Below are 111,929 nucleotides of genomic sequence, written 5' to 3' on the forward strand. Positions count from 1 at the left end.
CGAGACCAAGCCGATCCCGGTCAAGGTCGTCGTCCTGGCCACCTTCGAGATCGGCGAGGTCACCGGCGATCGACCGGGCGAGTTCCAGCCTTGGGTCGAGGGCCTGCCGCTGAAGGAGACCATCCAGGTTCCCGGCCTGCGCAATCCGGCGCGTTATTCGCCGGAGACCGGCGTGCTGGGCGTGATGACCGACATGCGGGCCCGGGCCCGCGAGAGCGTCGCGGCCCTGATTCTCGACAAGCGGTTCGACTTCTCCAAGACCTACTGGATCGTGGCCGGCATCGCCGGAGCCGATCCCAAGGTCGCCTCGCTGGGCAGCGCCGCCTGGGCCAACTACGTCGTCGACGCCGACCCGATCTACGAGGTCGACGATCGCGAGATACCCACCGACTGGCCCTATGGCCTGTATTCGCTGGAGACCGACCGCCCGAACCTGAAGGGCTCGGCCCACGGCTCGTCGGGCATGGTCTGGGCGCTGAACCCCAAGCTGGTCGACTGGGCCTACGGCCTGACCGCCAACACGCCGATCCCGGACAACGGGGACCTGGCCAAGCTGCGCGCCGGCTATGTCGGCGAGCCCAACGCCTTGAAGCCGCCCTTCGTCCTCAAGGGCGACGCCCTGGGGACCACCCGCTTCTGGCATGGCGCCCGGCGCACCCAGTGGGCCGAGGACTGGGTGAAGCTGTGGACCGATGGCGCGGGAACCTTCACCATGACCGACTGCGAGGACCAGGGGATCCTCGACGTGCTCGATCTCTACGCCAAGGCCGGCAAGGTCGACTTCGGGAGGGTCCTGGTCCTGCGCACGGCCAGCAACTATTCGCGGCCGCCGCTGGGCGCGCCGACCTTCCCGCGGGCCTTCCACGGCGAGGGGGCGATGGCGGCCTTCGACTCGGCCTATCGTGTGGGCTCGGTCGTAGTCCGCGAGCTGGCCGGGCATTGGGACAGGTACGAGAACAGGGCGCCGAAGATGACGTCCATTGGGGAGATGGCGAAATGATCGAGAAGCTCTTCAAGCTCTCGGCCCAGGGGACCTCGGTGCGCACCGAGGTGCTGGCCGGCTTCACCACCTTCCTGACCATGGCCTATATCGTGATCGTCAATCCGACGATCCTGGGCCAGGCCGGCATGCCAATCGCCGCCGTCGCCGCCGCCACCTGCCTGGCGGCCGGGTTCGGCTCGATCCTGATGGGGCTGATCGCCAACTACCCGATCGCCCTGGCGCCGGGCATGGGCCTCAACGCCTATTTCACCTTCACCGTCGTCAAGGGCATGGGCCTGCCGTGGGAGACCGCATTAGGCTGCGTCTTCCTGTCGGGCGTGGCCTTCCTGGTCCTGACCGTGGCGGGGATCCGCCAGCTGATCGTCGGGGCCATCCCACGCCCGTTGTTCTCGGCCGTCGCCGCCGGGGTGGGCCTGTTCATCGCCTTCATCGGCCTCAAGGAGGCCGGCATCATCGTCGCCGATCCCGCCACCACCGTGGCCCTGGGCGACCTGACCAAGCCGACCGCCGCCCTGGCCATCCTGGGCCTCTTGATCATGGGCGGACTGATGGTCTGGCGGGTGAAAGGCGCGATCCTGATCGGCATCCTGGTCGCCGCCGGCGCCGCCTGGGCCCTGGGCCTGGCCAAGATCGTCCCCGGCGAGTCCGGCCTCTCGGCCCTGACCGCCACCGCCTTCAAGCTGGACATCCCGGCCGCCCTGCACCTGAACGGCGGGGCGGGAATGGCCATCGCCGAAGTGATCTTCGTTTTCCTGTTCGTCGACCTGTTCGACAATGTCGGCACCCTGGTCGCGGTGACCAAGAAGGCGGGGCTGGTCCAGCCCGACGGCACGATCCCGCGCCTGAACCGCATCCTCACCGCCGACAGCATCGCCACGATCGGCGGCTCGCTGGCCGGCACCTCGACCGTGGTCAGCTATATCGAGAGCGCCTCGGGCGTCGCGGCCGGCGGCCGCACGGGCCTGACCGCCGTCGTGGTCGGCCTGCTGTTCCTGCTGACCCTGTTCTTCGCGCCCTGGGTCCAGGCGATCCCGGCCGCCGCCACGGCGCCGGCTCTGATCATCGTCGGCTCGATGATGGTCGGCGCCCTGGCCGATATCGACTGGGACGACCCGGGCGTCGCCATCCCGGCCTTCCTGACGGTGATCGCAATCCCGCTGACCTTCTCGATCGCCAACGGCCTGGCGTTCGGCATCACCGCCTTCGCCGCCCTCAAGCTGCTGCGCGGCCAGGCCAAGCCGGGCGACTGGCTGCTGTTCGTGCTGGCCGCCCTGTTCGTGGCCCGCTTCATCTACATGGGGGTGGCCTGAAGGCGGCGGCGTGATCGCGTTTGCGCAGACGCCGCCTTTCGGATAAGACCCGCTTCCCGTCCCCCAAACCTCGGGACGGGCGTGTGCATCCGTAGCTCAGCTGGATAGAGCGTTGCCCTCCGAAGGCAAAGGTCACAGGTTCGAATCCTGTCGGGTGCGCCATTTTCCCCCTATAAAATCAGTCGCTTAGCGCGAATCTTGCGCTCGCTTGCGTTGGCCAAGAAGGGGAACAAAACCGGTCAAATCGGGTAGTTCGGGACTCGATTCCCCGGAATAGTCCCGAATAATGTTCCACCTCCGTTCACCCCGTCGGAGGCCAATATGGCTCCCCCACGCGCGCCGATCCCAGTCCGAGGTTCCCGCCGAATCGTGAAGCTGACGCGGATCACGTCGACAGTAGGGGTTGAGGTCCGCACATTGCACTTCACCTTCCCTAGCGGGACCGGACGAAGTCGGCGCTCCGCCGTTGAGTTCGTCCATGCTGAGCATGCCACGCTCGTCGAGGGCGCCGAGGCCTGGGCCGAGGTTGAGCAGGTTCGCGGCCACCCCTGGAGCTATTGGGTAGTCCGGCGTCAGGTCGGAGTTCCGACCGATGCCGGCGCTCTGCTCTAGGCTTTCGGCTGCAGGGCGAAGTACGGTTCGCCCGTTTCGCCGGCCTCAGCGCGGTTCAAGACCTTGTTCTCGCGCCCACGGGCGACGAGCGTCCGGATCCCGCGATATCGGATCCCGTACAGGATGTTGGTGCAGCCGAACGGCAAGCCTTTCGGAGACAGCTTGTAGTAGGTCTCGTTGTGCAGGCTGATCGCGCCCGGCAGGTAGGCATCATCGCCCTTCTCGGCGGCCTCCTTGATCATGATGTCGAGGAGGTGGTCGATTTCGTCGAGGGTCATGGCGCTCCGCCTATGACGATTCCCCAGGCCGCTGAGCGCCCAGCCTTGAAGGTGTCACAGGAACGGTGGGATCATCGGAGTTTCAACGCTACGTGGGCCGTAGCGCGGATGCGCTTCCGGAAAAACCTGCGGACGCGACTTGGCGGCTGACATGCTCAACCTGCGTCGCCGAGTCTAATCTCCACGTGGAGCGAATGAACGTCTCCTATGATCAGGGAACTCGGACGATCAGTGAGATCTCGTGCGGTTAGCCGTACGGGGACCGCCCTACACCGCCGCTAACATCTATAAATTACGTGGCTGTCGGCAACGAATGCCGTTTCCCCGCCGGGCCGCGCCCTAGACGCTCACGCGCGTCCCGAGCCTGTAGTCTCGGCAATCCAGTATGGTCGCACCGGAGTGGCCTTAGCTGCCGACGCGATCAGAGGGACAACCGCGAAAGCGAGGCCAACGCGCCACAACGCTGGTGGTCTAACGGCGAGCCCCCTGTCCGGCGCCCCCGGCGCCCGCTAGGTCGCGGATGTGAACCGCGCCCTATACACCCGGGGCGTGGTCGCGAACCGTGCACGGAAGTGGCGGCGCAGGGCGGCAGCGCGGAAACCGACAGCGTGGGCGATCTGCTCGACGCCCGCCGGCGTCGTCTCCAGCAGGTCGCGGGCTCGGGCCAGGCGCTCGGCCAATAGCCAGCGGGCCGGGGTCGTACCGGTAGCGGCCTCGAAGCGGCGCAGGAAGGTGCGCGAGCTCATGCCCGCGGCTTCCGCCAGGGCCTTGACCGTGTGTTCGCGACCGAGGTTGGCGCGCATGCGGTCCAGGATCGGCGAGAGGCGCGAGGACTCCAAAGCGTCGGGCACCGGCTCCTGGATCAGCTGCGCCTGGCCGCCGTCGCGATGGGGCGGTACCACCAGCCTCCGGGCCACGATATTGGCCGCCCTCGGACCGAAGTCCCGGCGTATCAAGTGCAGGCCCAGGTCCAGCCCCGCGGCGCTACCGGCCGAGGTCAGGATGTCGCCCTCGTCTACATAGAGCACGTCCGGCACCACATCGATATCCGGATAACGGACGCGGAGCGTATCGACATCGTGCCAGTGGGTGGTCGCGCGTCGCCCCTTCAGCAGGCCCGCCGCCGCCAGTACGAAGACGCCCGAGCAGATCGACATTACCCGCGCGCCGCTAGCGTGAGCCTTCTGGAGCGCCTCGATCACCGGTTGGGGGACGGGCTTGTCCGCGCCCCGCCAGCCCGCGACGATGATCGTGCCCGCCTGCTCCACCAGGTCCAGCCCGCCATCGGCGATGACTTGGACGCCGCCAAGGCCGCGCAACGGGCCCTGCTCGATCGCCGCCGTCGCGAAGGTGTACCAGTTGGGGCCCATTTCCGGCCGCGGCAACCCAAAAAGCTCGACCGCCGATCCAAACTCGAACGTGCGCAGGCCGTCATAGACCAGGGCCACGACCTTCAAGTTCTTGGGACCGTTGGCCGACGTCGGACGAAGGGATGATTTTGGCATGATCACGACGGTCTATGGCAATCAGGCCGACTAACCCAGCCTGGCCGCATCGGGCAAGTCTCCCGCGCCAATCGAGGAGGCTGTGTTGAGTTTCGTTTCCGCCCTTCCCGCCGCGCCGTCGCCGGTAGCTATCGCCCACTTCTCCCACCGCCTGGCCGTGGAGACCGATTGTACCGACGTCGCGGCGGAGCTGCGAACCGGCCAGGCTGACTTCGTGCTGCTGCAGGTTGTAGGCACGCCGCAGATCTATGCCCGCCGCCACGTGCCTGGCGCTCTGCACTTGCCGTACGTCGAGATCACAGCCGAGCGAATGGCGGCGTGGCCGGTCGACACCCTGTTCGTGGTCTATTGCGCTGGGGCGCACTGCAACGGCGCAGATCGCGCCGCGCTGAAGCTGGCGATGCTGGGTCGCCCCGTGAAAGTGATGAAGGGCGGAATCGCCGGGTGGAAGGAGCAAGGCCTGCCGTTCGCGACCGGGACGTGGCCGGGAAGCCTGTTCGTCCCCTGACTGAGCGTGATGGCGGGCTGACTTCGCACAGTCCTTTGTGGAACCAGCGACAAGTCCGATTTCCACCCAGCGAGGACGTGGAGAAGGTCTGTTATGCGGCCCCCTGCACTCCCCTCGCCTGCTCCAGCTTCAGCGCGGCCCAGATCACCTTCAGTTGCTGAGGAATAACGGGGAGAGGGTCAGCCTGCCGCGGCGCCGACTCCGGCCGCGCCGACATCACCACGGCATCGAACAGACGGTTCACGAAAGCCCTCAAATCAGAAGAGCGGATTGGGAACCAGGACTGTAGGAACACGTCGGCTTTCCGACAGTTCTGTGCACATGCCTCGCTACCTGTTTCATACCCAAGACGGCCACGTGTTCCACGACAATGAGGGCAGAGAACTCGCGAACCCCGCGGAAGCGAGGCGGGCTGCCCTGAACTTTCTCAGCGAGAATCTGAGGGACAATGGCGCCTTCTGGGAAACAGGCTCCTACCAGGTCACGGTGACAGACGCCGACAACCTCGTGCTGTTCACCCTAGAAGTTCTGGCGACGATGAGCCCAGCAATGTTAGGCCAAGCCGGCAGGTAGATCGGGCCACTGGGCTGACGACGAGCCTAGAACTCGGAGAATAACCTCCGTGGTCATGGATCTTTCCGAATTCCGACGACGCCTCTCAACACTGGGGCCTGATATCCACGCCTGGCCCGACCGGGACGCCGCCATCAACCTGCTGGCCCGATCCGACGACGCGGTCGCCCTGCTGGCGGCCGTCGGCGAGGAAGCGCTCGGCGCCTCCGCGACGCGAACCGCGGACGCTGTCCTCGACGCCATCCAGGACAAGGCGCCCGAATAGATCGACACAAAAAAGCCCGGCGGTGTCCCGCCGGGCCTTTCTGACGCCTGGTCGCGTCAATCGATCAGAAGAAGCGCTCGCCCAGCCGGATCGTGTCGCCGGGCGCCACGACGGTCGAGGGCGTCAACTCCGACTTCTCCTCGGTGGTCTCGCCGTTGTGCTTGATCCACACGTTCTTCTTGTCGGCGCGATAGGTAAAGCCGCCGGCGGTGGCCACGGCGTTCAGAACCGTCAGGCCCGAGGTGTAGGGATAGGTGCCCGGCTTCTCGACCTCGCCGAGGATGTAGAAGGGCCGGAAGGTCAGCACCTCGGCGCTGACGCGCGGATCCTTCAGATAGCCATCGCTAAGCGCCCGCTGCACGGCGATCTGGAATTGGCCAACCGTAAGACCGCCCGCCTTCAGCTCACCGATCAGCGGCAGGGACATCAGGCCGCTGCCGGTAACGAAGAATTCGCCCGAGAGCGAATCCTCGCCGTAGACGGTCACCCGGACCTTGTCGCCCGGGCCAAGCAGGTAGTCCATCGACTGGGCCGCCGCCGAAACGGGCGTGCCGCCGATCGCCGCCTGCTGGGCGTGGGCGACGCCGCCCAGCGCGCCGAACGTCATGCAGACGGCCAGCGCCAGCATCGCGAGCGAGCGCGAGAGTTTCGAAACATCGATCATAGCGAAGCTTCTCACCTTGGAAACTTGTCGAGTCTGGAGGTTGAAATGCCACATCGCACGTGACCGCGAGATGAACAAGGCGAAGTCTCAGGCGGCGCGCGCTTTACTGAACTGAATGATCTTCGGCTCGCCGCCATCAAGTCTAACGGCGGTCAGGACGCCAGTGGCGTAGGCGCCCGTGTCGACATTGATCCGCTGGCGCCCGACGAACACCTCTTCCACCGGCGTATGGCCGTGAACGACGGTGGCGCCCAGGCCGTGTGGATTGTCGAGGAACTCGTTGCGGATCCACAGCAGGTCGGCGGCCACCTGGCGCTCCAGCGGCAGGCCCGGCCGCACGCCCGCGTGCACGAAGACATAGTCGCCATAGACGACCATCAGCTCCAGTTGACGCAGGAAGGTCGCGTGCGCCACCGGGAAGGCCGCGCGGAAGGCCTGTCGGGTCTGCTCCCAGACCTCCGGATCGGCCCGGCCCACAGGCCGCTGGACGCCGTACGAAGCCATGGTCTCGCCGCCGCCGTACTCCACCCAGGACGGTCCCGCCTGCGGGTCATCGAGGAAATGCAGCAGCGTCTCCTCGTGATTGCCCATCAGGGCGCGAAACTCGAAACGCCCCTCGTTGGCCGCCTGCGCCTTCAGGTCGATCAGCCGATCTATCACCGCCGCCGACTGGGCGCCCCGGTCGACATAGTCGCCGAGCATGACCAGCACCGGCCGATCCTCGCGGCCCGTGGCCCGATAGTCCTCGGTCATCCGATCGACCAGGCCGTCCAGCAGGTCCAGCCGCCCGTGAACATCGCCAACGGCGTAAACCACGCGACCGTCCGTGGAGACGGCGCGGCCGGGCTGCTGCTTGGGACGGAACAGGGATTTGAACATCGCACTCGCCAGAGCGCCGACAGGGCGCCGGAACTTCGATTGCCGATTTTGCCCCAGCCAGCGGCTCAGTTCAACGGGCGCCCGATACGTTAACCTGCAATTCAGGACAATTGTTGATGTCGAATTTACTGAGTAAATTTGGATCTTATTGTAGTTAATTCCAAAATAACTACAGGTCTATATTTGAATTAAACTATCTAAATTCAGCTCAAATTCGAGCCTCAAATGAATACTGACCCCACGAACACAGCGGGGTCAGCATGTTCAACACGCGCAACACTGTTATCGGAATTGCCGCCGCCGTCGCGACGATGACCGGCGCCAGCGCCCAAGCCGGCTCCATGCCGTTCATGCCGCGCGGCGAGGGCGTCAGCGCCCCGATGGGCTTCGCCGAGCTCTGCCGCCGCGACTCCGAGACCTGCGGCCTGCCGAACAGCCAACTGGCCCTGCTGGGCGTCGGTCCCCGCGCCAGCTTCACCCCGACCTCGTCGGTGGGCGCCGCCGCGCCGCTTCACCATGAAGCCGACCCGAAGCCCACGACCGACGGCGTCCAGCCGGCCCTGGCCGAAGCCTCGCCGGTCGTCGCGGTCGAAGACGCCGGCCAGCCCCGCGAAGCCCTGGCCGCGGCGGCTCCGGTCGCCGCCAACGAACCGGTCGCCATCGAGCCGGCCGTGTCGACCTGGGGCGCGCGCGGCGAGCGCGAGCAGCTGAAGCTGCTGAACCAGATCAACCAGGCGGTCAATCGCGAGGTCAAGAAGGCCAGCGACATGGACCTCTACGGCATGCCCGAATACTGGTCGCTGCCGCGGATGATCGGCGGCAAGCTGTATGGCGATTGCGAGGACTACGCCCTGGAGAAGCGCCGCCGCCTGATCGCCGCCGGCGTCCCGGAAAGCGCCCTGTCGCTGGCCGTCGCCGTCACCGCGCGCGGCGAAGGCCACGCCGTGCTGATGATCTCGCTGAAGAGCGGCGACATGGTGCTGGACAACCTCACCCCCTGGGCCACGCCCTGGGAAGACCTGAACTACCACTGGGTCCAGCGCCAGGTTCCCGGCACCGCCCTGTGGACCACCGCCGTCTGATCAAGCGACAAGGTTCACGAAGAAAGCCCCGGCGCCTCTGGCCCCGGGGCTTTTTGCGGCTCCCTCGAAGCGATCCGCCGAAGCGGCCTTCGTCAAATACGTTCGCGCCCGCTCCGGGGAACCGGAGCGGGCGCGAAGGTTGTTGTTTGAAGAGATGGTAGGCGAGCCGTCCGACCGCCGACCGCGACCTAGAGCAGGTGCGAGACCGTCAGGGCCAGACCGACCCAGAGGCCCAGCGAGACCATGGCGCCAAGGCCCAGTCCCACCAGCGGCGGCAAGCGCTTGCCACGCTCGGTCCCCGACACGTCCACCGGAGCGGCGTCCACCTGGGCGAATGACATTTTGGCGTCGATCATCGATCAGCACTCCTGATGCTGATCCATGTAGCTTCGCCACGAATAAGGACGCCTGAATAAACAGAGTCTATTGCGCGTTAAGCATACACGCACGAGTTGGGTATTTTTCCCCGCGACGCTGTGAGTCAATTGCGCTAGCGTGTGGACGTCGGAACTGGAAAACAGTCCGCGGCAAGGCACGGAAGTTAGAGGGTCATCTGGTGGACGGGGGATCGTTTAGCGAATTTCTCGCGCCAGGATTGAATAGGCCGCTTCCGCGTGTCGCGGTGGACTTGCGTAAACGCGGGCTCGACATCGCCGCCTCGGCCTTGCTGCTCATATTGTTCGCGCCCTTGCTCCTGCTGGCCGCCTTGCTGATCAAGCTGGAGTCCCCCGGCCCCGCCCTCTTCCGCCAGACGCGTGGCGGCCTGGGCGGCGCGCGGTTCCAGATCCTGAAGCTACGCACCATGCATTGCCGCGAGGATGGTCCCGATCTCGTCCAGGCTCGGCGTGGCGACAACCGCGTCACCCGTACCGGACGCATTCTGCGAGCCACCAGCATCGACGAGCTGCCGCAGTTGCTGAATGTCCTGCGGGGCGACATGTCCCTGGTTGGACCGCGCCCACACGCGGCCGCCCACGACGACTACTACGGCGTACGGATTCCCGAATATTATGCGCGCTACCAGGCGCGCCCTGGTTTGACGGGTTGGGCGCAGGTCAAGGGCCTACGCGGCGGCACGGACACCGTCGAGGCCATGCGGCGGCGGGTCGAGGCGGATATCGACTATATCCAGTCCTGGTCGATCCTGAAGGACGCCAAGATCGTCCTCTTGACCATCCCCAGCCTGCTGATCTCCGGAAACGCCTACTGATCTACGGCAGTTGGTCTTGGGCCCTGGCGGCCCGTTCGGCGACGATCAGGAAGGCCAGACCGATCCGTCCCGACGGGTTCTGGATGGTGTTGGCCAGAGCCTTCAGGCGACGTTCGCCGTTCTGCCGGCCATACTCGATCCTCGCCTGGTACATGACCTGCCGCCGCGCCTCCGAGCTCAGCAGCGGCCAGTTCTCGTAGGCCAGGCGTGTCCTGCTAACGAACAGGCTGGTCTGCAGCGGGGCCACGTCGAGGGAGTGCTCCAGCGCCTGGTTGGCCGCCGTGACGTCTCCGCGCTGGAAATCGACCGCCGATTTCCGCAGCCAAGCGCCGCCCGACCCGGGACGCATCGCCACCTCGCGGCGGCTCAGCGCCTCCAGCCGGGCCTTGGCCTTGGCATCAGGAGCGTTTCGCGCCAGGCCGGCCTCGATGCTGGTCGCCAACACTTCAGCGGAGGCCGTCGGCATGGCCGAAAGATCGCCGCCGAACCGGGAGGCGACGAGCGGGATCGCCGCCAGCAGAGAGACGACCAACACCACGCTCGCGAAGGCGATCGCGCCGCGGGGCGGGACAACTTGCGTATCGCGACGGCGTGGGGCGGGCGCGGAGGCCGTCACGGCGCCCAGGCCAACCGCGAACAGGGCCTGCAGGGCCGGAACCTGAGCGGCGAAATCGGAAAAGCCATGCAGCAGCACGACCAAAGCCGCAGCGATGGCCGCTCGCGCCAGCGTCCCGGCCATGCCCGGCTTCATCGCCTCGCCGCCCGCGCGCCAGAGCGCGACGAGCAGCCAGGACAGCATGAACAGGCTGCCGACGATTCCGCCTTCCTCGAGCCATTGGAGATAGAGGTTATGGGTGGCGCGAACGTCGAACAACACTTTCAGGTTTTCGGTGGTCATAATCATCTGATTGACCACGGGGAATGAGCCCAGACCGAAGCCGAACCAAGGTGACGACTTGAACGCCTCCCAGTGAGCGGCCGAGATCATTTGACGAACGGTCGCATCGCCCTGCAGGTTCTCCAGGCGCGCGGCCGTGAGGTCTGCGCTGCGCATGGCCAGGCCAACCACGACCAACAGCGCCGCGAGGCCGCCGATGATCGCCACCGCGCGAACCTTCCGCCCTTGGGCGATGACCTGCCAGGTCAGCAATACCGCCAAGCCGACAACCGTGGCGAAGATGCCGCCCCGCGATGCGGTCAGGGCCAGGCCGACACCGAACACCGCCGCCAGGCCAAGGCTGACACTGGCGCCCAGGCCCAGCCTGTCGAGCCGCAGCGAGCCGCCGGCGCGCTGGATCGCCTGCGAGAAGAAGGCCGTCGCGAAGACAACCCCAACGCCCATCAGGCTCGCGGCGCTATTGGGACTCAACAGCGTGGCCGTCAGGCGCGGTCTGGCGCGGAGGCCGACATGGTTGACGATCGCCAACGCGGCGAACGCGCCCAGGGCGAGCAGCAGATACCAGATCAGCGCCCTGCGCCGGGTCTCGGAAGCGCCAATGATCTGGCTGGCCACGAACAGGCAGGCCAGGCCCAAGAGGCGCAGGATATTGATAACGAGGGATGAGCGATCGACGGTGATCGACCCGCCGTGCGGCCCCAGATAACGCCAAACGGGATGCGCCCCGCCAGGCCCAAACGGCGTCAGGCTCCAGGCGACGGCCACCAGCAGGGCCAAGAACATCAGGCCAGGCCAGAGCGAGGTCGCCCCCCCGGACGCCTTTCGCGCCCAACCGCAGAAGAGCAGGAGGCTCAGCAGAAAGGCTGCCTGAAAGACGCCGAAGACGGCCGCCACGGCCACGTCGCTGGCGCCGAATGCAATGATCTCGACCAGGATCAAGCTAACGAGGGCGCCGATCGCGACGCCCTCGGAAACTTGCAGCCTTCGACTCTTGGAAGCTCCGGGCGACGGCGCGCCCCCGCCCGATCGCATCCTAGTCCGCATAGTACTTTCGATAGTTGGCGTAGTAATAGTAGGAGTCGCCGTAGCCGTAGCGGGACTGAGCCTTGAGGTCCATCTGGGTCAGGGCGACGCCGGCGATGAACGCGCGCGTGCCCTGAAGCAGACCCAGGGCCGACTGCACCGCCTTCACCGGCGTCTTCTTCCAACGGACCAGCATCACGACGGCGTCCGCATGCGGCGCCAGGATGCGGGTGTCGGCGATCGCCAGCAGCGGGGCTGTGTCCAGAAGGACAATTTCGTAGCGGTTGCGCAACTCCTGCAGCAGGCGATGCATGGCCGCCGAACCGAGCACGTCACGCGGCGTGTAGGCCGACTTGGCGAGCGGCAGAATCTGGGCGCCGCTTTCGTCGTTGACCAGCGCCTGGTCCAGGGTGCTCACGCCATTCAGCACTTCCAGCAAGCCGACCGACGCCGGCTCTTTCAGGAACTGGCTGATGGCGCTCTGGCGCAAGTCGCAGTCGACGACCACGACCTTGGCGCCCGAGCTGGCCAGGGTGCGCGCCAGGGAGAAGGTCGTCGTGGTCTTGCCTTCGCCCGGCAGGGACGAGGTCACCGCGATGACTTTCACCGTCTCACCGACCTTGGAGAACAGGATCGACGCGCGCAGCTTGCGCAGGCTCTCGGCAAAGCTGGAAAGTGGCTTGGCCAACAGATAGTCCGGCGGCGTGAGGCCCTTCAGGGTCTTGGCGTCGTCGACCGTGGTGCCAAGGCTCGGCACCGCGCCCAGATAGGGCAGGCCCAAACGACGCTCGACCTCGTCCTCAGTGAACAGGCCGGCCATCAGGATCTCGGCCAGCACCACCGCCGCGACGCCAGCGCCCAGCGCCAGAACCAAGCCCAGCGCGAAATTCAGCGAAGGCTTGGGATAGCTCGGGCCGGTCGGGATCTTGGCGGGCGACACCACGCGGGCGTCGGCCTGCTCGATGCCATCTTGGGTCGTGGTCTGCTTGAAGCGAGCCAGCAGAGTCTCGTACAGCGTCTTGACCGACTGAGCCTTGCGCTCCAGTTCGGCCAAACCAATGGCGGCGCGGTTATTGCCCGCCAGCGTACCCCTGGAGGCCGAGACGCTCGAAGCCACCGAACCGGTGCGCTGACGCGCGACCTGGGCCTGCGCCTCGAGATTGGAGATGATGCGGCGGATTTCGGCCTGGATCTGGCCGTCGATGTCGGCGAGCTCGCGCTTGGCCTTCAAAAGATCCGGGTGACGATCGCCATAGCGACCGGCCAGATCGGCGACCTGGGCGCTCTTGGTGGCCCGCTGCTGGCGCAGCTGCTGCACGACCGGCGAATTGAGGGACTCCCCGACATCTTCGCCCGTGCTGCCGCGCGCCAGCTGCTGGCGAGCGATATTGAGGCGAGCATCGGTTTCGGCCTGCGCGGCCCGGCTCAGGGCCAGTTGCTGGTTCAGGCCCGAGATTTCCTGCTCGGTCAGGGTGGCGCCCTCGGCGCTGAGCAGGTTGTTGGCGATCTTGTACTGCTGGACCGCGGCGTCAGCCTGCTGCACCTGGTCGCGCAGTTCGGCGACACGGGTGTCCAGCCATTCGTTGGCCTTCTGGGTCGCGTCGAACTTCGCCTCGAGCTGCTCGGTCAGGTAGAGATTGGCGAAGGCGTTGGCCAGATCCGCGGCCCGCTTTGGATCGGTGTGCGTGTATTCGATCGAGATCAGATAGGTCAGGCCCGCTCGACGGACCTTGAGCCCGCCCAGCACCCTGTCGACGATACGTTCGCGCTGGCGCTGGAGCTCCACGGGATCCGTGACCGCCGTCGGCGCCGCAGCCTTCTTGAGCGACGACAACCATGCCGTCGCTCCCTTGGCGTTCGCCAGATAAGGATTAAAATACGGATCCTGCTCGAGCTTCAGGTCCTTGACGACCCGGGCGGCCAAGGAGCGCGACTTCAGAACCTCGACCTCGGTGTCGACGACGGACGAATCCGCCGGCAGCCCCGAGAGCACCGCGTTCATGTCGGTGACCTGTTCCTTGCGCACGTCCAGCATGACCTGGGCCGTCGCCGTGTACTTGGGCGTCTGCTGCAGGGTGAACAGCACCACCGCCGCGAACACGACCACCGCCACGGCCGCGAACAGCCGGAAGCGTCGCCTGAACGTCGCGATCACGAGATTCAGGTCAAAAGACAACGCTCCGGTGTCATTCACCGGAGCGTTCGAAGTTTCAAAACCGGAGCCGTCCATAAGTACTCTCAGTATCCGGCAAATCTTGCCGTTTCGTGGACGTTTTGGATCAGAACTGCAGGGCGACCGAAGCGATCACCTTGTTGTCCTTGAACGAAGCGCCGCTCTGGGCGCCGCTCGAGTCCTGCTTCAGGTAGTTATACGTCAGGAACAGGCCCACGCGGCGGTTCAACAGATAGGTCGCCGTCGCCGAGAAGTTGTCGCGCTTGTCGTCGCGATCGACGCCCTTGTAGTTGTCCTTGCCATGCGTGTAGGCGGCCGACACCAGGACATTGCGCAGGAGTTCGTGGTCGATCGACGCCCCGATGTTATTCGAGATGTAGCCCTGCGAACCGACAGCCGTCGATTCCTCGATGGTGCGCGACCCGTTCACGCCGATCGTCGTCAGCTGGGTCGGGAACCATTCCACGCGGCCCGCCGCGTTGAAACCGTCAACCTTGCTGAAGGCCGGATTGTCGTAGGACTGCTTCATGTAGCCGACCTGGATGTCGCCACGCACCAGTTCGGAAACATCGAAATTGGCGCCGACGCCGACCACGTAGCCGTCCGACGAACGGTCAGAAGCAACGATCTTGGTGTCGTAGTCCTTCTTGTTGCCAAGGGCCGAGAAATAGACGGCTGTGTCCGGGCTGACCGCGTACTCGGCCTTGGCGCCGTAGTAGATTTCATTGCGGTCACGGAAGTCCTGGTCGACGGTGCCCGTGCCAGCGATATTACGAACGTCCTTGTAGTTGAAGTCCCTGTCGTCCACGCGACCGGTGACACGAAGGCGGTTGAACTCCTTGGTCAGCACGATCGAACCTTGGTTCAGATCGTATTTGACCGGCTCACCCGACGCCGTGGGAGCGGTCGGCGAGGTGCGCGGCTCGACAAGCCTTTGGGCCTGGGCCGAGAGGGCGATGTTGGAGCCGCGGTCGATGTCGATCCGGCCGTTGCCCGCGAGGGTGTATTCCTCGGCGTTTTCCGTATCGTTGTCGGTGTAGCGGATCACGTTGGCGCCAGCGAAGAAGCCCAGCGCATGACGCGACCAGTCCGAACGGACCGCCACTTCCGGCTTTACGCGCCAGATGTTGTCGTCGGTCTTGCCGGTCGCGACGGCGTAGATGTTGTCGTTATGCTCGAGATCCACCGTCACGCGCGGATAGACCGTAAAGCCGCCGGCCTTCTGGCCGGTCGCCTCGTAGTCGGGGCGCGGGCGCTGACGAACGGAGACGTTCTTGTCGCGCTTGAAGTTGGAACCGAGATCTTGCGCCTGAGCAATTTGGGGCGCGGTGAACGCGATACAGGCCACGGCGGCCGAGCACGTCAGGAGTTTCATATCATATCCCCACCAGTAAGCGGTGGCCGACGCGCGTCGTGACGCGCCGGTCCACCACGAGGTTTCTTAACTTAGCTGCCGCAGTAGGCGGCGATCACGCCAGCGCACGGATCGTACGGCGCCGGAGTGACGGTCGTCGTAGTGCCGCCGCCAGCGCCCGTCGCGGCGTCGCCGCCGGTCGCGGTCGAAGCAACGCCGGCCAGGCTGACCAGCACGCTCGGCGCGCCGCCGGCGTCGGTCGCGGCCGTCTGAGTGACGGTGGCCGATTGACCAGTCGCCGCCAGCTGTTGGGTCACGGCCGGAGCCGAAGCCACTTGCTGGGCCATTTCCGGAGCCACCGCGGAGGCGACCTGGATAGCGACGCCCGCGCTGACCGTGCCGCTCGAGACAGCTTGGATCAGGGCGGCGGCGATCACCGTCGGCGAAGCGCCGCTGGCGGCCAGGGCGGCCGAGATCGCGGCCTGGATGGCGGCGAGCTTTTGCGCCGGCGTCCGCTGAGCGAAGCCCGGTTGTTGCGCGGCCGATTGGGCCGCGGCCGCGATGGTCGCCTGCAGAGAGGCGGCCGTCGGGGCCGGCGTGTTTTGGGCCCAGACGGCGCCAGCGCCGACGGGGGCGAGCGCGACAGCCAGACTAATGGCGATAGCGCGAACGCGATGAGAAGCCATTGCTCCCTCCAATTGAATAGGGTCCCTTTAGGACAACGTAAACCAATGCTCTAGCCCGAAATGCACTTTTTCGTCGATTTCTCGCCGACACCGTTTCCGGAAGATCACACATGCGCGCAATCTTCACGCGAAAGAGAACGCTGACGGACCTTTAAGACTATGAATATGACGTCTTTGCCCCGCCATGGCAGATACGCAGAGTTTTTTCGGCGGTTTGGTTAGGCCTAAAAAATCATGTACGGCCGCGTATGGCAACGCCGCACATGCAGAATCCATGGTAAATGCCGCGAATCTAACCGATTGCGCGTTTTAGGCGACCAAATAGTTCGAATAGTTCGCAGTGCGTTTGGTTAAATCTAGGCCACCGCAACCGCTGCTGTTTGAACCTGTTGTCTCTGAACAAGACAACCATACCAGCCGAGACCCGCATAAGTCTCGTAGCCGGGCGTCAATGCATAGCCGACCGTGATGTCGCCGTCGGCATAGCTTCCCATCGAACCGGACGAGACATCCAGCGGGAAGATTTCGCTGAGAACACCCTGGCTGTCGGACGAAGCCAATACGCGCCCCTTTTGGTCCAGCAGCATCACCCGCGAGCGTTCACGCTCCTCGGACGTCAGGCGCACACCGTCCACGACGGCCTGGGCCTGGGGCCGCCAGTCAAAATGCACGCCGAGCACGCCCAGCACCTCGCCCTTGGACTGGCCGCCGGCGCGGATCGCCGTGGCGTAGGTGGCCACCGGCGCATCGCCCAGCGCTTGGGAGCGCTCGATGTCGCAAGCCACGAAGTCGTCACCGCTGGCCGTGGCCATCCCGTCCTTGAACCATCGCGCCTCGGCCACCGAACGGCCGATGACGTTCGGATAGCGGCCCGGCCGGCCGTTGGCGACGATCCGCCCCTTGGCATCGCAGATCCACAGATCGAGATAGACGGTGTAGGCGTCGAGGATCACGCCCAGGCGCTCGTTGGCGTAACGGCTCGCGGCGGCGTCGTCGCTTTCGGCCAGGCACGCCACCACCGCCGAGTCGGTGGCCCACCAACGCACATCGCAGGTGCGTTCGTAGAGGTTGCGGTCCACGATCTCGATGGCGTTGAGAGCCAGATCCGCCAGACGCTGTCCCCGCATATGGCCCAGGATCGCCCCGCCGATGGCCGACAACTCGTCCAGGTCGGCGCGCACCTGGCTGTCCAGGGCGGCGGCCACCGCGTCGATCTCGGTCGAGATCTTCTTGAATTCCTCGGCGACGATGGCGAAGCCCTTGCCGGCCTCGCCCGCCCGCGCCGCGACGATCAGGGCGTTGATGGCCAGCATCTTGGCCGCGCGATTGACCCTGGCGATCTCGCCGATCTTTTCGCCCGCCACGCTGGACAGACGCTCAGAGAGATCAAGAATCCGTTCTGGACGGAGACTTGCGTCTTGTTCCATCCGTGCGCCCCCACGCGAAACACTTCGAGCGAATCAACTCGATCCTCGCAAGATGACGCCCTCGTCATCGCGGCGCGATGACACCAAAGGCCACACCCCAAGCCGGAAGGCCCGCACAACGCGAAAAGGCGCCGGAACGCCCGCGAAACGGGCGCCCGGCGCTTGGAAAGCGAGCACTTAGAACGGCGTTCTAGACGTCGACCTCGGCGTCGAGGGCGTTTTCCTGAATGAATTCACGGCGTGGCTCGACCAGATCGCCCATCAGGCGGCTGAACATGTCGTCGGCGTCGTCGGCGTGATTCACCCGCACCTGCAGCAGGGTGCGGGCCTCCACGTCCAGCGTGGTCTCCCACAACTGGTCGGGGTTCATCTCCCCCAGACCCTTGTAGCGCTGGATCGTCAGGCCCTTGCGGCCGGCGTCCAGCACCGCGTTCACCAGGTCCAGCGGCCCTCGCACGGTCGTCGACTTGTCCTTGCGGCGGAACACGGCCCGGCCCGCGAAGATCTCGGCCAGCTTGACGGCGCGCTCGGCCAGACGGCGAGCGTCGGCGGCGTGCAGCAGCACGTCGTCCAGCACCACACGCTCGGACACGCCACGGCGCACGCGGCTGAACACGAAGCCCGTATCGCCCCGTTCACCCGACCAGGGCCCGTCGCCCTCCTCGGCATAGAGGTCCAGGCGCGTGGCGGCGGCCGTGGCGTCCGGGGTCTCGCCCAGCAGGCCGGCCAAGGCCGCCTGCTCGATGGCCGAGGCCGGAGCGCGCGAAGCCAGGCGGTCGATATTGCCCTTCGCCGAACGGCACAGCTGCACCAGGGCCAACAGGTCCTGGCCGGTCATGCGCTCGCCCGAGGAGAGGTCCAGCTCGGCCCCGTCGACACCCTCGTCGACGAGGAAGGCGTCCATCTCGCTGTCGTCCTTCAGATAGCGCGAGGACTTGCCCTTAGCGGCTTTGTAGAGCGGCGGCTGGGCGATATAGATGTAGCCCCGCTCGATCAGCTCCGGCATCTGCCGATAGAAGAACGTCAGCAGCAGGGTGCGGATGTGGGCGCCGTCGACGTCGGCGTCGGTCATCAGCACGATCTTATGGTAGCGCACCTTGTCCGGGTTGAAGTCGTCGCGGCCGATGCCGGCGCCGAGCGCCGTGATCAGCGTGCCGATCTGGTCGGACGACAGCATCTTGTCGAAGCGGGCGCGCTCGACGTTCAGGATCTTGCCGCGCAGGGGCAGGACGGCCTGATTGTCGCGATTTCGGGCCTGCTTGGCCGAGCCGCCGGCCGAGTCGCCCTCGACGATGAAGATCTCGGACTTGGCCGGATCGCGCTCGGAGCAGTCGGCCAGCTTGCCGGGCAGGCTGGTGATGTCGAGCGCGCTCTTGCGGCGCGTCAGTTCGCGGGCCTTACGGGCCGCTTCGCGGGCCGCGGCCGCCTCGGCGATCTTGCTGACGATCTGCTTGGCTTCGTTCGGGTGCTCCTCGAACCAGGTCGAGAGGCCTTCGGAAACCAGGTTCTCGACGGCCGGCCGCACTTCGGACGAGACCAGCTTGTCCTTGGTCTGCGAGCTGAACTTTGGGTCCGGAACCTTGACCGACAGCACGCAGGTCAGGCCTTCCCGGGCGTCTTCGCCGCCCAGATTGACCTTTTCCTTCTTCATGATGCCCGAGCTCTCGGCATAGCCGGTGATGATCCGGGTCAGGGCCGCGCGGAAGGCCGAAAGGTGCGTGCCGCCATCCCGCTGCGGGATGTTGTTGGTGAAGCACAGCATCTGCTCGTGGTAGCTGTCGTTCCACCACATGGCGAGGTCGACCTCGACCTTGTCCTTGGTCCCCTTCACGACGATCGGGGCCTTCAGCAGCGGGGTCTTGGCCTTGTCCAGGTGACGGACGAACGCCTCGATGCCGCCCTCGTAGAACAGCCTTTCTTCCCACGGCTCGGCGTCGCGATGGTCCTTGAACCAGATCGTCACGCCCGAGTTCAGGAACGCCAGCTCGCGCAGGCGGTGCTCCAGGGTCTTCCGGTCGAATTCGATGAACGCGAAGGTGTCGCGCGACGGGAAGAAGGTCACTTCCGTGCCCGACAGGGTCTCGCCGGCCTTCGGGCCGTCCTCGCGCACCGGCGAGTCGCCGGTCACCTTCAGCGACGTCACCGCGTCGCCGCGCTCGAAGCGCATCTGATGGACCTTGCCATTGCGGTGGATCAGCAGTTCCAGCCAGTCCGACAGGGCGTTGACGACCGAGACGCCGACGCCGTGCAAGCCGCCCGAGACCTTGTAGCTGTTCTGGTCGAACTTACCGCCGGCGTGCAGCTGGGTCATGATGACCTCGGCCGCCGAGACGCCTTCGCCCTCGTGGATGTCGGTCGGAATGCCGCGGCCGTCGTCGGTGACCGTCACCGAGCCGTCGGCGTTGAGGATCACCTGGACCTTGGTCGCGTGACCGGCCAGGGCCTCGTCGATGGCGTTGTCGACCACCTCGTAGACCATGTGGTGCAGGCCCGAGCCGTCGTCGGTGTCGCCGATGTACATGCCCGGGCGCTTGCGGACCGCGTCGAGGCCCTTCAGCACCTTGATCGAATCCGCGCCGTACTGGGCGGCGGCTTCCTCGGTGGTCATTTCCGGGGTCGGCGCTTCGGGAACTTGGTCTTCGGTGTTCTCGGTCATTCGTCTTCCAGAGCTATGCGCCCAGTGGGGTAAGGCCGGTGTCGCCCACGCGAACACCTAATGCCCGACCCTTGAGATGGTCGAACAGCGACTCGTCCGTGCCGGTGAGGAAGGCCTGGAGCTTGAGCGCCGTGAGTTCGTCGGCCAATGCGGCTCGTCGGGTAAGATCGAGATGCGCGGCGACTTCGTCGAGTAGTATTACAGGATTCGGCGCGGATTCCGCACCCGAAAGTCGCGCCGCCTGGGCCAGAACGAGGTTCAGAATCAGCGCTTTCTGTTCGCCGGTCGAGCATTCCGCGGCCGGACGGTCTTTCTCGACGTGGAAGATGGCCAGATCGCCCCGGTGAGGACCGGTCAGGGCCCGCCCGGCGGCTCCGTCGCGGGGCCGCGCGGCGGACAGGGCGGCGGCCAGCCGTTCCTCGATCTCGGCAAAGGGAAGCCCGCCCAGAGCCAGCTTTTCCCACTCGCCGCTCAAGGTCAGCCGGGCCTGGGGGAACGGCCTGTCGCCGCGCCCGTCGATCTCGCTCTGCAAGGCCTGAAGGGTGCGGGCGCGGGCCTGGGACATCAGGGCCCCGCTCTCGGCCAGCCGCGCCTCCAGGGCGTTCAGCCAGTCCGCGTCGGGACTGGTTCCCGCCTCATAGGCGTCGGTCAGCAGGCGCATGCGCTCGCGCTGGGCCTTGTCATAGGCGTTGGCGTTGGCCGCGTGGGCCGGCTCGCCCGCGAAGACCAGGCGATCGAAGAAGCGCCGTCGCTCGGACGCGGCTTCCAGGAACAGGCGGTCCTGGGTCGGAGTCAGCCAGATCGGGCGCACCAGGTCCGCCAGACGGCCGGGCGGGACGGTCTCGCCCTCGATCCGCACCGTCCGGCGGGCCGCCCCGCCCTGCTCGACGCCGGTGCCGATCCGCACGGGAGCGTCGTCACCGCTCTCGATCTCGGCCGCTACCGCCCAGGCGCGCCCCACGGCCTGGCCCGGCAGCCTGCGGCCGACCTCGGCCATGCTGGCCCCGCGTAGGCCCTTGCCGGGGGTCAGCAGGCTGATGGCCTCGAGAAGATTGGTCTTTCCGGCCCCGTTGGCGCCGAACAGATAGACGCTGCGCCCCTCGGTCTCGAGGCGGGCGCGCTCGTACGAGCGGAAATCCGTCAGGGTCAGGGAAAGCAGAGCGGCCGACGCCATGAGCGCCTAATAGCATTTCGGGGGCGATGCGCAGCCCCCGGACTTCAGACCAGTCGGCTACGCCCTCTCAGCGCCAGATGGGCCAGGGTGTGGACCTCGCCCCGCGCCATGTGCAGGGCGTGCCGCCCGAAGACCAGGAGGACGGCCCAGAGGCCGACACTCATCAGAACGACGCCGAAACGTTCCCAGGCGATACGCATGTTCATCTCCACGTCGAGCCCGACGGGGATGCGCCCCGATCGGGACCGCACGGGGTCGGGATCGGGGCGAAAGTTGGACTGGTGAAACCTATCCGATCTTGTAGCCGCAGAGCTTGTTGCCATCGAGGTCGCGGAAATAGGCGAAATAGGCCTTGGGCATCCGCGCGCCGGGCGAGCCCTCGTCCTTACCGCCCAGTTCCAGGGCCTTGGCGTGGAAGACGTCAACCTCCTCGACGGTGTCGAAGGCGAAGCCGCCCATCATGCCGTTGCCGATACAGGCCGGATTGCCGTCGAACGGGCCCAGCACCCCGAACATGCAGCCGTCGCCGCGATAGAGCCGACCGCCGGACGGATGCTCGAACAGCGGCTTGAAGCCGATCGAGCCGAGGAGACCGTCATAGAAGGCCTTGGCCTTCTCCAGGTCGTTCGACCCCACCGTCACATAGTTCACCTTGGCCATGGGCCGCCTCCCGTTTTGATATGAAACGGACCTTAGCGCCCTTATGAGCCCACGCAATATGACCCTTGCGTCAGCCTTGTCGGTTCTCCCAGAGCGCCCGGTGACCATAGACCCAGGCGCCGACATCCGCGAAGCGATCGGCGACGATGGCGCAGGTCCGCACCCGTCCCGACTTAGTCGTCGTGATCCAGCCGGCCCGTTCCAGGATCTTCAGGTGCTTCATGAACGAGGTCAGGGCCATGTCGAACGGCGCGGCCAGCTCGCCAACGCTCGCCGGACCCTGGCCCAGCCGACTCAGGATCGCTCGCCGGGTCGGATCGGCCAGCGCCTGGAAGGTGTCGTCGAGCGTTCCGGCGGGCTTGTCCACGCAGCGCCCCGCTACTGGGCCGGTGAGACGCCCAGCACCTTCTGCAGGAACTGGGTCTCGACCTCGCGGCGGCGGTCGTTGTTGGCTTTCTTGAGGAAGCCGTGGCCCTCGTCCTTGAACTGCACGTACCAGGTCTCGATCCCCTTCTCGCGCAGCTTGGCCACCACCTGATCGGACTCCGACTTGGGCACGCGCGGGTCGTTCCAGCCCTGCATGACCAGCATCGGCTTGGTGATCTTGCCGACGTTGTTCATCGGAGAGATCGTCTCGAAGGCCTTCAGCATCTTCGGGTCGCGCTCGTCGCCATATTCGGCCCGGCGCAGGTCACGGCGGTAGGCCTCGGTGTTCTGCAGGAACGAGACGAAGTTCGAAATCCCGTAGCGCTCGACGCCGCCGGCCAGGCGGTCGGAATAGTGGGTCATCACCGCCAGCGACATGTAGCCGCCGTACGACTGGCCGTAGACCACCACTCTATTTGGATCGAGGTCGGGCTGCGTCCTGATCCAGTCCAGCAGCGCGCCGATGTCCTTGACCGAGTCCTCGCGCTTCTCGGCGTTGTCGAGATTGAGATAGGTCTTGCCGTAGCCGGTGGAGCCACGAACGTTGGTGACGATCACCGCCGCGCCCAGCTCGGCCACCGTGTGCTGGTGGAAGGCGTTGAAGGTCGGGCGCGACTGGCCTTCCGGCCCGCCATGGATGTCGATGATCACCGGCGCCCGCTGGCCGGCGGCCAGCTTGGGCCGATAGACAAAGGCCGGGATCGAGCGCTTGTCGAACGACGGGAAGCGGACCAGCTCGGGCGTCGCCAGGGCCTTTGGGTCCAATCCGCCAAGCTCCGAGGCCGTCCAGCGTTCCAGCTTGGCGTCGGTCACGCCCCAGCTCCAGGCGTCGCTGGCCGCGGTCGGGGTGGCCAGGCTGAAGCCCAGCTTGGCGCCGTCGGGCGAGAAGGCGATGCTGCTGACCACGCCGGCCGGCAGTTGCGGCTGCGGCAGGGCGCGGCGGGTGCGGAAGTCCTGCGTCACCAGCTTCGAATAGCCGTCCTCGTTGACGACATAGGCCAGGATGCGGCCGTCGTCGGACAGGGCGAAGTCCTCGATGTCCCAGGGGCGCTCGCCCGAGAGGGTGACCTTGGCGCCGGTGGCCAGGTCGATCTGAACCAGGCGCAGGAAGTCCGAGCCTTCGTCCGACAGCAGCAGCACCGACCTGCCGTCCGGCGTGAACTTGCCGCCGTCGTAGGCGATCTTGGCCTTGCTCGGGTTCAGTTCGGTCAGCTTGCCGGTGGCCACGTCGAGCAGCCAGCGCTTGCTCTCGTTGATCGAGAAATAGCGACCCAGCAGCACCGTCTTGCCGTCGGGCGACACCGCGATCGGCGAGACCTGACCCTGGCCCTTGTAGATCACCTTGGTCGCGCCCGACGAGTCGCGCATGAGCACATCGTAGTCGGCCGAGCCCTTCGTGGCGCGCGACCAGACCAGCACCGAACCGTCCTTGGACCAGGCCGGCGACTGGTTGCGCGTTCCGGGTTCGGTCAGCTGGACCGTCTTGCCGTCGGGCTCGCGCAGGAACAGCTGGAACCACTCATCGCCGCCGGTGTCCTTGGAGAACAGGATCTGGCCGCTGGGCAGGGTGTTGGCCGCGCCGACAGGCTCGTCGTAGAAGGTGATCTGGCTGCGATCGGCGCCCGGCCCAGCCACGAGGTGCAGCTGGTTGGTGTTGCCGAAGCGGGTCATGACGACCATGCCGCCCGTCGAGGACCAGTCGTCGAAATAGGCCGAGCGGGCGTTCTGGTAGCGCGCCAGGCCTTCGCGGATCGCGGGCGACGCGACCGGCACGTTCTCGAGAATCTGATTGCCGATCTCGCGGCGATCAACCTGCTGGGCCAGGACGGGAATGGCGGCGGCGAGGGCCAGGACGGCGGCCGAGGCGGCCAACAGCTTCTTCATGACGGAACCCCGAAAGCAGAACGGACGCCCGAAAGCGCCCGTTCATTGTTCTTGAAAAGCCAGCGCGCGCGATCAGACCCGCAGCGGCATCAGCACGTATTTCACGCCCGGATCCACCGGATCGACCACCAGGGTCGGGCTGGCCGGGTCGGCGAAGCGGAACTCGGCCTGCGGGCCGGCGATCTGGCCGCAGACGTCCAGCAGGTAACGGGCGTTGAAGCCGATTTCGAAGGGCTCGCCGTCGTAGTCGACCTCGACCTCTTCCACGGCCTGGCCGGCTTCCATGTTGCGGACGGTCAGGGTGATGCGGCCCGGCTCGATGGCCAGCTTCACCGAGCGGCTCTTCTCGGCCGAGATGGTGGCCACCCGGTCGACGGCCTTGGCGAACAGGTCGTTGTCCAGGGTCAGGATCTTGGCGTTGTCGCGCGGGATGACGCGCAGATAGTCCGGGAAGGCGCCGTCGATGACCTTCGAGGTCAGGGCGGCCTGGCCGAACTCGAAGCGGACCTTCTGCGGCGACAGCTGGACGTCGACCGTCTCGCCGGCCGATTCCATCAGGCGGCGAGCCTCGGCGATGGTCTTGCGCGGCACGATCACGCCCGGCAGGCCGGCCGCGCCCTCGGGCGCCGGCATCTCGGCCAGGGCCAAGCGGTGACCGTCGGTGGCCACGGCGCGCAGCTTGGTCTCGCCGCCTTCGTTGACCGTGTGCAGGTAGAGACCGTTCAGATAGTAGCGGGTCTCTTCGGTCGAGATCGCGAAACGGGTCTTGTCGATCAGGCGGATCAGTTCGTTGGTGTCGACCGCGATGCGGTTCGACAGGCCGTCGCTGCTCATCACCGGGAAGTCGCCGGCCGGCAGCACCGGCAGGTTGAAGCGCGAGCGGCCGGCCTGGATGACCAGGCGGGGGTCGTCGCCGCTGAAGGTCAGCGAGACGTCGGCGCCGTCGGGCAGCTTGCGGACGATCTCGTACAGGGTGTGCGCAGGAGCCGTGATCTGGCCCGGGACGTCGATCTGGGCGAAGCCCTCGTCGATGATCTCCATGTCCAGATCGGTGGCCGAGAACGACAGACGGTCGCCGTCGGCCGACAGCAGGATGTTCGACAGGATCGGAATGGTGTTGCGCCGCTCCACGACGCTCTGCACATGCCCCAGCGCCTTCAGCAGCGCCGCCCGTTCGATCGTAAGCTTCATAATCCGGTCCAGAACGCGGGAACGGGGGCGTGCGAAAGAATCCTCGGAATCGCCCCGCCCTCCCGTGGTGAAGGGACCGCCGACATTATCGCAAAGCGCGAAGGGCGAAAGGGGGCGCGGCGGTCATTTCCGCGCCCCGCGCGCCTTAAAGTCAGGCTTTCGTGTCGAACGCGCCGCCCGAGCTGTCCTCATCCGCCCCGGCCCCGGCATAGGGGTTGGCGGAAGCGCCGGCCTGTTCGTCGCCCGATGCTCCGACTTGGGGGCCCGTCGAACCCTTGGCGGCGACAGCGACCATGGCCGGGCGCACCAGCCGGCCCATCAGCTCGTAACCGGCCTGCAGCACGGCGACCACGCCGCCGGCGGCGACCTCGGTCGAGGGCTGTTCGGTCACGGCCTGGTGCAGGTGAGGATCGAATTTCTCGCCCTGGGCCGGGTCGATCTTCTTCAGGCCGTTACGTTCGAAGGCGCTCTGCAGCTCCTTCTCGGTCATCTCGACGCCGATGATGAAGTTCTTCACGGCCGCGTCGGTCGATTCGCGCGGGCTGTGGGCGGTGGCGCGCGATAGGTTGTCGGCGACGCCCAAGAGGTCGCGGCCGAATTTCTGGATCGCGTAGGCGCGCGCGTCGTTCATCTCGCGCTCGGCGCGGCGCTTGGTGTTCTCGGCCTCGGCGGCGTAGCGCAGGGCCTGCTCCTTCAGGGCGGCCACCTCCAGCTTCAGCGCCTCGATTTCCTGCGACGCGTCATCGGCTTCGAAGGCGACGTCTTCAGCCGGCGTTTGCTCGTCGGTCATCTCGTAAAGTCCTTATCCATCCATCATCCGCCCCAGCACCCGGGCGGTATAGTCCACCAACGGAATGACTCGGGCGTAGTTCAACCGCGCCGGACCGATCACGCCGATCGCGCCCAGCACCTTCTGACGGCCCGTCATATAGGGCGCCGCGATCACCGAGGAACCCGAAAGCGAAAACAGGCGCGTTTCGGCCCCGATATAGATGCGAACGCCCTCGGCGTCGCGCACGTCGTCCAGGAGCCCGATCAGTTGCCCCTTCTGCTCCAGGTCGTCGAACAGCTGGCGCACGCGATCGATGTCCTCGCGGGCCCGGGCGTCGGCCAGCAGGTTGGCCTGGCCGCGCACGATCAGCGAGCGGGCGTCGCCCTCCCCGCCGCTCCAGGCCGCCAGGCCATCCTCGACCAAGCGCGCGGCGGTCTGGTTCAGCTGGCGGCGGGCGGCGTCCAGCTCGGCGTTCATCTCGCCGCGGGCCTCGCTCAGGGTGCGGCCGCGCAGGCGGGCGTTGAGGAAGTTGCTGGCCTCCTGCAGCGCCGAGGGCGTCACGCCCGGCGCCTGGCGCATCAGCCGGTTCTCGACCTGGCCGTCCTCGAACACCATGACCGCCAGCACCTGGCCGCCGCCCAGCGGCACGAACTCCACGTGCTTGACCCCGCCCTCGCGGACAGGGGTGACGACGATGCCCGCCCCGCCGGCCAGGCCGGAGAGCACGGCGCTGGCTTCCGCCAAGGCTTCCTCGAACGAGCGGCCCTTCACGGCCAGTCGCGCCTCGATGGCTTGCTTGTCGGCCTCGGCCACGTCGCCGACCTCCAGCAGGCCATCGACGAACATGCGCAGGCCCGCGTGGGTCGGCATCCGCCCGGCGCTGGTGTGCGGCGCGTCCAGCAGGCCCAGCTGCGCCAGATCCTGCATGGTGTTGCGGATCGAGGCGGGCGACAGGGCCAAGCCACCCTTGGAGATGGTGCGCGACCCGACCGGCTCGCCCGTCTCCAGATACGACTCGACGACGCGGCGGAAAATGTCGCGGGCGCGGCCGTCCAGCTCGGTGAGGCCCGGCGTAGGCACGATCGGCCCCGGGAAGAGATGGGTCATGCCATCTCGCCCCTGGGGGGAGCCCGCGAGGGCGTGTCGTTTGGGACCCGGTCGGCGAACAAAAGCAGGCGGCCTCATTCAAGTTCGGCTCTCAATAGGATAAGCGGCCCGTCACACGTATTCAAATGTCCCGGAGTTTCCGCATGCGTCCGTCCGAACGCGCCCCCGACCAGCTGCGCGCCGTCACGCTGGAAACCGGCGTCAACCGCTATGCCGAGGGCTCCTGCCTGATCGCGTTCGGCCACACCAAGGTGCTGGTCACGGCCACGGTCGAGGAGAACGTCCCCGGCTGGCTGCGCAACAAGGGCCAGGGCTGGGTGACGGCCGAGTACGGCATGCTGCCCCGCGCCACCCACAGCCGCGGCCGCCGCGAGGCCGCCGCCGGCAAGCAGACCGGCCGCACCCAGGAGATCCAGCGCCTGATCGGCCGCTCCCTGCGCGCCGTCGTCGACCTGAAGGCCCTGGGCGAGCGACAGATCACCCTGGACTGCGACGTCGTCCAGGCCGACGGCGGCACCCGCACCGCCGCCATCACCGGCGCCTGGGTCGCCCTGCGCCTGGCCACCAAGTACCTTCTGGACGAGGGCGTGTTGAAGACCGACCCGATCCTGGGCCAGGTCGCGGCCGTCTCGTGCGGCGTCTTCAACAACGTCCCGGTCCTCGACCTCGACTACGAAGAGGACTCCAGCGCCGAAGCCGACAGCAACTTCGTGCTGACCGGCGCGGGCGACATCGTCGAGATCCAGGCCACCGGCGAGAAGCGCGGCTTCACCCGCGCCGAGTTCGAGGCGCTGTACGGCCTGGCTGAAAAGGGCATCAACGAGCTGTTCGTGATGCAACGGGCGGCGATCGGGGCCTAACCTTTCCCCGGCTCTTGCCGGAACGGGGCGGCGGTCCCAGATTCCTATCCTGAAGGTTTAGGAGTTCCCGGTGACCACCCCGTTCGAAGGCCATGAAGTCGAAGCCCGCCTGCGTCCGTCGGCTGACGCCTATCGCTTCGACCTGGACCTGGCGCTGGCCTCGATGGTCGCGCTGGAGGCCCAGGTTCCGCCCGACGCCTACACGGCCGACATTCTGGGGACCGAACGCGTCGGCAACGGCGTGGTCGTCGGCCCCGGCGGCCTCGTTTTGACCATGGCCTATCTGATCACCGAGGCCGAAGAGGTCGTGCTGACCCGCAACGACGGCCGCCGCGTGCCGGCCCACGTGCTCGGGCTGGACGCCCGCTCGGGCCTGGGCCTCGTCCAGGCGCTGGAGCCGCTGGACCTGCCGGTCATGACCATCGGCTCGGCCAAGAGGCTGGAGACCGGCGACGCGATCATCGCCGCCGGGGCCGGCGGCCGCGCTCACGCCGTGGCCGGCAAGGTCCTGGCTCGCATGCCGTTCGCCGGCTACTGGGAATATCTGCTGGACGATGCGATCATCGCCGGTCCCGCCCACCCGCACTGGAGCGGCGCGGCCCTGATCGGCCCCAAGGGCGACCTCGTGGGCCTGGGCTCGCTGACCCTGGAAGGCCGCGACCAGAACGGCGACGCCCGCCCGATCAACATGTTCGTGCCGGCCGAGCTGTTGCCGCCCATCCTGCACGACCTGGCTCGCGGCCAGGCCCCGCACCCGCCGCGGCCGTGGCTGGGCGTCTTCGCCCAGGAGATGGAGAACCACGTCGTCATCGTCGGCATCTCGCCCAAGGGTCCGGCCGCCCGCGCCGAGCTGAAGGCCGGCGACCTGATCCTGGCCGTCGACGGCCAGCCGGTCTCGGACCTCGCCGAGTTTTACGAAGCGATGTGGAGCCTGGGCGACGCCGGCGTCGGCGTGCCCCTGAAGATCCTGCGCGAAGGCGACGCGTTCGAGGTCGAGATCCGCTCGATGGACCGCGCCAGCCTGCTGAAGAAGCGGCGGCTGAATTGACGCTCGATCCCCGATGACAAAAGGCCCCTGGGACCAGCCCGACACCCCGCCGACATCCCTGCCCCGACCGGCCGCCGGGCCACCGGTTCCAAGCCATCGCGTGTGGCTGTGGCTGGGACTTCTGGTCGCCGTCGGCGTGCTGGTCGCAGCCTTGATCCGCGCCTATCCCGAGGCGATCCAGACCGGCCAGGACCAGGCCAACCTGTTCCTCAAGCTGAGCGTTGTGGTGCTGGTCTCGACGGCGCTGCTGCGCGGCCTGCAGGGCTCGCCGCGCCAGTACCTGAAATACGCGGCGATCTGGACAGGGGTCATCGCGGTGCTGGCCCTCGGCTACGCCTATCGCGCCGAACTGTCGGGCGTCCCGCAGAAGCTGAAGCTGGCCTTCAACGTCGGCGCGCCCGTCGCGGTCGGCGAGCGGACCCTGGTCGTGCCCCAGGGCGAGGACGGCCACTACGTGGTCGACGGCATGGTCAACGACCAACGCGTGCGGTTCATCGTCGACACCGGCGCGACCGAGACCGTGCTGAGTCCCGCCGACGCTCGTCGGCTGGGCATTCCGGTCGATACGCTGAACTATGGCTACGAGTCCGAGACCGCCAACGGCAAGGGCTACAGCGCCGCCTACGACACTACCCGCTTGGAGGTCGGGTCGATCAGGCTCGAAGGTTTCCGGGTGATGGTCAACAAGGCCCCGATGAGCGGCTCACTGCTGGGCATGAGCTTCCTGAGCCGTCTGGACGCCTTCGAATTCCGCGACCGTCAGATGATCCTGAAATGGCGCGAGGACGAGAAGGGCCGGGCCTACTAGTCCTCGTCGTCCGCGTCCGCCGGACCGTATTCGAACGTCAGCAGGTCACCGGGCTGGCACTGCAGTTCTCGGCACAGGGCGTCCAGGGTCGAGAACCGCACCGCCCTCGCCTTGCCGGTCTTCAGGATCGAGAGGTTGGCGATGGTCACGCCGACCCGGTCCGACAATTCGGTCAGCGACATCCGCCGTTCCAGCAGCACGCGGTCGAGGTTCACGCGGACGGGCATACGGCGGTCGCTCCGGTTCAGATCGTGAGTTCGGCTTCGCGGCGAAGGCGCGCGCCCTCGCGGAAGACCTCGGCCAGGACGAAGACGACCAGCACCGAGAACCACGCGGTCAGGGTGAAGCTGTCGTCGATGACCTTGGCCTTGGGGGCCAGCCAACGGGCCATGCCCGAAAAGACGTAGCGGCCGACCTCCAGCCCGGCGAGCACCAGGCCGATCAGGCGCAGGCGCACGACGTTGTCGGGATGGAAGGGGTCGCCGGCGGTGAGGGTGGCGAAGATCTTGCGCAGCCGCTCGACGATCACCATCCAGCCGCCCAGCAGCAGCGCCCAGGCCGCCAGGGCCCCGGCGAACAGCGCGCCGTTGCGGCTGACGGCCTCGACAGCGTCGCTAATCGGCAACATCGAGGCCAGGAGTTCGGGATTGAAGCTGAACAGCAGGGCGACCAGCGTGAACAGCGACAGCAGGCTGACGAAGATCCATAGCCCGACGTAGATCACGTCGAGGATGATCTTCAGGAAACTCGAAACGGAGCCGGGCCCCAAGGCGCGCATGGCTGCTCCCCAACAGCGACGCTCAAATGCCTCGCGTGGCGAGGAGACGTCAAAAGCTAGGGCTTGGAAACCCCGGTGATCTCTCGTGAACCCTCGTCCGGCGCCTAGAGCGTCCGCACCACGAACGCCACGGCCGACACCGGCACGGCCACGATGAGCGCGGCGGTGATCACGGTCATGACGACTTTGTCGGCGATGCGGAACAGGCGGGCGGAGGACATCTTGTTTTCCAGTTTGAGAGACATGGCCCGGGCCGATCCATTCGGCCCTCGCCATGGATCAACAAATAGGACCCGCTTTGCGTTCCGCCAACCTCGATTATCGAAAAACGATATTAAACTACCGTAATGATGCGGACGGGCAAACGACAGTTGCCGTAAGGTCACACCGCCCGCACGGCATCGCTCCGCGCCAAACGCCGCGCATCGCGTTAAAGGAGCCTCGACGCACGCATTGCCAACGGAGTGAACGATGCCGCTGACGCTTGAAAAGGGCGCGAAGCTCGTGGCCGCGACCCACAATCCGGGCAAGGTGCCCGAGATCGCCGCCCTGCTGGACGGCCGCTTCGAGATCGTCACCGCCGGCCAGTTGGGCCTGCCCGAGCCGGAGGAGACGGAAAGCACCTTCGTCGGCAACGCCCTCCTGAAGGCTCGCCACGCCGCCGACCTTTCCGGCCTCCCCGCCCTGGCCGACGACTCCGGTCTGTCGGTCAAGGCGCTGGACGGCGCGCCGGGGATCTACTCGGCGCGTTGGGCCGGTCCCGGCAAGGACTTCGCCATGGCCATGGACAAGGTCGCCGAGCGGATCGAGGCGACGGGGACCGAGGACTACGCGGCCTGGTTCACCTCCGCCCTGGCCGTGGCCTGGCCGAACGGCCCGGCCGTGGTGGTCGAGGGCCGCGTCGATGGGAGCCTGGTGTTCCCGGGTCGCGGGACCCGCGGCTTCGGCTACGATCCGGTCTTCATCCCCGCAGGCGAGAGCCTGACATTCGGCGAGATGGAACCCACCGCCAAGGACGCCATGAGCCATCGCGCCCGCGCCTTCGCCAAGCTGAAGGCGGCGCTGTTTGACTGATCCCCGCGCGGGCCACCCTCATCGACCTGACGAGGGCCTGGGCGTCTATGTCCACTGGCCCTATTGCGCGCGCATCTGCCCCTATTGCGACTTCAACGTCGTCCGCGACCGAGGCCGCACCGACGAGCAGCAGGCCCTGGCCGACGCCATCGTCGCCGACCTGGTCGCCCAGCGCGCCCTGACCGGCGACCAGCCTCTGCTGTCGATCTTCTTCGGCGGCGGCACGCCCTCGCTGATGGATCCGGCCCAGGTCGCCCGGGTGATCGACACCGCCAAGGTCCTGTGGCGGCCGACCCCCGACCTGGAGATCAGCCTGGAGGCCAACCCGACCGACGCCGAGGCCGACCGCTTCGCGGCCCTGGCCGACGCCGGGGTCCAGCGGCTGTCGCTGGGGGTTCAGGCCCTGGACGACGCCGCGCTGAAGGCGCTGGGCCGCAACCACGACGCCGGCGCGGCGCGGCGGGCGATCGCGGCCGCGACGCGGGCCTTCCCGCGCCTGTCGATCGACCTGATCTACGCCCGTCCGGGCCAGACCGACGCCGCCTGGCGCGCCGAGCTTTCCGAAGCTATCGCCCTAGGCCCCGAGCACGTCTCGCCCTATCAGCTGACCATCGAGCATGGCACGGCCTTCGATCGGGCGGTGGGGCGCGGGACCTTGGTCGTGCCCGACGAGGACCTGGCCGCGACCCTGTTCGAGACGACGCAGGAGATCCTCGAGGCCGCCGGCTTCGACGCCTACGAGGTCTCCAACCATGCGCGGGGCGAGGCCGCCCGCTCGCGACACAATCTGGTCTACTGGCGTGGTCGCGACTATGTCGGCGTCGGCCCCGGCGCGCACGGACGCCTGACCCTGCCCGCCAATCCTGGTTTGGGGGGGCGCGCGGCGACCATCGCCCACCGCGCCATCAAGACCTATGTCGCCGCCGTGGCCGACACGGGCGTCGGCTTCGAGCGCGAGATCCTCGCCGCCGAAGAGGCCGCCGAGGAGCGCCTGGTTCTGGGCCTGCGAATCGACGAGGGGGTCGGTTTCGACGAAATGGCCCCCCTGGGCCTCTCGCCGTCCCTGCCCAAGGTCCGCGATCTGGTGGAGGCCGGCCTGCTGGCCGACGACTCCAATCGATTGCGCGCCACTCGGACGGGTCGCCTCGTTCTGGACCGGCTGACAGGAACGCTCGCGACCTGATATGCCTTCTCCGCGAGCACAAGGGACATCCATACGTTGAGCCGTCAGCTTCCCCCGCCAGCCCTGTCGGACGCGCCCTTGGCGCCCGGCCTCTATCTGGTGGCGACGCCGATCGGCAACCTGCGCGACATCACCCTGCGGGCGCTGGACGTGCTGGCCGGCTGCGACGTGCTGCTGGCCGAGGACACCCGCGTCACCGGCAAGCTGCTCTCGGCCTACGGGATCCGCACCCGGCTGGAACGCCACGACGAGCACGTGGCCGAACGGGCGATCCCCGGCATTCTGGAACGGCTGGAGGCCGGCGAGCGCGTGGCCCTGGTTTCGGACGCCGGCACCCCCATGGTGTCCGACCCCGGCTATCGTCTGGCGCGCGAGGCGATCGCGGCCGGCCATCCGGTGATCCCGATCCCCGGCGCTTCTGCCGCTCTCGCGGCGCTCACCCTGGCGGGCCTCCCCACCGACCGCTTCCTGTTCGCCGGGTTCCCGCCGCCCAAGAGCGCCGCCCGCCGGACCTTCCTGGAAGAGTTCGCCAACACCCGCGCCACCCTGATCTTCTACGAAGGCGCTTCGCGGGTCGCCGACTGCCTGGCGGACATGGCCGTCGTGTTCGGCGGCGACCGGCAGGCGGCGGTGTGCCGTGAACTGACCAAGCTCTACGAGACCTGCGTGCGCGGCCCGCTGGACGCGCTGGCCGCCGACCCGCGCTTCGAGGCCCCCAAGGGCGAGATCGTCATCCTGGTGGGTCCCGGCGCGGAGAAGGTCGCCAGCGCCGACGACGCCGAGGCCGCCCTGCGCGAGGCCATGGCCCGCCTGCCCCTCGGCGAAGCCGCCTCCGAGGTCGCCAAGGCCCTGGGCCTGTCGCGCAAGGACCTCTATCGCCAGGCCCTGGCCTTGAAGGAGCGGACCTGATGGTCGCCGGCGTCCGTCAAGCGCGCGGCGCCGAGGCGCGCAAGCTGGGACGCCGCGCCGAGGTGCTGGCGGCGCTGTGGCTGATGGCCAAGGGCTATCGGATCCTGGGCTTCCGCCTGGCCACGCCGCTGGGCGAAATCGACCTGCTGGCGCAACGCGGCAAGGTGATGGCCGTTGTGGAAGTCAAGCAACGAACCACGATCGAGGACGCCCTGGACGCCGTGACGCCGACCCAGCGTGACCGCCTGCATCGCGCCGCCGCCCATCTGGGCGCGCATCGCGCCGGGCTGCGCGACCTGATCGTCCGCCTGGACCTGATCGCCCTGGCGCCCGGCCGCGCGCCGCGCCACCTGCCAAACGCCTGGCCGGATGGCTTCATGACGGGAGGCCCGGCATGACGCGCGACGAGGCCGAGGACATCCTGACCCGGGCCGGCGAAGGTCCCGACGAGACCTTCCCGTTGTTCGAGGCCGCCTTGGCCTGCGCCATCCACGACGATCCCGGCCGCGACGCCACGCCGGCCATCGACCTGGCCCGCGACGCGGTCGAGCGTCTGCGCCGCCGCGCCGAGACCGAGTCGCCCGAGGAAGCCGTGGCCGAGACCCTGGCCGGCGACCTGCGGCTGACCGGCGACGTCCTGACCTACGATCATCCCGACAACGCCGACGTCATCGCCATCGCCGATCGCCGCAAGGGCCTGCCGGTGGCGCTGGGCGTCTTCTACCTGCACGCCGCCCGCCAGGTGGGGCTGGAGCTGTTCGGCGTCGACTTCCCCGGTCACTTCCTGCTGCGCATCGAGACCGAAGAAGGCCCCCTGGCCCTGGATCCATTCAGCGAAGGCCGGGTGGTGCTGCCGTCCGAGCTCTCGCGCCGAGCCCTGCGCACCGGCCTGATGCCCGACGTCGCCTCGCGGCTGGAGTTGCTGATGGCCCCGATCTCGGATCGCGCCGTGCTGATCCGCCTGCAGAACAACATCTTCGCCCGCGCCCAGCAGGCCAAGGACTGGCCACGCGCCGAGCGCTCGGCCCTGCGCCGCGCCCTGCTCAATCCCGCCGACCACCGCCCATGGCTGGACGTCGCCGCCGCCCGCGAGGGCCAGGGGGCCTTGGCGGGGGCTCTGCAGGCCCTCTCCCGCGCCCAGATCCTGGACGGCGGCGCGGCGATCGCCGCCAGAGCCGCACGCGAACGCATGCGGCTCAGACTCAACTAGGTAGGGGCGCCGCGCGAGCGGATGCGGCTCAGGCTGAACTAGCGTTCCGGACAAAACGGCTTAACTAGGCTCCATACAAAGCCCAGGAGCCCCCATGTCGCTGCGAGTCGCCGTCCAGATGGATCCCGTGCTGGGGATCAACATCGACACCGACACGACCTTCCTGATGATGCTGGAGGCGCAGGAGCGGGGCCACAAGCTGTGGTTCTATACGCCCGACAAGCTGTCGCTGGAGGACGGGCGGGTGTTCGCCCGGGCCCAGCCGCTGGAGGTGTTCGCCGAGAAGGGCGCGCACGCCAAGTTGGGCGAGACGGTGGTGCTGGACATGAAGGACGACATCGACGTCGTGCTGATGCGCCAGGATCCGCCGTTCGACATGGCCTACATCACGGCCACGCACTTCCTGGAGAAGATCCACCCGCACACCCTGGTCGTTAACAACCCGGCCGAGGTGCGCAACGCGCCCGAGAAGCTGTTCGTCACCGATTTCCCGGGCGTGCAGCCGCCGACCCTGATCACCTCGGACCACGAGGCGATCTACGACTTCCGCGCCCGCCACGGCGACATCGTGCTGAAGCCCCTCTATGGCGGCGGCGGTTCGGGTGTGGCGCGGCTGCTGGCCGACGACCCGAACCTGGACGCCCTCTTGGAACTGCACGCCATGATCGGCCGCGAGCAGGTCATCGCCCAGAAGTTCGTCCCAGCGGTCAGCAAGGGCGACAAGCGCGTCCTGCTGGTGAATGGCGAGCCCGTCGGAGCCATCAATCGCGTGCCGGCCGAGGGCCAGGTGCGCTCGAACCTGCGGGTCGGCGGCCGCGCCGAAGCCGTCGCCCTGACGGCCCGCGACCTGGAACTGTGCAAGATCATCGGACCCGAACTAAAGCGTCGTGGACTGATCTTTGTCGGCATCGACGTCATTGGCGAGTATCTGACGGAAATCAACGTTACGTCGCCCACCGGCGCGCAACAGCTCAAGCGATTCACCGGCGTCAACGCCGCGGCCGTACTCTGGGATCATATCGAGGACATTCGCCGCAACGGTGGGTAACTCTGCGCAATGACGCCAATTTCCTAAATTGTTCGTTTTTTGTTCCTGCTCCATTTCGCAAGCTATGCTGTGAGTTGTGGATAAAATCCATTAGCCACGGGGGTTTGCGATGGCCGCCAGAGTGGTCACCGTCGCGTTCGAGGGCGTCGAGGCTCGGCGCGCCGGTGCGCCGGTGCGCCGTAGCAGCGCGTTCCCGCAGCATCATTCATCGAAGTGTTCTGGATGCCACCACGGCGCGGAAACCGCTGCATGTGGCCGACACCTCCACTTTGGCTGTCGTCCCTTCGATGCGTTCAGCGGTGTAAACGCCCACCTGGCGCAGTTGCTTGACCGATGAGCTGAATGTGCCGCGTCATTCTCGCCCGTTCCGCGAAGACCCGCTTTGAGCAAACGGCGTTCGCTTAAATTTCCGTGGCTTGACCCCCCGTTAAGGCGCGGCGGCTAAGCTCATACGCCATGAGCGATCCGAAACCCGGCGTCACGCCCGAGCAGCTGGCCACCCTGAGCCACGAGTTCCGCACCCCGCTGAACGGCGTGCTGGGCATGGCCCGCCTTCTGGAAAACACCAAGCTGACGGCCGAGCAACGGTCCTACGTCACCGCCCTGCGCGAGAGCGGCGACCATCTGCTGTCGCTGGTCAACGACGTGCTGCACTTCGCCCGCCTGGGCGCGGCCTCGATCGAACTCAGCCTCGCCCCGGTCGATGTCGAGGGCCTGCTGCGTCAGGTCGCCGAGCTGATGAGCCCGCGCGCCCACGAGAAGGGCGTCGAGATCGCCTGGACCGCGCCCTCGCCCCTGCCGGTCATCCGGGCCGACGAGGGTCGCCTGCGCCAGATCCTGCTGAACTTTGCCGGCAACGCCGTGAAGTTCACCGAGGCCGGCGGCGTCTTGCTGACGGCCACCGCCATCGAAGGCGGCCGCATTCGCTTCTCGGTGGCCGACACCGGGCCGGGCGTCGCCCCCGAGGCCCGCGCCCGCATCTTCGAAGCCTTCGTCCAGACCGACATCACCCACGCCACCCAGCTGGGCGGGGCGGGCCTGGGCCTGGCCATCGTCGCCCGCCTGGCCACCGCCATGGGCGGCGAGGTCGGGGTCGGCGGCGAGCTGGGTCAGGGCGCCGAGTTCTGGTTCGAGGCCCCGTTCGAGAGCGTCGCCCCGGCCGTCCGCGAGACCCCGCTGAAGGGCCGCAGCGTCGCCATCGCCTCGCCCAACGCCATCGTCCGCGCCGCCACCGCGCGCCAGATCGAGACCGCCGGCGCCCGCGCCTTCGTCGCCGTCGACATCGCCTCGGCCGTGTCGGGCGCGCCGGCCGACGCCGTGCTGCTGATCGACCAGGCCCTGTCGGGCCCGCGCGGGGCCCTGAAGCTGCCGCCGGGCCGCAAGGCCGTGGTGCTGCTGACCCCCGAACAGCGCGACCACATCGCCCCGCTGAAGGCCGCCGGCTTCTCGGGCTATCTGATCAAGCCGCTGCGCGCGGCCTCGATGGTCGCCCAGGTGCTGCAGGCCGACGCGACCCAGGGCGAGGACGGCGGCGCATCGGCCGACGCCTCCGCCCATGACGACCGTATCGCCGGCGCCGTGGCCCACGGCGTGCGCGTGCTGCTGGCCGAGGACAATCCGATCAACGCCCTGCTGGCCCGCACCCTGCTCGAGCGCGAAGGCTGCAAGGTCGATCGCGTCGCCGACGGCGAGCAGGCCGTGGCGGCCGCCGTGGCCGGGGCCTACGACCTGATCCTGATGGACCAGCGCATGCCAGGCATGTCCGGCGTCGAGGCGGCGCGCGCCCTGCGGGCAAAGGGCGTCACCGCCCCGATCGCCGCCCTGACCGCCGACGCCTTCGACGAAGACAAGCGCGCATGCCTGGCCGCCGGCATGGACGACTTCCTGGTCAAGCCGCTGACCCAGGAAGCCCTGCGCGACGTCCTCAAACGCTGGACGCCCGGCAGCGCCGGGGGCGGCGTCGCCAGCCGCTGGACGAAACCTGCGACGCGAGCCAAGGTCGCCGGCTAGCAGGCCGGGGGCGCTTCTCCCCGCAAGGGGATCGCGATGACCGACGACGCCAAGCCCAAGGAACAGGGGCCGCGGGAGAAGAAGACCCTTCTCCAGACCCTCGCCTTCTTCGGCGAGCGGCGCAGCCTGGTGATGCTGGGCCTCGGTTTCGCGTCCGGCCTGCCGTTCATGCTGATCTTCGACACCCTGTCGCTATGGCTGCGCGACGCAGGACTGTCGCTGACGGTGATCGGCTTCTTCAGCCTGGCCACCCTGTCTTTCTCGTTCAAGTTCCTGTGGGCCCCGCTGATCGACCGCGCCAAGGTGCCGGTGCTGCACAATCTGGTGGGCCATCGCCGCGCCTGGATGCTGGTGTGCCAGGCGGTGATCATCGCCGGCCTGGCGGGAATCTCGGCGCTCAATCCCGTCGCCAACCTGCCGCTGATGGCGCTGACGGCGGTGATCGTCGGCTTCGCCACCGCCACCCAGGACATCGTCATCGACGCCTGGCGGATCGAGGTGGTCGACACCGAACGCCAGGGCCAAATGGCCGTGGCCGTGCAGTGGGGCTATCGCGGCGCGATGATCGCCGCCGGCGCCGTGCCGCTGCTGCTGGCCGAGCACTTCAACTGGAACATCTCGTACCTGTTCATGGCCGGCGCCATGCTGGTCGGCGTGATCGCCACCCTGTGCGCCCCGCGCGAGCAGGCCCACACCATCCGCGAGATTCACACCGACGGCATCAACCAGCCCAAGCCCCTGGAGGTCGGCGAGTGGCTGGTACGCCTGGCCATCCTGCTGGTCGGCGCCCTGCTGGTCGGCTCGGGCCTGTCGGGCGACGCCAGCCTGCTGTCCAAGTTCGCGGGCGGCGAAGCCCTGGAAGCCGCCTGGAAGGCCAAGCCCAATGGCGTCTGGCTGCAGCTGCTGGGCGTACTGGCCGGCCTGGTGGTGATCATCGTCGCCGCCTGGCCGATTCCGAAAGTTCCGACCAAGCCGGGCGTCTATCTGTCCACGGCGCTCGGTTCGCCGCTGAAGGACTTCATGACCCGCTTCGCCGGGGTCGCCGGCCTGATCCTGGCGACGATCTGCGTCTATCGGGTCTCGGACTTCGTGCTCAACATCATGAACCCGTTCTATCGCGACATGGGTTTCACGCTGACCGAGATCGCCGAGATCCGGAAGGTGTTCGGCATCATCGCCTCGATGGCCGGGGTGTTCCTGGGCGGGGTGATCGTCGCGCGGCTCGGCCTGATGAAGGCCCTGATCATCGGCGCCTTCGCCCAGCCGATCAGCAACCTGATGTTCGCCGTCCTGGCCATGAGCGGCCACAACACCGGCATGCTGTTCGCCTCGATCTGTATCGACAATATCGCCGGCGGGATCGCGGGCACGGCGCTGATCGCCTACATGTCCAGCCTGACGACGGCGGGCTTCACCGCCACGCAGTACGCCCTGTTCTCGTCGCTGTACGCCCTGCCCGGCAAGCTGATCGCCTCGCAGTCGGGCCGCATCGTCGAGGCCTCGGCCCAGGCCGCCGAGCACGGCGGGCCGATCGGCCTGCTCAAGGGCCTGTTCACCCGCCTGCCGCCCGAGAGCTTCACGGCCGCCGGCGCCAAGCTTGGCGTCAGCGCCCAGGCCATGGCGGCGGGCTACACGACCTTCTTCATCTACACGGCCCTGATCGGCGTGGTGGCGATCGTGCTGTCGTTCATGGTGGCGGCGCGGCAGAAGCCGCTCGAGACCGAGACGGCCTAGACCGCCAGACACACCACCTGAGCCACCCGCAGGTCGCGGCGCAGCCCGTCGGCCACGCGGCCATAGTTCTCGGTGGTGATCGGCTCGCTGGACGAGAATTCGGACGGACTGGGCCGGCGGCGCGGACCCAGCAGGGTCTTCAGCGTCTCCGGCGCGGTCGTGTAGATGCGACCCCGGCGCGGCGCTTCGGCGACGGTCACCCCGATCACCCGGCCGGCGGCGTCCAGGGCCGGCGCGCCCGACAGGCCCGACAGCGTCCCCTTCAGCGTATCGGTGCGGCCGACCTCGGCCCAGACCAGCACCGGCTCGGTGCGGGCGCCCCGCCCATGGACGACCAGGTTCTCGCGGCCCAGGAGGCGCGAGGCGGCCTCGCCCGGATGGCCCTGCGGGAAGCCCGGATGGTAGGCGCGCGCGCCCCGGCGCAGCGGCTGGTCCAGGCCCAGCGGCACGGCCGGCGCCCCGCCCTCGGTGGTCAGGATCGCGGCGTCGGCGGTCGGATCGACGGTGATCCGGGCGGCCACGCCGCGCCCGTCGGCCACGACGATGGCGGCCGACTTGCAGCCGTCGACCACATGGCGCGCGGTCAGCCAGGTTCCGTCGTCCCCGACCGAGAACGCCGTGCCCGAGCCGGGCTCGGGCCGGTCTGGCACCTGGACCACGATCGAGGGATCGAACGGCGAGGACGGCCCCAGCGGCAGCCCCTCCTCGCCCGGCACCGGCGGCGGCGGCGGCGGCGCGTCCGAGCGCTCCTGCCGGCCGACGGCGACGATCAGCAGGGCGCTGACCGCCGCGGCGTAGACCAGCCAGTCGGGAAGCTTGGGGAAATGCACCGTTACGCCCCCGGGCTCTGTCGGATCAGCCCGCCACGGCGGCGGCGAGGATCAGGGCGGTGGCCAGCTTGGCTCCGACCAGCAGGGCGGCGGCCGAGATCTCGCCTTCATGGATCCGCTCGGGCAGGCCCTTGAGCACCATGTCGGTGACGCGGAACACCAGGAGCTGCACAGCGATCGTCGCCGCGCCCCAGATCATGATCTCGATCACCGAGGTCGAGGCGGTCAGCGAGATGGCCAGCGGAATGGCCAGGCCGACCATGACTCCGCCCAGCGACAGGGCCGCGGCCGAGTTGCCCTCGCGGATCAGGGTGATTTCCTTGTGCGGGGTCAGCAGGGCGTAGAGCGTGGTCCCCAGGATCAGCATCACCAGGGTAACGCCGGCGTGCAGCAGGGTGACCGGGAAGCCGGTGGCGAAGGCCTGGACCTCGGGCGACTGGAGCTGGGACGGCATGGACGCGGACTACCCTGCGGAGATGTTTGGCGACCTGACTAACACGGGTCGGCGAGTCTTGCGTAGGGGCGTCCGCGCCGGACGGCGTTCGCTCTATTTGTAAAAGCCTTCGCGCAGGTTCAGGCCGTGCTCGACGAAGACCTTCAGCGCGCAAAGCATGCCGGTCCAGCCCTCGCAATTGCCGAACGCCGCCTTCTCGCCCGCCGGGGTGTCGCTCCAGCCGGCCTCGTGGATCCGAACCAGGGTGCGGCCGTCGCCAGTGTCGGCGAAGGTCATGGTCACCTCGGTCTTATGCGTCGCGCCCGGCTCGGCCGAGCCCCAGCGCAGCACGATCTTCTCGTTCGCCACGACCTCGACCACCTCGACCGGAAAGGCGCCGGGGAAGTCGTGGAAGTCCCAGGTGACGGTGGCGCCGGTCTCAAGCCGCCCCTGGGCCCCGCCCGTGGTGAAGTAGCCGGACAGCCGCTTGGGATCGGCCACGGCTTCGAAGACCTCGGAGACCGGCTTGGCGATCCGGCCGCTGACGGTAAATTCGTGCGACATGGGACATCTCCTCACTTGCTGGCCGCGACCATGTGTTATAATCTTATAACATGTCAAGCGAGGACGAAGCGGACCTGATCTTCAAGGCCCTGGGCCACCGGGTCCGGCGCCATATCCTGGATCTGCTGAAGGCCGAGTCGCTGACCACGGGCATGGTGTGCGCGCGGTTTCCCGAGCTGGACCGCTGCACCGTGATGCAGCACCTGGGCGTGTTGGAAGAGGCTGGCCTGGTCGTGGCCGAACGGCGTGGCCGCGAGCGCTGGAACCACCTGGACGCCCTGCCCGTGCACGCGATCCACGAACGCTGGATCGGGCCCTACGCGGCCTATGCGGCGCGCATGCTCAGCCGGCTGAAGACGGCGGTGGAGGAACCCACACCACCGCTCAACCCCGCGAAAGCGGGGACCCAAGCCGAGTCAGCGGATTAGCCTGAGGCCGCGCCGTACCCTGAAAGTCCGCCTGGGGCCCCGCTTTCGCGGGGATGAGCGGATGGGGTGTTAAGCCGCCTCGTCCTCGTCGTCCTCGCTCAGCACGCCGGCCATCGCCGCCAGCGACAGCTTGCGCAGCGCCGAGGCGCGGACCTTCTCGCTCTCGCTCTTCAGCTGCCCACAGGCGGCCAGAATATCGCGCCCGCGCGGGGTGCGGATCGGCGAGGAGTAGCCGGCCTTGTTGAGGATCGCGGCGAAGGCCTCGATCGTCGACCAGTCCGAGCACTGATAGTCGCTGCCCGGCCACGGATTGAACGGGATCAGGTTGATCTTGGCCGGAATGCCCTTGATCAGCTTCACGAGCGCACGCGCCTCGTCGGGGCTGTCGTTGACGCCCTTCAGCATCACGTACTCGAAGGTCACACGGCGGGCGTTGCTGAGGCCCGGATAGGCGCGGATTCCGGCCATCAGCTCGGCGATCGGATACTTCTTGTTCAGCGGCACCAGGACGTCGCGCAGCGCGTCGTTGGTCGCGTGCAGGCTGATGGCCAGCATCGCCTGCGTGCTGTCGCCCAGCTTTTCCAGCATCGGCACGACGCCCGAGGTCGAGACCGTGATCCGGCGACGCGAGATGCCGATGCCCTCGTTGTCGCTGATGATCTCGATGGCGTCGGCCACCTGGCCCAGATTGTACAGCGGCTCGCCCATGCCCATGAACACGATGTTCGAGAGCACGCGGTCTTCCTTGTCCGACGGCCATTCGGCCAGGTCGTCCTTGGCCACCTGCACCTGGGCGACGATCTCGGCCGCGGTCAGGTTGCGGACCAGCGGCTGGGTCCCGGTGTGGCAGAAGCTGCAATTCAGGGTGCAGCCGACCTGGCTGGAGACGCACAGGGCGCCCGCGCGGCCGACGCCGGGGATGTAGACGCTCTCGACCTCGATGCCCGGGGCCATGCGGATCAACCACTTGCGGGTGCCGTCCTTGGACACCTGGCGCTCGACGATCTCCGGCCGGGCGATGGTGAAGGTCTCGGCGAGGCGGGCGCGCGTCTCCTTGGCGACGTCGCTCATATTGGCGAAGTCGGTGACGCCGCGATGGTGCATCCAGCGGAAGATCTGGGTGGCCCGCATCTTGGCCTTGCCGTGCTCGACCACGCCGCTCTCGACCAGGGCCGCGACCAGCTGCGGGCGCGTCAGGCCCGAGAGGTTGATCATCGGCTTAGTGACGGGTTGGGCGGGCGCGGCGTCGGTGGAGACGCGCGACAGGTCGAGGGTGACGCTCAAGGGGGTGTCCGGCTCTTCGGGGTCGAGGCGGACATATAGCAGGTCCGGGCCGGTTTTCCAAAAGGACCGGCGGCCGCAGCTGCCTACACCTTGCGGAAGCGGCTTCCCTGGCTGGCCATTAGGGCCAGGGCCCAGTCGTCGGGCACGACCTTGGCGATGGCGGCGATGGCCTTGTTCGGGGCGCCGGGCACGCAGATCGAGCGGTTGGCCTCGGCGGCCTCGTAGCCGGCGGCGGCGACCTCGTCGGCGCCCAGCCACAGCCACTCGGGCACGCCCTGGCTGACCTGGGCGCGGGTGCCGTTGACGTCGTGGAATTCCGAATAGGTGAAGCCGGGGCACAGGGCGCTGACGTGGACGCCGGTCGAGAGGTTCTCCAGGTGCAGGCTTTGGGAGAACTTGACCAGGAAGCCCTTGGTCGCCGCGTACAGGGTGTGGCCGGCCGCGCCGGGGACCAGGCCCGCCAGCGAGGCGACGTTGACGATGCGGCCGAAGCGGCGCTCGACCATGCCCGGCAGGACCTTGTGGGTCATCTCGCAGACGCTGGTGAGCATCACCTGCAGGAACATCGCCTGGTCGGCCCAGCTGGTGGACGCATAGGTCCCCGGCAGGCCGTAGCCAGCGTTGTTGACCAAGGCGTCGACCACGCGGCCCTGCTCGGCCAGCGCGGCCAGCACCGTGTCGGTCCCGGCGGGATCGGAGAGGTCGGCGGGGATGGCGTAGGCCTCGACGCCCGAACGCAGCGTGATCTCGGCGGCCAAGCCCTCCAGGCGGTCGGCCCGGCGCGCGGTCAGGGCCACGTCGTAGCCGTGGCTGGCATAAATGCGGGCGGAGGCGGCCCCGATGCCGGCGGAAGCGCCAGTGATCAGGGCGAGGCGGCGGGCCATGCTCGGGTGATCCGGTGAAAGACGAAACTTCGCCGGAGACCAGCACGGCCCGCGCTTCGGTTCAAGAAGCCCTCGAAATCCCTCGCGAGGAAGGGGGCGGAAGGGGCGCGCCAGGTACGGAACGCGCGCCCCCTCCGGGCCGCGGCTGGGAGGGAGACCGCCGCGACCTTGGGGACCTTAAAACCCTAGGCGGCCTTGCCGAGGTCGGCCGCCGCGCTGGCGCCGACCGCCCAGCGGACGGCGGCCTTGGCGACGCGCTCGCCCAGCAGGCGGGCGGTCTCGCGGTCGCCGGCGGGCGGGGTGATCTCGGGCGAGGCGTTGTCCGACTGGGCGGCCAGGCCCAGGAAGGCGCCGACGCGGTTCAGGCTGTCCGGGCCACGCTCGGCTGCGGTGACGGCCGGGGCCGGGACGCCGAGGCTGACCCAGTTCATGCCGTGCTGGGCGGCCAGGATCGCCAGGCTGTTCAGCGCATGCAGCTTGTCGCCGGCGAAGCTGTGCGAGTTGGTGAAGCCGGCGGCCAGCTTGTCCTTCCACGCACCGGTGAACCAGGCGGACGCGGTCGCGTCGGCGAACACTTTGAACACGCCCGAGACGTCGCCCATGTAGGTCGGCGCGCCGAAGATCACGGCGTCGGCCTTAGTGATCTCCTCGATGAGCGGCGCGAAATCCTGAGCGGCGTTTTCGATCTTCAGCAGCACCGGGGTCTGGCCGGCGTCACGGACGCCTTCGGCGACCTTCTGGGCCAGGACTTCGGTGTGGCCGTAACCGGAGTGATAGGGGATGGCGACGGTAGTCATTGGAATTCCCTCGAATTCGAAACTGAAACGGTAGCGATTACGTAATGCGCCCAGACGGTGCCGCCAGAGGATCAGCAACAACAGGTGGTGCAATTTTTCTGAAGGTGGGTTTCAGCGCCGCTCAAGGCCCGCGCCTCACCGAACGGCGAAATATACCGGCACAGCTTGCGACAACGTTGTCATTCCTTTATCTGAAAGGAAATTCCGCAATGCATCTATTGATCCGACGCGCCCTCTCCCGGCGCGGCGTATACATCCTTTCGCCCCCCAATTCTTTCGTCCCTCTGTGTGTGTGAGGCGCCGATGACCACAGATTCTCCGAAGATCCACCCGGGTCTCGTCCTCCTGGCCCTGGCCCTCGGCGGCTTCGCGATCGGCACGACCGAGTTCGCGTCGATGAGCCTGCTGCCCTACTTCGCCAAGGACCTGGGGGTGGACGCCCCGACGGCCGGCCATGCGATCAGCGCCTATGCGATGGGCGTGGTGGTCGGGGCGCCGGTGATCGCCGTGGCCGCCGCGCGCCTGCCGCGCCGGGTGATCCTGACGGTGCTGATGGCGGTGTTCGCGGTCGGTAACCTGCTCTCGGCGCTGGCGCCCAACTTCGGCTGGATGATCGCCTTCCGCTTCTTCTCGGGCTTGCCGCACGGCGCCTATTTCGGGGTCGCGGCCCTGGTCGCCGCCAGCGTCTCGCCGCCGGACAAGCGAGCCCGGTCGGTGGCCATGGTGATGATCGGCCTGACCATCGCCACCATCATCGGCGTGCCCATGGCCAACGTCGTGGGCCAGTGGATCGGCTGGCGCTGGGGCTTCGTGATCGTCGCGGCGCTGGCGTCCCTCACCGCCCTGTCGGTCTGGCTGTACGCACCGCGCGTCCCGGCCGACGCCAAGGCCAGCCCGCTGCGCGAGCTGTCGGCCCTGGCCAAGGGCCGGGTGTGGCTGACCCTGGCGATCGGCGCGATCGGCTTTGGCGGCATGTTCTGCGTCTACACCTATCTGGCCGACACCATGCTGGCCGTCACCCACGCCTCGCCCGCCGCCCTGCCGGTCGTGCTGGCGGTGTTTGGCGCCGGGATGACCGTCGGCACCCTGGTCTGCGCCTGGGCCGCCGACCGCGCCCTGATGCCGGCCATCGGCGCGATCCTGCTGTGGAGCGCCGGCGCGCTTGCCCTCTATCCGCTGGCCATCGGCAGCCTGTGGACGCTGATCCCGGTCGTCTTCCTGATCGGTTGCGGCGGCGGCCTGGGCGCGGTGCTGCAGACCCGGCTGATGGACGTGGCCGGCGAGGCCCAGACCCTGGCGGCGGCCCTGAACCACTCGGCGTTCAACACCGCCAACGCCCTGGGTCCCTGGCTGGGCGGCCTGGCCATCGCGGCCGGCTACGGCTGGGCCTCGACCGGTTGGGTCGGCGTCGCCCTGGCCCTGGGCGGCTTTATGATCTGGATCGTGGCGGCGCTGGACGCGCGTCAGCAGCGACAGCGGCTGACGCTGGCGGCGGCCGAGTAGCGAAAGCGGCTCAGCAGCCGCCGTCCACGGCCGCGTGCGCGCCGTTCAGCAGGTCGGCGACGGTGATCTGGGCCAGCCGGTCGGCCGCGGCGCGGTCGGCGGCGTGGATGGCCGAGCGCACCGCGTCGGGGATCTTCTCCCCCACCGGGCAGCCCTTCACGCCCTTGGGCGCGACGCCCAGGTGGGCGCAGCCATTCACCGCCCGCAGCACCAGGTCGAGCGTAATCGAATCGGCCGGCCTCAGCAGCCACGCCCCGCCGTTGGCGCCGGCGCGCGCGCCGATCAGCCCCGCCTTGCCCAGCATGGCGGTGACCCGGCGGACCACGACCGGATTGGTCGGGACCGAGGCGGCGAGTTCGGCGCTGGCGACGGCGCGGTCGGCGGAAAACGCCTCCTTGTGCGCCAGATAGGCCAGGGCGTGGGCCGCTACGGGAAATTTCTGACTGTCGGACATCTCTACCGGGAACGTAAGGTTGTCGGCCGCGCGTTCAACTGAAAACTGTTTCATCTTCGCAACGAGCCTGTCGGCGACGTCGGGGGATGATTGAACCGGCCGCGGATTGGGTGTATCGCGCCGCGCTTGATCGATATGGGTCGGCCGACAGCATTTTGCGAGGGCGGCCCGGAGGGATTGAATGGCTTCCGAAGCCTCCAGCGCCGCCGGCAACGACTGCGCGCCCGCGTCTTCCGATATTCCGCAGCAGGAGGGCGCCCCCTCCAACGGCAATGGCCAAGGCCACGGCGACGCGAAGGGTCATGGCTTCTTCGCCGTGGCTCTGGGTTCGATTGGCGTCGTTTTCGGCGATATCGGCACCAGCCCGCTATACGCCCTGCGCGAGGCCCTGGCCCATTCGCGCAGCACGACGGCGACCGAGCACGCGGTGCTGGGCGTGGTGTCGCTGGTCCTGTGGACCCTGACGCTGTTCGTGACGATCAAGTACGTCATCTTCTTCATGCGCGCCGACAACAAGGGCGAGGGCGGCACCCTGGCGCTCATGGCCCTGGCCCAGAAGGCCCTAGGCGGAACCGGCCGCAAGCGCTCGGTCGCGGTGTTCTTCCTCGGCGTGGTGGGCGCGGCCCTGTTCTACGGCGACGGGATCATCACCCCGGCCATCTCGGTGCTCTCGGCCGTCGAGGGCCTGAAGGACGCGCCGGGCGTGGGCCATGTCTTCACGCCCTACATCCTGCCGATCTCGGCCGGCATCCTGATCCTGCTGTTCGCCGTCCAGGCCAAGGGCACACACCGGATGGCCTCGCTGTTCGGTCCGTTCACCGCCGTCTGGTTCCTGATCCTGGGCGGCCTGGGCGCCTTCCACCTGGCCGACGACCTGTCGATCTTCCGCGCCTTCAATCCCTGGTACGGGATCCGCTTCCTGTTCGAGAACGGCTTCCTGGGCTTCGTGATCCTGGGCAGCGTGTTCCTGGTCGTCACCGGGGCCGAGGCGCTCTACGCCGACATGGGCCACTTCGGGAAGCGCCCGATCCAGGCCTCGTGGCTGTGCCTGGTGTTCCCCTGCCTGGCCCTAAACTATCTGGGTCAGGGCGCCCTGGTGCTGGACCATCCGGCCGCGCGCCACAATCCGTTCTGGGAGATGGTGCCCGGCTTCGCCTACTGGCCGGTGCTGCTGATGGCCACCGTCGCCACCGTCATCGCCAGCCAGGCGGTGATCACCGGCGCCTTCTCGATGACCCAGCAGGCCGTGCAGCTGGGCCTGCTGCCGCGCATCGAGATCAAGCGCACCTCCGAGACCCAGGCCGGCCAGATCTTCGTGCCGGCGGTGAACCAGTTGCTGCTGATCGGCGTGCTGGTGCTGCTGTTCGCCTTCCGCAGCTCGCACAAGCTGGCCAGCGCCTACGGCATCGCCGTGACCGGCGCGATGTTCGTCGACACCCTGCTGGCCTATGTGGTCATCCGCCGCGTGTGGAAGTGGAACCTGGGCCAGACCGCCCTGCTGCTGGTCCCGCTGGTCGCGCTGGACAGCGTGTTCATCGCCTCGAACATGCTGAAGATCCCCGACGGCGCCTGGCTGCCGCTGGTGTTCGGCGCGGTGCTGGTGCTGATCATGTGGACCTGGACGCGCGGGGCCAACATCCTGACCGCCAAGACCCGACGCGACAGCGTGCCCCTGGTCGACCTGATGGAGATCCTGCGCGCCCGCGCCCCGCACCGCGCGCCGGGCACGGCGATCTTCCTGACCTCCGACCCGGACATGACCCCGGTCGCCCTGATGCACAACCTCAAGCACAACAAGGTGCTGCACGAGCGCAACGTCATCCTGACCGTCCGCACCACCGAGACGCCGCGCGTCCGCGAGGAAGATCGGGTGACGATCGAGAAGGTCAACGACGACTTCAAGAAGGTTATCGTCAACTACGGCTTCATGGAGAGCCCGAACATCCCCAAGGCCCTGGCGGTGTGCCGCAAGCAGGGGCTGAAATTCGACATCATGGCCACCAGCTTCTTCCTGGGCAGGCGCTCGATCGTGCCGTCGGCCAACAGCGGCATGCCGCTGTGGCAGGACCGGCTGTTCATCTACCTGATGAAGAACGCGGCCAACCCGACGGACTTCTTCAAGATCCCGCCCGGCCGCGTCGTCGAACTGGGCGCCCAGGTCACCGTTTAAGAGCTACAGTCCCCGCCCATGGAAACGACCCTGCGCGTGCTGGGCGACGGTCTGTCGATCGCCGCCCTGGCCATCATCGCCGCCACCGCCCAAGGGGCCTGGAAACGGATCCCCAAGGGCGTGGCCGTGCCGATGCAATGGGGCTTCGACGGCAAGCCGACCTGGCGCGCGTCCAAGGCCTTGGGCCTGCTGACCATCCCGGTCCTGTCGATCATCGTGCTGCTGTCGTTCACCCTGACCCAGGCGACCTTCACCGACGATCCGATGCGGGCGATGATCATCTTCCTGGTCCGCGCCACCATCGCCGCCAGCCTGGCGCTGAGCCAGCTTTTCCACCTGCGGTTCGTCATCAGGACGTTGCAGGAAGAGGGTCAGCTTTAAACTTCTTGACCCGCGCGCCCTGATCCCGTTGAAGGCGCGCGACTTTGTGTTTCTCTCCGGAAGGACCCCTCATGGCCGACAAGTCCGTGAAGAAGGTCGTGCTCGCCTATTCGGGCGGCCTCGACACCTCGATCATCCTCAAGTGGCTGCAGACCGAGTACGGCGCCGAGGTCATCACCTTCACGGCCGACCTCGGCCAGGGCGAAGAGATCGAACCGGCGCGCGCCAAGGCGCTGGCCGCCGGCGTCAAGCCCGAGAACATCTTCATCGAGGACGTGCGCGAGGAGTTCGTCCGCGACTACGTGTTCCCGATGTTCCGCGCCAACACGGTCTATGAGGGCCAGTACCTGCTGGGCACCTCGATCGCGCGTCCGCTGATCGCCAAGAAGCAGATCGAGATCGCCCGCAAGATGGGCGCCGACGCCGTCAGCCACGGCGCGACCGGCAAGGGCAACGACCAGGTCCGCTTCGAGCTGGGCTACTACGGCCTCGAGCCCGACATCACCGTGATCGCCCCCTGGCGCGAGTGGGACTTCAAGTCCCGCGAGGCCCTGCTGGACTTCGCCGAGAAGCACCAGATCCAGATCACCAAGGACAAGCGCGGCGAGGCGCCGTTCAGCGTCGACGCCAACCTGCTGCACAGCAGCTCGGAAGGTAAGGTCCTGGAAGACCCGGCGGTCGAGGCCCCCGAGTTCGTCCACATGCGCACGATCGCGCCGGAAGACGCGCCCGACAAGCCGACCATCATCACCATCGACTTCGAGAAGGGCGACCCGGTCGCCATCGACGGCGTCGCCATGTCGCCCGCCACCCTGTTGACCAAGCTCAACGAACTGGGCCGCGACAACGGCGTCGGTCGCCTCGACCTTGTCGAGAACCGCTTCGTCGGCATGAAGTCGCGCGGCGTCTACGAGACCCCCGGCGGCACCATCCTGCTAGCCGCCCACCGTGGCATCGAGAGCATCACGCTGGACCGCGGCGCCATGCACCTGAAGGACGAGCTGATGCCGAAATACGCATCGCTGGTCTACAACGGCTTCTGGTTCTCGCCCGAGCGCGAGATGCTGCAGGCGGCCATCGACTACAGCCAGACCAAGGTCTCGGGCCAGGTCCGCGTGAAGCTGTACAAGGGCAATGTCACGGTCATCGGCCGCACCAGCCCCTACAGCCTGTACGACCAGGACCTGGTGACGTTCGAGGAAGGCAAGGTCGCCTACGACCACCGCGACGCCGGCGGCTTCATCAAGCTGAACGCCCTGCGCCTGCGGGTGCTCGCCAAGCGCGACAAGCGCGGCTAGGCGACGATCGAAACGTTCTGAATCACGCCGCGTCCGGTCTCGGACGCGGCGTTTTTCTTGTCGCTACTCGTCGCGCGCCGCACGCCGGGCGAGCTCCGAGCAATAGCGCCCGAAGTGCTCGGCCAAGGCCTTGCCTGGTCCTGGAAAGGTCGTCACGCGACCAGCGTACTCGATCGAGATCGTCGGGGTGCGGGTAAGCGAACTTAGATACCCATCGGGCATATCACCCTGCCCTCCAACGAAGCTGCGCTCTCGGATAGTCTCGACGCCTCGGTAGACGCGAAACACAGTGTCGACTGTCCGCACGCGAAGTTGCGTGGAATTGGCCGCTGGCGCGTAGAAGCGCGCTTGTACGCCGCCGGACTTCAACCCCGAACAGCTTAGGACGAGGTCCACGTTCGATCCGTCGGGGCGCGCGGGCCCACTGAGCAGCAGCCCGCCCGTCACCCCATGCGCAACGCTCCAGTGGTAAGCTTGGCCGCCTTTGACGAAGTCCTTGGGAAGCGGCGCGCGATCGGTGGCCATGGCGTGAACGGCCCAAGCAGCGCCAACGACAAGGCCGAGGCCAGCGGCGGTTTGCAAAGCAGTGACAAGGCGCATCGGCGTCTCCCAGGGCCGGGCCAGCCTAGCCACTCAACCAGGAAGCGCAAGTCTACACGCGATTGTACGGATACCTGTCGCGGATCATTCGCTGGAAGAACCAGCCCTTGGACGGGGCGCGGAAGAAGGCCTTGCCGACCCGTTCGGGCACGCCGACATAGACGTATTCGTCGCCGTCCTGGAACGTGACGAAGAGCTTGCCGTGCTCGGCCGAGTAGTCGATGTCTCGGATGGCGGTGGATTCCACATGCATGGCTTTACGAAGCCTCCGCAAAAGGATCGGTCAGTCCTAGGAGCGAACGAGCGCCGGTGGGGTTCCCCGGACGCGTTCGCGCGAACCGGCGAACACCCTCGTCCTATGGCCTTTCAAGGCCCGTGCAAACTCCGGACGAATACGGCTAGGGTTCCCCGCAAAGCGGCATGAAGTCCGCGGGAGGAACACGAAGATGCATCAGTCCCACGCGCTGGTGGCGATCGTCACCCTGGTGTCGCTGCTGGTCTATTTCTGGATGATCATGCGCATCCCCGGCGCCCGCCGCCGGACCGGCATCGACGCCCCGGCCATGACCGGCCATCCGGAGCTGGAGCGCCACCTTCGCATCCAGGCCAACACCGTCGAGTGGCTGGTCGTCTACCTGCCCTCGCTGTGGCTGTTCGCGATCTACTGGAACGACCTGGTGGCCGCCGCCCTGGGCGGAATCTGGATGATCGGCCGGATCATCTACGCCCTGGGCTACGCCGCCGATCCCAAGAAGCGCGAACTGGGCTTCATCATCCAGGGCCTGGCCACGGCGGTGCTGCTGTTCGGCGCCCTGGGGCGGGCGATCTACGTGCTGATCGTGATCGGCAACTAGGGGAAGCTTTGCTGGTTCTGGCGCGGCGGCCTATATCCGCGCCATGGACCACTTGCCCGTCGATCCCGCCCGCTACGGCGCCTTCCTGGTCGCCATGTTCGTCATGGCCATCACGCCAGGGCCGGCCAACCTGTTCGCCATCGCCACCGGCATGGAGCGCGGCAAGGGCGCGGCCCTGATCAGCGTGATCGGCATGAACACCGCCACCCTGGTCTGGTTCAGCGGCTCGGCCCTGGGCCTGGGCGCGCTGATCCTGGCCTTCCCCAAGGCGTTCCACGTCCTGGCCTATGCGGGCGCGGCCTATCTGGTCTGGCTGGGGCTCAAGTCGCTGTGGGCCGGGATCAAGAACCTCGAAAGTCACGCCTCGGCGACCGTCCGCGCCGGCCGCTCGGCCTTTCTCGACGGCTTCATGGTCCAGATCGCCAATCCGAAGATCCTGCTGTTCTTCTCCGGCGTGCTGCCGCCGTTCCTGGACATCAAAAGACCGCTGGCTCCGCAGCTGGTGATGTTCGCCTGCGCCACCATCGGCATGGACCTGATCAGCATGTCCAGCTACGGGCTGGGCGGGGCGGCCCTATCGACCCGCATGAACGAGCCCGGCTTCCGCCGTGGTTTCGCGATCCTGGTCGGCGTCCTGCTGATCACGGCCGCCGTGCTGATCGTGTCGCGGGGGTGAGCGCCTGACCGCGCGAGAGGGGGCCGCCGGTTTCGGCGATCGTGACGCGCCGACGAAAAGAGATTGCAGCCCGGAAGCAAACTGCGCCTTGGCGAAACCACAAAGCCCGGCCAGAGTTGACTCCAAACACCGAGGACTCCGCTTGAAGGAGCAAGTCATGTCCATGAAGAAGGTCGCCATCGCCGCGGCGCTGGCGATCACCGCCACCCTGTCGGCCTGCGCCACGCCAACGCCGTACCAGCCCAAGGTCACCTCGGGCTCGGTCACCGGCGGGTTCTCCGAGCAGAAGCTGGAAGGCGACCGCTACCGGATCAGCTTCGCCGGCAACAGCCTGACCTCGCGCGAGACCGTCGAGCGCTATCTGCTCTACCGGTCGGCCGAGCTGACCGTGCAGCAGGGCTACGACTGGTTCGAAACCGCCGACCACCGCACCGACCGCACCGCCCGCAGCTATGTCGAGCCCGATCCGTTCATGCGGCCGGGCTTCGGGTATGGCTATCCGTACGGCTACTGGCGCCCGTCCTGGCGCTATTTCGGCCCGGGCTATGGCTGGCGCAGCTGGGACCCCTTCTGGGGTGACCCCTTCTTCGCCGACCGCGCCCAGATTCGCACCATCGAGCGGTTCGAGGCCGGCGCCGAGATCGTGATGCACCGAGGCAAGAAGCCGGAAGGCGACCCGCGCGCCTACGACGCCCGCGAGATCATGGCCAACCTGGCCAGCACGATCCAGCGGCCCCAGCCGAAGTAGAGAAATAAGACTCCCTTCCCCTTGATGGGGAAGGGTCGGGGATAGGGTGATACGGCGGTTCAGCCGCCGACACCCTGCTCACCCCCAACCCAAGCCCTCCCCCATCAAGGGGGAGGGCTTTGCGTATCAGCGCGGCGCCATGCGGATGCCGCCGTCCAGGCGCACGTCCTCGCCGTTGAAGTAGCCGCAGGTGATCATGGTCACCGCCAGTTGGGCGTATTCCTCGGGATTGCCCAGGCGCTTGGGGAACGGCACGCTCGCGGCCAGACCCGCCTTCACCGCTTCGGGCGCGCCGTTCATCAGCGGGGTGTTGAAGATGCCCGGCAGGATGGTGTTGACCCGGATGCCCTCGCCCATCAGGTCGCGGGCGATCGGCAGGGTCATGCCCACCACGCCGCCCTTGGACGCCGAATAGGCCGCCTGGCCCATCTGACCATCCTCGGCGGCGACGCTGGCGGTGTTGACGATCGCGCCGCGCTCGCCGTCCTCCAGCGGCTCCAGGTCCAGCATGCCCTTGGCCGACTTGGCGATGCAGCGGAACGTGCCGACCAGATTGATCTGGATGATGCGGTCGAAGGCGTCGAGCGGGAAGTGCTTGGTCTCGCCGGTGGCCTTGTCGCGGCTGGCGGTCTTGGCGGCGTTGCCGGTGCCGGCGCAGTTGACCAGGATCCGCTCCTGGCCGTGGGCGGCGCGGGCCTTTTCGAAACCGGCGTCGACATCGGCGTCGCTGGTCACGTTGACTTTGCAGAACAGGCCGCCGATCTCGCGCGCGACCTCTTCGCCCCGGCCCTCGTTCATGTCGAAGATGGCGACCTTGACGCCCTGGGCGGCCAGGGCCCGGGCCGTGGCCTCGCCCAGGCCCGAAGCGCCCCCGGTGACGACAGCGGCGACGGTGTTGTCGAGTTTCATGGACGTTTCCCCTTGTCTTCGCGTTTTGTGCGTTCGCGTCTAGGATCGGATTTGCAGAGAGGTTTAGACCCATGAGCGGCGAGGCCAAACCGTCCCCCGACGTCAACGTCAACGAGGTGCTGGACCCGAAGAAGGCCCTGGCGCCCGTCACGGTCCGCGTCAACGAACAGCGGGTGCGCGAGGGCTTCCTGCCCAAGATCCGCAAGGTCGCCGCCAAGGTGCCGTTCGCCGCCGACGCCCTGTCGGTCTGGTGGGCCGCGCGCGATCCGGAGACCCCCATGGCGGCCAAGGGCATGATGCTGGCGGCCCTGGCCTATTTCGTCCTGCCGACCGATGCGATCCCCGACATCCTGCCCGCCATCGGCTTCACCGACGACGCGGCGGTGTTCGCGGCCTTGATGGCCATCCTGGGAAAGACCCTCAAGCCCCGCCACAAGGAAGCCGCCCAGGCCTTCCTGCAACGCCTCTCCGATGATGCTCCGGGCCGATGACGCCTGAGACGGTCCTGTGGGCGATCGCGGCCGGCAGCGCCCTCGCCTACGGCCTGCTTTTCGTCGAGCAATCGCCCTCGATCCTTCGCACCGTCGTCAAGACCTGCGCCGTCGCCGCCCTGGCCGTGCTGGCCTATCTGGACGGCGGATCGGTGTTGCTGGCCATCGCCCTCACCTTCTGCGCCCTGGGCGACGCCTTCCTGGCCCAGGACCCCAAGCGCTGGCTACCCCTGGGCCTGGCCGCCTTCCTGGTCGGGCATCTGGTCTACATTCCGCTGTTCCTGGAGCGCGAGGGCGCGCCGCCGATCTGGTTCTGGCCGGCCGCCGTCGGGATCGGGGCCATCGCCGGCCTGATGCTGCGGGCGCTGTGGGGGTCGCTGAGCAAGCTGCGGATCCCCGTGGCCGTCTACGTCCTGGCCATCGTCGGCATGGTCGTCACCAGCCTGCTTCTGCCCGCGCGCGCCTGGCCGACCACCGTCGGCGCCCTGGCCTTCATGGCCTCGGACGCCATCCTCTCGTTCGACCTGTTCAAGAACGCCAAGCTGCTTGGCTCGCCGCGCCTGACCGCGTGGGCGATCTGGTTCCTCTACTGGGGCGGCCAGGCCGGCATCACTCACGGCATGCTGAGCTGACATCCGGCCAGAGACGCCAAAGCTCTAGCCGACCCGGAAGCGCAGCACCGCGCCGTCCCACAGGGTGTCGTGGCGATCCTCCTCGACCAGGTCTCGCACGCCCGGATAGCTCGCGGCCGCGCGCCGCCAGAAGGCCAGGGCGCCGGCGTTGCGGCGGACCACCGCGGCCTCCCAGACGCCCCAGGCCGTGCCGAACAGGGCGTGGGCGGCGGCGAGGCCGACGCCGCGCCGGCGGTGCTTGCGGACGATGAAGAACTCGGCCACCGCCTGGTCGACCGGGGTCGGCGCGTGGGCCGTCTCGTTGACCAGGGCGAAGCCCACCGGCCGCCCCTTCATCCGGAACAGCCACGCCGCGCGCGTCGGGTCCGTCCAGTAGGCGGCGAGACCGGGATAGTCCGCGTAGCGGCCGTCCGGCTCCAATTCACCCTCGGCCTCGCGGTCGAACCACAGTTCGGAGAAGTCGTGGATGTAGAGCTGCATCAGGTTGGCGATGATCGCCGCCTCGTCGGAAAGGGCGCGGCTGACCACGAGGCCGTCGGTCGACATCGAAAACTCTCCGTGTGCGACAGGTTGTCGCGGACGAACTTGCGCTTAAGTTGGTCGGATGATCGAAGCCCTGCTCAGCAAAATGATCAAGACCGGCGACCTGACGGCGCATCTGCCCGGCGGTCGCGTCGTCAAGGCGGGGGACGGAACCGGACCGCCGGTGACCATCCGGGTCAACAGCCGGGGCCTGCGCCGCCTGGCCAATCCCAGCCTGGGCCTGGGCGAAGGCTATATGGAAGAGGACATCGTCTTCGAACAGGGGACGATCGACCAGCTGCTGACCATCGTCGGCGAGAGCGGCGGCCGCAAGCCCAAGCGCGGCTCGGCCCTGACCCGGTTCCGCAAGGCGCTGAAGCGGCGCGTCCAGCAGGTCAACGACCGCGTGGCCTCGCGCCGCAACGTCGCCCACCACTACGACCTGTCGAACGACCTCTACCGCCGGTTCCTCGATACCGACATGCAGTACAGCTGCGCCTATTTCGAGCGTCCGGACATGACGCTGGAAGAGGCCCAGGCCGCCAAGAAGGCCCTGATCGGCCGCAAGCTGCTGATCCAGCCAGGCATGAAAACCCTGGACATCGGCTCGGGCTGGGGCGGGCTGTCGATGACCCTGGCCAAGGACTTCGGGGCCCAGATGACGGGCGTGACCCTGTCGACCGAGCAGCTGGCGCTGGCCAAGGAACGGGCCGAGAAGGCGGGCCTCTCGGACAAGACCGATTTCCGCCTAACCGACTATCGCGACCTCGACGAGAAATTCGAGCGCATCGTCTCGGTCGGCATGCTGGAGCATGTCGGCGCGCCGAATTTCCGGACCTATTTCGAGACCATCGCCAAGCTGCTGGACGAGGACGGCGTCGCCCTGGTCCATTCGATCGGCAAGATGCACGGCCCCGGCGCGACCAACGCCTTCACCCAGAAGTACATCTTCCCCGGCGGCTACATTCCGGGCCTGTCCGAGATCGTCGCGGCGATCGAGCACGCCGGCCTGTGGATCACCGACATCGAGATCCTGCGCCTGCACTACGCCGAGACCTGCCGCATCTGGCGCGAGCGGTTCATGGCCGATCCGGACATCCCCCAGATGTTCGACGGCCGTTTCCGGCGGATGTGGGAGTTCTACCTGGCCGGCGCCGAACTGGGCTTCCGCCACGGCGGTCACATGGTCTTCCAGATCCAGCTGGCCAAGAAGCGCGACGCCACGCCGCTGACGCGGGACTATCTGCTGGGAAGCCGATAGAACGCCGCTGGTCACGCCGCGCCCTTCGGGCGCCTATAGGCGGGCCCGCGGGACCAAGCCAAGAGAGATCGCATGATGCGCCAATGCCTGTTCCTTTTGACGGCGATGACGGCCTTATGGACGGCGGCGCCGAGCACGGGCATCGCCGCGGAGCCGGCGGCCGTCTGGCGTCGCCACGAGACCGCCGAGGACCGCGCGGCGATCGAGGCGGTGATCGAGCGGTTCCGCCTCGCGGTCATCGCCAAGGACGGCGCGGCCATCTCCAAGCTGCTGCTCAATTCCCGCATCGTCTTCAACGAGATCGACGACCAGGCCGCGATCGACAAGGGGCGCGGCCTGGACGTGCATTTCGATGGACTGGGCGGGCCGGGCTTTCCGGCCTTCTCGCGGTATCTGGCCGGTGAAAAGGCCCAGATCGAGGAGCGTTTCAGCAACGTCGTCGTGGTGCAGGACGGGCCGCTGGCCCTGGTCACGTTCGACTATCAGTTCCTCTCCGACGGAAAGGTCGACAACCGCGGCGTCGAGCATTGGATGCTGCGCAAGACCGACGGGCAGTGGCGGATCTTCAGCGTGGTTTGGACCGCCACCTGAGCCGCGCGCGCGGGTTCAAGCGGGTTTTGTTCTTCACGCCGGTTGATGAGACGCCCGCGCGAGGGCTATAGGCGCCGCCTGACTGTCCTAAGGAGCCGCCATGGCCCCGTTCCGCGCCGCCGACCTCCTGCGCCGCAAGCCCGTGGCGCAGGTCGAAGGCGAGCATCCGCCCGAACACCTGCCGCGCACGATCGGCTTGTTCCAGCTGACCATGCTGGGCGTCGGCGCCACGATCGGCACCGGCATCTTCGTGGCCCTGACCACGGCCGTGCCCGCCGCCGGTCCAGCGGTGATCCTCGCGTTCGTTCTGGCTGGGATCACGGCGGCCCTGACGGCCCTGTGCTACGCCGAGCTGGCCTCGACCATCCCCGTGTCGGGCTCGTCCTACTCGTACGCCTACGCCACCCTGGGCGAGTTCGTCGCCTTCATCGTCGGCGCGTGCCTCCTGCTGGAATACGCCGTCTCGGCCTCGGCCATCGCGGTGGGCTGGGGCCAGTACCTGAACGAGATGCTGGTCGACCTGGTCGGCTGGAAGATGCCCGACGCCATCGCCAAGGCCCCCGGCGCGGGTGGTGTCTTCAACCTGCCGGCCGTGGTGCTGGTCGGATCCTGCATGATCCTGCTGCTGCGCGGGGTGAAGGAGTCGACCACGATCAACGCCGTCCTGGTGGTGCTGAAGCTGCTGATCCTGGCCTTCTTCGTGATCGTCGCCTTCAGCGGCTTCCAAGCCCGCAACCTGACGCCGTTCATGCCGATGGGGCTGGCGGGCGTCGGGACCGCCGCCGGATCCATTTTCTTCTCCTATATCGGCATCGACGCGGTCTCGACGGCCGGCGAGGAGGTCAAGGATCCGCACCGCACCCTGCCGCTGGGCATCGTGCTGTCCTTGCTGATCGTCACCGCCATCTACATCCTGGTGGCCCTGGCCGCCGTCGGGGCCCAGCCCTGGACCGCCTTCGCCGGCCAGGAGGCGGGCCTGGCGGTGATCCTGCGCAACCTGACGGGACAGGCCTGGACCTCGCTGGTGCTGTGCGTCGGCGCGATCGTCTCGATCTTCTCGATCACCTTGGTCGTCATGTACGGCCAGACGCGGATCCTCTATGCCATGAGCCGCGATGGCCTGCTGCCCAAGCTGTTCCAGCGCCTGGACCCCAGGACCCGCAGCCCCGACCTCAACACCTATGTCGTGGCGGCCTTCATCGCCGTGCTGGCGGCCTTCGTGCCGCTGGACGTGCTGATGAACCTGACCAGCATGGGCACCCTGATCGCCTTCGCCATCGTCTCGCTGGGCGTGATCATCCTGCGCCGGATCCAGCCGGACCTGCCGCGCGGCTACAAGGTCCCGCTATACCCGGTCCTGCCGGTCGCCAGCGTGGCCTTCTGCGCCTATCTGGTCTGGAAGCTGCCGGCGGACACCTGGCTGCTGTTCGCGGTGTGGGTGGCCGGCGCCTGCGCGATCTATTTCGGCTATTCGCGCAAGCACTCGCGGCTGAACGGCTGAGCCAATCCTCCCCCAGCGGGGGAGCAACCGTGTTGTGTTCACGCGAGTGTCCAGTCGGCTTGGTCGCGGATCATGGCGTTTAGCGTGACGAGAAGGCGTCGCATGCAGGCTGTGATAGCCACCTTGGGTGGCTTTCCGTTGGCGACCAGATGTTGATAGGTGGCTTTGGTTCGTGACGAGCCACGCAGGCAGGCGATGACAGCCAGGTAGAGCAGTTGCCTGGGTCTGGAGCGTCCGCCAGAGCACACGGCGCGCCCCTGCCATTGGCCGCTTTTTCTGATGAATGGGGCGAGCCCGGCCAGCTTTGCGACGGCCTTGCTGGTGACCGCGCCCAGTTCGGGCATGTGGGCGATGAGCTCGGCGGCGACGAGGGGACCCACGCCCGGCGCGGTCTGCAGTCTGCGCCATGTCGGCGCGAGCGCCTGGCTGGCTCGGACCAGAGCGATGGCGGCGCGTTCCTGGGCTTTCATCGTGAGCCGGGCCTGGGCGGCCAGGGCGGCGAGCGCTTGGCGAGCGTCGCCCTGCGGCAGCGCCTGAGCCTGGGCCTCAAGCGCCTGGGCGGCCTCCTGGGCGGCTCGGCGCGCGCTCAAGCTCGCCCTGAGTTCATTCCGTTCGGGATCGCGCCGAACCGGCCGCCCGCCGGTCTGGGACAGGAACCGCCGGATCATGCCGACGTCGATCCGATCGGTCTTGGCCGGCGCGCCCAGCGCCTTGGCCAGCGCCCGCACCCGCGCCGGGTCACACCAACGCACGTCTATCCCGGCCTCCAGCAGAGCTTCGATCAGGCCATGCTCATAGCCGCCAGAGGGTTCAAGCCCCACCACGACCGGCCGCCCAAGCCTCTCGATCCAGCCGATCAGCTTGCGCCAACCCTTGGGCTCATTGCGGACCGACCAGGTCCGATCAACCGCCGGTTCGCCGATCTCCAACGTCGCCTTCGACACGTCCACGGCCACATAGGCCGGCTCTTGTGGCATCATCTTCCAGCCCATCCTCGTAGGTTCGGGCTCTGGGCCCAGGCAACCGTTCGGGTTCAGAAGGACGCACGTCGGACCCAAGCTCCCCCACGGGTTCCAACCAAGGTGGCGACGGCCTCGATCGTGCGGCGGCCGGCCGATCGCGTGATCAGCGCCTCGGCCGGCCGCTCCTCAACGCTAGCTCATCTCAATCACACGAGGTGGCGCGCAGCGCCGGAGGGGGAAGTTCTGGCTGACCTGCCGCCGAGACTTCCCTCTCCGTCGGCTACGCCGACACCTCTCCCCTGGGGAGAGGATTTTCCTCACTCCACCGTCACCGACTTGGCCAGGTTGCGGGGCTGGTCGACGTCCGCGCCCTTCACGACGGCGACGTGGTAGGCCAGCAGCTGGATCGGGGCCGACATCACCAGGGTCGAGACCAGCGGGTCCGAGGCCGGGGCGGTGACCACCACCTTCGCGCCGGCCGGGGCGTGCTTCACGCCCTCGGTGTCGGTGATGAAGATCACCTGGCCGCCACGCGCCATCACCTCGCTCATGTTCGAGGCCGACTTCTCGAAATAGCTGTCGTGCGGAGCCAGGATGACGATCGGGGTCTTGTCGTCGACCAAGGCGATCGGGCCGTGCTTCAGCTCGCCGGCGGCGTAGCCCTCGGCGTGGATGTAGCTGATCTCCTTCAGCTTCAGCGCCCCTTCCAGAGCCAGGGCCGACATCGGGCCGCGACCCAGATAGAGCACGTCCCGCGCCTTGGCGATGTCGGCGGCGATGTCCTTGATGGCGTCCTCCAGGCCGATGGCCTCGGCGATCAGGCGCGGAGCCTCCAGCAGCACCTTGACCAGGCGTTGCTCCTCGGCGGCGTCGATCGTCCCGCGCGCCTTGGCGGCGGCGACGGCCAGGGCGATCATCACGCTGACCTGGGCGGTGAAGGCCTTGGTCGAGGCCACGCCGATCTCGGGGCCGCAGTGAATCGGCCAGACCACGTCGACCTCGCGGGCCATGGTCGATTCCTGGGCGTTGACCACCACCGCGCTCTTCATGCCCTTGGCCTTGCAATAGCGCAGGGCCGCCAGGGTGTCGGCGGTCTCGCCCGACTGCGACATGGCGATGACCAGGGCGTCCTTGCGGATGGCAGGCTGGCGGTAGCGGAACTCCGAGGCGATCTCGACGTCGACCGGCAGGTCGGCCAGCTGCTCGATCAGGTACTTGCCAACGACGCCGGCGATGTACGAGGTGCCGCAGGCCACGATCTGGATGCGCTCCAGCTTGGCGAAGTCGATGTCGCCGGGGACCGAGGCCCGGGCGTTCAGGGTGTCGACATAGGCCGCGATCGTGCGCTGGCAGCCTTCCGGCTGATCATGGATCTCCTTCTCCATGAAGTGGCGGTAGTTGCCCTTCTCCAGCATCACCGCCGAGGTCGGGACCACCCGCACGGGCCGCTCGACCGGCGCGCCCGAGGCGTCGAAGATCCGGTGGCTGTCATGGTCGAGGGCCACGTAGTCGCCCTCCTCCAGATAGATCACCCGGTTGGTGAAGGGGCCGACCGCCAGGGCGTCGGAGCCCAGGAACATCTCGCCCTGGCCCTCGCCGACCACCAGCGGGCTGCCGCGGCGCGCGCCCAGGATCAGGTCGCTCTCGCCCTCGATCAGCACGGCCAGGGCGTAGGCGCCGGTCAGGCGGTCCAGCGTGGCCTTGAAGGCCTCCAGCGGGGCCAGGCCCTTGGCCAGCTCGGCGTCGATCAGGTGCGCGATCACCTCGGTGTCGGTGTCGCTGGAGAACGTGCGGCCGGCGGCGGCCAGTTCGGCCTTCAGCTCGGCGAAGTTCTCGATGATGCCGTTGTGCACCAGGGTGACCCGGCCCGCCGTATGTGGGTGGGCGTTCTGGACGTTCGGCGCGCCGTGGGTGGCCCAGCGGGTGTGGCCGATGCCGACCGTGGCGTTCAGCGGTTCTTCGCCGACCACCGCCTCGAGGGCCTTGATCTTGCCCTTGGCCCGACGGCGCTCGACCTTACCGCCGACGACGCCCGCGATACCCGCCGAGTCGTAGCCGCGATACTCAAGCCGCTTGAGGCTCTCGATCAGACGATTGGCGACGGGCTCTCTTCCGACGATGCCGATAATGCCGCACATGGGCCATGATCCCTTGTAGAACGCGTCGACAGGACTATCCCTATCCACGCGAGGATTTCGAGAGCGGCCTTTAGCACCAGCTAAACATCGCCTCCCGTAAATCTGCATTTCGGATCGTTTCGCGTCCGAAACTTGGCCTTGAAGAGACGACAAAGCGACCATGAGCAAGCGCGCCTATTTCGGCACCGACGGCATCCGGGGCCAGGCCAACAAGCATCCGATGACGGCCGAGGTGGCCCTGCGCGTCGGCCTGGCCGCCGGCAAGCTGTTCCGCTCGCAGGACGACCGCCGTCACCTGGTGGTGATCGGCAAGGACACCCGCCTGTCGGGCTACATGATCGAGCCCGCCCTGGTCGCCGGCTTCACCAGCGTCGGCATGGACGTGCGACTTTTTGGCCCACTCCCCACGCCCGCCGTGGCGATGATGACCCGCTCGATGCGCGCCGACCTGGGCGTGATGATCAGCGCCAGCCACAACGACTTCGCCGACAACGGCATCAAGCTGTTCGGCCCCGACGGCTACAAGCTGTCGGACGAGCAGGAGCTGAAGATCGAGGCCCTGATGGACGAGGGCCTGCAGGAAGGCCTGGCCTCTCCCCGCGAACTGGGCCGCGTCAAGCGGATCGACGACGCCCAGGCCCGCTATGTCGAGATCGTCAAGGCGACCTTCCCGCGCCACCGCAACCTGTCGGGCCTGCGCATCGTCATCGATTGCGCCCACGGCGCCGCCTATAAGGTCGCGCCGACCGCCCTCTATGAGCTGGGGGCCGAGGTCATCGCCCTGGGCGTCGATCCGGACGGCACCAACATCAACGAGGAGTGCGGCTCGACCCATCCCGAGGCCATGGCCAAGATGGTCCGCGAGTACCGCGCCGACATCGGCATCGCCCTGGACGGCGACGCCGACCGCCTGGTGATCTGCGACGAGAAGGGCGTGGTCGTCGACGGCGACCAGATCATGGCCATCATCGCCGGGTCCCTGGCCAAGGCCGGAACGCTGAAGGGCGGCGGCGTGGTGGCCACCGTCATGTCGAACCTGGGCCTGGAGCGCCAGCTCAATAGCCTGGGCCTCACGCTCGAGCGCACGGCCGTGGGCGATCGCTACGTCATGCAGCGCATGCGCGAGGGCGGCTTCAACGTCGGCGGCGAGCAATCGGGCCACCTGATCCTGTCGGACTTCTCGACCACCGGCGACGGCCTGATCGCCGCCCTGCAGGTGCTGGCCGTGATGATCGAGACCGGCCGGCCGATGAGCGCCCTGGGCCGTCAGTTCGAGCCAGTGCCGCAGCTTCTGGAAAACGTCCGCTTCGCCGGCGGCAAGCCGCTGGAAGCCAAGACCGTCAAGGAAGCCATCGCCGACGGCGAGAGCCAGCTGAACGGCGCCGGCCGCATCGTGGTGCGCGCCTCGGGCACCGAGCCCTTGATCCGCATCATGGCCGAGGGCGACGACCCGGCCCTGGTCAAGAAGGTGGTGAAGTCGATCGTCTCGGCGGTGAAGGCGGTCTGATTTCCTTGTCCCCTTCGCAGGAGAGGGTCATGGCGGCGATTGCCCCCTAGCCGCCCACGTCAAAATTCTCCATCATGTAGAAAACCATCTCACATTTTGAGATGCGCATGATGGAGGAAGACGCCCGATGATCGCCAACCCGCTGCTGGGCGTCCTCTTCCACTGGCTGGGCGGCCTGGCCTCCGCCAGCTTCTACGTGCCCTATCGCGGCGTGAAGCGCTGGTCGTGGGAGATCTACTGGCTGACCGGCGGGATCTTCTCCTGGCTGCTGGCCCCGTGGCTGTTCGCCTCGATCCGCACCCACGACCTGCTGGGTGTGATGGGCCAGGTGCCCTCGAACGTCGTCGGCCTGTGCGTGCTGTTCGGGATCCTGTGGGGTTTCGGCGGCCTGACCTACGGCCTGACCATGCGCTATCTGGGCCTGTCGCTGGGCATGGCCGTGGTGCTGGGCCTGTGCACCGTGTTCGGCACCCTGATCCCGCCCCTGGTGCGCGGAACCTTCGCCGAGACCCTGCTGGGCTCGACCTCGGGCAAGATCATCCTGCTGGGCCTGTTGATGACCCTGGCCGGCATCATCGTGGTGGCCATGGCCGGCGCCAAGAAGGACGCCGACCTGTCGCCCGACCAGAAGGCCGAGGCGGTCGCCGAGTTCGACTTCAAGAAGGGGATCGCCGTGGCGATCTTCTCGGGGATCATGTCGGCCTGCTTCGCCTTCGGCCTGGCGGCGGGCGAGCCGATCAAGGCACTGTCGGCCGCGGCCGGCACCGGCCCGCTGTGGACCGGCCTGCCGGCCCTGTGCCTGGTGATGTTCGGAGGCCTGATCACCAACGGGATCTGGTGCGGCTACCTCATCGTCAAGAACCGCACCGCCGGCCAATGGCTGGGCCAGGCCGACGATCCGGAATTCAAGCCGCCGCTGCTGGCCAACTGGCTGCTGTGCGCCCTGGCCGGCACCGCCTGGTACTTCCAGTTCTTCTTCTACACGATGGGCGAAAGCCAGATGGGCAAGTTCGGCTTCTCCAGCTGGACCCTGCACATGGCCAGCATCATCATCTTCGGCACCCTGTGGGGCTTCGCCTTCAAGGAATGGAAGGACGCCCGCCCGGCCGTGCGCAACATGGTCTGGAGCGGCGTGGCCCTGCTGGTCGGCGCCACCGTGGTGATCGGCTACGGGAATATGATCGGCGGCTAGAGCTCCTCCGCCGCCTCGACCACGCTCCGCAGATACTCGACATGCGCCCGGAAGGCCTTGCGCCCTTTGGGCGTGAGCCGCGCCTGGGTGCGGGGGCGCTTGCCGACGAAGTCCTTCTCGATGGCCACGTAGCCGGCCTTCTCCAGGGTCGCCAGATGGCTGCCCAGGTTGCCGTCGGTGGCCTGGGTGATCGCCTTCAGGCGCGGGAAGTCCAGCGGCTGGCCCTTCTCGGCGGCCAGGGCGGCCATGATCTTCAGCCGTAGCGGCTGGTGGATCAGATCGTCCAGCTGGCTCATCACACGCTCCGCAGCCACAGGCCGCCCAGGAACAGCCCGCCGCCGCCGACCAGGGCCAACCATTGGGCCAGGTATTGCGGCCACAGGTAGTAACCGGCCAGGGTCGCCACGAACACCGCCACCCCGATCCAGACATAGCGGGGCGAAGCGTTGGTCACGCCCAGCACCGTGTAGAGGAAGCCGACGAACAGGCCGGGCAGCGCGATATAGGGCAAGAGCTCGGTCTTGGGGAACACCGCCACGATGGCCAGGACGAAGGCCACGCAGGCGCCCATGCCGGCGACCATCCGCCAGGGCTTCACGGCCGCATGGGCCCCCGTCCCGCCCTTCGGCGCCAGGATCAGCGAGCCGATCGCGCCGGCGAGGTCCAGCCCCAGCCACAGCCAGCCCCAATAATCCGGCGCCAGATACGCCATGCCTAGATAGCCCAGCCCCCAGACCACGCCCCACAGCATCAGGAACGGTCCGGCGTGCCGGTAGCCTTTCAGCGCCATGCCCCGGCGGGTGACGCTGTCGATCTCGGAAAGCGCGCTCAGCGCCTCGGACTTGGATACGCTCGTCATCACAGCCTCCATCTGCAGAGAACTCTGTTGTGCAGAGTTATGCGCGATGAACGGGCTCTGTCAAGCAGAGTGGATGACCTTTCTGAAACAAGCCGTGTCATCCCGGCCGAAGCGAAGCGTAGAGCCGGGCCCAGGGGCGACACGCGCGGCGTTCCTTCACCCCCTGGGTCCCGGACAGCCTCTGCGAGGCTTCCGGGATGACACGAAAAGGCGGCGAGGGCCTCCGTCCTACACCCCCAGCTTCGGCGACTTCATCCGGCGCTTGTTGACGTGGTGGCTGGGGGCTTCGGCCTTGATCTCCTCGGGGTACTCGCCCTTGAAGTAGAAGCGCTGCCAGGCTTCCTTGGTGGCCTCGGGGTCGCGCTTGAAGATCAGGGCATTGAACTCGCTGCGCTTCTCGGCCCAGACGTCGTACTGGCGGCGCAGGTCGGGATTGGAGTTCATCGAGCGGATCACCGGCTGGAACGCCTCCATCGGCTTGTCCTGGATCGGCATGATGAAGCAGAAGGTCTCGCCCTTCTCGAACCGCACCGTGCCGGGGCGGGTGAACATCCAGTTCATCGTGAAGGGGAACGGCAGCCAGTCGGTCTCGATCACCCCCGCCAGCGGCTGGATGCCGTCCTTGACGTGGTTGGGCGGCCCCATGGCCATCAGCGACCAGCCCGGCGGGGTGCGGAACAGGTAGCCGGTGTGGAAGGTCACCACGCCGCGCGTGAAGTGCGACTTCACGAAGTCGGTGAAGCCCGGATACGGGTGGTCGGGCTGGAACTTGATGCAGTCCTGGTGCGCCCCGCCGTCCCAGGTCATCGAGAAGCCGACCGGGCAGATGATGTCCCAGCCGGTGGTGTTGGCCATGGTCAGCGGCAGGCAGCGATAGGGATGGCGCTCGGCGAAGCGATCCATCCAGGCGCGCTGCGGCCGGCCGGGCACGATCTCCGGCGGACGGTTCTCGGTGGGATAGCACTCCAGTTCCATGCCGGTCCTTTGCTTGTCTTCCTGCCCTTGTTCACTCAGGTCTAGCCCTGCCGCCCTCGGGCCGTCTAGTAGAGCCGCATGAAGACCAGAGCCGACCTGTTCGCCTTTTTCGAGGCCCACGGAATCCCGTCGACCACCCTCGACCACCCGCCGGTGTTCCGCGTCGAGGAGGGGCTCGAGATCAAGAAGGCCCTGCCCGGCGGCCACACCAAGAACCTGTTCCTCAAGGACGCCAAGGCCCAGCTGTGGCTGATCTCGGCCCTGGGCGAGACGACGATCGACCTCAAGAGGCTGCACCCCGTGATCGGCTCGGGCCGGCTGTCGTTCGGCCCCCAGGAGATGATGGTCGAGACCCTGGGCGTAACCCCCGGCTCGGTCACCGCCTTCGGCCTGATCAACGACACCGAGCGGCGGGTGCGCTTCGTGCTGGACAAGGCCTTGGCGGACAGCGATCCGGTGAACTTCCACCCGCTGGGCAACGACGCCACCACCGCAGTCAGCCAGGCCGACTTTCGCAAGTTCCTGGTCGCGCTGGGGATCGAGCCAATGATCGTCGACTTCACCGCGATGGCGGTGGTCGCCTAGCCGCTCACGCTTGGGCCGCCACGCTCCGAGGCGCGAACACGCCGTTGCGAAGAGACGCGCCAGGGACCATCTTGGCGGCTTGAGCGTTCCCTGACCTCGAGTACACGAGAGACCCGATGCTGATCGGCGAAAAGCCCGCGCCCCCCGCCCACGCTTCATCGAGCAAGGGCGAACACGTCAAGGACGGCACCGACGCCACCTTCATGGCCGACGTGATCGAGGCCTCCAAGACCCAGCCCGTCATCGTCGACTTCTGGGCCACCTGGTGCGGCCCGTGCCGCCAGCTGACCCCGGCCCTCGAAAAGGTCGTCAGCGCGGCCAATGGCGCGGTGAAGCTGGTCAAGATCGATGTCGACGCCAACCCCGGTTTCGCCGGTCAGCTGCGCGTGCAGTCGATCCCGACCGTCTACGCCTTCGTCGACGGCCGCCCGGTCGACGCCTTCCAGGGCGCCCTGCCCGAGAGCCAGGTCAAGGCCTTCGTCGAGAAGCTGACCGGCCCGGCGGGTCCCAGCGCCATCGACGACCTGATCGCCCTGGGCAAGGAATCGCTGGAGATCGGCGACGTCGGCGGCGCGGCCCAGGCCTTCGCCCAGGCGCTGCAGACCGATCCGACTAACATCCCGGCCCTGGGCGGCATGGCCCGCGCCTACCTGCTGGGCGGCGACCTGGAAGGCGCGGCCGAGGTGGTGGCCATGGCCCCGGCCGACGCCAAGGATCCTGACCTGGACGCCGCCCGCGCCGCCCTGGCCCTGGCCGAGGACGCCCCGTCCGAGACCGCCGCCTTCGAAAAGCGCCTGGCCGCCGACGCCGACGACCACGAGGCCCGCTTCGAACTGGCCAAGGCTTTCGCCGGCATGGGGCGCCTGCAGGACGCCGCCGACCATCTTCTGACCATCATAGCGCGCGACCGTTCCTGGAACGACGACGCGGCCCGCAAGCAACTGCTGACGGTGTTCGAAGCGGCCGGCCCTACGTCGGAGGTCGCCAAGCAGGGCCGACGCAAACTGTCGACCATCCTCTTCAGCTAGGCCGTCAGCCAGGCCGAAACCAAGGGAGCAACGGATGCCGGGAAACTATCGCAAGCTTGGCGACCTGCCGCTGGTGATCCCGGTCTTCCCGCTGGATGGCGTACTGCTGCTGCCCGGCGGCCAGCTGCCGCTGAATATCTTCGAGCCGCGCTACCTGAACATGCTGGACGACGCCATGTCGGGCGAGCGGATCATCGGCATGATCCAGACGCGGCCGCACCAGAGCGCCGACATCCAGACCCCTGCCCTGGCCCCCGTCGGCTGCGCGGGCCGGGTGACCAGCTTCGCCGAGACCAGCGACGGCCGCTATCTGATCACCCTGACCGGGGTCTGCCGTTTCAGGGCCGGCGAGGAGCTGCCGGTGCGCACGCCCTATCGCCAGGTGCGCGCCGACTTCACCCCCTACGAGCCCGACCTGCGCGAGGACGGCGCCAGCGAGCGCACCGCCGCCGACATCGACCGCCTGCTCGCAGCCCTGCGCCGCTACCTCGACCACCGGGGCCTGGCCATCGACTGGGGCGACGCCGAGAGCGCGCCGTCCGACGCCCTGATCAACAGCCTGGCCATGGCCCTGCCGTTCGATCCCCTGGAAAAGCAGGCGCTGCTCGAGGCCGAGACCATCTTCGAGCGCAAGGCGACCCTTACGGCATTGTTGGAGATCGATGCGGCCGGCACGGACGATGACGAACCGACCTCTATCCAGTAGGTGATGGGGCCAGTAGAGAGAGGCTCATGACCGAAGCTCCCGCCCCGATTATCGACGTCGATCCGCGCCTGCTGGAAGTGCTGGTGTGCCCCGTGACCCGAGGCCCGCTGGAATACGACCGCGCCAAGGGCGAACTGATCAGCCGCTCGGCCAAGCTGGCCTACCCGATCCGCGACGGCGTGCCGATCATGCTGCCGGAAGAGGCGCGGGAACTGAGCGAGTAGGGCTAGAGGGCCACCCCGCGCAGCAGCTTCGGCAGGTCCCCGACCCCGCCACCCGCCTCGTGCATGAAGAACCGGCGCGCCGGGGCGATCTGGTTGACCACCGCCAGGCCGGCGCCGCGCGCCAGGCGCAGCAGCGGGTTGTCGTTCGAGAAGATCCGCACGAAGGCGTCGAAGGCCAGGGCGTTGCTGACCGTGTCGAACCGCCGCCAGCGGGCGTAGCGCTCCAGCACCGCCTCGGCGCCGATATCCTCGCCGTTGCGCACCGCCTCGACCAGTACTTCCGCCAATGCAGCGGCGTCCTTCAGGCCCAGATTCAGCCCCTGCCCCGCGATCGGGTGCACGCCGTGGGCGGCGTCGCCGATCAAGGCCAGGCGCGGAGCGACCATGCGCTCGGCCAGCGACAGCGACAGCGGATAGACGAAGGTCGGCCCCTCGATCGAGACCTCGCCCAGGAAGTCGCCGAACCGGCGCATCAGGTGGGCGTGGAAGGCTTCGGGGCTGGCGTTGCGCAAGGCCTCGCCGCGCGCGGTGCTCTCGGTCCACACCAGGCTGGCGCGGTTGTCGGTCAGCGGCAGGATGGCGAACGGGCCGCTGGGCAGGAAATATTCGTGGGCCACGCCCTCGTGCGGTCGCTGCATCCGCACGGTCGCCACCACGCCGCTCTGGCCGTAGCTCCAGCCGATGTCGCCGATCCCGGCCGCCCGGCGCAGGATCGAGCCGCGTCCCTCGGCGCTGACCGCCAGCGGCGCCGACAGCACCCGGCCGTCCGACAGGGTGAGGCGAGCGGCGCCCGGCTCCACCGACAGGGCCTTGGCGGCCATCGGCGCGATGACCGGGATCTGCTTGTCGATCACCGCCTTGGACAGCGCCGCGCGGATCTGGCGGTTCTCGACCAGATAGCCCAGAGGTTCGCCCTCGATGCGGCCCGAAATCTCGCTCGAGTCGAACCGCAGGAAGGCGGGAAGCGGCTTGCGCGACGCCGCGCTCGGCGTGCGGCCGTCGGTGACCAGGATCTGCTCGATGCGTTGGGCGTGGGGCGCCAGGGCCTCGCCCGCGCCGATCGCCCGCCACTGGCGGAAACTGGAATAGGCGATCGCCGAGCTGCGGCCGTCGAAGGTCGGAGCCAGCTGGGCCTCGAACGGTTGAGGATCGACCAGGAGCGGCCGAAGGCCGCCCGACGCCAAGGCAAGCGCCAGGGTCGCGCCGGCCATGCCGGCGCCGGCGATGATCACGTCGGCATCGTGAGCGGGAGCGCGCATGGCGGGATATGGGCGCGTGCGGCCGGACCTGTCCAGAGCGCGCGGCTACTTAGCGGCCGCGTAGGGCGCCTTGGCGTCCTGGCGAACCAGGCCGCGCGTGGCGTCGCCCACGCCGATCAGCACGAACTGCACCGCCAGGGCGCAGAGGATCAGGCCCAGGACCCGCACCACGATGCTCATGCCGATCCGTCCCAGGACCCTGCTGATCAGCGGCGCGGCCCAGAACACCGCCACCAGCACCAGCGACACCGCCGAGATGACCGCCACGCCCAGACCCAGGCCCGCCCAGCCGAACGGCTTGGCCTCGGCGGCGTAGATGATCACCGTCGAGATCGCGCCCGGACCGATCAGCAGCGGCATGGCGAACGGCACGATCAGGCGCTCGAAGCGCTGCTTGGCGTAGACCCGGGCCGACTGCCCTTCGACCCCCTCGGCCGCGTCGGCGAACATGGTGGTGAAGTCGTCGCGCACCATGTCCAGCCCGAGAATGAACAGGATGATGCCGCCGGCGATGCGGAAGGCCGGCATCGAGATGCCGAAGAAGGCCAGCAGGCCCACGCCCGTGAAGAAGAAGAAGATCAGGAAGGCGGCGACGAACAGACCGATATAGACGGCCACCATCCGCCGCCCCGCCGCGGCGGCGCCCAGGGTGGCGGCGGCGAACAGCGGCACGTTGCCGATCGGGTCGATCAGGGCGAACAACGCGACGAAGAAGTTGACGGCCAGCTTCGCCTCGGTCATTCGACGTCCTCGCCTTTCAAATCGCGCCCGGAGTTCGGCTCTTCCTAGAGCCGGCGCTCGCGCGCGCCAACCCCGGGGACCGAATATGACCGCCGACGCTCGCCTGATCGTGCCGCTGGACCTGCCCACCGTCGACGACGCGCGCGCGATGGTCCGGACGCTGGGCGACGCGGTCAGCTTCTACAAGATCGGCCTGGAGCTGCTGGCCAGCGACGGCATGACCCTGGCCCGCGAGCTGAAGGCCGACGGCAAGTCGATCTTCCTCGATTGGAAGCTGCACGACATCGGCGCGACGGTCGAGCGCTCGGCCCGCGTGCTGGCCCAGAGCGGCTGCGACCTGCTGACGGTCCACGCCGAGCCGCAGGTGATGCAGGCGGCGGTCAAGGCGCGCGGCGACTCGTCTCTAAAGATCCTGGCCGTCACCGTGCTGACCAGCCTGACCGACGCCGACCTCATCGAGATGGGCTACGCGTTCGGGGCCCGCGATCTGGTCGAGCGCCGGGTTCGCCAGGCCATTGACTGCGGCGTCGACGGCATCGTCTCCTCGCCGCATGAAGCGGCGCTGGCCCGCGAGATCGCCAAGGCGGCCGGAAAGCCGGACTTCCTGATCGTCACCCCCGGCGTGCGCCCGTTCTGGTCGGCCAAGAACGACCAGGCCCGCGCCGCCACGCCCGAGGCCGCCATCCGCGCCGGGGCCAGCCACCTGGTCTGCGGCCGCCCGATCACCGCCGCCAACGATCCGCGCGAAGCGGCGCTGAAGGTGGTCGAGGAGATCGCGGGGTTGTGACTGATGAACGTCCTCTTCGTCTGTAGCCAGAACCGCCTGCGCAGCCCCACGGCCGAGCAGGTCTTCGCCAATTGGCCGGGATCGAGGTCAGCTCCGCCGGTCTCGACGACGGTTGCGGTAACCCGGTGACGCCGGAAGACCTAGAATGGGCCGACCTAGTGCCGGTTATGGAGCAGGCGCACCGCAACAAACTGTCCCGCCGCTTCAAGCCGCACCTAAAGAACGCCCGCGTCATCGTGCTGGGGGTCCCAGACGACTATGAGTTCATGGACCCGACACTGGTGCAGATCCTTCAGGCCAAGGTCCCGCAGTTTCTACGACGGTAGTTATTTCACCACCATCGCCACACCCCTTGCCCGCGGATCCGCCTCGGGGACGGGCGTCCTGCCGACCACCTGAATGGCTTCCATGTCGCCGCTGAAGTCCTCGACCCACCGGTAGCCGCGCGCCTCCAGCGCCGTCTTCAGGGCGGGGCTCGGCGGGAAGGCGGGCTCGTAGAACAGCGTGTTCTCGGGCAGCAGCTGGTGGTGGAAGCGCGGCGCCGTCTGGGCCGCTTTCAGGGTCAGGCCGTGGTCGTAGACATTGGCCAGAACCTGGAACACCCAGGTGAAGATCCGCGATCCGCCCGGCGTGCCGATGACCATGGCGGGCCGGCCGTTCCTGACCAGGATGGTCGGGGTCATCGACGACAGCGGCCGCTTGCCCGGCGCGATGGCGTTGGCCGTTCCGCCGACCACGCCGAACATGTTGGGCGCGCCGGGCTTGGCCGAGAAGTCGTCCATCTCGTCGTTCAGCAGGAACCCCGCGCCCTCGACCACCACGCCCGAGCCGAACCAGCCGTTTAGGGTGTAGGTGTTGGAGACGGCGTTGCCCCACTTGTCGACCACCGAGAAATGGGTGGTCTGCGGCTTCTCCAGGCCCGGGACCACGGCCTTGGTCGCCGAGGGCTTGTCGGGATCGACCTCCCGCGCCCGCCTCGCCACATAGGCCGGGTCGATCAGGTTCGAGACCGGCACCTTCACGAAGTCCGGATCGCCTAGATATTCGGCGCGGTCGGCGTAGACGCGCTTTTCGATCTCGGCCAACAGGTGGACGTACTGCGGAGCGTTCAGCGGCACACCCTCGAACCGGGGCGCCAGGTCCTGCTTCATCAGCAGCATCTGCATCAGGGCGATGCCGCCCGAGCTGGGTGGCGGGGCGGTGATGACATCGTAGCCGCGCCATGTCGCGGTCAGTGGCGTACGCCAGACGGCCTTGTAGTTGGCCAGGTCGGCCTTGGTGATCAGACCCTTGACCGGCCCGCGCTGCATCTGGGCGACCAGCAGCTCCGCCGTACGCCCCTCGTAGAACGCCTTGTCGCCGCCCTTGGCGATGCGCTCCAGTGTGGCGGCCAGCGCCGGCTGCCTGAACACGGTCCCGGCCTTCACCGGCCCGAAATAGTCGCGGAAATTGGTCTTAGCGAACGGGGGCGGGACCTCGTTGCTCAGCATACCGGAGAACTGCGCGTTCACCAGAAAGCCGTCGCGCGCGTAGCGGATGGCCGGCGCCAAGACCCGGGCCCAGGGCAGCTTGCCAAACCGCTTGTGGGCCATGGCCAGGCCTCGCACCGTGCCGGGCGTGGCGACCGCGCGGGCGCCGAACAGCGACAGGCCCTCGACCGGCTCGCCGTCCTTGCCCAGGTACATGTCCGCCGTCGCCGCCGCCGGGGCGGTCTCGCGGTAATCGAGGAAGTAGGGCTTGCCGTCGACATACAGGGTCATGAACCCGCCGCCGCCCAGATTGCCGGCCTCGGGATAGGTGACCGCCAGGGCGAACCCCGTCGCCACCGCCGCGTCGACCGCGTTGCCGCCCGCCTTCAGGATCTCCCGCGCCGCCAGGGCCCCGTAGCGGTCGGGCGAAGCCACCGCCCCGGCGTCGAGCGCGCGTGTCGCGGCGGTCTTGGAGTTGGCGGGGGCGGGCTTTACGGGGCCGGCCAAGGCAGGCGGCGCGACCAGCAGCAGGACGGCCGCGAGCGACGCGGCGAACCGGTTCAGCGGGTGCAAGGCGAGGGCCTCCATCGACGGTAGGGGCTAGGCTAGCCGGGGCCGCCCTCGCCCGCCAGTCCGCCCGCCGCTCAGGCCAGCTCCAGCGCCCGCAGCACCGCGAACTGATCGTAATAGGGCCGCTCGCAGACGATCTTGTCGCCGCCCGGCGCGAATTCGAAGCTGGCGGCCATGCGGATGCGGAACGGCTTGCCGGTCGGCTCGACGGTTCGCTCGGGCAATTTCAGCGGGCCCAGGTGCGTGCCGGTCAGCCAGAACTCAACCAGCACCGTGTCGCCGGCGTGGGCGATGGCGATGATCTCGTTGCCCTGGTCGGGGAACGGCGTGCGCGAGGCGGCGAAGTAGCCGCGCACGGCCGCCTCGCCGTCGAACACCGTTCCTGGGCCATGCATCTCGTAGCGGGGATGCTCGAAGGTGGCGATCACCGCGTCCCAGTCGTGGACGCATTCCAGCGCCATGTGGTCGCGCACGACCTGGATGCGGCGTTCGGCCAAGTCGGCGGCCAGGTCTTCCATCAGGCTCCTCCCTTGTTTCGGGGGAGCCTGGCCCGTCCGGGCTCAGAAGTCGACGGCGACGCCCTTCTTCTCCCAATCGCCGAAGCGGGTGGGTTCGGGACCGTCGCGGCCGCCCTTTTCCGTCGGCAGGGCTTCCACGGCCTGGGCCGCGCGGCGGGCGGCGGCCTCCTCCAGCGCGCGGCGGGCGGCGGGGCTGAGCGCCTTGTCGGGCGCGGCGCCCGGCGGCAGGTCTTCGTGAGGAAGGTCAGACATGACGAAGGTTTAACATCATCGCGCTTGCGCGCGCCACCGCGTCAGTGTTGAACCCCCGGCTTCGAATATCGACGTTCGCCGATCGGGGAGATCTTAGAGATGAACACCAGTCGTTGGCCGTACGCCTTCTTCGGCGCGGCCGCCTTCTACGCCATGGTCGGCGTAACGTGGGGCTTGGCCATGAGCATCAGCAAGCATCACGAGACCTATTCGGCCCATGCGCACCTCAATCTGCTGGGTTGGGTCAGCCTGGCGCTGATGGGAACCTTCTACGCCCTGTTGGGCCAGCGGGTCGCCAACTGGGTGAAGCTGGCCAACTTCGTGCTGTCGAACGTCGGCGTCGTCTGCATGATCAGCGGCCTCTTCATGTATCTGGGCCAGACCGGCTCGCCCGCCGTCTATGGGCCGCTGCTGGTCGTGGGCGGGCTGAGCGTGATCGGCGGCTTCTTCGTGTTCGGCCTGACGGCGATCACGACGGCCCTTCGCAAGCCGGCCGTCGCCATCTGATCTTCACCGCCGGATGTTCGGCGCCTGATTTCGTCAAATGACTTGCGCTCGCCGTCGCCTTTGGGCACGGCGAGGCGGTGACTCAAGAATTGAACGACGGCCTCCCCGCTCGGGAAGCCGCCCTGACCCTGATCGACGCGGCCCTGTCGCGTCGCGGCGGCATCGACGAAGCCGCCTCCGCCAACGGTTTCCGCTTCCTGGAGCCGCGCGAGCGCGCGTTCGCGCGCGCCCTGGCCATGGCCGTGCTGCGCCACCTGGGCCCGATCGACCGCGCCCTGGCCGCCAAGCTACAGAAGGCCCCGCCTGACCGGGTGATGCACCTGCTGCGCCTGGGCGCGGCCCAGGCCTTCCACCTGGAGGTTCCGGCCTTCGCCGCCGTGGCCACCTCGGTCGAGCTGGCCGGCGCCAACAAGACCAGCCGCCCGTTCAAGGGCCTGGTCAACGCGGTGCTGCGCGGCCTGCTGCGCGATCCCCCGCCCAGCGACGATCCGACCCTGCTGGCCCCGCCGTGGCTGTACGCCCGCTGGGTCGCCGCGTTCGGTGAGGCCACGGCCCGCGAGATCGCCGCCCAGATCGCCATTGAGCCGGCCACCGACCTGTCGCTGAAGTCCTCGACCGACGTCGCCGCCCTGGCCGAGTCGCTTGAGGCCGAGGTGCTGGACGGCGGCAGCCTGCGCCTGCGCCGCAAGGGCGACGTCGCCGGCTGGCCGGGCTTCGAGGACGGGACCTGGTGGGTGCAGGACGCCGCCGCCGCCGTCCCCGCCCGCCTGCTGGCCCTCAAGCCGGGCGATCAGGTGCTGGACCTGTGCGCCGCCCCGGGCGGCAAGACCCTGCAGCTGGCCGCGGCCGGCGCGGACGTCGTCGCCCTGGACCGTTCGGCCGCCCGCCTCAAGCGCGTGACCGAGAACCTGGCCCGCACTGGGCTCGAAGCCGAGATCGTCGCCGCCGACGCGGCCGTCTGGGAAGACGACCGGACCTTCGACGCCATCCTGCTGGACGCCCCGTGCAGCGCCACGGGCACCTTCCGCCGCCATCCGGACGTCTTGTGGGCCGCCCGCCCTGGCGACGTCGCCAGCCTGGCGGCCGTCCAGGCCCGCATCCTCGACAGCGCCGCCGACCGCCTAAAGCCCGGCGGCCGACTGGTCTATTGCGTCTGCTCGCTGGAGCCCGAGGAGGGTGAGGCCCAGGTCGAGGCCTTCCTGGCCCGCCGCCCGGACATGGCGCTGGAGCCGATCACCGCCGGTGAAGGCGGATCGCCGGAGGCCAGCCTGACCGCCCGCGGGACCCTTCGCCTGCTGCCGCATCAGCGCGAGGGCGGCCAGGACGGCTTCTTCGCGGCCCGGTTCCGCAAGCTGACGGCATAGACGTCATCCCGGCGAAGGCCGGGACCCAGCCGAGCATAAGGGCTGACAGCGGGGCGCGACGCGGTTATCCCAGGACCATGACCGCGCCGATCATCGCCCCGTCCATCCTCGCCTCCGACTTCGCCAAGCTGGGCGAGGAGGTCGCCGCCATCGAGGCGGCCGGCGCCGACTGGGTGCATGTCGACGTGATGGACGGCCACTTCGTGCCCAACATCACGCTGGGCCCCGACATCGTCAAAGCCATCCGGCCTCACGCCAAGATCCCGTTCGACGTCCACCTGATGATCAGCCCGGCGGACCCTTATCTCGAAGCGTTTCGCGCCGCCGGCGCGGACCTGATCAGCATCCACCCGGAGGCCGGCCCGCACCTGCACCGCTCGCTGAAGCGCATCCGCGAGCTGGGGGCCAAGGCGGGCGTGGTGTTCAACCCCTCGACCGGCCTCGACCACGTCGAGTGGATCCTGGAGGACGTCGACCTGCTGCTGGTGATGTCGGTCAATCCCGGCTTCGGCGGCCAGAGCTTCATCCCCGGCCAGCTGCGCAAGGTTGAGGCGCTGCGCAAGCTGGTCGACAAGGCCGGACTGGACATCATCATCGAGGTCGACGGCGGAGTCACGCCCGTGACCGCTCCGCAATGCGTGGCCGCCGGCGCCACGGCCCTGGTGGCAGGTTCGGCGGTGTTCAAGGGCGGCCCCGCCGCCTATGCCGACAACATCCGCGCGCTGAAGGGCGTCTGACCCCGAGCGATGGCCGTCAAGCGTTCCGCCCACGGCTTCAAGTTTCCCGCGCCCCGCCTGGCGTCACGGGCGCGCGGCCGCGTCCTCTGGAAGGCGCTCAACGCCGAGCTCGGCGCCCATGCCGCGCGCGAGTGGTTCGGGTCGGGCCCGCATCGCCTGCTGATCGCCCTGCCCCGTGCCGAGGGCCTCGCCGCCCGTCCCCACGACCCGCGACCTGCCGACCCCGCCCACGGCAAGAAGATCCTGGCCGGCGTGATGAGCCTGGACGGCGGGACCCTGCGCCTGGGCGTCGACGGCGACCCGTTCGACACCGCCAGCCCCTCGCGCCGCTTCGCCGTCAGCCTGCACCGCCTGGACTGGCTGCCCGGCCTGGTCGCCGCCGGCCCGGACGGCGCCCGCCGGGCCCTGCGCCTGCTGGACGACTGGCGCCGCGTGTTCGGCAAATGGAACGCCTTCTCCTGGGGGCCCGACTGCATCGAGCGCCGGGTCTTCCACCTGGCCTGCGCCGCCAAGACCCTGGCCGCCGAGGCCAGCGACGCCGAGATCGCCGACCTGACCCGCGACCTGGCCCGCCAGGCCCGCCACCTGCTGGAGATCAAGGCCAGCCCCGAACGGGGCCTGGAGCGCGCCGTCGCCGCCACGATCGCCGGCTGCGCCCTGGCCGGCAAGCCGGGCGAGCGGCTGATCGACCGGGGCCTGAAGGCTCTCCTGCGCCAGATCGACCGGATGGTGCTGGCCGACGGCGGCCACGCCACCCGCTCGCCCGAGGCCGGCGTCGAGCTGCTGTTCGACCTCTTGACCCTGGACGACGCCCTAGGCCAGCGCGGCCGCCCCGCGCCCGAGCCCCTGTCGCGCGCCATAGACCGCCTCTCCACCGCCACCCGGTTCTTCACCTTGGAGGACGGCCATCTGGCGGCCTTCCATGGCGGCGAGGCCGTCGGCCCCAAGCGCATCGCCGCCGCCCTGGCCCACGACGCCAACGGCCCGCGCCCGTTGAGCGCCGCCCCGCACAGCGGCTTCCAGAAGATGGCCGGCGGCAGCCTGGAGGTCATCGCCGACTGCGGCCGTCCGCCGCTGGGCCCCTTGAGCGTCCACGCCTGCGCCCAGCCCGCCGCCGTCGAGATCGTCTGCGCCAAGGACCGGCTGATCACCAGCTGCGGCTGGAGCCCCGAGGCCGCCGGCGCCCACGCCTTTCGCCTGTCGGACGCGGCCTCGACCGTCTCGGTCGGCGAAGGCTCGGCCGGCCGGCCTCTCTCCGGCTTCCGCGCCCGCGCCCTGGGCCCCTGGCTGGTCGACGGCGCCACCCAGGTCGAGGCCCAGCGCCACGACGACGTCGGCGGGGTGTGGCTGGACATCGTCCACGACGGCTGGCGCCATGTCGGCCTGACCCACACCCGCCGCCTGTTCCTGGACGCCGTCGCCGACGAGCTGCGCGGCGAGGACAGCCTCACGCCCATCGCCGCCGACCCGGGCGCGGCGGAAGGTCCTCGCCGCTACCTGCCGTTCACCGTGCGCTTCCACCTGCACCCCGAGGCCCGCGCCTCGATCGCCCGCGACGGCAAGAGCGTGCTGATCCGCGGCCCCAACACCATCGGCTGGTGGCTGCGCAACGACGCCGTCGACGTCGCCATCGCCCCCAGCGCCCACTTCGACCACGGCCTGGCCCGCAAGGCCGGCCAGATCGTGCTCAAGAGCCAGGTCCGCCCCGAGGTCGGCGCCAAGATCCGCTGGAAGCTGACCCGGGCGGAGGGCTGACCCCATGGGCTTCTCCCGCAGGCCGCCGATCGACCCCGGCCGGACGCGTCAGGCGCCGGAATATACGGACGACGAAGTGTCTGAAGTCTTGGCCGCGCTGCAGGCCGACGCGCCGGACCTGCTGGCGGTGCTGGCCCGCGAGGCGAAGACGCCGGGCAGCGTGCCGATGGCGGACTATGACGACATCTACGACCGGATGCTGACCTACCTGTTCGAGCACGGGTTCGTGCACACGCACATCGAGATGGCGATGGTGTTCAAGGCGGTGCGGGAGCGGGTTGGGGGATAGGGGGTATATGCGGAAAGCTATACCTGCTCGTCTTTTAATAAGGACGATTTTCGCTTGTCTCGCCGGCGCGACCTAGACTGAGGCATCGGCTTCAACGGCTTAAGATGCCGACTTTTTGGGACCTCAAACCAAGCGCCTCGTTCATAGGATGCCATGGCTTCTACAATTTTCGGGAACCATCTCACGAACAGTTCCAGCCGAGTAAGGTTGGCAATATCGGCCCACCCATCCACCAAATAGACCACCGTAATGCCGGAGTCTTCTAAGGCCTTTCGGACATGCGGAGTACGCGTCTGCCGAATATCTAGAGTGACCAACACCGCCTTTCGATCTGCGGCGAGTACCCGGAATATTTCCTCATCAGAAGCTCCCGGCCCAACGAGATCGATTGTATGGGCAAAAGTCACGGATTGCTCGTTGAGAGCCAGCGCAGCGGGTAGGGCCGGGGGCAGGTTCTCGTCGAACACCAGCTTCACGCGGCAAGGCGCTCTTCGAACAGTAGAGCCTGCTTCACCTCGGCTTCGGTTATGCCAAAGGCCAAGGCAACCGCAGACAGGGAGCCCTCAGCCTTCGCGGAGCGGGCTATAACCTCGCTGCGGATACCGGTCCTAGCCAAAATTGGCGCACCGAACGCTCGTCGAGGGTCAATAATAATGCCAGGAGCATCGGCGGCGCGAGGCTGCCAAGTTTCGGCAAGATCGCACGCGTCAAACGATACGCCATCCAAGATCGTATCTCGGACGAGGTGTTCGAAGTTTCGCTGATCGTTGAGGTAGTCCACCAGCGAACGACGGCCAGCCTCGTCAATCTCATCGAGGATTATTCGCCGCCCGTCGGTCACAAACTTGGCGCTTGCGAAAGGGTGAACCGTCTTCAGGTCCTCACGCGCCTTGCTAGCCACCTTCCGCAGGTGTTGAAAGCTAACACCCTTTTCCCTGAACGCACGGATGAAGCGGGCTTCAATCAGATCGTGGAAGCTCAGCGCATTAACACCATCGATTGGCTCATAGTCAGGTTCGATAATCGACTTCTGACCGCGCCCTCCAAATATCCAGCGCCGCACCTTGTTAGACGGCGCACCAATCAGACGCGCCGCTTGCGGAACGGTATAGACGCCGGTTCCAACGAACCGGTTTCTTGCATCTATAACCGCACCCGTCATGGGCGACCTCCAACGGTTACGCAACCACCATAGCGCAGCTTTGGTGGGCCTTTAGTCAATAGAATTTATCCCCAAAAAGAGTCCGGTTGACGGCGACTTCCTTTGAGAAGGCCGTTGGTAGTTCCGACATAACCTCAGGGGCAAGGTCCTTCGTTTCCCCTGCGATGGCAGCCCCCCAGGGCCGGAGCCCTCCTTAAATCTCTCGAAGGCTGCAGCGTGCAGGGCTGATCAGGTCAGTCAAGGACGGCTTCGCCGCCGCGGAGCGGCCGCCCGGGGGGCGGTCCTTGAGTGACCTGATCAGCCCTGCGATCGTCTCGCCGTGAGATGTAAGGCGGGCGCTCTTCCGGGGCGGAAGGGCGGGTTCACTGCTCCAATCCCTCTCCCCTTGCGGGAGAGGGTGGCCGCCGAAGGCGGTCGGGTGAGGGGTCGAAGGACGGGGCCGCCGCGAGGGCGGTCAGGCCGGGCGCGGGACGGACCGGGCGATCAACCCCTCATCCGGCCCTCCGGGCCACCTTCTCCCGCAAGGGGAGAAGGGTTCAGGGCGCTTCCACCCGCCCCCGCTCATACGCCGCCCTCGCCCGTCCTGACCGCACGAACACCCGGGTGATCCGCGTGTCCACGCCCTGGATCAGGGCGGCGAAGTGGTCGGCGGCGTCTTCGATCTGGGTGGCGGTCAGGTCGTCGCAGAAGTCCAGGGTGACGCCCAGCAGGATCTCGCGCGGGCCCAGGTGCATGCTCAGCACCTCGGTGACGCTCTCGACGCGCGGGTCGTCGGCGAGGGTCTTGCGGACGGCCTCGACGATGCGGGGGCGGCGGCCTCGCCGGTCAGCAGGCTGCGGGTCTCGTTGGCCAGGAAGGCGGCGACCAGCACCAGCAGGACGCCGATGGCCACCGAGGCCGCGCCGTCGGCCCAGGCCAGGCCCGCGACCGCGCCGGCCACGCCCAGGGCGGCCAAAGCCAGACCCAGCAGGGCCGCGCCGTCCTCGAGCAGCACGGCGAAGATCGACGGGTCCTTGCTGCCCTTGAGGGCGGCGAAGAACGGGGTGTCGCCGCGCACGGTCTTGAACTCGCGCCAGGCCACCAGGAACGAGCCGCCCTCGAACAGGATGGCCAGGCCGATGACCAGGAAGTTGATCCAGGCGCGGTCGATCGGCTCGGGCGCGAGGATCTTGTGGACGCCCTGATAGACCGACACCGCCCCGCCCAGGGCGAAGATCATCAGGGCCACCACGAACGACCAGAAATAGAGCTCCATGCCGTAGCCGAACGGGTGGGTGCGGCTGGGCGGCTGGCCGGCGCGGGCCAGGCCCAGCAGCAACAGGCCCTGGTTTCCGGTGTCGACGGTGGAGTGGATGGCCTCGGTCAGCATGGCCGACGAGCCGGTCAGGGCGGCGGCCACGAACTTGGTCGCGGCGATGGCCAGGTTGCCGGCCAGGGCCGCGAACACCACCCTGTGCGAACCGCTGGTCTTGGGAGCCGACGCCATGGGGCGGCAACGCCGGCGCCCATGGCGGCGTTCCGGATTTCGGCGCGAAGCACGGGGATTGGAGCGCCTGTATCCTCGGAATTCGCGAGATCGAAGCCAGCAAAATCAACCGCTTGTCGATTTAAGACGCCGCCGAATGATCCGCGTTCAACTCGCCCGCACAATGATCCCACCTCGTCGGGAGGAAAGGGCGCGTGGCCAGCGACCATCGTGGCGGCGGGGGGCGATCGAGCGGGGACAGGTCCGAGGGGGATACTCGGACGGTCCGGGGATCTGGTTGCTGGCCAGACCCGCCCGCCGTCGGCGTGGTTGAAGGCAAAAGGGTCTGTCCTGATCAGTATTGATCCGCCCTCTTCGACCTTCGGACTTCCGAGGAAACTCAGAAGCCCGGGTCCCGGTAAGGCCTGAACAGGGCCACCTGACGGGACGCTGGCGGATAACGGTCGCGCGGAGCGTCCTGGCTTCGTCGAAACGGTATCAACTCTATCCAACTCCGGGCGTGGCCCGGCGCTCCGCGTCCCTTTCCATCAACTCGCAGCCGCACGGCGCGAGGCCGATGAAGCACGCCCCCTCCCCTTGATGGGGAGGGGCAGGGGTGGGGTGCATACGGCGGCCGACGCCGCGCACCGCCGCCCACTCAGCAGTCACCCCATCCCCGGCCCTTCCCCATCGAGGGGAAGGGAGTCCTTGATTGACTCCCCCGCCCGCCCCCGTATTTTCCGCCGCGTTCGAGTGACTGGCGTTGAAGGTGGGCGACCACCGGGGAGCTCGATACGCATAAGCCGCGCGCCTGGGCTCCCTTCTGACCGCAACAGACCTGGAGTCCGCCGTGCCCGCCACCCCCGACTATCCGTCCGCCCCCGATCTCGTCGCCCCCAAGCGCGCCCTGCTGTCGGTCTCCGACAAGACCGGCCTCGTGGAGGCCGCCCAGGTGTTGCACGCCGCCGGCGTCGAGCTGGTCTCGACCGGCGGCACCAAGGCCGCGATCGCCGCCGCCGGCATCCCCGTCAAGGACGTCTCGGACCTGACGGGCTTCCCCGAGATGATGGACGGCCGGGTCAAGACCCTGCACCCGGTGGTGCACGGCGGGCTTCTCGGCGTTCGGGATGCTCCCGAACATGCGCAAGCCATGGCCGACCACGGCATCGGCGGCATCGATATCCTCTATGTGAACCTCTATCCGTTCGAGGCGACCGTCGCCAAGGGCGGCAGCTACGCCGAGTGCGTCGAGAACATCGACATCGGCGGCCCGGCCATGATCCGCTCGGCGGCCAAGAACCATGGCTATGTCGCCGTCTGCACCGATCCGGCCGACCTCTCCGAAGTGCTGGAGGCCCTGAAGGCCGGCGGGACAACCCTGGCCCTGCGCCAGACCCTGGCAGCCCGCGCCTATGCCCGCACTGCGGCCTATGACGCGGCGATCTCGGCCTGGTTCGCGCAAGCGCTGGGCCAGGACTTCCCGGCCCGCAAGTCGATCGCCGGGAGCTTGCGCCAAACCATGCGCTATGGCGAGAACCCGCACCAGAAGGCGGCCTTCTACACCTTCCCCAACCCACGTCCGGGCGTGGCCACGGCCACCCAGCTGCAGGGCAAGGAACTCAGCTACAACAACATCAACGACACCGACGCGGCCTTCGAACTGATCGCCGAGTTCGACCCGGCGGCCGGTCCGGCCGTGGCGATCATCAAGCACGCCAACCCCTGCGGCGTGGCGGTCGGCGCCAATCAGCGCGAGGCCTATGAACGGGCCCTGGCCTGCGACCCGACCTCGGCCTTCGGCGGCATCGTGGCGGTCAATTCGCGCCTGACCCGCGAGGCGGCCGAGGCCATGGTCGAGATCTTCACCGAGGTGGTCATCGCCCCCGAGGCCGACGACGACGCCATCGCCGTGTTCGCGGCCAAGAAAAACCTGCGCCTGCTGGTCACCGGCGCCCTGCCCGACCCGCTTTCGACCGGCGACACATTCAAGAGCGTGGCCGGCGGCTTCCTCGTGCAGTCCCGCGACGACGCCCGCATCAAGGCCTCGGACCTGAAGATCGTCACCAAGCGCGCGCCGACGGAAGAAGAGATCCGCGACATGCTGTTCGCCTTCACCGTCGGCAAGCACGTCAAGTCCAACGCCATCGTCTACGCCCGCGCCGGCCAGACCCTGGGCGTCGGGGCCGGCCAGATGAACCGCAAGGACAGCGCGCGGATCGCTGCCCTTCGGGCAGCTGATTTCGGCTTGGACCTCCGGGGGTGCGCCTGCGCCTCGGAAGCCTTCTTCCCGTTCGCCGACGGCCTGATCCAGGCCGCCGAGGCCGGGGCGACCGCGATCATCCAGCCGGGCGGCTCGATGCGCGATCCGGAAGTGATCGAGGCGGCCGACAAGCTTGGCCTCACTATGGCCTTCACCGGCGTGCGAGTGTTCCGCCACTAGCGCCTTTCCGAGAGGACCCATGGACAGCGCCGCCTGGGGCGAACAGGTCGCCCGACACTCCCGGGTGTTCAAGCCCGCGGGATTGGGCCCCTTCCCGGTGGCGCTGATCCTTCACGGCTGCGGCGGCAAGACCCCTTTCCTCGAGGACTACGCCCGGACTGCCGTCGCGGCCGGCTGGGCGGCCGTGGTGGTCGATTCCTTCAAGCCGCGCGGCCTTTCGCCCCTGGACGCCAAGCTGACCGTCTGCACCGGCCTGCGGGTGCGGGGCGGACGACGGGCGGCGGACCTCTTCGCCATGCTGGCCTGGCTGGACGGGCAGGCCTGGGCCGATCCGTCGCAGGTCTTTCTGGCGGGCTGGAGCCATGGCGGCTGGACGATCATGGACGCCTATGCGCTGGGCGAGCGGGCGGCGGCGATCACCGGCCTGGCCGACGCGGCGCCGGAGCGGTTGCGGCGAGCGGTGAAGGGGGCGCTGCTGGTCTATCCGTTCGCCGGCTATCCGGCCCTGACCACCCGACACGGCTGGGGCGAGGGAGCGCCGCCGGTCTGGTCGGTCGTCGCCGGCAAGGACCAGGTGGTCGGCTGGAAGGCGCCGAAGCTGGCCCTGGACCGCCTGGCGCGCGACGGCCTCGTCGTCGACCAGATGTTCCTGCCCGACGCCACCCACGCCTTCGACGACAACAAGGCCAACGACCCCCGGGCCCGCTACCGGCCCGACCTGTTCGCGGAGGTCCAGACCTATTTCGGCGGGGCCCTGAAAGCCTGCGCCTAGGGCAGGCCCTGCGCTTAAGGCGCCGTGCGCGGGGCCCGCGCCAGGACCAGGGCGCCCAGGGCCATGAAGGCGGCCGAGACGACGACGGCGATGCGCTGGTCGCCGACCAGCTTGGTGCCGACGGCGATGACCAGCGGGGCCATGAAGGCGGTGGCCTTGCCAGACAGGGCATAGAGGCCAAACCACCGGCCCGTCTCGCCGGCCGGAGCCAGCTCGGCCATCCAGGCGCGCAAGGACGACTGCGCCGGGCCGAAGGTCAGGCCGACGAACAGGCTGAAGAACAGGAACATCCGCTCGGGCGTACTCGAGAACAGCGCCCCGCCGGGCTGGGCGGGAGCGACGGGCAGCAGGAAGAAGATCGTGTCCTTGCCGACCATCCCGATCCCGACTGCGCCGAACAGGATGACGCCGGTGGCGAGCAGCACGGTGGCCTTTGAGCCGATCTTCTGGTCGATCCGCCCGCCGATGAAGGTGCCGATCCCGGCCGCCACTGACAGCAGGATCGCGTAGAGGCCCAGCTGCGTCGTCGTCCACCCGAACAACCCCGCGGCCAGCACGCCGCCGAACGCGATGAAGCTAGAAATGCCATCGCCCAGCAGCATGCGGCCGATCAGGAAGCGGGCCATGTGCGGCCGGCTGGGCAGGCCGCGGATCGTCTCCCACAGCTGAGCCAGCGGCTTGGCGTCGCCAATCGACGGCGGCCGGGGCGCGATCAGCATCAGCGGCCAGGCGAAGGCCAGGAACCACAGGGCCACCATCGGCCCGACGATCCGGTCAGGCTCGTGCAGCGCCTTGTCCAGGCCCAGCATCGGGACCTTGGGCAGCGAGAAGCAGAAAAGGACGATGAACAGGGTCAGCAAGGCGCCGACATAGGCCAGGGCCCAGGCGGTGCCGGAGAGGCGTCCCACCTGCCCCGGTTTGGCGACCACCGGCAACAGGGCGTTCACCACCGTCACGCCCAGCTCGGCCACGACCCCGGCCACCACCAGGCAGGCCAGGATCAGCGGGACGCGGCCGGTCTCGCCCGGGACCGCCCACCACAGGCCGGCGCTGGCGATGACGAACGGAAAGGCCAGGCCGACCAGCCAGGCTCGGGGATTGCGCCGCGCGTCGACGCTGGCCCCGACCATCGGCGACAGGATCGCGATGGCCAGGCCCGACACCGCCCCGGCATAGCCCAGCAAGGTCTGCCCCCGGGCCGCGTCGCCGACGAAGCCGGCCGCGAAATAGGGCGTGAAGATAAAGGTCGCGATCAGCGCCCAGTACGGCTGCTGCGCCCACTCGTAGAGCGCCCACGCCGCGCGGCGGCGATCACCCTGGTCCATGCTCCACGCTCCCTGTCGCCTCCCCTCGTAAGCGAGAGGAGGCGAAGGGACCAGAACCTTTAGGCGGCGTTGGACAGCTCGCGCAGCGCTGCGTTGGCGATGGTCAGCTTGGCGAAGGTCCAGCCGCCGCCCGCCTGCTCGATGTCCTCGATCGTGCGCTTGACCGTCCGGGGACGATCGCCTCGCAGGGCGGCCCAGGACGAGATGGCGGACTTGGCCGCGGCCTCGTCCTCGCCGGCCTGGGCGTTAGCGGCGAACTTCAGCACCGCCTGGGTGATCGCGGTCTGCTCGGTCAGCATATCCTCGATCAGGCGACGGACCGCCAGGCGCTCGAAACTGTCGCCGCCGACGAACGAGCCGGCCGCGCCGCGCAGGCGGTCGAAGCCGAAGGCCGCCCCGACCTGATGGTACAGGCGAGCGACGTTTTCGACGCTCCAGCTAGAGGCGTTAGCCAGGTCGACGAGGTCTGCGGCCGTGGTCAGCGGCTGCAGGGCCGCCACGGCCTGGGCCAAGGCGTCCGGCGCGCCGTCGGCGACATAGGCCTTCGTCCGCTTGGCGACGGCCTTCTGCTCGAACGGCGACAGGATGGCCGGGGCCATGCCGGTCAGCGTCTTGACCGAAGGCCCATAGGCCTCGACCAGTTGCCTGACCGTCGACTTGTCACGATGAGCCCGGCGGGCCAGCCAGAAGCTCAGGCTGCGCAGAGCGTAAGCCAGGGCCTTGTAGAGCGCCGTCTGGCCATCGGCGGAGGCCTTGTTGTCGAGCGCTCCCACCTGATCCCATAGGTCGTCGACGCCGAGGATCTCCCGGGCGGCGGTGAAGCCCACCACCACCGCGCCGACGTCCGCCCCGGCGGCGGCTTTCAGGCGGTTGGCGAAGGTCGGACCGCACATGTTGACCATCTGGTTGCCGACCACCGTGGCGATGATCTCGCGCTTCAGCCGGTGCTTCTGCATGGTGTCGGCGTAGCGATCCAGGCCCTTGGGGAAATAGCCGCGCAGGGTGGCCTCGAACCACGGATCGTCCGGCGCCTGGCTGGCCACGATCTCGTCGAAGAGGTCCAGTTTGCCGTAGGCCAGCAGCACCGCCAGTTCCGGCCGGGTCAGGCCCTTGCCGGATGCCTTGCGCTCCAGCAGCGCCGTATTGGTCGGCAGCCCCTCGACCTTTCGGTCCAGGCGGCCGCGCTGTTCCAAGTCGCCCATGTAGCGGATCTGGGCGTCGACCTCGGAGGCGGCGTCACTCTCCAGCAAGGTCAGGGCCAGGGTCTGGTCGTAATTGTGCTCCAGCACGTGGTGAGCCACGTCGTCGGTCATCGAGGCCAGCAACGTGTTGCGATCGGGCCGCGTCAGCTCGCCGGCGCGCTCCAGGATCCCGGTCAGGATCTTGATATTGACCTCGTGGTCGGAGCTGTCGACGCCGGCCGAATTGTCGATGGCGTCGGTGTTGATGTGGCCGCCGGCCCCTCCTGCGCCCATTTGCGCGAACTCGATCCGCCCGGCCTGGGTCAGACCCAGGTTCGCGCCCTCGCCCACGACCTTGACCCGCAGGTCCGCGCCGTTGATGCGGATGGCGTCATTGGCCTTGTCGCCGGCGTCGGCGTTGCTCTCGCTCTTGGCCTTCACATAGGTGCCGATGCCGCCGAGGTACAGCAGCTCGGCCTTGGACTTCAGGATCGCGGTCATCAGCTCGGCCGGCGAGACGGCCTCGGCCTTGATCTCGAACAGGGTCCGGATTTCCGGCGACAGCGGGATGCTCTTCAGGCTGCGGGCGAAAACGCCGCCGCCCTGCGAGATCTTGGACTTGTCGTAATCGTCCCACGACGAGCGCGGCAGCTTGAACATCCGGTCGCGCTCGGCCCACGACACGGCCGGATCCGGGTTCGGGTCGACGAAGATGTGACGATGGTCGAAGGCGGCCAGCAACTTGGTCTGCTTGGACAGCAGCATGCCGTTGCCGAACACGTCGCCCGACATGTCGCCGACGCCGACGGCGGTGAAGGTCTCGGTCTGGATATCCTTGCCCAGTTCGCGGAAGTGGCGCTTGACCGCTTCCCAGGCGCCGCGGGCGGTGATGCCCATGACCTTGTGATCGTAGCCGACCGAACCGCCCGAGGCGAAGGCGTCGCCCAGCCAGAAACCGTAGTCCTCGGCCACGCCGTTGGCGATGTCCGAGAAGGTCGCCGTGCCCTTGTCGGCGGCGACGACCAGGTACGGATCCTCGCCGTCATGGACGACAACCGAGGCCGGGGGCACGATGTTGTTCTCGGCGTCCAGATTGTCGGTCAGGTCCAGGAGGCCCGACAGGAAGGTCTTGTAGGCGCGGATCGCCTCGGCCTGGATGGCGTCGCGGTCGCCGCCGCGCGGCAATTGCTTGGGATAGAAGCCGCCCTTCGAACCGACCGGCACGATGACGGCGTTCTTGACCTGCTGGGCCTTCACCAGGCCCAGCACCTCGGTGCGGAAGTCGTCGCGACGGTCCGACCAGCGCAGGCCGCCGCGGGCGACGGGGCCGAAGCGCAGATGCACGCCCTCGACATGCGGCGCCGAGACGTAGATCTCGCGGAACGGCTTGGGCGCCGGCAGGTCTTCCAGTTCGCGCGAGGCGATCTTGAAGCTGATGTAGGGCTTGGGACCGCCGTCGGCGGCCGGCTGGTAGAAGTTGGTCCGCTGGATCGCTCCGACCAGGGCGGCCAGGCGGCGCAGCACGCGGTCAGAGTCCAGGCTCTCGACGGCCTGCAGCGCCTCGACGATCTTGGCCTGGACGGCCTTGGCCTGCTCCTGGCGCGCGGCCAGGTCGGCGCGGACGGCCGGATCAAACTTGGTCTGGAACAGATCGAGGATCAGGCGCGTGACGCCCGGATGGTCGGCCAACGCCTGCTCCTGAACGCCCTGGCTGGGGTCCAGTCCCGTCTGCTGGCGATAGCGCGCCAGGGCGCGGATCAGCGCCGCCTCGCGCCAGCCGATGCCCAGCTCCAGCACCATGCGGTTGAAGCCGTCGCTTTCGGCGCGGCCCGTCCAGATGGCCACGAAGGCGGCCTCGAAGGCCTGCTTGATGTCGGCGAACACCAGATGCTCGCCGGCCTCGTCGCGCAGGACGAATTCGTGCACCCAGACCGGCTGGCCGTCCGGCGAGACCTTGAAGCCCTCCTCGATCAGGGCCTTCAGGCCCATGTGCTCCAGGATCGGCAGCACGTCGGCCAGCGGGGCCGCCGCGCCAGGACGATAGAGCTTGAAGCGGAAGGTCACGGCGCTGTCGTCCGGACGCCGGAAGGCGCGGACGCGAACCGCCTCGCCTTCGGCCAAGTCATCGATCACCTGGATGTCGGCCAGGGCCTCGTCAGCGTCGTACTGGTCGCGATAGCCGGGCGGGAAGGCGCCGGCGTAACGGTTCAAGATCTGGACGACCCGGCCTGTCTGGCCCTCGCGGACGGCGGCCTCGAAGCGGTCCTCCCAGGTGCGGGCGGTCTCGGCGATGGCGGCCTCGACGGCGGCCAGGTCGGGCTCGGCGTGGTCGCCCGGCGTAACGCCCAAGATATAGTGCACGCGGGCCAACGGCGCGTCGGAGAAGCTGGGATAATAGGCCGAGACCCGGCCTCGGAACGCTTGCGCCAGGATGTCGCCGGCGCGGGCCCGGACGCCGGAATCGTACCGGTCGCGCGGCACAAACAGCAGCACGGAGATGAAACGGTCGAACGGGTCGCGGCGGGTGAACAGCTTGACGCGCGGCCGGTCGTACAGGTGCAGCACGCCCAGGGCCGTGGCCAGCAGCTGACCCTCGTCGGTCTGGAACAGCTCGTCGCGCGGCCAGGTCTCGAGGATGTTGCGCAGGCGCTTGCCGTTGTGGCTGTTCGGATCCTTGCCCGCGCGTTCCAGGATATGGACCACCTTGCGGCGGACCAGCGGCACCTCGTGAGCCGGCGTCTCGTAGGCCTCAGCCGTGAACAGGCCCACGAAGCGGACCTCGCCCGAGGCTTTGCCGTCGGCGCCGTACCGGCGCACCCCGACATAGTCCATGTAGCCGCGGCGGTGGACCCGCGAGCGCAGGTTCGACTTGGCCACCACGATCGGATCGCCGATGTCGATATGGGTGCGGATTTGGGCCGACAGGATGGCCGGCTCGCTGCCTCGGCGCAGCACGGTGCGGGCCTGATCTCGCAGCACGCCCAGGCTGCCCTCGGGCTGGTACAGCGGCTCCTCGGCCGCGTAGCCGCCGTCGGCGGTGCGGGGATATTCGTAGACGCGCGCGCCCAGGAACACGAAGTGGTCGCTCTCGAGCCAGTCGAGGAAGTCGAGATCCTCGGCCTTCTCCTCGGTCGAGACCGGGGTCTTGGCGGCCTGCAGTTCGCTGATCGTGCGGCGCATCAGGGCGCGCATGGGCTCGAAGTCCTTCACGGCCATGGCCACGTCGGAGAGCGCCTCGCGCACGCTCGCGACCAGGGCCGCCTCACGGTCCTCGCCCACCGGCGCCAGCCAGATCTGGATCATCGAGCGCTGCACGCCGCCGCAATCGGCCACGGGGTGGAACATGGCCCGGACCGAGAAGCCGACCTCGGACACCTCGCCCATGATGCTGTCGACCAGGAACGGACGGTCGGGCTGGACGATCTCGAGCAGATCGGAAGGGGTCTCGCCGCCTTCGGCGCGGCGCACCCGGATCGCCGGCTCGGACAGGTCCTTGGCGCTCTCACCGAAACGCCAGAAGTCGGCCAGGGCGCGGCCCACGTCGGCGACGTCCAGGCCAGGCAGCTCCTCGGAGGACCAGTCATCCTGGGCCTGGGCGGCGAAGCCGCGCGCGGCGGGCGACAGCGCCTCGACGGACAGGCCCAGAGCCTGGGCGAACGCGTTTACTAGCGGACCGATCGGAGCCTCAATCGACTTGAGGTCGTTTTTTTCACCGATCATGGGAATTCCTCGAGAATTTTTGGCCGCAACCTAGCCCTATCAGGCGTTACTTCAACCGCTAACTCGGAAATCTGAAAGAATTCGTGCCAGCGCAAAGCCGCGCGTGCGAGACGGAAACGCCGCCGGCTGGGGGAAAGCCGGCGGCGCAGGCCCGCTTGGGGTAAGGCGGGCGTCTTCCGCTTCGATCAAGGCGGCGATGCCTGCCCGGATCTGCGGTTTGTCCGGGTGGGGGAGGCCGGACAGAGCATAGATAGGGACCAAGACCGGCGGTTTAAGGGGCGCCCGCATTTCTTTCGCCCCTACGTCTTTCGGCCCGGGGATTTGTCGGGCGCGGGCCCATGGCCGTCCTTGGCGGACAGGCTCCGCTCGCCCTGCGGGTCGCCGTCCTCGGACAGCAGGATGGCGATCCAGCGCGAACCCTCGAACTGGGCCAAGATCAGCATGGCCGCGACGGTCAGGGGCGTGGACAGGAACATGCCGGGCACGCCCCACAGGGCGCCCCAGACGGCCAGGGACAGCAGAACCACCGTCGGATCCATGTTCAGGCTGTCGCCCTGCATGCGCGGCAGGACGACGTTGCCGACCACGAAGAAGATCCCCTGCAGGGCTCCGAACAGGATGATCGCCGGCCACAGGCTGTCGGGGAACTGCACCAGGGCGAACAGCGGCGGCAGGAAGCAGCCGATCGCCCCGCCCAGGATCGGGATATAGGCCGCCAGAAAGATCAGGAAGGCCCAGAAGAAGGCGTTGTCCAGCCGCACCAGCATCATCACCACCCAGGCGGCGATAGCGATCATCAGGCCGGTGACCGTCTGGATCCACAGATATTGCTCCACCCCGTCGCGGATGCGCTGGAACAGCTTCATGTTCTGTTCGCGCTCGGCATGATGCGGGAACAACGCGACGATCTTGCGCGCGAAGCCGCGCCGCGAGGCGATGATGAAGCCGAAATAGATCAGCACCAGCACCGCGCTGGAGGCGAAGTTGCCGAACGACTGCGCCGCCCGGCCGATGAAGGCCTGGGGGTTGAGCTGGTTGATCAGGCTGTCAATCGTCGGGGCCACTCGGATGCCGATGGCGTGCGCCACCTGGGCGATGATCCCGTTCAAGCGCGGGGCGTAGTCCTTGAGCTGGTCGAAGAACCCTCGGCCGTTATCGATCACCACCCAGAACGACATCCCAAACAGCAGGATCGACAGCACCACTGCGGCCGGCAAGGCGGCGCGCTTGGGAAAGCCCGGCACGCGCAGAAGCACACGAGCAAAGCTGTCGACCATCACCGCCAGGAATACCGCCAGCGCCAGCGGCGTCAGGATGCCCTGAGTCAGGTAGAGCGCCGCGCCGCCCGCGATCACGGCCAGGAACACCACCGCGTTGCGGGTGGTGACGGGGGGCGGGGCGGGGGCCGGCATCTATGAAAGTCTCCAGGAACGCGACCGAGATTGCCCAGGCCGATTGGCGCGACGCAAGGGCCCGGTTAGGCTCTAACAAGCTTTGACGGAGTTTGTGCCCATGTCGCTGTCCATTGGCGAGAACGAGATCCTGGTGGGCCTCGGCGAGGGTCCGGTGACGCAGCGGCTGGACCGCTCCAACCGCCACGGCGTCGTGGCCGGCGCGACCGGCACGGGCAAGACCGTGACCCTGCAGGTGCTGGCCCAGGCCTTCTCGGACGCTGGCGTGCCCGTGTTCGCCGCCGACGTGAAGGGCGATCTGTCCGGCGTCGCCATGCCCGGGACGCCGAACGAGAAGATGCTGGCCCGCGCCGATTCGATGCAGCTGACCCTGACACCGGCCGCGCCGCCGGTGGTGTTCTGGGACCTGTTCGGCCAGAAGGGCCACCCGATCCGCACCACCATCTCCGAGATGGGCCCGCTACTGCTCTCGCGCCTGCTGGAGCTGAATGACGTGCAGGAAGGCGTGCTGACCATCGCCTTCCACGTCGCCGATCAGGACGGCCTGCTGCTGTTGGACCTCAAGGACCTGCAGGCGGCGCTGAAATACGTGGCCGACCACGCCGACGAGATCGGCACGCAATACGGCAACGTCGCCCCCGCCACGGTCGGCGCGATCCAGCGCAAGCTGCTGACCCTGCAGACCCAGGGCGCCGAGCACTTCTTCGGCGAGCCGGCCCTGGACCTGGCCGACCTGATGCGCACCGACGCGGCGGGTCGCGGCTACGTCAACCTGCTGGCAGCCGACCGCCTGATCCAATCGCCCAAGCTTTACTCGACCTTCCTGCTTTGGCTGCTGTCCGAGCTGTTCGAGGTGCTGCCCGAGGTCGGCGATCCAGAGAAGCCGAAACTGGTCTTCTTCTTCGACGAGGCCCACCTGCTGTTCAACGACGCGCCCAAGGCGCTGCTGGAAAAGATCGAACAGGTCGTGCGCTTGATCCGCTCCAAGGGCGTCGGCGTCTATTTCGTCACCCAGAACCCGGCCGATATTCCTGATGCGGTGCTGGGTCAGTTGGGCGCACGGGTGCAGCACGCCTTGCGCGCTTACACCCCCGCTGACCAGAAGGGCCTGAAGGCCGCCGCCCAGTCCTTCCGCGTCAATCCCAGCTTCGACACCGCCGAGACCATCCAGGCCCTGGGCGTCGGCGAGGCTCTGGTCTCGACCCTCGACGAGAAGGGCGCGCCGCGAGTGGTGCAGAAGACCCTGATCCGCCCGCCAGCCTCACGCCTGGGGCCCGTCACCCCCGAGGAGCGGGCGGCGGTGCAAGCCAGGAGTCCGGTCGCCGGCCAATACGACCAGCTCAAGGATCGCGACTCCGCCTACGAGATCCTGCAGGGCCGGGCCCAGCGGGCTCAACGCCAGGCCGACGAAGCGCGCGAACAGGCCGAGGAGGACAAGCGGGACGTCGCCGAGGCCAAGGTCCGTGAACGCGAGGCGGCGCGCGAGGCTCGCGAGAGCCGGCCCCGCGCGTCCAACCGCCAGACCATGACCGAGGCCTTCGCGGTCACGCTGGTTCGCACGGTAGCCTCCACCGCCGGCCGCGAACTGATGCGCGGCCTTTTGGGCGGCCTCACCGGTCGCCGGCGGCGCTGACACCAGGCTGGCCGGCCGCGGCCGTCTCGCGATCGGCCAGCAGCGCCGAGGCCATCTCGGCCAGCTGGTCCACCTGGAACGGCTTGCGCAGCACCGGCCAGGGCAGATCGGCCGGCGCGACGTCCATCCGGTCGCCGGCGTAGCCGGTAGTCAGCAGGACGGCCATGTCCGGCCGGTGGGCCGAGGCGGATCGCGCCAGGTCCACCCCGCTGACGCCGCCCGGCATGATGATGTCCGACATCAGCAGATCGAACGGCGCGCCCTCCTCCAGCGCCTCGATGGCCGAGACGCCATTCTCGGCGGTGGTCACCGCGCAGCCGAGATCGCGCAGCAGACCACCGGCGATCTCGCGGACCGCCGCGTCGTCCTCGACCAGCAGCACCCGTACGCCTTCCAGCCGTCCCGGCGGGTTCGCGTCCGTTCGGGCCGCGGCGAAGGTGGCCGGCGCGTCGGTGGCCGGCAGGTAGAGGGCGACCGAAGTGCCGCGGCCCTCGGCGCTGTCGATGCTGACCCCGCCGCCGCACTGGCGCAGGAAGCCATAGACTTGGGCCAGGCCCAGGCCGGTGCCCTTGCCGACCTCCTTGGTCGTGAAGAACGGCTCGAAGACCCGAGCCAACACCTCGGGCGGCATGCCCGCGCCGGTGTCGCTGACCGCCACGCGGACATAGCGGCCGGGCGCGGTGTCCAGAACCTGGCCGGCGGCCAAGGTCACCGGCTCGACCGCGATGCTGATCTCACCGCCGGTCGCGGTGGCGTCGCTGGCGTTGACCACCAGGTTCAGCAGCGCCGCCTCGAACTGCGCCGCGTCGACGCGCGAGCGCACCCCGGCGTCGTCGCGCCGGATCGTCAGGGTCATGGCCTCGCCCGCCGCGCGCCGCAGCAGCGGCTCCGCCTGGTCCAGCAGGGCCCCGACGTCGACCACTTCCAGCTTCAGCTCCTGGTTTCGCGAGAAGGCCAGCAGCTGGCGGGTCAGCCGCTCGCCGCGCTGGCCAGCGGCCAGGGCCGCTTCGGCCAGACGCTTGACCCGCGTCGTGTCGTCCGGTCGCCGCAGGATCATGTCGAGCCCGCCGACGATGACGGTCAGCAGATTGTTGAAGTCGTGCGCCACCCCGCCGGTCAGCCGCCCGACCGTCTCCAGTCTCTGGGCCTGGGCGAGCGCTGCTTGGGCGCGGGCGGTCTCGGCCATGCTGGCCTGCAGGGCGGCGGTGCGTTCGGCGACGCGGTCCTCGAGGTCCTTGCGCGCCTCGACCGTCTCGGTGAAGTCGAAGCAGCTGCCGATATAGCCGCGATAGCCTCCGGACTCGTCGAAGCGCGGCGCGCCGACGCTGTTGATCCATCGCCAGGCCCCGTCGGCCCGGCGAAGTCGGAAGGCGACGTTGAAAGGTTCGCGCCGGTCGGCCGCGGCATCCGCCGCCCCCAAGCCGCTTTCGCGATCCTCGGGATGCACGCCGCTGAGCCAGCCTTCGCCCAGCTCCTGCTCCAGCGTGCGCCCCCGGAAGTTGAGCCAAGCCTGGTTGAACCAGTCCGCCTGGCCGCGCGCCGAGGTCGCCCAGATCAGCACCGGCGCCGAGTTGGCGACACCCCGGAATAGCTCCTCGCTGCTGCGCAGGGCGGCCGCCGCGCGCCGCTCCTGGGTCACGTCCCGGAAGGTCACCGCCAGGTCGCCGCCCAGCCTCACCCCACTGGAGCGGATCCACCGCTCCTCGCCGTCGATCACCCGCCGCACGTCGATATCGTCGGGACCGCCGTTTTCGAGGAGCCGCACCATGCGCTGGACCATGTCGCGGCCCGTCTCGTCGGGGAACACGTCCAGCACCCGCCGCCCCACCAGGCTGGACGTCCCCATCGGCCGCATCGTGTCGGCCATCGGGTTGGCGTAGGTCCAGCGAAAGTCGACGACCTTGCCGGCCTCGCGCACGGGCTCCAGGATCACGAAGGCGTCCAGCGACACTTCCTGGACCGAACGGAAGCGCTCCTCGGCGGCCAGACCGGCGCGCACCGCGATCCGCATCGCCTCGACCAGCACGACGATCAGCCCGCCGCACAGCACGAACATGCCCAGTTGCACGCTCTCGCGCGTGTGCAGCAACCACGAGCCGTCGGCCGACATCCAGAACCGCCAGGCGATGCCGGCGCTGAGCCCCAGCGCCAGGAAGCCCGGCCCCAGGCCGCCGACCATGGCCGCGACCAGGACGGCGACGAAGAAGGTCGGAAAGTTCAGCGGAACGTCGGTGACCAGCACCGCGGCGATGCGCGCGGCCAGGGCGACCAGCACGGACAGCAACGCCAACCCGTAACGCAGCTCGCGCCGGTCGGCCGCCGTCACGAACCTGATCGCCGTCCGTCCCAGCACGCTCGTTACGTCCCCGCCCTACCGATACGCCACGGAGCCTTATGGCTCCGCTCGGCTTTCGCCTAACGTGTCATGCAATACGCAGTTCCAGCCCCGCGCAATCCACTCCGCGCGAGGCCCGGGTCAGGCGGGGCGCTTGGCCTTGCGGCGAGGCGGGGTCGAGGCCTCGGTGAACGCTGAGACGGCGTTGGCCATGGTCCAGGGTTCGAGCGCATCCACCGGGGCCGGGCGACCGATGGCGTAGCCTTGCAGTTCGGTGCAGTTCTCGCCCCGCAGGAACAGAATCTGCTCGTCGGTCTCGACGCCCTCGGCCACGACCGGGATCTCCAGGCTGCGGCCAAGGCCCAGCACGGCGCGCACGATGACGGTGGCGCGATCGTGGCGGTGGATGTTCTCGACGAAGCTCTTGTCGATCTTGATCTTGTCGAACGGGAACGACTGCAGGGTCGACAGCGACGAGAAGCCGGTGCCGAAGTCGTCCATGGCGATCCGCACGCCCAGGGCCTTCAGGCGGCGCAGGTTATCCAGCGCGCGCTGATAGTCCTTGAAGAGCGCGCTCTCGGTGATCTCCAACTCCAGCCGCGAGGGCGACAGGCCCGAGGCGATCAGCACCTCGTGCACCAGGCTGGGCAGGGCCGGATTGTGCAGCTGGATCGGCGAGAGGTTCACCGCGATGCGCAGCGGCTTCTCCCACGAGACGGCGTCGGCGCAGGCGCGGCGCAGGACCCAGTCGCCCAACGCGCCGATCAGGCCGTTTTCCTCGGCCACGGGGATGAAGTCCAGCGGCGGGATCATGCCGCGCGTCGGATGCTTCCAGCGGACCAGGGCCTCGAAGCCGCAGACCTCGCCGTCGATGGCGCGGGCCAACGGCTGATAGTGCACAATCAACTCCCCGTCGGCGATGCCCTGGCGCAGGTCGCGGGCCAGGTTGCGGCGTTCGCGGATCGAGTCGTCCATCTCGCGCTTGAAGAAGCGATAGACGCCGCGTCCGCTTTCCTTGGCGCGATACAGCGCCATGTCGGCGTTGGCCATCAGGGCCTCGGCGGTGCGGCCATCGTCCGGGTAGAGGCTGACGCCCAGGCTGGAGCCGAGGCTCAGGTCCTGGCCGTCGAACGCGACGGGGATCGACAGCATCTCGATCAGGCGGCCCGCCAACTCGGCGGCCGCGGTCGGCTGGTCGCCGCCGGCCACCTGCACGACGATGAACTCGTCGCCGCCCAGGCGCGCGGCGAACGACGGGGCCTGGACCACCGACTGCAGGCGTCGCGCGGTCTCGACCAGGATGGCGTCGCCGGCCAGATGACCGTGCTGGTCGTTGGCTTCCTTGAAATGATCCAGGTCGATGCAGATCACCGACAGGCTCTCGCCCGAGGCCTCGACGCGCTCGACGGCGGCGGCCAGGCGCGACTGCAGCGAATTGCGGTTGGGCAGGCCGGTCAGGCCGTCGTGTTCCGCGAGATAGCGGATCTTTTCCTCCGCCGCGCGACGCTCGCGCAGGTCGCGGACGGCCAGGACGGTCAGGCCCGTGGTCTCGATGCGCGCGCCGTCGTCCATCAGGCGCGAGAACACCTCGACCGGAATCTCGCGGCCGCCGGCGACCGGCTGCAGCTTGCCCTCGCGACGGACCCCCTCGCGATTGGGATTGGTGTCGTCGAAGGTCAGGATCGCGCCCAGCAACGGACGGCCGACCAGCTCCGCCAGCGGCGCGCCGGCCAATTCGCAGAAGGCGGCGTTGGCGTCGTTGATCTTGCCCGACTGGACCACGACCAGGCCTTCGTAGGCGGCGTTGGCCAGGCGGCGGATGCGCTCGAGGGCCGAGCGAGAGGTCTGGGATTCGATGGCGACGGCGCCTAGGCCGCCCAGGATGATCATGCCGGTGATCGACACCACCGCCAGGGTCAGCATGGCGCCCGACAGCAGTTGCTCGGGGACGACGATGGTGGCGTCGGGAACGATGGTGATCGCCGACATGCCGGTGAAGTGCAGAGCCACGATGCCCAGGCACAGCAGACCTCCGCCCATCGCCTGGCGCCGTATCGTGCGGGCCGAGCCGGCGACCACCAGAGCCGCGGTGGCGCCCGCGACGCCGAGGATCGCCGAGAGACCGACCGTGGCGTGCTCCCAGACCAGTTGCCCCTGGGTCACGAAAGCCGACATGCCGGTGTAGTGCATGGCCGACACGCCCAGGCCCAGAAGCACGCCGCCGGCGAAGTCGTTGGTGGTCGAGCGCTGGGCCGATGCGACGGCGAAGCCGCTGGCCATGAACAGCGCGGCGATCATCAGCGACAGCAGGGTGCCGGTCGGGCTGTAGCCGGTCTTCAGGCCCGGCGTGTAGGCGACCATGGCGATGAAGTGGGTGGCCCAGACGCTGGAGCCGGCGACCAGGCCGGTCAGCAGCAGCCAGGCGGAGCGCACAACTCCCCGGGCGCCCCGCATGCGCGAGTACAGACGGAACGTGGTGAAGCAGCCCGCGATACAGACCAGACCGGCGACAAGCACCAGGCGCAGATCATGCTGCGTCGTCAGGCAGGTCAGAAACTTGAGCACGCACGCCCCCAGGGGTCACATCCCCTAGGAGCTACGGCGAGAGTTGCAAATAATCCGTTTCGCTTCTCGCGATCGCGACACAACGTCCGGCCGCCCGGGGCTTCGCAGGAATATTCTTCCCTTCACAACCCTCGATCGGCGAGGGCTCGATGCCAACGCCAGGCGCTGGAGAGGATCGTGTCCAGATCGCGCGACGGCTTCCAGCCCAGTTGCGCTCTGGCCTTGGCGCTGTCGCCGACCAGCGCCGGCGCGTCGCCCTGCCGGCGCGGCGCGACCCGGACCGGCAGCGGCGCGCCCGCCACCCGGCCGACGCCGTCCACCAGTTCGCGCACCGTCGTGCCCGCCCCGGCGCCGAAATTATAGGACTCCGAAGCCCCGCCGGCGATGAGCCGCCGCAGGGCCAGGACATGGGCGTCGGCCAGGTCCAGCACGTGGACGTAGTCGCGCTCGGCGGTGCCGTCGCGGGTGTCATAGTCGTCGCCGAAGATCGTGAACGCCGGCCGCTGGCCCAAGGCCACCTGGATCGCCAGCGGAATGGCGTGGGTCTCGGGCTCGTGCCACTCGCCGATGCGGCCTTCCAGATCGGCGCCGGCGGCGTTGAAGTAGCGCATCACCATGCTTCTGAAGCCGACATGGCGGGCGTAGTCGGCCAGAGCCTGCTCGATCATCAGCTTGCTGCGGCCATACGGGTTCAGCGGCGCTTGAGGATGGTGCTCGTCCATCGGCTGGCGCACCGGCTCGCCGAAGGTGGCGCAGGTCGAGGAGAAGACCAGCTTGTCGACACCCGCCCGGCGGGCCGCCTCGATCAGGGTGATCGTCCCACCGACATTGACGTCGAAAAAGGGGCCGGGATCCTTGACCGACTCGCCGACCTCGATGCGCGCCGCGAAGTGCGCCACGGCGACGGGCCGGTGCGCGGCGAAGACAGCGTCCAGGCGGGCGGGGTCGCGGATGTCGCCGACCTCCAGCGGTCCCCAGCGGACGTGTTCGCGGTGGCCATTGGACAGGTCGTCGAACGCCACGGGCCGAAAGCCCGCCTCGGCCAGCGCAAGGCACGTATGCGAGCCGACATAGCCGGCGCCGCCCGTCACCAGAACCGTCTGCATTCGAGATCCCCGCGCGAAAACCGCCCCTGGCTAGCGGGTCCGGCCGCCACTTGGAAGTCACCACCTTCACCTGAACCGACTCCAAGGCTTTTACCCCCTTTTGCGATTTACACCTTGGCGTTTTCCTGGAGCGCGCTTGCCTCGGCGTCGGGATTGCTGGAAGACGCGGAATGCGTCGCGTGCGGCGCGCCCCTTTGATTTGACGGCCGGACGGATCAGGATCTTTCGATGCGCGTAGCGATGATTGGCACGGGTTATGTGGGTCTGGTGTCGGGGGCGTGCTTCGCCGACTTCGGTCACGTGGTGACGTGCATCGACAAGGATCCCAGCAAGATCGAGCGGCTGGAGCGGGGCGAGATCCCGATCTTCGAGCCGGGGCTGGATGACCTGGTGGCGCGCAACGTGCGCGAGGGGCGGCTGTTCTTCACCCTGGACGGGGCCCAGGCGATCAAGGACGCCGACGCGGTGTTCATCGCCGTGGGCACGCCCACGCGCCGCGGCGACGGCCACGCGGACCTCTCTTACGTCTACGCCGCGGCCGAGGAGATCGCCGGTCTGATCGACGGCTTCACCGTGGTGGTCACCAAGTCGACCGTGCCGGTCGGCACCGGCGACGAGGTCGAGGCCATCATCAAGAAGGTCCGTCCCGACGCCCAGTTCGCGGTGGTCTCCAACCCCGAGTTCCTGCGCGAGGGCGCGGCGATCGAGGACTTCAAGCGTCCCGACCGCGTCGTCGTGGGAACCGAGGACGAGCGCGCCCAGGCGGTGATGCGCGAGCTCTACCGCCCGCTGAGCCTGAACGAGACCCCGATCGTCTTCACCGGCCGCCGGACCAGCGAACTGATCAAGTACGCGGCCAACGCCTTCCTGGCGATGAAGATCACCTTCATCAACGAGATGGCCGACCTCTGCGAGAAGGTCGGGGCGGACGTCCAGCAGGTGGCCAAGGGCATCGGCCTGGACAAGCGGATCGGATCGAAGTTCCTCAACGCCGGCCCCGGCTACGGCGGCAGCTGCTTCCCCAAGGACACCATCGCGCTCGTGCGCACGGCCCAGCAGTATGGCGCGCCGACCCGGCTGATCGAGACCACGGTCGAGGTCAACACCACCCGCAAGAAGGCCATGGCCGAGAAGGTGGCCGACGCCATCGGCTCGACCGATCTGGCCGGCAAGACGATCGGCGTCTTGGGCGTGACCTTCAAGCCCAACACCGACGACATGCGCGACGCGCCGAGCCTGGACATCCTACCGGCCCTGCAGGCCATGGGCGCCAAGGTCCAGGCCTTCGATCCGGAAGGCGCCAAGGAAGCCGCGCACCTGCTCAAGGACGTCGACTTCAAGGCCGGAGCCTACGAGGCCGCCGAGGGCGCCGACGCCCTGGTGATCCTGACCGAATGGGACCAGTTCCGCGCCCTGGACTTGGACCGCCTGAAGCTGCTGCTCAAGTCGCCGACCGTCGTGGACCTGCGCAACGTCTACAAGCCCGCCGAGATGGTCCGCCACGGCTTCACCTACGCCAGCATCGGACGAGGCTGAGACATGGCGGCTCCGATCATCGTCACGGGCGCGGCGGGCTTCATCGGCATGCACGTGGCCGAGCGTCTGCTGGATCGCGGCGAGACGGTGATCGGTGTCGACGTATTCAACGCCTATTACGACCCGGCCCTGAAGGACGCCCGCGCGGCGCGGCTGCAAGGACGCTCCGGCTTCCAGATGGTCCGCCTGGACATCGCCGAGCACGAGGCCTTGGCCGCGCTGGTGAGGGCCTCGGGCGCCAAGCGGGTCGTGCACCTGGCCGCCCAGGCCGGGGTTCGCTATTCGATCGAGAACCCCTTCGCCTACGAACGCAGCAACCTGGCGGGCCACCTCTCGGTGCTGGAGGCCTGCCGCCACGCCGGCGTCGAGCACCTGGTCTACGCCTCCTCGTCCAGCGTGTATGGCGACCGGCCGCTGAACGGCGACGGCTTCCGCGAGAGCGACCCGGCCGAGAGCCCGGTGTCGCTATACGCCGCCACCAAGCGTTCGTGCGAGCTGCTCAGCCAGAGCTACGCCAGGCTTTATGGCTTCCCGCAGTCGGGCCTGCGGTTCTTTACCGTCTACGGCCCCTGGGGCCGGCCCGACATGGCCTATTTCGGCTTCACCGAGAAGATGCTGAAGGGCGAGCCGATCGAGGTCTATGGCGAGGGCGAGATGGCCCGCGACTTCACCTATATCGACGACATCGTCGACGGCGTCCTGGGCGTGCTCGACAACCCGCCCGAGACCGGCGGGCACGAGGTCTACAACATCGGCGACAACGATCCGGTCGGCTTGATGGACATGATCACGACGCTTGAGGCGGCGCTGGGGATCGAGGCGAAGAAGACCTTCCTGCCGATGCAGCCCGGCGATGTTCCGGCCACCTTCGCCAATATCGACAAGCTGCGCGCACTGTGCGGCTACCAGCCCAAGGTCAAGCTGACCGAGGGTTTGCAGCGCTTCGTCGTATGGCGACGCGGCTACGCGGGCTGAACAGCCGCCAGCTTGGCCGCCTGGTGCTCGCGCCAGGAAATGAACAGGGTGGAGACGACCACGATCGCGGCGCCGACGAGGGTCGCTCGGCGCGGAAATTCGTGGAACAGCAGGAAGCCCGCGCCGACGGCGAACACCAGCCGCGTATAGTCGATCGGCGCCATGACCGCCGCCTCCCCCGCCTCCATGCCCTTGATATAGGCCCCCTGTGTCAGGGTGCCGATCACGCCCATGGCGGCCAGCAGGGCCAGGTCCGGCCAGGTCGGCCAGCGCCAGACGAACAGCGCCGGCGGAATGGCGAAGACCAGGCCCAGCACCGCGGCGTAGACCAGCAGCACGAACGGGCTGTGGTCGCGAGTCATCACCTTCATGCCGGTGATGGTCAGGGCGAACAGGAAGGCAGAGGCCAGGGCGCAGGCCTGGGGCCAGCCGACCCAGGCGCTCAAGCCCTCCGCGCCGCCGCCGCTCCCCGGCCGCAGCATGATCAGCACGCCCGCGAACCCGACCAGGGCCGCGCCGATCCGCAAGGGGCCGATCGGCTCGCGCAGGACGAAGGCGGCCAACGGCACCAGCCACAGGGTCCGGGTGAATGACAGGGCGTTGGCGTCGGCGAGCGGCAGCTTCTGATAGGCGTAGAAGCCCATGATCAGCGCCAACACCCCCGCACTGGACCGGAAGATCAGGATCCCCGGTCGCGTCGTCCGGAACGCCGCCCGCCAGTCGCGCGCCATCAGCGGCAGCAGCACGATCACCCCCGCCAGCTGGCGGTAGAAGGTCTGCAAGGCGGCCGGATAGCCTGGCCCCAGGAACTTGATCAGGGTGGTCATCGCCGTGAAGCCGACCGCCGAGGCCAGCATCCACAGCGCGCCGCGCAGGTTCGGCGTGAGGGTCACCCCGCCGCGCCAGAGGCGATCAGCTGGGCGCGCATCTCCTCGGCCTGTTCGGGGGTGATGCCCATGGCCGCCAGGATCGGCGAGGGCGTGTTCTTGTCCCAGGCGCTGCGCGGCCCCACGGTGATGCCGCCGTCGACGACGATGTGGGTTCCGGTCACGAACCGGGACTCGTCGCTGGCCAGGTAGAGCGCGGCGGCGGCGATGTCCTCGGGCAGGCCCGACTTGGGGATAGGCTGGATCTTGGGCCCGATCGAGGCGATCTGGGCGGCCATCTGGTCGGCGACCTCGCGCGGCAGGCCCATCGACGCCCCGAAGATCGAGGTGGCGATCAGGCCCGGGCAGATGGCGTTGACCCGGATCTTCAGCGGCGACAGCTCGGCCGCCGCGCACCGGCTCATATGGATGACCGCCGACTTGGCCGCCGAATAGGCCAGAGGGCCGAAGCCCGCCTGCAGGCCGGCGATGGAGGCGGTGTTGATGATCGAGCCGCCGCCGCGCTTCAGCATCAGCGGCAAGGCGTGCTTCATGCCGATGGCCGGGCCGCGCACCAGCAGGGCGAAGGTCTTGTCCCAGCCCTCAACGGTAAGCTCCGGCACGGCCGCCGGCGTGCCGCCGTGGCCGGCGTTGTTGAAGAGGATGTCGAGGCCGCCGAACGCGCTCTCGGCCAGGGCCATGGTCTTGGCCAGGTCGTCTTCCGAGGTGACGTCGCAACGCGAGAAGCGGACCTTGTCGGGGAAACGCTTCTCCAGCATCTCGCCCTTTTCGGCCTGAAGGTCGGCGGCGACCACGCACGCCCCCTCGGCCACGAACAGTTCGACCGCGCCCAGGCCGATGCCCGAGCAGCCGCCGGTGACGACGGCGACCTTGCCGTCCAGACGTCCGACCATGGAATTTCCCTCCGCGTCCCCGACCTCTCTCGGGTCAGTGATCAATGATCATATTCGCGAAGCAAACAGAGGTTGGCTAGGGGGTTCGCCCCTGGCCAACCTCTGATCGTCGGGCCAATCGGCCTCGAGCCCCCATTTTGGGATCGCCCCCGCGACCCCGCCGCATGCGGCCCCCACGAGCCTGACAGCGCCCTTGTCACGTCCCGATGAGCGGCACTCTGCGGGAATGTCCTGTTCCCTTTGCTAAGAAGAATGACTAGCGGGACTTAACCACGCCGGCCGTTAGCCTTGGTCGACGGTGATCACGACCTTGCCCATCGCCTTGCGGCTGGAGAGGTGGGCGATCGCCTCGCCCGCCCGGGCCAGCGGGAAGCGTTCGGACACGTACGGCCGGATCTTGCCGGCGGCGTAGAGATCCATCAGTTCGCGCAGGTTCTGGGCGTGCCCCTTGGGGTCCCGCGCCACGGCCGCGCCCCAGAACACCCCGACGATGTCGCAGGACTTCAGCAGCGTCAGGTTCAGGGGGATCTTCGGAATGCCCGACGGGAAACCGATGACCAGAAACCGGCCATTCCAGCCCGCCGCGCGGATCGTCGCCTCCGAATAGTCGCCGCCCACCGCGTCATAGGCCACGTCCCAGCCGTTAGGGCCGCAGGCGCCTTTGATCAGGTCGGCCAGGGCCTTCTGGCCCTCCTTGTCGAACGGTCCGCGCGGATAGACCACGCCGCTGTCGGCGCCGTGCTTGATGGCCAGGTCGACCTTCTCCTGGCTGGAAGCGGCGGCGATGACGCGCGCGCCGGCGGCCTTGCCCAGCTCGACGGCGGCCAGGCCGACCCCGCCCGCGGCCCCTAGGACCAGCAGGGTCTCCCCGGCCTTCAAGGCGCCGCGATCCTTCAGGGCGTAGTACGAGGTGCCATAGGTCAGGACAAAGGCGGCCGCCTCGTCGAACGGCATGTTGTCGGGGATGGCCGTGCAACGCTGTTCTTCCAGCGCCAGCTTCTCGGCGTAGCCGCCCCAGCCGGTCGAGGCCAGGACGCGGTCGCCGACCTTGAAACGGGTGACCCCATCGCCGACCGCCGAGATCACGCCCGACACCTCGCCGCCCGGCGCGAACGGGCGCGGCGGCTTGAATTGGTACTTGTCCTCGATGATCAGGACGTCGGGATAGTTCACCCCGCAGGCCCGGACGTCGATCAGCACCTGGCCTGGCCCGGCGACGGGATCGGGCAGTTCCTCCAGCACCAGGGTCTCGGGTCCGCCGACTTCCTTGCTGAGCACCGCCTTCATCTCGCTTCTCCCGGGATTTGTCTTTATGAGCCGCGGACGCTGGAGCCGGGAAAGCCGAATGTCAAACACATGTTTTAGTCTTGCCCTGCATGGCGGCGCCGGCGCCAAGCGCGGCCACGACTACACGGCCGAGATCGCCCACATGCGTGGCCTGGTCGAGGCCGCCCGCGATCGGCTGGCCGCGGGCGCCAGCGCCTTGGACGTCGCCGTCGAGACCGTGGTCGGCCTGGAAGCCAGCGGTCTCTACATCGCCGGCAAGGGCGCCTCGCCCAACGCCGAGGGCCAATACGAGCTGGACGCCAGCCTGATGGACGGCGCGACGCTTCGGGCCGGCTCGGTCGCGGCGCTGCAGGGCTTCAAGAGCCCGATTCTGGCCGCCCGCGCCGTCATGGAGCAGACCCCGCACGTGATGCTGGCCGGTCAGGGCGCGATAGACTTCGCCCGCGAGCTGGGCTTGGAGGCGGTCGAAGATCCCGCGACCTGGTTCACCCACGCCGGGGCCTTCGAGGACAACCATCCTCCGGACACCCTGCCCACCGGGACGGTCGGGTGCGTGGTGCGCGACGCCGAGGGCCGGCTGGCGGCCGCCACCTCGACGGCCGGGGTGTTCGGCAAGCGACCGGGACGGGTCGGGGATTCGCCGATCATCGGCGCCGGCGCCTGGGCCGACGGCCATGCGGCGGTCTCATGCACGGGCCAGGGCGAATACTTCATCCGCACCGCCGTCGCCGCCCAGATCGCCCACCGGGTGGGGTTCGGCGGCCAGACTCTGGAAGACGCCGCCGGCGCGGCCATCCAGGGGGTCGCCGATCTGGGCGGACACGGCGGCTTGGTGTCGGTGGATCGCGACGGCCGTGTCGCCATGCCGTTCGCCTCGAGCGGCCTGAAACGGGCGGCGCTGCTGCTCGACGGCTCGATCGTCAGCGCGGCGTTCTAGTCTTTGCTGGCGCGCGGCGAGCGCCGAAACCGCTCACACTTTCGGCTGCCGCGCTTAGTACCCTCGCACCGACATCGGCGCGAAATGGGCGCGGTAGGCGGTCGGCGTCATGCCCGTGCCGCGCTTGAACAGGCGGCGGAAGAAGGCGACGTCGTCATAGCCGACGGCCGTGCTGATCGACTGCACCGGTCCGGTGTCGCGCTCCAGCATCGCCTTGGCGGCCTCGATGCGCAGGGCCCGCAGATAGTCGGCGGGCAGCCGGCCCGTCGCGGCCTTGAACCGTCGCACGAAGGTCCGGTCGCTGAGGCCTGCCTGATCGGCCAGCAGCTTGACCGAAAGATCCTGGCGGAAGTTCGCTTGAAGAAAGCCCTCGACGCCCCGAATGCGCTCGTCGGCGTGGGCCTGGGACACCGGCAGCATGGCGTAGCCGGATTGGTGGACGCGCGGCATCGGCAGCAGCAGGGCCTTGGCGCACTGCAGAGCCACCTCGCGACCGCAGAACTTCTCGACGAGGTACAGGCTGATGTCCATCGAGGCGCAGACACCGCCGCTGCACAGCAGGCGGCTGTCTTCGGTGACGAACAGCTCCGGTCGCCAGCGCACCTTGGGATAGCGCGCGGCCAGCTTGTCGCAGACCGCCCAGTGCGACGTGGCCACCCGGCCGTCCAACAGGCCGGCCTCGGCCAGATAGGCAGCGCCCATGCAGACCCCGGCGATGTGCGCGCCTTGCTCGTAGTGCCGGCGCAGCCAAGGCAGCAGCGCGCTGTTCTCGACCATCTTGAGATCCAGATCGAGGCCCGAGGTCGGCACGATGATGATGTCGGTGCGCTCGACGGCCTCGATCGAGTCCTGAGGCCCCAGGGTCAGGCCATAGGGACTGCGGACGGGACGCCCCGTCGGCGAGACGGTGCGGACCCGGAACGCCGGCCGGGCGGTCACGCCCAGCAGGTCGTTCCACAGCGCGCCCGCCGAGTGGAAGATCTCCATCGGCATGATCGCGGTCGACGACAGGCCGTCATCCAGCACCACCACGGTCGCATCGAGCATCGCGGCCTCCTCCGAGGGGACCAAACTGAAGGGCGAGGCCCCGTTAGCCAAGGCCCCGCCATCCGGTTCAGCCGGCCGTCACCGGGCTGATGACGCCCGCCACTTCGGTGATACGCGACGCGGGGAAGCCGCTGAGCTCAGCATGCTCGCGGATCACCGCCTCGTCTTCGGCCAGGTAGACGCAGAAGGTCTTGTCCTTGGTCACGAAGGACTCCACCCATTGGACGCGCGGGGCCAGCTTGGCCAGGGCGGCGTTCGACGCCGTGGCCGCGTCTTTCAGTTGCTCGGCGTCCAGCTGTTCGACGCCGGGGATCTCGCGTTCGATCACGTATTTCTTCACAGGTTCTCTCCACCTCAATCGGGGGCGGGAACCTGCCGAACAACGTTCTTTCGGATAAGGGGACGATCCGGACAATCAGCGGTGGTGATCGCGTCGCGGTCAGTCGCCGGCGCTCGTCCGCCTGTTTTCCTCGGCCGCCATCGTCCGCACCAGATCCAGGATCTGTCGCCGCACACGACCGCTCGCGATGCGTGGGAAGATTTCGGCCAGCTCGACGCCCTCCGAGGTCTGCAGGAACGCCTGCATGACTTCATGAGCATGCGACACCGCGACGTCGGGTCCGCCCCCCTCGATCGGGTCGGGCAAGCCGTCGAAGAAGTAGGAAACATCGACAGCTAGGATCGCGGCGATCCGGAACAGCTTGCTGGCGCTGATCCGATTGGCTCCGCGCTCATACTTCTGGACCTGCTGGAACGTCAGCCCAAGGCTGTCGGCCAGTTGATCCTGGCTGACACCGAGCAGCTTGCGCCTCATGCGGACGCGCCCACCGACATGCGTGTCGACGGCGCTCGTGCGGCGCCCTTCGGTCGTCTCGTAGGTCACTGCGCGTTCACCTTTCGCGTCCGGTCGACAGCCGAGATTCGCCCCTAGAGTACAATCTTTTGGCGAAGATTTCACGGTGTGCTGTCGACTAGACGTCGCCCGCGCGCTTCGGCCGCACCCTCGTCGACAAAAATTCCTGGATCTCGGATCGGGACGCGCGCCCTTGAAAGAGCGCTTCAGAAAACGCCGACGTCCATATCTCGGTCTCAATCCAGAGATACTTAGTGAAATCGATACGGAACCTGACTAGGGAAGCGAGCCGTCGCGCTCCGACAGCGAACCCTTGATCAGGTGTCTTGATGCATAGCCGTGCTGGCCTTCGCGCTCTTCCCGAAGATCTGATCGACCTGGATGCGCTGGTCGCGGCCTACTACGAGATCTCTCCCGACATTTCGAACCCCGCCCAGAAGGTCGTGTTCGGAACTTCGGGACACCGGGGCTCCAGCCTGGACGGCGGCTTCAACGAAAAGCATATCCTGGCCATCACCCAGGCCGTCGTGGAGCATCGCGCCGCCCAGAGTGTGACCGGCCCGATCTTCCTTGGCCGCGACACTCACGGCCTGTCCGAGCCGGCCTTCCGTTCGGTGCTGGAGGTTCTGGCCGGCAACGGCGTCCAAGCGTTGATCGACGCTCAGGACGGCTACACCCCGACCCCGGCCGTCTCGCACGCCATCCTGACGCACAATCGCGGGAACGCCGCGCAAGCCGATGGCCTGCTGCTGACGCCCTCGCACAATCCGCCGCGCGACGGCGGCATCAAGTACAATCCTCCGTCCGGCGGCCCCGCCGACAGCGGCGCGACCTCGGCGATCGCCGCCCGCGCCAACGATCTGCTGGCGCAGAACCTGGCTGGCGTGAAGCGCGTGAGCTTCGATGAGGCCCTGAAGGCCGCCGGCCGCTACGATTTCCTGGGCCGCTATGTCGACGACCTGCCCAGCGTCATCGACATGGAAACCATCCGCGCGGCGGGCGTGCGCATCGGCGCCGACCCGCTGGGCGGCGCGGCCGTCGCCTATTGGGGCGCCATCGCCGAACGCCACAAGCTGAACCTGACCGTGGTCAACGAGGCCGTCGATCCGCGCTGGGCGTTCATGCCGCTCGACACCGACGGCAAGATCCGCATGGACTGCTCGTCGGCCTCGGCCATGGCCAACCTGATCCAGATCATGAAGGGCGGCGCGGCCTATGACGTGGCGACCGGCAACGACGCCGACGCCGACCGCCACGGGATCGTCACGCCCGACGGCGGGCTGATGAACCCCAACCATTACCTGGCCGCGGCGATTTCGTACCTGTTCACCCACCGCCCGAACTGGGGCGCGGACGCCGCGGTCGGCAAGACCCTGGTCTCGTCCTCGATGATCGACCGCGTGGTCGCCGGCCTGGGCCGTCGCCTGCTGGAGGTGCCGGTCGGCTTCAAGTACTTCGTGCCGGGCCTGCTGGACGGCTCGGTAGGCTTCGGCGGCGAGGAGTCGGCCGGCGCGGCCTTCCTGCGTCATGACGGAAGCGTCTGGACCACCGACAAGGACGGCCTCCAGCTGGCCCTGCTGGCCGCCGAGATCCAAGGCCGCACCGGCAAGAGCGCCAGTCAGCTCTATGCGGACCTGACGGCCCAGTACGACGCCCCCGCCTACGCCCGCGTCGACGCCCCGGCGACCCGCGAAGAAAAGGCGCGCCTCTCAAAGCTCAGCCCCAGCGACGTCAGCGCCAAGACCCTGGCCGGCGAGCCGATCACCGACATCCTGACCAACGCCCCCGGCAACGGCGAGGCGATCGGCGGCCTGAAGGTCTGCACCCAGAACGCCTGGTTCGCCGCCCGCCCCTCGGGCACCGAGGACGTCTACAAGATCTACGCGGAGTCGTTCCTGGGCCCTGATCACCTCAAGCAGGTCCAGGCAGAGGCGCGCGAAGTGGTCGCCGGAGCGCTCGCGGGTTAGCCGGGAGACCTAGCCCTTTGGCGTCGCAGCGTTTATACGCCGCGCCATGTTTGAAGGCCTTTCCCCCCTCGCCCGCGAAGCCCGCTCCTGGCCATTCGAGCAGGCGCGCGCCACCGTCGCCCGCGTCCTGCGCGTGCGCTTTCCCGATCGCGCCGACCAGGACGCGGCGAAAGCGCTGATCGACGCCGGCAAGGCGGACGAGGCGGTGAAAGCC

Annotated in this window: 111 protein-coding genes, 1 tRNA gene, 1 pseudogene and 1 riboswitch (2 of these 114 cut by a window edge); of the genes and pseudogenes, 53 read left to right on the forward strand and 60 right to left on the reverse strand. The window is 68.1% G+C overall.

All coding sequences use genetic code 11. From position 1 onward, the window contains the following. From MZV50_RS24955 to MZV50_RS24965, 3 genes are all read left to right on the forward strand, one after another. On the forward strand, positions 1-1,000 hold the 3' portion of the coding sequence (locus tag MZV50_RS24955; RefSeq protein ID WP_252632031.1) for a purine nucleoside permease. It extends 65 nt beyond the left edge of the window; only the last 1,000 of its 1,065 coding nucleotides appear in the window; its start codon lies beyond the left edge, outside the window; it ends in the stop codon at positions 998-1,000. After that, the gene (locus MZV50_RS24960; RefSeq protein ID WP_252632032.1) at positions 997-2,313 is read left to right on the forward strand and encodes an NCS2 family permease; all 1,317 of its coding nucleotides are present in this window, start codon (positions 997-999) and stop codon (positions 2,311-2,313) included. Before MZV50_RS24955 ends, MZV50_RS24960 begins: the two co-directional genes overlap by 4 nt. 85 nt (positions 2,314-2,398) lie before the next feature. After that, a tRNA-Arg gene (locus MZV50_RS24965) sits at positions 2,399-2,475 on the forward strand. Positions 2,476-2,921: 446 nt separating this feature from the next. Here the strand turns inward: MZV50_RS24965 and MZV50_RS24970 are convergent. Next, positions 2,922-3,203, reverse strand: coding sequence for a hypothetical protein (locus MZV50_RS24970; RefSeq protein WP_252632033.1), 282 nt, complete (start codon positions 3,201-3,203; stop codon positions 2,922-2,924). Positions 3,204-3,712: 509 nt separating this feature from the next. Further along, positions 3,713-4,708, reverse strand: a complete 996-nt coding sequence (gene ftrA / locus MZV50_RS24975) for a transcriptional regulator FtrA (RefSeq protein WP_252632034.1) — start codon at positions 4,706-4,708, stop codon at positions 3,713-3,715. Positions 4,709-4,793: 85 nt separating this feature from the next. On the opposite strand from ftrA, the gene MZV50_RS24980 reads away from it, so the two are divergent. After that, positions 4,794-5,216 (forward strand): rhodanese-like domain-containing protein, encoded by a 423-nt coding sequence (locus tag MZV50_RS24980; RefSeq protein ID WP_252632035.1) that lies wholly within the window; start codon positions 4,794-4,796, stop codon positions 5,214-5,216. A 91-nt stretch (positions 5,217-5,307) separates the two neighbouring features. On the opposite strand, the gene MZV50_RS24985 is transcribed toward MZV50_RS24980, so the two are convergent. Beyond that, positions 5,308-5,460 (reverse strand): hypothetical protein, encoded by a 153-nt coding sequence (locus MZV50_RS24985; RefSeq protein ID WP_252632036.1) that lies wholly within the window; start codon positions 5,458-5,460, stop codon positions 5,308-5,310. Positions 5,461-5,537: 77 nt separating this feature from the next. Between MZV50_RS24985 and MZV50_RS24990 the strand changes: the two genes are divergently transcribed. Further along, entirely contained in the window at positions 5,538-5,789 is a 252-nt protein-coding gene (locus MZV50_RS24990; RefSeq protein ID WP_252632037.1) for a DUF6894 family protein, read from the forward strand. A 55-nt stretch (positions 5,790-5,844) separates the two neighbouring features. Then, the gene (locus tag MZV50_RS24995; RefSeq protein WP_252632038.1) at positions 5,845-6,054 is read left to right on the forward strand and encodes a hypothetical protein; all 210 of its coding nucleotides are present in this window, start codon (positions 5,845-5,847) and stop codon (positions 6,052-6,054) included. Positions 6,055-6,118: 64 nt separating this feature from the next. Here MZV50_RS24995 and MZV50_RS25000 read toward each other — a convergent pair whose 3' ends face one another. Next, positions 6,119-6,718 carry a polysaccharide biosynthesis/export family protein gene (locus MZV50_RS25000; protein ID WP_252632039.1) on the reverse strand — a complete coding sequence of 200 codons (600 nt, stop codon included), beginning with the start codon at positions 6,716-6,718 and terminating at the stop codon, positions 6,119-6,121. Between the two features lie 87 nt (positions 6,719-6,805). Next, a complete protein-coding gene (locus tag MZV50_RS25005) occupies positions 6,806-7,597 on the reverse strand; it encodes a metallophosphoesterase family protein (RefSeq protein WP_252632040.1) in 792 nt (263 codons plus the stop codon). 260 nt (positions 7,598-7,857) lie between these two features. Here MZV50_RS25005 and MZV50_RS25010 point away from each other — a divergent pair, with 260 nt between their 5' ends. Then, positions 7,858-8,679, forward strand: a complete 822-nt coding sequence (locus MZV50_RS25010) for a transglutaminase-like cysteine peptidase (protein WP_252632041.1) — start codon at positions 7,858-7,860, stop codon at positions 8,677-8,679. 188 nt (positions 8,680-8,867) lie between these two features. Here the strand turns inward: MZV50_RS25010 and MZV50_RS25015 are convergent, their stop codons facing one another. After that, positions 8,868-9,035 carry a hypothetical protein gene (locus MZV50_RS25015; protein WP_252632042.1) on the reverse strand — a complete coding sequence of 56 codons (168 nt, stop codon included), beginning with the start codon at positions 9,033-9,035 and terminating at the stop codon, positions 8,868-8,870. Between the two features lie 200 nt (positions 9,036-9,235). Here MZV50_RS25015 and MZV50_RS25020 point away from each other — a divergent pair, with 200 nt between their 5' ends. Beyond that, positions 9,236-9,889, forward strand: a complete 654-nt coding sequence (locus MZV50_RS25020) for a sugar transferase (protein ID WP_252632043.1) — start codon at positions 9,236-9,238, stop codon at positions 9,887-9,889. A 1-nt stretch (position 9,890) separates the two neighbouring features. Here the strand turns inward: MZV50_RS25020 and MZV50_RS25025 are convergent, their stop codons facing one another. From MZV50_RS25025 to hrcA, 14 genes and pseudogenes are all read right to left on the reverse strand, one after another. Then, a complete protein-coding gene (locus MZV50_RS25025; RefSeq protein WP_252632044.1) occupies positions 9,891-11,726 on the reverse strand; it encodes an O-antigen ligase family protein in 1,836 nt (611 codons plus the stop codon). Positions 11,727-11,820: 94 nt separating this feature from the next. Next, positions 11,821-14,040, reverse strand: a complete 2,220-nt coding sequence (locus MZV50_RS25030; RefSeq protein ID WP_252632045.1) for a GumC family protein — start codon at positions 14,038-14,040, stop codon at positions 11,821-11,823. Between the two features lie 49 nt (positions 14,041-14,089). Then, positions 14,090-15,358 carry an outer membrane beta-barrel protein gene (locus tag MZV50_RS25035; protein ID WP_252632046.1) on the reverse strand — a complete coding sequence of 423 codons (1,269 nt, stop codon included), beginning with the start codon at positions 15,356-15,358 and terminating at the stop codon, positions 14,090-14,092. Between the two features lie 71 nt (positions 15,359-15,429). Continuing rightward, entirely contained in the window at positions 15,430-16,023 is a 594-nt protein-coding gene (locus tag MZV50_RS25040) for a hypothetical protein (protein ID WP_252632047.1), read from the reverse strand. A 356-nt stretch (positions 16,024-16,379) separates the two neighbouring features. Then, positions 16,380-17,518, reverse strand: a pseudogene (locus MZV50_RS25045) (methyl-accepting chemotaxis protein). Between the two features lie 122 nt (positions 17,519-17,640). Further along, positions 17,641-20,106 (reverse strand): DNA topoisomerase (ATP-hydrolyzing) subunit B, encoded by a 2,466-nt coding sequence (gene gyrB, locus MZV50_RS25050; RefSeq protein WP_252632048.1) that lies wholly within the window; start codon positions 20,104-20,106, stop codon positions 17,641-17,643. A gap of 13 nt (positions 20,107-20,119) precedes the next feature. Continuing rightward, positions 20,120-21,280 (reverse strand): DNA replication/repair protein RecF, encoded by a 1,161-nt coding sequence (gene recF / locus MZV50_RS25055; RefSeq protein ID WP_252632049.1) that lies wholly within the window; start codon positions 21,278-21,280, stop codon positions 20,120-20,122. Between the two features lie 44 nt (positions 21,281-21,324). Continuing rightward, a complete protein-coding gene (locus MZV50_RS25060; RefSeq protein WP_252632050.1) occupies positions 21,325-21,480 on the reverse strand; it encodes a hypothetical protein in 156 nt (51 codons plus the stop codon). Positions 21,481-21,568: 88 nt separating this feature from the next. Next, a complete protein-coding gene (locus MZV50_RS25065) occupies positions 21,569-21,940 on the reverse strand; it encodes a VOC family protein (protein WP_252632051.1) in 372 nt (123 codons plus the stop codon). A gap of 70 nt (positions 21,941-22,010) precedes the next feature. Beyond that, complete coding sequence (locus MZV50_RS25070) at positions 22,011-22,307, reverse strand: ArsR/SmtB family transcription factor (protein ID WP_252632052.1); 297 nt, start codon at positions 22,305-22,307, stop codon at positions 22,011-22,013. An 11-nt stretch (positions 22,308-22,318) separates the two neighbouring features. Continuing rightward, positions 22,319-24,250: a S9 family peptidase gene (locus MZV50_RS25075; RefSeq protein WP_252632053.1), complete on the reverse strand. Its 1,932-nt coding sequence runs from the start codon at positions 24,248-24,250 to the stop codon at positions 22,319-22,321. 72 nt (positions 24,251-24,322) lie between these two features. Beyond that, positions 24,323-25,441, reverse strand: a complete 1,119-nt coding sequence (gene dnaN, locus MZV50_RS25080) for a DNA polymerase III subunit beta (RefSeq protein ID WP_252632054.1) — start codon at positions 25,439-25,441, stop codon at positions 24,323-24,325. Between the two features lie 151 nt (positions 25,442-25,592). Further along, the gene (gene grpE / locus MZV50_RS25085) at positions 25,593-26,231 is read right to left on the reverse strand and encodes a nucleotide exchange factor GrpE (RefSeq protein ID WP_252632055.1); all 639 of its coding nucleotides are present in this window, start codon (positions 26,229-26,231) and stop codon (positions 25,593-25,595) included. Positions 26,232-26,243: 12 nt separating this feature from the next. Next, complete coding sequence (hrcA, locus tag MZV50_RS25090) at positions 26,244-27,320, reverse strand: heat-inducible transcriptional repressor HrcA (RefSeq protein WP_252632056.1); 1,077 nt, start codon at positions 27,318-27,320, stop codon at positions 26,244-26,246. A 143-nt stretch (positions 27,321-27,463) separates the two neighbouring features. On the opposite strand from hrcA, the gene rph reads away from it, so the two are divergent. The 3 genes from rph (at position 27,464) to MZV50_RS25105 (ending at position 30,036) form a co-directional block, all read left to right on the forward strand. Then, on the forward strand, positions 27,464-28,180 hold the full coding sequence (rph, locus tag MZV50_RS25095; protein WP_252632057.1) for a ribonuclease PH: 717 nt from the start codon (positions 27,464-27,466) through the stop codon (positions 28,178-28,180). Between the two features lie 70 nt (positions 28,181-28,250). Continuing rightward, complete coding sequence (locus MZV50_RS25100; protein WP_252632058.1) at positions 28,251-29,228, forward strand: S1C family serine protease; 978 nt, start codon at positions 28,251-28,253, stop codon at positions 29,226-29,228. Between the two features lie 13 nt (positions 29,229-29,241). Then, the gene (locus MZV50_RS25105; protein WP_252632059.1) at positions 29,242-30,036 is read left to right on the forward strand and encodes a retropepsin-like aspartic protease family protein; all 795 of its coding nucleotides are present in this window, start codon (positions 29,242-29,244) and stop codon (positions 30,034-30,036) included. Here the strand turns inward: MZV50_RS25105 and MZV50_RS25110 are convergent. From MZV50_RS25110 to MZV50_RS25120, 3 genes are all read right to left on the reverse strand, one after another. Continuing rightward, a complete protein-coding gene (locus MZV50_RS25110) occupies positions 30,033-30,263 on the reverse strand; it encodes a helix-turn-helix domain-containing protein (RefSeq protein WP_252632060.1) in 231 nt (76 codons plus the stop codon). The two genes, MZV50_RS25105 and MZV50_RS25110, sit on opposite strands and share 4 nt — an antisense overlap. Before the next feature lie 17 nt (positions 30,264-30,280). Further along, a complete protein-coding gene (locus tag MZV50_RS25115; protein WP_223392657.1) occupies positions 30,281-30,814 on the reverse strand; it encodes a DUF2975 domain-containing protein in 534 nt (177 codons plus the stop codon). Between the two features lie 104 nt (positions 30,815-30,918). Beyond that, the gene (locus MZV50_RS25120) at positions 30,919-31,035 is read right to left on the reverse strand and encodes a hypothetical protein (RefSeq protein ID WP_252632061.1); all 117 of its coding nucleotides are present in this window, start codon (positions 31,033-31,035) and stop codon (positions 30,919-30,921) included. Between the two features lie 250 nt (positions 31,036-31,285). Between MZV50_RS25120 and rdgB the strand changes: the two genes are divergently transcribed. From rdgB to MZV50_RS25160, 8 genes are all read left to right on the forward strand, one after another. Then, positions 31,286-31,888, forward strand: coding sequence for an RdgB/HAM1 family non-canonical purine NTP pyrophosphatase (rdgB, locus tag MZV50_RS25125; RefSeq protein WP_252632062.1), 603 nt, complete (start codon positions 31,286-31,288; stop codon positions 31,886-31,888). Then, positions 31,881-33,071 carry a radical SAM family heme chaperone HemW gene (gene hemW, locus MZV50_RS25130; RefSeq protein WP_436792193.1) on the forward strand — a complete coding sequence of 397 codons (1,191 nt, stop codon included), beginning with the start codon at positions 31,881-31,883 and terminating at the stop codon, positions 33,069-33,071. Before rdgB ends, hemW begins: the two co-directional genes overlap by 8 nt. Before the next feature lie 36 nt (positions 33,072-33,107). Continuing rightward, positions 33,108-33,980, forward strand: coding sequence for a 16S rRNA (cytidine(1402)-2'-O)-methyltransferase (gene rsmI, locus MZV50_RS25135; RefSeq protein WP_252632063.1), 873 nt, complete (start codon positions 33,108-33,110; stop codon positions 33,978-33,980). Beyond that, the gene (locus tag MZV50_RS25140) at positions 33,980-34,378 is read left to right on the forward strand and encodes a YraN family protein (RefSeq protein WP_252632064.1); all 399 of its coding nucleotides are present in this window, start codon (positions 33,980-33,982) and stop codon (positions 34,376-34,378) included. The genes rsmI and MZV50_RS25140 overlap by 1 nt, the downstream gene beginning before the upstream one ends. Further along, positions 34,375-35,190 (forward strand): SirB1 family protein, encoded by an 816-nt coding sequence (locus tag MZV50_RS25145; RefSeq protein WP_252632065.1) that lies wholly within the window; start codon positions 34,375-34,377, stop codon positions 35,188-35,190. The genes MZV50_RS25140 and MZV50_RS25145 overlap by 4 nt, the downstream gene beginning before the upstream one ends. 94 nt (positions 35,191-35,284) lie before the next feature. Then, positions 35,285-36,238: a glutathione synthase gene (gene gshB / locus MZV50_RS25150; RefSeq protein ID WP_252632066.1), complete on the forward strand. Its 954-nt coding sequence runs from the start codon at positions 35,285-35,287 to the stop codon at positions 36,236-36,238. 456 nt (positions 36,239-36,694) lie between these two features. Continuing rightward, entirely contained in the window at positions 36,695-38,248 is a 1,554-nt protein-coding gene (locus tag MZV50_RS25155; protein ID WP_252632067.1) for a response regulator, read from the forward strand. 36 nt (positions 38,249-38,284) lie between these two features. Then, a complete protein-coding gene (locus MZV50_RS25160) occupies positions 38,285-39,982 on the forward strand; it encodes an AmpG family muropeptide MFS transporter (RefSeq protein ID WP_252632068.1) in 1,698 nt (565 codons plus the stop codon). Here the strand turns inward: MZV50_RS25160 and MZV50_RS25165 are convergent. The 3 genes from MZV50_RS25165 to MZV50_RS25175 all read right to left on the reverse strand — a co-directional run bounded on the left by MZV50_RS25165 (position 39,979) and on the right by MZV50_RS25175 (position 41,809). After that, on the reverse strand, positions 39,979-40,812 hold the full coding sequence (locus MZV50_RS25165; RefSeq protein WP_252632069.1) for a S1 family peptidase: 834 nt from the start codon (positions 40,810-40,812) through the stop codon (positions 39,979-39,981). The two genes, MZV50_RS25160 and MZV50_RS25165, sit on opposite strands and share 4 nt — an antisense overlap. 25 nt (positions 40,813-40,837) lie before the next feature. Further along, positions 40,838-41,266: a DUF350 domain-containing protein gene (locus MZV50_RS25170; RefSeq protein ID WP_252632070.1), complete on the reverse strand. Its 429-nt coding sequence runs from the start codon at positions 41,264-41,266 to the stop codon at positions 40,838-40,840. 93 nt (positions 41,267-41,359) lie between these two features. After that, a complete protein-coding gene (locus tag MZV50_RS25175) occupies positions 41,360-41,809 on the reverse strand; it encodes an SRPBCC domain-containing protein (protein ID WP_252632071.1) in 450 nt (149 codons plus the stop codon). A 50-nt stretch (positions 41,810-41,859) separates the two neighbouring features. Here MZV50_RS25175 and MZV50_RS25180 point away from each other — a divergent pair, with 50 nt between their 5' ends. After that, a complete protein-coding gene (locus MZV50_RS25180; RefSeq protein ID WP_252632072.1) occupies positions 41,860-42,237 on the forward strand; it encodes an ArsR/SmtB family transcription factor in 378 nt (125 codons plus the stop codon). 69 nt (positions 42,238-42,306) lie between these two features. Here the strand turns inward: MZV50_RS25180 and rlmN are convergent, their stop codons facing one another. The 3 genes from rlmN to MZV50_RS25195 form a co-directional block, all read right to left on the reverse strand. Beyond that, complete coding sequence (gene rlmN, locus MZV50_RS25185; protein ID WP_252632073.1) at positions 42,307-43,521, reverse strand: 23S rRNA (adenine(2503)-C(2))-methyltransferase RlmN; 1,215 nt, start codon at positions 43,519-43,521, stop codon at positions 42,307-42,309. Positions 43,522-43,604: 83 nt separating this feature from the next. Continuing rightward, the gene (locus tag MZV50_RS25190; RefSeq protein ID WP_252632074.1) at positions 43,605-44,405 is read right to left on the reverse strand and encodes an SDR family NAD(P)-dependent oxidoreductase; all 801 of its coding nucleotides are present in this window, start codon (positions 44,403-44,405) and stop codon (positions 43,605-43,607) included. Positions 44,406-44,590: 185 nt separating this feature from the next. After that, a complete protein-coding gene (locus MZV50_RS25195) occupies positions 44,591-45,202 on the reverse strand; it encodes a flavodoxin family protein (RefSeq protein ID WP_252632075.1) in 612 nt (203 codons plus the stop codon). Between the two features lie 303 nt (positions 45,203-45,505). Between MZV50_RS25195 and MZV50_RS25200 the strand changes: the two genes are divergently transcribed. Beyond that, a complete protein-coding gene (locus tag MZV50_RS25200) occupies positions 45,506-46,705 on the forward strand; it encodes an MFS transporter (RefSeq protein ID WP_252632076.1) in 1,200 nt (399 codons plus the stop codon). A gap of 10 nt (positions 46,706-46,715) precedes the next feature. Here the strand turns inward: MZV50_RS25200 and MZV50_RS25205 are convergent, their stop codons facing one another. Continuing rightward, a complete protein-coding gene (locus MZV50_RS25205; RefSeq protein WP_252632077.1) occupies positions 46,716-47,159 on the reverse strand; it encodes an Rrf2 family transcriptional regulator in 444 nt (147 codons plus the stop codon). A 181-nt stretch (positions 47,160-47,340) separates the two neighbouring features. Between MZV50_RS25205 and MZV50_RS25210 the strand changes: the two genes are divergently transcribed. The 3 genes from MZV50_RS25210 (at position 47,341) to MZV50_RS25220 (ending at position 51,008) form a co-directional block, all read left to right on the forward strand. Next, entirely contained in the window at positions 47,341-49,329 is a 1,989-nt protein-coding gene (locus MZV50_RS25210) for a potassium transporter Kup (protein WP_252632078.1), read from the forward strand. A gap of 18 nt (positions 49,330-49,347) precedes the next feature. After that, entirely contained in the window at positions 49,348-49,710 is a 363-nt protein-coding gene (locus tag MZV50_RS25215) for a hypothetical protein (RefSeq protein WP_252632079.1), read from the forward strand. Between the two features lie 71 nt (positions 49,711-49,781). Further along, complete coding sequence (locus MZV50_RS25220) at positions 49,782-51,008, forward strand: argininosuccinate synthase (RefSeq protein WP_252632080.1); 1,227 nt, start codon at positions 49,782-49,784, stop codon at positions 51,006-51,008. Between the two features lie 63 nt (positions 51,009-51,071). On the opposite strand, the gene MZV50_RS25225 is transcribed toward MZV50_RS25220, so the two are convergent. Then, the gene (locus tag MZV50_RS25225) at positions 51,072-51,608 is read right to left on the reverse strand and encodes a hypothetical protein (RefSeq protein ID WP_252632081.1); all 537 of its coding nucleotides are present in this window, start codon (positions 51,606-51,608) and stop codon (positions 51,072-51,074) included. 52 nt (positions 51,609-51,660) lie between these two features. Further along, complete coding sequence (locus tag MZV50_RS25230) at positions 51,661-51,861, reverse strand: KTSC domain-containing protein (protein ID WP_252632082.1); 201 nt, start codon at positions 51,859-51,861, stop codon at positions 51,661-51,663. Positions 51,862-52,054: 193 nt separating this feature from the next. Here MZV50_RS25230 and MZV50_RS25235 point away from each other — a divergent pair, with 193 nt between their 5' ends. From MZV50_RS25235 to MZV50_RS25245, 3 genes are all read left to right on the forward strand, one after another. After that, the gene (locus MZV50_RS25235; protein WP_252632083.1) at positions 52,055-52,462 is read left to right on the forward strand and encodes an MAPEG family protein; all 408 of its coding nucleotides are present in this window, start codon (positions 52,055-52,057) and stop codon (positions 52,460-52,462) included. Between the two features lie 43 nt (positions 52,463-52,505). Continuing rightward, on the forward strand, positions 52,506-53,138 hold the full coding sequence (locus MZV50_RS25240; protein ID WP_252632084.1) for a LysE family translocator: 633 nt from the start codon (positions 52,506-52,508) through the stop codon (positions 53,136-53,138). Positions 53,139-53,295: 157 nt separating this feature from the next. Next, a complete protein-coding gene (locus MZV50_RS25245; protein ID WP_252632085.1) occupies positions 53,296-53,886 on the forward strand; it encodes a CC0125/CC1285 family lipoprotein in 591 nt (196 codons plus the stop codon). A gap of 126 nt (positions 53,887-54,012) precedes the next feature. On the opposite strand, the gene MZV50_RS25250 is transcribed toward MZV50_RS25245, so the two are convergent. Continuing rightward, positions 54,013-54,795, reverse strand: a complete 783-nt coding sequence (locus MZV50_RS25250) for an SDR family NAD(P)-dependent oxidoreductase (protein ID WP_252632086.1) — start codon at positions 54,793-54,795, stop codon at positions 54,013-54,015. Between the two features lie 71 nt (positions 54,796-54,866). Between MZV50_RS25250 and MZV50_RS25255 the strand changes: the two genes are divergently transcribed. Further along, on the forward strand, positions 54,867-55,286 hold the full coding sequence (locus MZV50_RS25255) for a YkvA family protein (RefSeq protein WP_252632087.1): 420 nt from the start codon (positions 54,867-54,869) through the stop codon (positions 55,284-55,286). Continuing rightward, positions 55,283-55,918, forward strand: coding sequence for a lysoplasmalogenase (locus tag MZV50_RS25260; protein ID WP_252632088.1), 636 nt, complete (start codon positions 55,283-55,285; stop codon positions 55,916-55,918). Before MZV50_RS25255 ends, MZV50_RS25260 begins: the two co-directional genes overlap by 4 nt. A 24-nt stretch (positions 55,919-55,942) precedes the next feature. On the opposite strand, the gene MZV50_RS25265 is transcribed toward MZV50_RS25260, so the two are convergent. After that, positions 55,943-56,464 carry a GNAT family N-acetyltransferase gene (locus tag MZV50_RS25265; protein ID WP_252632089.1) on the reverse strand — a complete coding sequence of 174 codons (522 nt, stop codon included), beginning with the start codon at positions 56,462-56,464 and terminating at the stop codon, positions 55,943-55,945. Positions 56,465-56,522: 58 nt separating this feature from the next. Between MZV50_RS25265 and MZV50_RS25270 the strand changes: the two genes are divergently transcribed. The 3 genes from MZV50_RS25270 to MZV50_RS25280 all read left to right on the forward strand — a co-directional run bounded on the left by MZV50_RS25270 (position 56,523) and on the right by MZV50_RS25280 (position 59,793). Beyond that, complete coding sequence (locus MZV50_RS25270; protein WP_252632090.1) at positions 56,523-57,701, forward strand: SAM-dependent methyltransferase; 1,179 nt, start codon at positions 56,523-56,525, stop codon at positions 57,699-57,701. 72 nt (positions 57,702-57,773) lie between these two features. Continuing rightward, a complete protein-coding gene (locus tag MZV50_RS25275; protein ID WP_252632091.1) occupies positions 57,774-58,292 on the forward strand; it encodes a nuclear transport factor 2 family protein in 519 nt (172 codons plus the stop codon). Positions 58,293-58,392: 100 nt separating this feature from the next. Then, entirely contained in the window at positions 58,393-59,793 is a 1,401-nt protein-coding gene (locus MZV50_RS25280; RefSeq protein WP_252632092.1) for an amino acid permease, read from the forward strand. A gap of 38 nt (positions 59,794-59,831) precedes the next feature. Here MZV50_RS25280 and MZV50_RS25285 read toward each other — a convergent pair whose 3' ends face one another. Together MZV50_RS25285 and glmS are read right to left on the reverse strand one after the other, a co-directional pair. Next, positions 59,832-60,785, reverse strand: a complete 954-nt coding sequence (locus MZV50_RS25285) for an IS110 family transposase (protein ID WP_252632093.1) — start codon at positions 60,783-60,785, stop codon at positions 59,832-59,834. Between the two features lie 287 nt (positions 60,786-61,072). Next, positions 61,073-62,893 (reverse strand): glutamine--fructose-6-phosphate transaminase (isomerizing), encoded by a 1,821-nt coding sequence (gene glmS, locus MZV50_RS25290; RefSeq protein ID WP_252632094.1) that lies wholly within the window; start codon positions 62,891-62,893, stop codon positions 61,073-61,075. Between the two features lie 160 nt (positions 62,894-63,053). On the opposite strand from glmS, the gene glmM reads away from it, so the two are divergent. Next, positions 63,054-64,400: a phosphoglucosamine mutase gene (gene glmM, locus MZV50_RS25295; RefSeq protein WP_252632095.1), complete on the forward strand. Its 1,347-nt coding sequence runs from the start codon at positions 63,054-63,056 to the stop codon at positions 64,398-64,400. Between the two features lie 127 nt (positions 64,401-64,527). Beyond that, entirely contained in the window at positions 64,528-65,592 is a 1,065-nt protein-coding gene (rhaT, locus tag MZV50_RS25300) for an L-rhamnose/proton symporter RhaT (protein ID WP_252632096.1), read from the forward strand. On the opposite strand, the gene MZV50_RS25305 is transcribed toward rhaT, so the two are convergent. The 3 genes from MZV50_RS25305 to MZV50_RS25315 all read right to left on the reverse strand — a co-directional run bounded on the left by MZV50_RS25305 (position 65,589) and on the right by MZV50_RS25315 (position 67,426). Then, positions 65,589-65,888 (reverse strand): winged helix-turn-helix domain-containing protein, encoded by a 300-nt coding sequence (locus MZV50_RS25305; RefSeq protein WP_252632097.1) that lies wholly within the window; start codon positions 65,886-65,888, stop codon positions 65,589-65,591. The genes rhaT and MZV50_RS25305 overlap by 4 nt on opposite strands. After that, on the reverse strand, positions 65,888-66,451 hold the full coding sequence (locus MZV50_RS25310) for a hypothetical protein (RefSeq protein WP_252632098.1): 564 nt from the start codon (positions 66,449-66,451) through the stop codon (positions 65,888-65,890). Before MZV50_RS25310 ends, MZV50_RS25305 begins: the two co-directional genes overlap by 1 nt. 228 nt (positions 66,452-66,679) lie before the next feature. Beyond that, positions 66,680-67,426 carry a DUF6065 family protein gene (locus tag MZV50_RS25315; protein ID WP_252632099.1) on the reverse strand — a complete coding sequence of 249 codons (747 nt, stop codon included), beginning with the start codon at positions 67,424-67,426 and terminating at the stop codon, positions 66,680-66,682. Between the two features lie 78 nt (positions 67,427-67,504). On the opposite strand from MZV50_RS25315, the gene MZV50_RS25320 reads away from it, so the two are divergent. The 4 genes from MZV50_RS25320 (at position 67,505) to MZV50_RS25335 (ending at position 69,969) form a co-directional block, all read left to right on the forward strand. Next, complete coding sequence (locus MZV50_RS25320; RefSeq protein WP_252632100.1) at positions 67,505-68,011, forward strand: prolyl-tRNA synthetase associated domain-containing protein; 507 nt, start codon at positions 67,505-67,507, stop codon at positions 68,009-68,011. Between the two features lie 116 nt (positions 68,012-68,127). Beyond that, positions 68,128-69,039, forward strand: coding sequence for a thioredoxin family protein (locus MZV50_RS25325; RefSeq protein WP_252632101.1), 912 nt, complete (start codon positions 68,128-68,130; stop codon positions 69,037-69,039). A gap of 34 nt (positions 69,040-69,073) precedes the next feature. Next, a complete protein-coding gene (locus MZV50_RS25330; RefSeq protein ID WP_252632102.1) occupies positions 69,074-69,745 on the forward strand; it encodes an LON peptidase substrate-binding domain-containing protein in 672 nt (223 codons plus the stop codon). Between the two features lie 26 nt (positions 69,746-69,771). Next, a complete protein-coding gene (locus tag MZV50_RS25335; RefSeq protein WP_252632103.1) occupies positions 69,772-69,969 on the forward strand; it encodes a Trm112 family protein in 198 nt (65 codons plus the stop codon). A 2-nt stretch (positions 69,970-69,971) separates the two neighbouring features. Here the strand turns inward: MZV50_RS25335 and MZV50_RS25340 are convergent, their stop codons facing one another. Continuing rightward, positions 69,972-71,228 carry a UbiH/UbiF/VisC/COQ6 family ubiquinone biosynthesis hydroxylase gene (locus MZV50_RS25340; protein WP_252632104.1) on the reverse strand — a complete coding sequence of 419 codons (1,257 nt, stop codon included), beginning with the start codon at positions 71,226-71,228 and terminating at the stop codon, positions 69,972-69,974. A 45-nt stretch (positions 71,229-71,273) separates the two neighbouring features. Continuing rightward, positions 71,274-71,969, reverse strand: coding sequence for a MarC family protein (locus tag MZV50_RS25345; RefSeq protein WP_252632105.1), 696 nt, complete (start codon positions 71,967-71,969; stop codon positions 71,274-71,276). Positions 71,970-72,054: 85 nt separating this feature from the next. Between MZV50_RS25345 and pyrF the strand changes: the two genes are divergently transcribed. Continuing rightward, complete coding sequence (pyrF, locus tag MZV50_RS25350; protein WP_252632106.1) at positions 72,055-72,756, forward strand: orotidine-5'-phosphate decarboxylase; 702 nt, start codon at positions 72,055-72,057, stop codon at positions 72,754-72,756. A 71-nt stretch (positions 72,757-72,827) separates the two neighbouring features. Next, positions 72,828-73,082, forward strand: coding sequence for a phosphotyrosine protein phosphatase (locus MZV50_RS25355; RefSeq protein ID WP_252632107.1), 255 nt, complete (start codon positions 72,828-72,830; stop codon positions 73,080-73,082). On the opposite strand, the gene ggt is transcribed toward MZV50_RS25355, so the two are convergent. The 3 genes from ggt to MZV50_RS25370 form a co-directional block, all read right to left on the reverse strand. After that, positions 73,083-74,798 (reverse strand): gamma-glutamyltransferase, encoded by a 1,716-nt coding sequence (ggt, locus tag MZV50_RS25360; RefSeq protein ID WP_252632108.1) that lies wholly within the window; start codon positions 74,796-74,798, stop codon positions 73,083-73,085. A gap of 71 nt (positions 74,799-74,869) precedes the next feature. Next, positions 74,870-75,313: an ester cyclase gene (locus MZV50_RS25365; protein WP_252632109.1), complete on the reverse strand. Its 444-nt coding sequence runs from the start codon at positions 75,311-75,313 to the stop codon at positions 74,870-74,872. A 42-nt stretch (positions 75,314-75,355) separates the two neighbouring features. Next, positions 75,356-75,565, reverse strand: a complete 210-nt coding sequence (locus MZV50_RS25370; RefSeq protein WP_252632111.1) for a DUF1674 domain-containing protein — start codon at positions 75,563-75,565, stop codon at positions 75,356-75,358. A 99-nt stretch (positions 75,566-75,664) separates the two neighbouring features. On the opposite strand from MZV50_RS25370, the gene MZV50_RS25375 reads away from it, so the two are divergent. The 5 genes from MZV50_RS25375 to MZV50_RS25395 all read left to right on the forward strand — a co-directional run bounded on the left by MZV50_RS25375 (position 75,665) and on the right by MZV50_RS25395 (position 80,217). Then, positions 75,665-76,072: a hypothetical protein gene (locus MZV50_RS25375; protein WP_252632112.1), complete on the forward strand. Its 408-nt coding sequence runs from the start codon at positions 75,665-75,667 to the stop codon at positions 76,070-76,072. A 77-nt stretch (positions 76,073-76,149) separates the two neighbouring features. Continuing rightward, positions 76,150-77,436: an RsmB/NOP family class I SAM-dependent RNA methyltransferase gene (locus MZV50_RS25380; protein WP_252632113.1), complete on the forward strand. Its 1,287-nt coding sequence runs from the start codon at positions 76,150-76,152 to the stop codon at positions 77,434-77,436. 77 nt (positions 77,437-77,513) lie between these two features. Beyond that, positions 77,514-78,173, forward strand: a complete 660-nt coding sequence (gene rpe / locus MZV50_RS25385; RefSeq protein ID WP_252632114.1) for a ribulose-phosphate 3-epimerase — start codon at positions 77,514-77,516, stop codon at positions 78,171-78,173. 9 nt (positions 78,174-78,182) lie between these two features. Then, positions 78,183-79,928 carry a heparinase II/III family protein gene (locus tag MZV50_RS25390; protein WP_252632116.1) on the forward strand — a complete coding sequence of 582 codons (1,746 nt, stop codon included), beginning with the start codon at positions 78,183-78,185 and terminating at the stop codon, positions 79,926-79,928. 76 nt (positions 79,929-80,004) lie between these two features. Further along, on the forward strand, positions 80,005-80,217 hold the full coding sequence (locus MZV50_RS25395) for a hypothetical protein (RefSeq protein ID WP_252632117.1): 213 nt from the start codon (positions 80,005-80,007) through the stop codon (positions 80,215-80,217). A gap of 17 nt (positions 80,218-80,234) precedes the next feature. On the opposite strand, the gene MZV50_RS25400 is transcribed toward MZV50_RS25395, so the two are convergent. From MZV50_RS25400 to MZV50_RS25415, 4 genes are all read right to left on the reverse strand, one after another. Then, positions 80,235-80,693 (reverse strand): DUF5615 family PIN-like protein, encoded by a 459-nt coding sequence (locus MZV50_RS25400; RefSeq protein ID WP_252632119.1) that lies wholly within the window; start codon positions 80,691-80,693, stop codon positions 80,235-80,237. Further along, complete coding sequence (locus MZV50_RS25405) at positions 80,690-81,379, reverse strand: DUF433 domain-containing protein (RefSeq protein WP_252632120.1); 690 nt, start codon at positions 81,377-81,379, stop codon at positions 80,690-80,692. The genes MZV50_RS25400 and MZV50_RS25405 overlap by 4 nt, the downstream gene beginning before the upstream one ends. 536 nt (positions 81,380-81,915) lie before the next feature. Further along, on the reverse strand, positions 81,916-82,122 hold the full coding sequence (locus tag MZV50_RS25410) for a hypothetical protein (RefSeq protein WP_252632121.1): 207 nt from the start codon (positions 82,120-82,122) through the stop codon (positions 81,916-81,918). Further along, on the reverse strand, positions 82,116-82,865 hold the full coding sequence (locus MZV50_RS25415; protein ID WP_252632122.1) for a cation diffusion facilitator family transporter: 750 nt from the start codon (positions 82,863-82,865) through the stop codon (positions 82,116-82,118). The genes MZV50_RS25410 and MZV50_RS25415 overlap by 7 nt, the downstream gene beginning before the upstream one ends. A 722-nt stretch (positions 82,866-83,587) precedes the next feature. Next, positions 83,588-83,668: riboswitch (ZMP/ZTP riboswitch) on the forward strand. 26 nt (positions 83,669-83,694) lie between these two features. Here MZV50_RS25415 and purH point away from each other — a divergent pair. Together purH and MZV50_RS25430 are read left to right on the forward strand one after the other, a co-directional pair. Further along, the gene (purH, locus tag MZV50_RS25425) at positions 83,695-85,284 is read left to right on the forward strand and encodes a bifunctional phosphoribosylaminoimidazolecarboxamide formyltransferase/IMP cyclohydrolase (protein WP_252632123.1); all 1,590 of its coding nucleotides are present in this window, start codon (positions 83,695-83,697) and stop codon (positions 85,282-85,284) included. Between the two features lie 19 nt (positions 85,285-85,303). Then, positions 85,304-86,056 (forward strand): dienelactone hydrolase family protein, encoded by a 753-nt coding sequence (locus MZV50_RS25430; RefSeq protein ID WP_252632124.1) that lies wholly within the window; start codon positions 85,304-85,306, stop codon positions 86,054-86,056. Between the two features lie 14 nt (positions 86,057-86,070). Here MZV50_RS25430 and MZV50_RS25435 read toward each other — a convergent pair whose 3' ends face one another. From MZV50_RS25435 to MZV50_RS25445, 3 genes are all read right to left on the reverse strand, one after another. Continuing rightward, on the reverse strand, positions 86,071-87,381 hold the full coding sequence (locus MZV50_RS25435) for an MFS transporter (protein WP_252632125.1): 1,311 nt from the start codon (positions 87,379-87,381) through the stop codon (positions 86,071-86,073). Between the two features lie 59 nt (positions 87,382-87,440). Beyond that, on the reverse strand, positions 87,441-92,282 hold the full coding sequence (locus tag MZV50_RS25440; protein ID WP_252632127.1) for an NAD-glutamate dehydrogenase: 4,842 nt from the start codon (positions 92,280-92,282) through the stop codon (positions 87,441-87,443). Between the two features lie 299 nt (positions 92,283-92,581). After that, positions 92,582-93,694, reverse strand: a complete 1,113-nt coding sequence (locus tag MZV50_RS25445; RefSeq protein WP_252632128.1) for an AI-2E family transporter — start codon at positions 93,692-93,694, stop codon at positions 92,582-92,584. 100 nt (positions 93,695-93,794) lie between these two features. Between MZV50_RS25445 and MZV50_RS25450 the strand changes: the two genes are divergently transcribed. Further along, positions 93,795-95,327, forward strand: a complete 1,533-nt coding sequence (locus MZV50_RS25450) for a helicase HerA-like C-terminal domain-containing protein (RefSeq protein WP_252632129.1) — start codon at positions 93,795-93,797, stop codon at positions 95,325-95,327. Here MZV50_RS25450 and MZV50_RS25455 read toward each other — a convergent pair. The 3 genes from MZV50_RS25455 to galE form a co-directional block, all read right to left on the reverse strand. Next, positions 95,305-97,680 carry an ATP-binding protein gene (locus tag MZV50_RS25455; RefSeq protein ID WP_252632130.1) on the reverse strand — a complete coding sequence of 792 codons (2,376 nt, stop codon included), beginning with the start codon at positions 97,678-97,680 and terminating at the stop codon, positions 95,305-95,307. The two genes, MZV50_RS25450 and MZV50_RS25455, sit on opposite strands and share 23 nt — an antisense overlap. A gap of 123 nt (positions 97,681-97,803) precedes the next feature. Then, the gene (locus MZV50_RS25460; RefSeq protein ID WP_252635314.1) at positions 97,804-100,239 is read right to left on the reverse strand and encodes a bifunctional diguanylate cyclase/phosphodiesterase; all 2,436 of its coding nucleotides are present in this window, start codon (positions 100,237-100,239) and stop codon (positions 97,804-97,806) included. Between the two features lie 110 nt (positions 100,240-100,349). Continuing rightward, entirely contained in the window at positions 100,350-101,333 is a 984-nt protein-coding gene (gene galE / locus MZV50_RS25465; protein WP_252632132.1) for a UDP-glucose 4-epimerase GalE, read from the reverse strand. A 228-nt stretch (positions 101,334-101,561) separates the two neighbouring features. Between galE and MZV50_RS25470 the strand changes: the two genes are divergently transcribed. Beyond that, on the forward strand, positions 101,562-102,869 hold the full coding sequence (locus MZV50_RS25470; RefSeq protein ID WP_252632133.1) for a UDP-glucose dehydrogenase family protein: 1,308 nt from the start codon (positions 101,562-101,564) through the stop codon (positions 102,867-102,869). Between the two features lie 3 nt (positions 102,870-102,872). Next, positions 102,873-103,844, forward strand: coding sequence for an NAD-dependent epimerase/dehydratase family protein (locus MZV50_RS25475; RefSeq protein ID WP_252632135.1), 972 nt, complete (start codon positions 102,873-102,875; stop codon positions 103,842-103,844). Here the strand turns inward: MZV50_RS25475 and MZV50_RS25480 are convergent. The 3 genes from MZV50_RS25480 to MZV50_RS25490 form a co-directional block, all read right to left on the reverse strand. Then, positions 103,832-104,737 carry a DMT family transporter gene (locus tag MZV50_RS25480; protein WP_252632136.1) on the reverse strand — a complete coding sequence of 302 codons (906 nt, stop codon included), beginning with the start codon at positions 104,735-104,737 and terminating at the stop codon, positions 103,832-103,834. The genes MZV50_RS25475 and MZV50_RS25480 overlap by 13 nt on opposite strands. Further along, a complete protein-coding gene (locus tag MZV50_RS25485; RefSeq protein ID WP_252632137.1) occupies positions 104,734-105,624 on the reverse strand; it encodes an SDR family NAD(P)-dependent oxidoreductase in 891 nt (296 codons plus the stop codon). The genes MZV50_RS25480 and MZV50_RS25485 overlap by 4 nt, the downstream gene beginning before the upstream one ends. Before the next feature lie 282 nt (positions 105,625-105,906). Next, positions 105,907-106,911, reverse strand: coding sequence for an NADPH:quinone oxidoreductase family protein (locus MZV50_RS25490; RefSeq protein WP_252632138.1), 1,005 nt, complete (start codon positions 106,909-106,911; stop codon positions 105,907-105,909). A 58-nt stretch (positions 106,912-106,969) separates the two neighbouring features. On the opposite strand from MZV50_RS25490, the gene MZV50_RS25495 reads away from it, so the two are divergent. Continuing rightward, entirely contained in the window at positions 106,970-107,848 is an 879-nt protein-coding gene (locus MZV50_RS25495) for an isoaspartyl peptidase/L-asparaginase family protein (protein ID WP_252632139.1), read from the forward strand. Between the two features lie 54 nt (positions 107,849-107,902). Here MZV50_RS25495 and MZV50_RS25500 read toward each other — a convergent pair whose 3' ends face one another. From MZV50_RS25500 to MZV50_RS25510, 3 genes are all read right to left on the reverse strand, one after another. Beyond that, positions 107,903-108,895 (reverse strand): GlxA family transcriptional regulator, encoded by a 993-nt coding sequence (locus MZV50_RS25500; RefSeq protein WP_252632140.1) that lies wholly within the window; start codon positions 108,893-108,895, stop codon positions 107,903-107,905. Between the two features lie 67 nt (positions 108,896-108,962). Beyond that, positions 108,963-109,235, reverse strand: a complete 273-nt coding sequence (locus MZV50_RS25505; RefSeq protein WP_252632141.1) for a DUF4242 domain-containing protein — start codon at positions 109,233-109,235, stop codon at positions 108,963-108,965. 99 nt (positions 109,236-109,334) lie between these two features. After that, a complete protein-coding gene (locus MZV50_RS25510; protein WP_252632143.1) occupies positions 109,335-109,778 on the reverse strand; it encodes a helix-turn-helix domain-containing protein in 444 nt (147 codons plus the stop codon). Positions 109,779-110,074: 296 nt separating this feature from the next. Between MZV50_RS25510 and pgm the strand changes: the two genes are divergently transcribed. Then, positions 110,075-111,715, forward strand: a complete 1,641-nt coding sequence (gene pgm, locus MZV50_RS25515) for a phosphoglucomutase (alpha-D-glucose-1,6-bisphosphate-dependent) (RefSeq protein WP_252632144.1) — start codon at positions 110,075-110,077, stop codon at positions 111,713-111,715. Between the two features lie 46 nt (positions 111,716-111,761). After that, positions 111,762-111,929 carry the 5' end (the start) of a lysine--tRNA ligase gene (locus MZV50_RS25520; RefSeq protein ID WP_252632145.1) on the forward strand. 1,491 nt of this gene lie beyond the right edge of the window, so only the first 168 of its 1,659 coding nucleotides appear in the window; the start codon lies at positions 111,762-111,764; its stop codon lies off the right edge, out of view.

The sequence above is a fragment of the Caulobacter segnis genome, from assembly GCF_023935105.1.
In the GTDB taxonomy this organism is placed as follows: Bacteria; Pseudomonadota; Alphaproteobacteria; order Caulobacterales; family Caulobacteraceae; genus Caulobacter; species Caulobacter segnis_B.

Coding starts and splice junctions, on each gene's coding strand:
- MZV50_RS24960 (WP_252632032.1), top strand. CDS start 997: ATGATCGAGAAGCTCTTCAAGCTCTCGGCCCAGGGGACCTCGGTGCGC.
- MZV50_RS24970 (WP_252632033.1), bottom strand. CDS start 3,203: ATGACCCTCGACGAAATCGACCACCTCCTCGACATCATGATCAAGGAG.
- ftrA (WP_252632034.1), bottom strand. CDS start 4,708: ATGCCAAAATCATCCCTTCGTCCGACGTCGGCCAACGGTCCCAAGAAC.
- MZV50_RS24990 (WP_252632037.1), top strand. CDS start 5,538: ATGCCTCGCTACCTGTTTCATACCCAAGACGGCCACGTGTTCCACGAC.
- MZV50_RS24995 (WP_252632038.1), top strand. CDS start 5,845: ATGGATCTTTCCGAATTCCGACGACGCCTCTCAACACTGGGGCCTGAT.
- MZV50_RS25000 (WP_252632039.1), bottom strand. CDS start 6,718: ATGATCGATGTTTCGAAACTCTCGCGCTCGCTCGCGATGCTGGCGCTG.
- MZV50_RS25005 (WP_252632040.1), bottom strand. CDS start 7,597: ATGTTCAAATCCCTGTTCCGTCCCAAGCAGCAGCCCGGCCGCGCCGTC.
- MZV50_RS25010 (WP_252632041.1), top strand. CDS start 7,858: ATGTTCAACACGCGCAACACTGTTATCGGAATTGCCGCCGCCGTCGCG.
- MZV50_RS25015 (WP_252632042.1), bottom strand. CDS start 9,035: ATGATCGACGCCAAAATGTCATTCGCCCAGGTGGACGCCGCTCCGGTG.
- MZV50_RS25030 (WP_252632045.1), bottom strand. CDS start 14,040: ATGGACGGCTCCGGTTTTGAAACTTCGAACGCTCCGGTGAATGACACC.
- MZV50_RS25035 (WP_252632046.1), bottom strand. CDS start 15,358: ATGAAACTCCTGACGTGCTCGGCCGCCGTGGCCTGTATCGCGTTCACC.
- MZV50_RS25040 (WP_252632047.1), bottom strand. CDS start 16,023: ATGGCTTCTCATCGCGTTCGCGCTATCGCCATTAGTCTGGCTGTCGCG.
- gyrB (WP_252632048.1), bottom strand. CDS start 20,106: ATGACCGAGAACACCGAAGACCAAGTTCCCGAAGCGCCGACCCCGGAA.
- recF (WP_252632049.1), bottom strand. CDS start 21,280: ATGGCGTCGGCCGCTCTGCTTTCCCTGACCCTGACGGATTTCCGCTCG.
- MZV50_RS25060 (WP_252632050.1), bottom strand. CDS start 21,480: ATGCGTATCGCCTGGGAACGTTTCGGCGTCGTTCTGATGAGTGTCGGC.
- MZV50_RS25065 (WP_252632051.1), bottom strand. CDS start 21,940: ATGGCCAAGGTGAACTATGTGACGGTGGGGTCGAACGACCTGGAGAAG.
- MZV50_RS25075 (WP_252632053.1), bottom strand. CDS start 24,250: ATGAAGAAGCTGTTGGCCGCCTCGGCCGCCGTCCTGGCCCTCGCCGCC.
- dnaN (WP_252632054.1), bottom strand. CDS start 25,441: ATGAAGCTTACGATCGAACGGGCGGCGCTGCTGAAGGCGCTGGGGCAT.
- grpE (WP_252632055.1), bottom strand. CDS start 26,231: ATGACCGACGAGCAAACGCCGGCTGAAGACGTCGCCTTCGAAGCCGAT.
- hrcA (WP_252632056.1), bottom strand. CDS start 27,320: ATGACCCATCTCTTCCCGGGGCCGATCGTGCCTACGCCGGGCCTCACC.
- rph (WP_252632057.1), top strand. CDS start 27,464: ATGCGTCCGTCCGAACGCGCCCCCGACCAGCTGCGCGCCGTCACGCTG.
- MZV50_RS25105 (WP_252632059.1), top strand. CDS start 29,242: ATGACAAAAGGCCCCTGGGACCAGCCCGACACCCCGCCGACATCCCTG.
- MZV50_RS25110 (WP_252632060.1), bottom strand. CDS start 30,263: ATGCCCGTCCGCGTGAACCTCGACCGCGTGCTGCTGGAACGGCGGATG.
- MZV50_RS25115 (WP_223392657.1), bottom strand. CDS start 30,814: ATGCGCGCCTTGGGGCCCGGCTCCGTTTCGAGTTTCCTGAAGATCATC.
- MZV50_RS25120 (WP_252632061.1), bottom strand. CDS start 31,035: ATGTCCTCCGCCCGCCTGTTCCGCATCGCCGACAAAGTCGTCATGACC.
- rdgB (WP_252632062.1), top strand. CDS start 31,286: ATGCCGCTGACGCTTGAAAAGGGCGCGAAGCTCGTGGCCGCGACCCAC.
- MZV50_RS25140 (WP_252632064.1), top strand. CDS start 33,980: ATGGTCGCCGGCGTCCGTCAAGCGCGCGGCGCCGAGGCGCGCAAGCTG.
- MZV50_RS25145 (WP_252632065.1), top strand. CDS start 34,375: ATGACGCGCGACGAGGCCGAGGACATCCTGACCCGGGCCGGCGAAGGT.
- gshB (WP_252632066.1), top strand. CDS start 35,285: ATGTCGCTGCGAGTCGCCGTCCAGATGGATCCCGTGCTGGGGATCAAC.
- MZV50_RS25155 (WP_252632067.1), top strand. CDS start 36,695: ATGAGCGATCCGAAACCCGGCGTCACGCCCGAGCAGCTGGCCACCCTG.
- MZV50_RS25160 (WP_252632068.1), top strand. CDS start 38,285: ATGACCGACGACGCCAAGCCCAAGGAACAGGGGCCGCGGGAGAAGAAG.
- MZV50_RS25170 (WP_252632070.1), bottom strand. CDS start 41,266: ATGCCGTCCCAGCTCCAGTCGCCCGAGGTCCAGGCCTTCGCCACCGGC.
- MZV50_RS25175 (WP_252632071.1), bottom strand. CDS start 41,809: ATGTCGCACGAATTTACCGTCAGCGGCCGGATCGCCAAGCCGGTCTCC.
- MZV50_RS25180 (WP_252632072.1), top strand. CDS start 41,860: ATGTCAAGCGAGGACGAAGCGGACCTGATCTTCAAGGCCCTGGGCCAC.
- MZV50_RS25190 (WP_252632074.1), bottom strand. CDS start 44,405: ATGGCCCGCCGCCTCGCCCTGATCACTGGCGCTTCCGCCGGCATCGGG.
- MZV50_RS25195 (WP_252632075.1), bottom strand. CDS start 45,202: ATGACTACCGTCGCCATCCCCTATCACTCCGGTTACGGCCACACCGAA.
- MZV50_RS25200 (WP_252632076.1), top strand. CDS start 45,506: ATGACCACAGATTCTCCGAAGATCCACCCGGGTCTCGTCCTCCTGGCC.
- MZV50_RS25205 (WP_252632077.1), bottom strand. CDS start 47,159: ATGTCCGACAGTCAGAAATTTCCCGTAGCGGCCCACGCCCTGGCCTAT.
- MZV50_RS25210 (WP_252632078.1), top strand. CDS start 47,341: ATGGCTTCCGAAGCCTCCAGCGCCGCCGGCAACGACTGCGCGCCCGCG.
- MZV50_RS25215 (WP_252632079.1), top strand. CDS start 49,348: ATGGAAACGACCCTGCGCGTGCTGGGCGACGGTCTGTCGATCGCCGCC.
- MZV50_RS25220 (WP_252632080.1), top strand. CDS start 49,782: ATGGCCGACAAGTCCGTGAAGAAGGTCGTGCTCGCCTATTCGGGCGGC.
- MZV50_RS25225 (WP_252632081.1), bottom strand. CDS start 51,608: ATGCGCCTTGTCACTGCTTTGCAAACCGCCGCTGGCCTCGGCCTTGTC.
- MZV50_RS25230 (WP_252632082.1), bottom strand. CDS start 51,861: ATGCATGTGGAATCCACCGCCATCCGAGACATCGACTACTCGGCCGAG.
- MZV50_RS25235 (WP_252632083.1), top strand. CDS start 52,055: ATGCATCAGTCCCACGCGCTGGTGGCGATCGTCACCCTGGTGTCGCTG.
- MZV50_RS25240 (WP_252632084.1), top strand. CDS start 52,506: ATGGACCACTTGCCCGTCGATCCCGCCCGCTACGGCGCCTTCCTGGTC.
- MZV50_RS25245 (WP_252632085.1), top strand. CDS start 53,296: ATGTCCATGAAGAAGGTCGCCATCGCCGCGGCGCTGGCGATCACCGCC.
- MZV50_RS25250 (WP_252632086.1), bottom strand. CDS start 54,795: ATGAAACTCGACAACACCGTCGCCGCTGTCGTCACCGGGGGCGCTTCG.
- MZV50_RS25255 (WP_252632087.1), top strand. CDS start 54,867: ATGAGCGGCGAGGCCAAACCGTCCCCCGACGTCAACGTCAACGAGGTG.
- MZV50_RS25260 (WP_252632088.1), top strand. CDS start 55,283: ATGACGCCTGAGACGGTCCTGTGGGCGATCGCGGCCGGCAGCGCCCTC.
- MZV50_RS25265 (WP_252632089.1), bottom strand. CDS start 56,464: ATGTCGACCGACGGCCTCGTGGTCAGCCGCGCCCTTTCCGACGAGGCG.
- MZV50_RS25270 (WP_252632090.1), top strand. CDS start 56,523: ATGATCGAAGCCCTGCTCAGCAAAATGATCAAGACCGGCGACCTGACG.
- MZV50_RS25275 (WP_252632091.1), top strand. CDS start 57,774: ATGATGCGCCAATGCCTGTTCCTTTTGACGGCGATGACGGCCTTATGG.
- MZV50_RS25280 (WP_252632092.1), top strand. CDS start 58,393: ATGGCCCCGTTCCGCGCCGCCGACCTCCTGCGCCGCAAGCCCGTGGCG.
- MZV50_RS25285 (WP_252632093.1), bottom strand. CDS start 60,785: ATGGGCTGGAAGATGATGCCACAAGAGCCGGCCTATGTGGCCGTGGAC.
- glmS (WP_252632094.1), bottom strand. CDS start 62,893: ATGTGCGGCATTATCGGCATCGTCGGAAGAGAGCCCGTCGCCAATCGT.
- glmM (WP_252632095.1), top strand. CDS start 63,054: ATGAGCAAGCGCGCCTATTTCGGCACCGACGGCATCCGGGGCCAGGCC.
- rhaT (WP_252632096.1), top strand. CDS start 64,528: ATGATCGCCAACCCGCTGCTGGGCGTCCTCTTCCACTGGCTGGGCGGC.
- MZV50_RS25305 (WP_252632097.1), bottom strand. CDS start 65,888: ATGAGCCAGCTGGACGATCTGATCCACCAGCCGCTACGGCTGAAGATC.
- MZV50_RS25310 (WP_252632098.1), bottom strand. CDS start 66,451: ATGACGAGCGTATCCAAGTCCGAGGCGCTGAGCGCGCTTTCCGAGATC.
- MZV50_RS25315 (WP_252632099.1), bottom strand. CDS start 67,426: ATGGAACTGGAGTGCTATCCCACCGAGAACCGTCCGCCGGAGATCGTG.
- MZV50_RS25320 (WP_252632100.1), top strand. CDS start 67,505: ATGAAGACCAGAGCCGACCTGTTCGCCTTTTTCGAGGCCCACGGAATC.
- MZV50_RS25325 (WP_252632101.1), top strand. CDS start 68,128: ATGCTGATCGGCGAAAAGCCCGCGCCCCCCGCCCACGCTTCATCGAGC.
- MZV50_RS25330 (WP_252632102.1), top strand. CDS start 69,074: ATGCCGGGAAACTATCGCAAGCTTGGCGACCTGCCGCTGGTGATCCCG.
- MZV50_RS25335 (WP_252632103.1), top strand. CDS start 69,772: ATGACCGAAGCTCCCGCCCCGATTATCGACGTCGATCCGCGCCTGCTG.
- MZV50_RS25340 (WP_252632104.1), bottom strand. CDS start 71,228: ATGCGCGCTCCCGCTCACGATGCCGACGTGATCATCGCCGGCGCCGGC.
- MZV50_RS25345 (WP_252632105.1), bottom strand. CDS start 71,969: ATGACCGAGGCGAAGCTGGCCGTCAACTTCTTCGTCGCGTTGTTCGCC.
- pyrF (WP_252632106.1), top strand. CDS start 72,055: ATGACCGCCGACGCTCGCCTGATCGTGCCGCTGGACCTGCCCACCGTC.
- MZV50_RS25365 (WP_252632109.1), bottom strand. CDS start 75,313: ATGGAAGACCTGGCCGCCGACTTGGCCGAACGCCGCATCCAGGTCGTG.
- MZV50_RS25370 (WP_252632111.1), bottom strand. CDS start 75,565: ATGTCTGACCTTCCTCACGAAGACCTGCCGCCGGGCGCCGCGCCCGAC.
- MZV50_RS25375 (WP_252632112.1), top strand. CDS start 75,665: ATGAACACCAGTCGTTGGCCGTACGCCTTCTTCGGCGCGGCCGCCTTC.
- rpe (WP_252632114.1), top strand. CDS start 77,514: ATGACCGCGCCGATCATCGCCCCGTCCATCCTCGCCTCCGACTTCGCC.
- MZV50_RS25390 (WP_252632116.1), top strand. CDS start 78,183: ATGGCCGTCAAGCGTTCCGCCCACGGCTTCAAGTTTCCCGCGCCCCGC.
- MZV50_RS25405 (WP_252632120.1), bottom strand. CDS start 81,379: ATGACGGGTGCGGTTATAGATGCAAGAAACCGGTTCGTTGGAACCGGC.
- MZV50_RS25415 (WP_252632122.1), bottom strand. CDS start 82,865: ATGGCGTCGGCTCCCAAGACCAGCGGTTCGCACAGGGTGGTGTTCGCG.
- MZV50_RS25430 (WP_252632124.1), top strand. CDS start 85,304: ATGGACAGCGCCGCCTGGGGCGAACAGGTCGCCCGACACTCCCGGGTG.
- MZV50_RS25435 (WP_252632125.1), bottom strand. CDS start 87,381: ATGGACCAGGGTGATCGCCGCCGCGCGGCGTGGGCGCTCTACGAGTGG.
- MZV50_RS25440 (WP_252632127.1), bottom strand. CDS start 92,282: ATGATCGGTGAAAAAAACGACCTCAAGTCGATTGAGGCTCCGATCGGT.
- MZV50_RS25445 (WP_252632128.1), bottom strand. CDS start 93,694: ATGCCGGCCCCCGCCCCGCCCCCCGTCACCACCCGCAACGCGGTGGTG.
- MZV50_RS25450 (WP_252632129.1), top strand. CDS start 93,795: ATGTCGCTGTCCATTGGCGAGAACGAGATCCTGGTGGGCCTCGGCGAG.
- galE (WP_252632132.1), bottom strand. CDS start 101,333: ATGCAGACGGTTCTGGTGACGGGCGGCGCCGGCTATGTCGGCTCGCAT.
- MZV50_RS25470 (WP_252632133.1), top strand. CDS start 101,562: ATGCGCGTAGCGATGATTGGCACGGGTTATGTGGGTCTGGTGTCGGGG.
- MZV50_RS25475 (WP_252632135.1), top strand. CDS start 102,873: ATGGCGGCTCCGATCATCGTCACGGGCGCGGCGGGCTTCATCGGCATG.
- MZV50_RS25485 (WP_252632137.1), bottom strand. CDS start 105,624: ATGGTCGGACGTCTGGACGGCAAGGTCGCCGTCGTCACCGGCGGCTGC.
- MZV50_RS25490 (WP_252632138.1), bottom strand. CDS start 106,911: ATGAAGGCGGTGCTCAGCAAGGAAGTCGGCGGACCCGAGACCCTGGTG.
- MZV50_RS25495 (WP_252632139.1), top strand. CDS start 106,970: ATGTCAAACACATGTTTTAGTCTTGCCCTGCATGGCGGCGCCGGCGCC.
- MZV50_RS25500 (WP_252632140.1), bottom strand. CDS start 108,895: ATGCTCGATGCGACCGTGGTGGTGCTGGATGACGGCCTGTCGTCGACC.